91 protein-coding genes, 4 pseudogenes and 1 riboswitch (2 of these 96 only partly in view) are annotated in these 115,343 nt (G+C 42.1%); of the genes and pseudogenes, 33 read left to right on the top strand and 62 right to left on the bottom strand.

Annotation, left to right across the window (positions count from 1 at the left end):
• From NSQ99_RS21585 to NSQ99_RS21570, 4 genes are all read right to left on the bottom strand, one after another.
• On the bottom strand, positions 1-496 hold the 5' portion of the coding sequence (locus NSQ99_RS21585) for a carbohydrate ABC transporter permease (protein WP_251671465.1). Its footprint begins 377 nt before the window's first position; 496 of the gene's 873 nt are visible here — the first part of the coding sequence; the start codon lies at positions 494-496; its stop codon lies off the left edge, out of view.
• Complete coding sequence (locus NSQ99_RS21580) at positions 493-1,398, bottom strand: carbohydrate ABC transporter permease (RefSeq protein ID WP_251671463.1); 906 nt, start codon at positions 1,396-1,398, stop codon at positions 493-495. The genes NSQ99_RS21585 and NSQ99_RS21580 overlap by 4 nt, the downstream gene beginning before the upstream one ends.
• A gap of 15 nt (positions 1,399-1,413) precedes the next feature.
• Positions 1,414-4,332, bottom strand: a complete 2,919-nt coding sequence (locus tag NSQ99_RS21575; RefSeq protein ID WP_340839055.1) for an extracellular solute-binding protein — start codon at positions 4,330-4,332, stop codon at positions 1,414-1,416.
• A 263-nt stretch (positions 4,333-4,595) separates the two neighbouring features.
• A complete protein-coding gene (locus tag NSQ99_RS21570) occupies positions 4,596-5,960 on the bottom strand; it encodes an ABC transporter substrate-binding protein (RefSeq protein ID WP_251671459.1) in 1,365 nt (454 codons plus the stop codon).
• A 309-nt stretch (positions 5,961-6,269) separates the two neighbouring features.
• Here NSQ99_RS21570 and NSQ99_RS21565 point away from each other — a divergent pair, with 309 nt between their 5' ends.
• Positions 6,270-7,295, top strand: coding sequence for a LacI family DNA-binding transcriptional regulator (locus NSQ99_RS21565; RefSeq protein WP_340839054.1), 1,026 nt, complete (start codon positions 6,270-6,272; stop codon positions 7,293-7,295).
• A gap of 71 nt (positions 7,296-7,366) precedes the next feature.
• On the opposite strand, the gene htpG is transcribed toward NSQ99_RS21565, so the two are convergent.
• The 8 genes from htpG to NSQ99_RS21525 all read right to left on the bottom strand — a co-directional run bounded on the left by htpG (position 7,367) and on the right by NSQ99_RS21525 (position 21,975).
• The gene (htpG, locus tag NSQ99_RS21560; protein ID WP_340839053.1) at positions 7,367-9,247 is read right to left on the bottom strand and encodes a molecular chaperone HtpG; all 1,881 of its coding nucleotides are present in this window, start codon (positions 9,245-9,247) and stop codon (positions 7,367-7,369) included.
• 96 nt (positions 9,248-9,343) lie between these two features.
• A complete protein-coding gene (locus NSQ99_RS21555; protein WP_340839052.1) occupies positions 9,344-10,522 on the bottom strand; it encodes a sn-glycerol-1-phosphate dehydrogenase in 1,179 nt (392 codons plus the stop codon).
• 127 nt (positions 10,523-10,649) lie between these two features.
• Positions 10,650-16,070 carry a FecR domain-containing protein gene (locus NSQ99_RS21550; RefSeq protein WP_340839051.1) on the bottom strand — a complete coding sequence of 1,807 codons (5,421 nt, stop codon included), beginning with the start codon at positions 16,068-16,070 and terminating at the stop codon, positions 10,650-10,652.
• Positions 16,071-16,098: 28 nt separating this feature from the next.
• Positions 16,099-17,667, bottom strand: coding sequence for a stalk domain-containing protein (locus NSQ99_RS21545; RefSeq protein ID WP_340839050.1), 1,569 nt, complete (start codon positions 17,665-17,667; stop codon positions 16,099-16,101).
• 107 nt (positions 17,668-17,774) lie between these two features.
• Complete coding sequence (locus tag NSQ99_RS21540) at positions 17,775-19,613, bottom strand: CHASE2 domain-containing protein (RefSeq protein WP_340839049.1); 1,839 nt, start codon at positions 19,611-19,613, stop codon at positions 17,775-17,777.
• A 182-nt stretch (positions 19,614-19,795) separates the two neighbouring features.
• The gene (locus tag NSQ99_RS21535; RefSeq protein ID WP_251668383.1) at positions 19,796-20,170 is read right to left on the bottom strand and encodes a RidA family protein; all 375 of its coding nucleotides are present in this window, start codon (positions 20,168-20,170) and stop codon (positions 19,796-19,798) included.
• 59 nt (positions 20,171-20,229) lie between these two features.
• Positions 20,230-21,495: an MFS transporter gene (locus tag NSQ99_RS21530; RefSeq protein ID WP_340839048.1), complete on the bottom strand. Its 1,266-nt coding sequence runs from the start codon at positions 21,493-21,495 to the stop codon at positions 20,230-20,232.
• A gap of 27 nt (positions 21,496-21,522) precedes the next feature.
• Complete coding sequence (locus NSQ99_RS21525) at positions 21,523-21,975, bottom strand: GNAT family N-acetyltransferase (RefSeq protein WP_340839047.1); 453 nt, start codon at positions 21,973-21,975, stop codon at positions 21,523-21,525.
• A gap of 157 nt (positions 21,976-22,132) precedes the next feature.
• Between NSQ99_RS21525 and NSQ99_RS21520 the strand changes: the two genes are divergently transcribed.
• The 4 genes from NSQ99_RS21520 to NSQ99_RS21505 all read left to right on the top strand — a co-directional run bounded on the left by NSQ99_RS21520 (position 22,133) and on the right by NSQ99_RS21505 (position 24,875).
• Positions 22,133-22,639, top strand: coding sequence for a ribonuclease domain-containing protein (locus tag NSQ99_RS21520; RefSeq protein ID WP_251668376.1), 507 nt, complete (start codon positions 22,133-22,135; stop codon positions 22,637-22,639).
• Positions 22,636-22,905, top strand: coding sequence for a barstar family protein (locus NSQ99_RS21515; RefSeq protein WP_251668374.1), 270 nt, complete (start codon positions 22,636-22,638; stop codon positions 22,903-22,905). Before NSQ99_RS21520 ends, NSQ99_RS21515 begins: the two co-directional genes overlap by 4 nt.
• Before the next feature lie 31 nt (positions 22,906-22,936).
• On the top strand, positions 22,937-23,995 hold the full coding sequence (locus NSQ99_RS21510; protein WP_340839046.1) for an LLM class flavin-dependent oxidoreductase: 1,059 nt from the start codon (positions 22,937-22,939) through the stop codon (positions 23,993-23,995).
• A gap of 118 nt (positions 23,996-24,113) precedes the next feature.
• The gene (locus NSQ99_RS21505; RefSeq protein ID WP_340839045.1) at positions 24,114-24,875 is read left to right on the top strand and encodes a GNAT family N-acetyltransferase; all 762 of its coding nucleotides are present in this window, start codon (positions 24,114-24,116) and stop codon (positions 24,873-24,875) included.
• A 78-nt stretch (positions 24,876-24,953) separates the two neighbouring features.
• Here NSQ99_RS21505 and ltrA read toward each other — a convergent pair whose 3' ends face one another.
• From ltrA to NSQ99_RS21490, 3 genes are all read right to left on the bottom strand, one after another.
• On the bottom strand, positions 24,954-26,216 hold the full coding sequence (gene ltrA, locus NSQ99_RS21500; protein WP_340839044.1) for a group II intron reverse transcriptase/maturase: 1,263 nt from the start codon (positions 26,214-26,216) through the stop codon (positions 24,954-24,956).
• A gap of 163 nt (positions 26,217-26,379) precedes the next feature.
• A complete protein-coding gene (locus tag NSQ99_RS21495) occupies positions 26,380-26,553 on the bottom strand; it encodes a hypothetical protein (RefSeq protein ID WP_251671621.1) in 174 nt (57 codons plus the stop codon).
• Between the two features lie 267 nt (positions 26,554-26,820).
• Entirely contained in the window at positions 26,821-27,699 is an 879-nt protein-coding gene (locus NSQ99_RS21490) for a TetR/AcrR family transcriptional regulator (protein ID WP_340839043.1), read from the bottom strand.
• Between the two features lie 176 nt (positions 27,700-27,875).
• Between NSQ99_RS21490 and NSQ99_RS21485 the strand changes: the two genes are divergently transcribed.
• Positions 27,876-29,375, top strand: a complete 1,500-nt coding sequence (locus NSQ99_RS21485; protein WP_340839042.1) for an MDR family MFS transporter — start codon at positions 27,876-27,878, stop codon at positions 29,373-29,375.
• A 143-nt stretch (positions 29,376-29,518) separates the two neighbouring features.
• Here NSQ99_RS21485 and NSQ99_RS21480 read toward each other — a convergent pair whose 3' ends face one another.
• The 8 genes and pseudogenes from NSQ99_RS21480 to NSQ99_RS21445 form a co-directional block, all read right to left on the bottom strand.
• Entirely contained in the window at positions 29,519-30,337 is an 819-nt protein-coding gene (locus NSQ99_RS21480; protein ID WP_340839041.1) for a DegV family protein, read from the bottom strand.
• Positions 30,338-30,470: 133 nt separating this feature from the next.
• A complete protein-coding gene (locus NSQ99_RS21475) occupies positions 30,471-31,268 on the bottom strand; it encodes a sulfite exporter TauE/SafE family protein (protein ID WP_340839040.1) in 798 nt (265 codons plus the stop codon).
• 430 nt (positions 31,269-31,698) lie between these two features.
• Positions 31,699-32,664, bottom strand: a complete 966-nt coding sequence (locus tag NSQ99_RS21470) for a cation diffusion facilitator family transporter (RefSeq protein WP_340839039.1) — start codon at positions 32,662-32,664, stop codon at positions 31,699-31,701.
• A 129-nt stretch (positions 32,665-32,793) separates the two neighbouring features.
• Positions 32,794-33,006, bottom strand: coding sequence for a hypothetical protein (locus NSQ99_RS21465; RefSeq protein ID WP_340839038.1), 213 nt, complete (start codon positions 33,004-33,006; stop codon positions 32,794-32,796).
• Complete coding sequence (locus NSQ99_RS21460; RefSeq protein WP_340839037.1) at positions 33,003-34,109, bottom strand: GerAB/ArcD/ProY family transporter; 1,107 nt, start codon at positions 34,107-34,109, stop codon at positions 33,003-33,005. The genes NSQ99_RS21465 and NSQ99_RS21460 overlap by 4 nt, the downstream gene beginning before the upstream one ends.
• Before the next feature lie 5 nt (positions 34,110-34,114).
• Positions 34,115-34,564, bottom strand: a pseudogene (locus NSQ99_RS21455) (Ger(x)C family spore germination C-terminal domain-containing protein); the annotation flags it as partial.
• Between the two features lie 11 nt (positions 34,565-34,575).
• Positions 34,576-35,292 (bottom strand): Ger(x)C family spore germination protein, encoded by a 717-nt coding sequence (locus NSQ99_RS21450; protein WP_340839036.1) that lies wholly within the window; start codon positions 35,290-35,292, stop codon positions 34,576-34,578.
• A complete protein-coding gene (locus NSQ99_RS21445) occupies positions 35,289-36,938 on the bottom strand; it encodes a spore germination protein (RefSeq protein ID WP_340839035.1) in 1,650 nt (549 codons plus the stop codon). Before NSQ99_RS21445 ends, NSQ99_RS21450 begins: the two co-directional genes overlap by 4 nt.
• A 209-nt stretch (positions 36,939-37,147) precedes the next feature.
• Here NSQ99_RS21445 and NSQ99_RS21440 point away from each other — a divergent pair, with 209 nt between their 5' ends.
• The 3 genes from NSQ99_RS21440 (at position 37,148) to NSQ99_RS21430 (ending at position 41,420) form a co-directional block, all read left to right on the top strand.
• Positions 37,148-38,332 carry an IS256 family transposase gene (locus NSQ99_RS21440; protein WP_210178541.1) on the top strand — a complete coding sequence of 395 codons (1,185 nt, stop codon included), beginning with the start codon at positions 37,148-37,150 and terminating at the stop codon, positions 38,330-38,332.
• A 270-nt stretch (positions 38,333-38,602) separates the two neighbouring features.
• Positions 38,603-39,421 carry a lipoate--protein ligase family protein gene (locus tag NSQ99_RS21435; RefSeq protein WP_340839034.1) on the top strand — a complete coding sequence of 273 codons (819 nt, stop codon included), beginning with the start codon at positions 38,603-38,605 and terminating at the stop codon, positions 39,419-39,421.
• Positions 39,422-39,659: 238 nt separating this feature from the next.
• Entirely contained in the window at positions 39,660-41,420 is a 1,761-nt protein-coding gene (locus NSQ99_RS21430) for a glycoside hydrolase family 13 protein (protein ID WP_340839033.1), read from the top strand.
• Positions 41,421-41,536: 116 nt separating this feature from the next.
• Here the strand turns inward: NSQ99_RS21430 and NSQ99_RS21425 are convergent, their stop codons facing one another.
• The 4 genes from NSQ99_RS21425 to NSQ99_RS21410 all read right to left on the bottom strand — a co-directional run bounded on the left by NSQ99_RS21425 (position 41,537) and on the right by NSQ99_RS21410 (position 46,865).
• Complete coding sequence (locus NSQ99_RS21425) at positions 41,537-43,270, bottom strand: alpha-amylase family glycosyl hydrolase (RefSeq protein WP_340839032.1); 1,734 nt, start codon at positions 43,268-43,270, stop codon at positions 41,537-41,539.
• Position 43,271: 1 nt separating this feature from the next.
• Positions 43,272-44,111, bottom strand: coding sequence for a sugar ABC transporter permease (locus NSQ99_RS21420; protein ID WP_340839031.1), 840 nt, complete (start codon positions 44,109-44,111; stop codon positions 43,272-43,274).
• Entirely contained in the window at positions 44,108-45,421 is a 1,314-nt protein-coding gene (locus NSQ99_RS21415) for a carbohydrate ABC transporter permease (RefSeq protein WP_340839030.1), read from the bottom strand. The genes NSQ99_RS21420 and NSQ99_RS21415 overlap by 4 nt, the downstream gene beginning before the upstream one ends.
• Before the next feature lie 118 nt (positions 45,422-45,539).
• Positions 45,540-46,865 (bottom strand): sugar ABC transporter substrate-binding protein, encoded by a 1,326-nt coding sequence (locus tag NSQ99_RS21410; protein ID WP_340839029.1) that lies wholly within the window; start codon positions 46,863-46,865, stop codon positions 45,540-45,542.
• A 506-nt stretch (positions 46,866-47,371) separates the two neighbouring features.
• Between NSQ99_RS21410 and NSQ99_RS21405 the strand changes: the two genes are divergently transcribed.
• Positions 47,372-48,400 (top strand): LacI family DNA-binding transcriptional regulator, encoded by a 1,029-nt coding sequence (locus NSQ99_RS21405; protein WP_340839028.1) that lies wholly within the window; start codon positions 47,372-47,374, stop codon positions 48,398-48,400.
• Between the two features lie 327 nt (positions 48,401-48,727).
• On the opposite strand, the gene NSQ99_RS21400 is transcribed toward NSQ99_RS21405, so the two are convergent.
• From NSQ99_RS21400 to NSQ99_RS21390, 3 genes are read right to left on the bottom strand one after another with little or no spacing between them, the layout of a single operon-like run.
• Complete coding sequence (locus NSQ99_RS21400) at positions 48,728-49,822, bottom strand: hypothetical protein (RefSeq protein ID WP_340839027.1); 1,095 nt, start codon at positions 49,820-49,822, stop codon at positions 48,728-48,730.
• A gap of 13 nt (positions 49,823-49,835) precedes the next feature.
• Positions 49,836-51,053 carry an ABC transporter permease gene (locus NSQ99_RS21395; protein WP_340839026.1) on the bottom strand — a complete coding sequence of 406 codons (1,218 nt, stop codon included), beginning with the start codon at positions 51,051-51,053 and terminating at the stop codon, positions 49,836-49,838.
• Positions 51,050-51,736, bottom strand: coding sequence for an ABC transporter ATP-binding protein (locus NSQ99_RS21390; RefSeq protein ID WP_340839025.1), 687 nt, complete (start codon positions 51,734-51,736; stop codon positions 51,050-51,052). Before NSQ99_RS21390 ends, NSQ99_RS21395 begins: the two co-directional genes overlap by 4 nt.
• A gap of 515 nt (positions 51,737-52,251) precedes the next feature.
• Between NSQ99_RS21390 and NSQ99_RS21385 the strand changes: the two genes are divergently transcribed.
• Positions 52,252-52,638, top strand: a complete 387-nt coding sequence (locus tag NSQ99_RS21385) for an S-layer homology domain-containing protein (protein ID WP_340839024.1) — start codon at positions 52,252-52,254, stop codon at positions 52,636-52,638.
• Here the strand turns inward: NSQ99_RS21385 and NSQ99_RS21380 are convergent.
• Positions 52,568-53,809: an ISL3 family transposase gene (locus tag NSQ99_RS21380; protein WP_340839023.1), complete on the bottom strand. Its 1,242-nt coding sequence runs from the start codon at positions 53,807-53,809 to the stop codon at positions 52,568-52,570. The genes NSQ99_RS21385 and NSQ99_RS21380 overlap by 71 nt on opposite strands.
• Before the next feature lie 99 nt (positions 53,810-53,908).
• Positions 53,909-55,456, bottom strand: a complete 1,548-nt coding sequence (gene tnpC, locus NSQ99_RS21375; RefSeq protein ID WP_340839022.1) for an IS66 family transposase — start codon at positions 55,454-55,456, stop codon at positions 53,909-53,911.
• Between the two features lie 972 nt (positions 55,457-56,428).
• Here tnpC and NSQ99_RS21370 point away from each other — a divergent pair.
• The 4 genes and pseudogenes from NSQ99_RS21370 to NSQ99_RS21355 all read left to right on the top strand — a co-directional run.
• The gene (locus NSQ99_RS21370; RefSeq protein WP_340839021.1) at positions 56,429-56,605 is read left to right on the top strand and encodes a hypothetical protein; all 177 of its coding nucleotides are present in this window, start codon (positions 56,429-56,431) and stop codon (positions 56,603-56,605) included.
• Positions 56,606-56,968: 363 nt separating this feature from the next.
• A complete protein-coding gene (locus tag NSQ99_RS21365; RefSeq protein ID WP_340839020.1) occupies positions 56,969-57,319 on the top strand; it encodes a type II secretion system protein in 351 nt (116 codons plus the stop codon).
• A 40-nt stretch (positions 57,320-57,359) separates the two neighbouring features.
• Entirely contained in the window at positions 57,360-57,566 is a 207-nt protein-coding gene (locus tag NSQ99_RS21360) for a hypothetical protein (RefSeq protein WP_340839019.1), read from the top strand.
• 2,232 nt (positions 57,567-59,798) lie between these two features.
• Positions 59,799-60,094, top strand: a pseudogene (locus NSQ99_RS21355) (sulfite reductase); the annotation flags it as partial.
• 191 nt (positions 60,095-60,285) lie between these two features.
• Here NSQ99_RS21355 and NSQ99_RS23310 read toward each other — a convergent pair.
• The 3 genes and pseudogenes from NSQ99_RS23310 to NSQ99_RS23300 form a co-directional block, all read right to left on the bottom strand.
• Positions 60,286-61,410, bottom strand: coding sequence for a BclA C-terminal domain-containing protein (locus NSQ99_RS23310; RefSeq protein WP_445670565.1), 1,125 nt, complete (start codon positions 61,408-61,410; stop codon positions 60,286-60,288).
• Positions 61,365-61,919: a hypothetical protein gene (locus tag NSQ99_RS23305; RefSeq protein WP_445670564.1), complete on the bottom strand. Its 555-nt coding sequence runs from the start codon at positions 61,917-61,919 to the stop codon at positions 61,365-61,367. Before NSQ99_RS23305 ends, NSQ99_RS23310 begins: the two co-directional genes overlap by 46 nt.
• Positions 61,920-61,948: 29 nt before the next feature.
• Positions 61,949-62,354: pseudogene (locus NSQ99_RS23300) on the bottom strand (hypothetical protein); the annotation flags it as partial.
• 293 nt (positions 62,355-62,647) lie between these two features.
• On the opposite strand from NSQ99_RS23300, the gene NSQ99_RS21345 reads away from it, so the two are divergent.
• Positions 62,648-64,000 (top strand): transposase, encoded by a 1,353-nt coding sequence (locus NSQ99_RS21345; protein WP_340839018.1) that lies wholly within the window; start codon positions 62,648-62,650, stop codon positions 63,998-64,000.
• A 245-nt stretch (positions 64,001-64,245) separates the two neighbouring features.
• Here NSQ99_RS21345 and NSQ99_RS21340 read toward each other — a convergent pair whose 3' ends face one another.
• Positions 64,246-64,581: a hypothetical protein gene (locus NSQ99_RS21340; RefSeq protein WP_340839017.1), complete on the bottom strand. Its 336-nt coding sequence runs from the start codon at positions 64,579-64,581 to the stop codon at positions 64,246-64,248.
• Positions 64,582-64,933: 352 nt separating this feature from the next.
• Between NSQ99_RS21340 and NSQ99_RS21335 the strand changes: the two are divergent.
• Positions 64,934-65,134 (top strand): annotated as a pseudogene (locus tag NSQ99_RS21335) (IS1595 family transposase); the annotation flags it as partial.
• Between the two features lie 624 nt (positions 65,135-65,758).
• Here the strand turns inward: NSQ99_RS21335 and NSQ99_RS21330 are convergent.
• Together NSQ99_RS21330 and NSQ99_RS21325 are read right to left on the bottom strand one after the other, a co-directional pair.
• Positions 65,759-66,088: an ATP-dependent DNA ligase gene (locus tag NSQ99_RS21330; protein WP_340839016.1), complete on the bottom strand. Its 330-nt coding sequence runs from the start codon at positions 66,086-66,088 to the stop codon at positions 65,759-65,761.
• Positions 66,089-66,265: 177 nt separating this feature from the next.
• Complete coding sequence (locus NSQ99_RS21325; RefSeq protein ID WP_340839015.1) at positions 66,266-66,616, bottom strand: helix-turn-helix domain-containing protein; 351 nt, start codon at positions 66,614-66,616, stop codon at positions 66,266-66,268.
• A gap of 159 nt (positions 66,617-66,775) precedes the next feature.
• On the opposite strand from NSQ99_RS21325, the gene NSQ99_RS21320 reads away from it, so the two are divergent.
• Positions 66,776-67,099 (top strand): hypothetical protein, encoded by a 324-nt coding sequence (locus tag NSQ99_RS21320; protein ID WP_340839014.1) that lies wholly within the window; start codon positions 66,776-66,778, stop codon positions 67,097-67,099.
• A gap of 90 nt (positions 67,100-67,189) precedes the next feature.
• On the top strand, positions 67,190-68,017 hold the full coding sequence (ku, locus tag NSQ99_RS21315) for a non-homologous end joining protein Ku (protein ID WP_340839013.1): 828 nt from the start codon (positions 67,190-67,192) through the stop codon (positions 68,015-68,017).
• A 398-nt stretch (positions 68,018-68,415) separates the two neighbouring features.
• Here the strand turns inward: ku and NSQ99_RS21310 are convergent, their stop codons facing one another.
• Positions 68,416-68,670, bottom strand: coding sequence for a helix-turn-helix domain-containing protein (locus NSQ99_RS21310; RefSeq protein WP_340839012.1), 255 nt, complete (start codon positions 68,668-68,670; stop codon positions 68,416-68,418).
• Positions 68,671-68,789: 119 nt separating this feature from the next.
• Between NSQ99_RS21310 and NSQ99_RS21305 the strand changes: the two genes are divergently transcribed.
• The 6 genes from NSQ99_RS21305 (at position 68,790) to NSQ99_RS21280 (ending at position 75,233) form a co-directional block, all read left to right on the top strand.
• The gene (locus NSQ99_RS21305) at positions 68,790-69,524 is read left to right on the top strand and encodes a TnsA endonuclease N-terminal domain-containing protein (protein ID WP_340839011.1); all 735 of its coding nucleotides are present in this window, start codon (positions 68,790-68,792) and stop codon (positions 69,522-69,524) included.
• Entirely contained in the window at positions 69,517-71,469 is a 1,953-nt protein-coding gene (locus tag NSQ99_RS21300) for a hypothetical protein (protein WP_340839010.1), read from the top strand. Before NSQ99_RS21305 ends, NSQ99_RS21300 begins: the two co-directional genes overlap by 8 nt.
• Before the next feature lie 16 nt (positions 71,470-71,485).
• Positions 71,486-72,493 carry an ATP-binding protein gene (locus NSQ99_RS21295; protein WP_340839009.1) on the top strand — a complete coding sequence of 336 codons (1,008 nt, stop codon included), beginning with the start codon at positions 71,486-71,488 and terminating at the stop codon, positions 72,491-72,493.
• Between the two features lie 81 nt (positions 72,494-72,574).
• Positions 72,575-74,110, top strand: coding sequence for a tyrosine-type recombinase/integrase (locus tag NSQ99_RS21290; RefSeq protein WP_340839008.1), 1,536 nt, complete (start codon positions 72,575-72,577; stop codon positions 74,108-74,110).
• A gap of 18 nt (positions 74,111-74,128) precedes the next feature.
• Entirely contained in the window at positions 74,129-74,461 is a 333-nt protein-coding gene (locus NSQ99_RS21285) for a hypothetical protein (RefSeq protein ID WP_340839007.1), read from the top strand.
• Between the two features lie 172 nt (positions 74,462-74,633).
• Complete coding sequence (locus NSQ99_RS21280; RefSeq protein WP_340839006.1) at positions 74,634-75,233, top strand: hypothetical protein; 600 nt, start codon at positions 74,634-74,636, stop codon at positions 75,231-75,233.
• Positions 75,234-75,404: 171 nt separating this feature from the next.
• Here the strand turns inward: NSQ99_RS21280 and NSQ99_RS21275 are convergent, their stop codons facing one another.
• From NSQ99_RS21275 to NSQ99_RS21260, 4 genes are all read right to left on the bottom strand, one after another.
• A complete protein-coding gene (locus NSQ99_RS21275) occupies positions 75,405-77,069 on the bottom strand; it encodes an alkaline phosphatase (protein ID WP_340839227.1) in 1,665 nt (554 codons plus the stop codon).
• Between the two features lie 245 nt (positions 77,070-77,314).
• On the bottom strand, positions 77,315-78,127 hold the full coding sequence (locus NSQ99_RS21270) for an AAA family ATPase (protein WP_251668330.1): 813 nt from the start codon (positions 78,125-78,127) through the stop codon (positions 77,315-77,317).
• A 293-nt stretch (positions 78,128-78,420) separates the two neighbouring features.
• A complete protein-coding gene (locus NSQ99_RS21265) occupies positions 78,421-79,719 on the bottom strand; it encodes a nucleobase:cation symporter-2 family protein (RefSeq protein WP_251668327.1) in 1,299 nt (432 codons plus the stop codon).
• A complete protein-coding gene (locus NSQ99_RS21260; protein ID WP_251668325.1) occupies positions 79,709-80,326 on the bottom strand; it encodes a xanthine phosphoribosyltransferase in 618 nt (205 codons plus the stop codon). The genes NSQ99_RS21265 and NSQ99_RS21260 overlap by 11 nt, the downstream gene beginning before the upstream one ends.
• A gap of 137 nt (positions 80,327-80,463) precedes the next feature.
• Positions 80,464-80,566: riboswitch (purine riboswitch) on the bottom strand.
• Positions 80,567-80,776: 210 nt separating this feature from the next.
• Between NSQ99_RS21260 and NSQ99_RS21255 the strand changes: the two genes are divergently transcribed.
• Entirely contained in the window at positions 80,777-82,162 is a 1,386-nt protein-coding gene (locus NSQ99_RS21255; protein WP_340839005.1) for an amino acid permease, read from the top strand.
• A 79-nt stretch (positions 82,163-82,241) separates the two neighbouring features.
• On the opposite strand, the gene NSQ99_RS21250 is transcribed toward NSQ99_RS21255, so the two are convergent.
• From NSQ99_RS21250 to NSQ99_RS21200, 11 genes are all read right to left on the bottom strand, one after another.
• A complete protein-coding gene (locus tag NSQ99_RS21250; RefSeq protein ID WP_340839004.1) occupies positions 82,242-84,293 on the bottom strand; it encodes a methyl-accepting chemotaxis protein in 2,052 nt (683 codons plus the stop codon).
• 423 nt (positions 84,294-84,716) lie between these two features.
• Positions 84,717-85,433: a response regulator transcription factor gene (locus NSQ99_RS21245; RefSeq protein WP_251668319.1), complete on the bottom strand. Its 717-nt coding sequence runs from the start codon at positions 85,431-85,433 to the stop codon at positions 84,717-84,719.
• Positions 85,430-87,151 (bottom strand): sensor histidine kinase, encoded by a 1,722-nt coding sequence (locus NSQ99_RS21240; RefSeq protein ID WP_340839003.1) that lies wholly within the window; start codon positions 87,149-87,151, stop codon positions 85,430-85,432. The genes NSQ99_RS21245 and NSQ99_RS21240 overlap by 4 nt, the downstream gene beginning before the upstream one ends.
• 96 nt (positions 87,152-87,247) lie before the next feature.
• Positions 87,248-88,300, bottom strand: coding sequence for an NAD(P)-dependent alcohol dehydrogenase (locus NSQ99_RS21235; protein ID WP_251668316.1), 1,053 nt, complete (start codon positions 88,298-88,300; stop codon positions 87,248-87,250).
• Positions 88,300-89,907, bottom strand: a complete 1,608-nt coding sequence (locus tag NSQ99_RS21230) for a glycoside hydrolase family 43 protein (protein WP_251668313.1) — start codon at positions 89,905-89,907, stop codon at positions 88,300-88,302. Before NSQ99_RS21230 ends, NSQ99_RS21235 begins: the two co-directional genes overlap by 1 nt.
• Before the next feature lie 117 nt (positions 89,908-90,024).
• Positions 90,025-91,308 (bottom strand): ABC transporter substrate-binding protein, encoded by a 1,284-nt coding sequence (locus tag NSQ99_RS21225; RefSeq protein ID WP_340839002.1) that lies wholly within the window; start codon positions 91,306-91,308, stop codon positions 90,025-90,027.
• 53 nt (positions 91,309-91,361) lie between these two features.
• Complete coding sequence (locus tag NSQ99_RS21220) at positions 91,362-92,180, bottom strand: carbohydrate ABC transporter permease (RefSeq protein WP_251668309.1); 819 nt, start codon at positions 92,178-92,180, stop codon at positions 91,362-91,364.
• Between the two features lie 16 nt (positions 92,181-92,196).
• On the bottom strand, positions 92,197-93,084 hold the full coding sequence (locus tag NSQ99_RS21215; protein WP_251668307.1) for a carbohydrate ABC transporter permease: 888 nt from the start codon (positions 93,082-93,084) through the stop codon (positions 92,197-92,199).
• 247 nt (positions 93,085-93,331) lie between these two features.
• Complete coding sequence (locus NSQ99_RS21210; protein ID WP_340839001.1) at positions 93,332-94,207, bottom strand: AraC family transcriptional regulator; 876 nt, start codon at positions 94,205-94,207, stop codon at positions 93,332-93,334.
• A gap of 205 nt (positions 94,208-94,412) precedes the next feature.
• A complete protein-coding gene (locus tag NSQ99_RS21205; protein ID WP_251668303.1) occupies positions 94,413-95,516 on the bottom strand; it encodes a GGDEF domain-containing protein in 1,104 nt (367 codons plus the stop codon).
• A 498-nt stretch (positions 95,517-96,014) separates the two neighbouring features.
• Positions 96,015-97,976, bottom strand: coding sequence for a translation factor GTPase family protein (locus NSQ99_RS21200; protein ID WP_340839000.1), 1,962 nt, complete (start codon positions 97,974-97,976; stop codon positions 96,015-96,017).
• A gap of 200 nt (positions 97,977-98,176) precedes the next feature.
• Here NSQ99_RS21200 and NSQ99_RS21195 point away from each other — a divergent pair, with 200 nt between their 5' ends.
• Together NSQ99_RS21195 and NSQ99_RS21190 are read left to right on the top strand one after the other, a co-directional pair.
• Positions 98,177-99,160 carry an aldo/keto reductase gene (locus tag NSQ99_RS21195; RefSeq protein ID WP_340838999.1) on the top strand — a complete coding sequence of 328 codons (984 nt, stop codon included), beginning with the start codon at positions 98,177-98,179 and terminating at the stop codon, positions 99,158-99,160.
• Positions 99,161-99,245: 85 nt separating this feature from the next.
• The gene (locus tag NSQ99_RS21190) at positions 99,246-99,422 is read left to right on the top strand and encodes a hypothetical protein (protein ID WP_340838998.1); all 177 of its coding nucleotides are present in this window, start codon (positions 99,246-99,248) and stop codon (positions 99,420-99,422) included.
• 87 nt (positions 99,423-99,509) lie between these two features.
• On the opposite strand, the gene tkt is transcribed toward NSQ99_RS21190, so the two are convergent.
• Together tkt and zwf are read right to left on the bottom strand one after the other, a co-directional pair.
• Entirely contained in the window at positions 99,510-101,501 is a 1,992-nt protein-coding gene (gene tkt, locus NSQ99_RS21185; RefSeq protein ID WP_340838997.1) for a transketolase, read from the bottom strand.
• A complete protein-coding gene (gene zwf / locus NSQ99_RS21180; RefSeq protein WP_251668293.1) occupies positions 101,482-103,005 on the bottom strand; it encodes a glucose-6-phosphate dehydrogenase in 1,524 nt (507 codons plus the stop codon). Before zwf ends, tkt begins: the two co-directional genes overlap by 20 nt.
• 139 nt (positions 103,006-103,144) lie before the next feature.
• Here zwf and NSQ99_RS21175 point away from each other — a divergent pair, with 139 nt between their 5' ends.
• The gene (locus NSQ99_RS21175; RefSeq protein WP_445670576.1) at positions 103,145-104,041 is read left to right on the top strand and encodes a LysR family transcriptional regulator; all 897 of its coding nucleotides are present in this window, start codon (positions 103,145-103,147) and stop codon (positions 104,039-104,041) included.
• A gap of 190 nt (positions 104,042-104,231) precedes the next feature.
• Here NSQ99_RS21175 and NSQ99_RS21170 read toward each other — a convergent pair whose 3' ends face one another.
• Positions 104,232-104,924: a queuosine precursor transporter gene (locus NSQ99_RS21170; protein ID WP_340838996.1), complete on the bottom strand. Its 693-nt coding sequence runs from the start codon at positions 104,922-104,924 to the stop codon at positions 104,232-104,234.
• An 832-nt stretch (positions 104,925-105,756) separates the two neighbouring features.
• On the opposite strand from NSQ99_RS21170, the gene kduI reads away from it, so the two are divergent.
• The 3 genes from kduI to kduD are packed head-to-tail and all read left to right on the top strand — an operon-like array spanning position 105,757 to position 108,168.
• On the top strand, positions 105,757-106,587 hold the full coding sequence (gene kduI, locus NSQ99_RS21165) for a 5-dehydro-4-deoxy-D-glucuronate isomerase (protein WP_340838995.1): 831 nt from the start codon (positions 105,757-105,759) through the stop codon (positions 106,585-106,587).
• Positions 106,588-106,606: 19 nt separating this feature from the next.
• Positions 106,607-107,371, top strand: coding sequence for a DeoR/GlpR family DNA-binding transcription regulator (locus NSQ99_RS21160; RefSeq protein WP_340838994.1), 765 nt, complete (start codon positions 106,607-106,609; stop codon positions 107,369-107,371).
• A 41-nt stretch (positions 107,372-107,412) separates the two neighbouring features.
• A complete protein-coding gene (gene kduD / locus NSQ99_RS21155; protein WP_340838993.1) occupies positions 107,413-108,168 on the top strand; it encodes a 2-dehydro-3-deoxy-D-gluconate 5-dehydrogenase KduD in 756 nt (251 codons plus the stop codon).
• Between the two features lie 327 nt (positions 108,169-108,495).
• Here kduD and NSQ99_RS21150 read toward each other — a convergent pair whose 3' ends face one another.
• The 4 genes from NSQ99_RS21150 to arfA all read right to left on the bottom strand — a co-directional run bounded on the left by NSQ99_RS21150 (position 108,496) and on the right by arfA (position 113,444).
• Positions 108,496-109,329: a carbohydrate ABC transporter permease gene (locus NSQ99_RS21150; protein ID WP_340838992.1), complete on the bottom strand. Its 834-nt coding sequence runs from the start codon at positions 109,327-109,329 to the stop codon at positions 108,496-108,498.
• Positions 109,326-110,225, bottom strand: coding sequence for a carbohydrate ABC transporter permease (locus NSQ99_RS21145; RefSeq protein WP_340838991.1), 900 nt, complete (start codon positions 110,223-110,225; stop codon positions 109,326-109,328). The genes NSQ99_RS21150 and NSQ99_RS21145 overlap by 4 nt, the downstream gene beginning before the upstream one ends.
• 332 nt (positions 110,226-110,557) lie before the next feature.
• Entirely contained in the window at positions 110,558-111,907 is a 1,350-nt protein-coding gene (locus NSQ99_RS21140) for an extracellular solute-binding protein (protein ID WP_340838990.1), read from the bottom strand.
• Between the two features lie 16 nt (positions 111,908-111,923).
• On the bottom strand, positions 111,924-113,444 hold the full coding sequence (gene arfA / locus NSQ99_RS21135) for an arabinosylfuranosidase ArfA (protein WP_251668282.1): 1,521 nt from the start codon (positions 113,442-113,444) through the stop codon (positions 111,924-111,926).
• Between the two features lie 276 nt (positions 113,445-113,720).
• Between arfA and NSQ99_RS21130 the strand changes: the two genes are divergently transcribed.
• Positions 113,721-114,638 (top strand): ArsR/SmtB family transcription factor, encoded by a 918-nt coding sequence (locus NSQ99_RS21130; protein ID WP_340838989.1) that lies wholly within the window; start codon positions 113,721-113,723, stop codon positions 114,636-114,638.
• A 367-nt stretch (positions 114,639-115,005) separates the two neighbouring features.
• Here the strand turns inward: NSQ99_RS21130 and NSQ99_RS21125 are convergent, their stop codons facing one another.
• Positions 115,006-115,343, bottom strand: the 3' end of a protein-coding gene (locus NSQ99_RS21125) for an MBL fold metallo-hydrolase (RefSeq protein WP_340839225.1). The gene runs 496 nt beyond the window's last position; the window shows 338 of its 834 coding nt (coding positions 497-834); its start codon lies off the right edge, out of view; it ends in the stop codon at positions 115,006-115,008.

The raw sequence follows: 115,343 nt of genomic DNA, 5'->3' as shown, positions 1-115,343 counted from the left end.
AAGAAAACGCAGGGACAATAACAGCCCAATACGTGTCAATTAAGCCTAGCCAGCTCATTACCATATAGTTCGGAATCGCTGTAACTGCCGGTGTAAACATTAGAGAAAGCACAACGACTTGGAACAACGACTTTTTACCTGGGAAGCGATGCTTCGCAAGCGGAAAGGCAGCTGCTGAAGCGAAGATCACATGCCCAATGACACCGGTTAACGTAATAAAAACGGTATTGAATATATAACGGCTAAACGGCACCCATGACTCACCGAGCAAATTTAACAAATCACTAAAGTTATTCAATGTTGGGTTTCGTACAAATAAGGTCGGTGGGAATAAAAAGATCTCGTCTAACGGCTTAAATGCGTTATTAATGGCATACACCAAAGGCAAAACCATGAAAGCTCCAAAGAAAGCTAATACTGTAAATAAGCTAAAGCTTCCCCAGAACGAGCGATTTACCCTTTTAGTGCGCAATTTGAAAGAAAAGGGCATGCTCATTCACCTACCTTACGTAATAGTTTTTGCACAATAAGGTTCGTGCTCAGCATGATGATAAATAGTACGGTAGCAATCGAAGAGGCAAAGCCCATCTCAAAGCGTGTCGTACCGTAGTCGATCAGATGTGTAACGATCGTTTCAGCGGCATAGTTGACGCTTGGAAACCCTGCTAAGGCAATCGATACATCCGATACTGCAAGTGAAGTCGTGATCTGAATAACAGCGCCGAACATAAGCTGCGGACGCATCGACGGCAGCGTAATGTACCATAGCTCCTGCCAGCGATTACGAATGCCGTCCACTGCTCCAGCCTCATACAATGTGCGGTCAACCGTCTGAAGTCCTGCGATAAAGGCAAGGAAGCCTGTACCGAGGGACAGCCACAGCTGCACAATTATGATGATGGCTAATATATACTGCTCTTCCTTCAACCACTGAATCGGCTCCATTAGAATACCGAGCTTCAATAGCAGGCCGTTCATAATGCCGTAGCGATCACCGGAAAAGATCATCAGCCATATGAAAAACACATTGCCCGAGATCGAAGGTGCGTAAAACACAAGCGTCATAAAGGCACGCAGCTTCGGGGACAGCTCATTAATGATCCATGCAAACACAAAGCAGGCAATGTAACTGACCGGGCCTGTAATGACAGCAAACAGTATTGTATTTTTTATAGCGATTAGAAAGATATCATCCTCAAGGAACAATCTAGAGTAGTTGTGCCAGCCAATAAATTTAGGAAATTCAAGCATATTAAAGTACGTAAAGCTTAAAACCATGGACATAATGACCGGCAACACCGTAAATACGGCAAAAAGTATCATATAAGGCGCGAGAAGCACATAGGAGTGCTTGCTCTTTTTTATTTCGCTAACCTTTAAGCTCCACCAGTTAGACATGCCGCAAGCCCCTCCTTATTGTGGCAAGCCAAATTCTTCGCGCTTGTTCTCGATTTCGTCTTGAATGTATTCCACATAGTCCATTAGCGCCTCCCGTGCTTCGACCTCACCAATCACGGTTTTGTAGAACGCGTTGAATAGATGACGACCAGTAAAGTAGCCTCCTGGCACCTCTGGAATACCGACCACATGGTCGAACTGCTCCTTCAGCTGTTCATAGTCAGCAACTGGCCATGGAAGACTATCAAGTGCATTAATATTCGCTGTAGGATAGCGCGCGGCTGCTCCCATTAGCCCTTCCATCTCGCGGCCAAACTTCGCCTGCGTATCATCACTCGTCCACCACTTCATAAACTCCCAAGCAGCTTCCTTATCCTCTGCGCTTTCTAGCATCATGACTGCCGAGCCACCACTAGGCACCTGGTTATTAATCGTTCCATCACGCTGTACTGTACCTGGAATAGGTGCAAATCCCCATAGTCCACGGATTTCAGGCGCGAAAACCGTCAGCTGATTATAAATCGTATAGTCTGCAATACCGATTGGCATTTCTCCTGTACGGAAGCGATTGGCGAAGTCATACTCACGCTCCAGCTTGTAGTCGGTGTAATATTCCGTCCACTGCTTAAAGGTTTCAATCGCGACGCGCGAATCTAGATCCGACTCTTTGCCATCGTTACGGTAGAATTGACCTCCGTTTTGGAACAATAGTGCAGCGTATAATGAGTTTGGCGGAATATTTTGGCCTTGAATCGCGGCCTGCTGAACCTGTGGCAATCCAAACGCCATATGATTTTTGCTCAACACAGCGAGCATCGCAGATACTTCATCCCATGTCTTTGGAACCTCTAGCTCCAGCTCCTCCAGTACATCCTTTCGATAAAACAGCATATTGAATGTTTGCTGCTCTGGCAGCGCATAGACGCCGTTTGTATACTGATATGGAACGACTGCGCTGCTGCGGAAGCGTTTAGCTACTTCAGCATAATCGGCAAATTGGGTTAGATCCGCTGCTGCATTTCTCATCGCAAAGTTAACGGGTATGTCATTGTCGATCTGCATCGCGACATCAGGTCCTTGACCGGCAAGCGTTGCTGGGAGCAGTGTGTGCATCTGGACTAGCTTCAGATTGACATTAATTCCCGTCTGTGAGGTAAAGGTTTCGTCAATCATCGCCTTCATCGTATTGGCTTGATCTCGACCGCTTCCGATCCATACAGTAATCGTGCGCTGATCCTTTTGATCGGATACGTTTCCAATACTGTTGTAGTCAATAAAGAAAGAGTTGAAGAACGTTTGCATTTCATGCTTCAGCTTGGAAGCAACACTTAAGCCCTGTACCTTCACCTTTGTATCTGGTGAGCTTAAAATAATTGCATCAATCTCAAGCGGGTGCTCTCTTGCCTGCTGCACCCAAGTTCCTAGACCACCAGTATTGGTTTTGTAATCGGTTAGCTTGCGATGAATATTGTCTGGCTTTTCAATCATCTCGCCAAGCTGAATGGCCATTGATTTCAATAGTGCTTCTTGATCACTTGTTCCTCCTGCAAGCTGCTTTAGATGAGCAGCTACATCGGTTAAGCGATCTCGTTCAAAGGTTAATGTTTCTATTAAATTAGGGATCTTACTAGTTAGCTGATAGTCTCGATATTCATCAGGCTTCGTACCCGTAATCATCAGAATGCTACGATATAGCGAGTTCAGCTCATATAGGGAGTCCTCCACCTCTGAGATCAGCTCTGCAAAAGGTCCCAATGTATTTTCCAAGCGGAGCGTATGCTTGCCAGCTGTGAAGTAGTAAAGATAAGGCTCATCATCCTCACCTAGCGTGTCAAGACGATATCCGCTTTTATACTTAAACCCGACTTGATTCATTTCCTCAAAAGGTACGACTCCGTCAATGTAAAGCTTTCGAGTGGAGTAGATTCCTCTCACCCAGTTTTGCTGCGCAATAAAGGACAGCTCATATAGACCATCCTCGGGCACATCGATCTCCCACTCGATCCATTGACCAGGCAAGCGCCAATTGTAGCCACCTATCGTATTTATTTTGATTAGAGAAGCGCTATACGGAGATACCGCTGCACTAGTACGTTCGCTCACAGGATATAACGTCGGAGATGATTTTTTAATTGCTGCCTCGCCTTCAATTCGAAGCTCTATCCCTGAGGTCATTTGAATGCCTTGCTGCTCATATTGCTGCTTAAGCTCGGCATAGCTAGGCAGTGCTGGCTGCTGCTTCAAACGAATCTCTTTTATAACGACAGGCTCGCGCGAGGCTTGAAATGACAACGTATGTGTTCCTTTTGTAATATAAAATTGGAACGGCTCTGTTATGTAGCCATTGGAATCTTGAACTACCTTCGTTGTCCACTCTGGATATTCCACTTGTCGTGGTCTCAGCTCATTGCCTTGATTATCAACCTTGATCGTGTCCAGCTCATTGTTCCAAATCCGGTCAAACTGAATAAACTGCGCCTCTTCAAACGGCACTTTCCCGTCTAGCTTCACAATGCGCTCGATTGCTGAGCTTTTGCCCGCAACCGGATAATAAAGCAGCTCCATCGTATATAGACCACTTGCTGGTGCTGTAAAGCTCCACTCGACCTCACCCGTCTCTCCTGTCCATAATGAAGATCCTTGCATTCCTTCAAAGCTATCAAGCACTTCAAAGTCGTCACCGAGCAATCTCGAATATTGTGCTGCATCAATAATAATGTCTTGCTCAGCCTTTGGTTCATGTTCATACTGCGCGATATAGGCGGCGTAGCTATTCTCACTATGACGCAGCTTCCCTTCATACGGAGTTGTAGCAGCTGCATCCAACGGTTTGTTATCAGAAAGCAAATTTAAGATAATAAGTACAGCGCATAGCAAAACAGATACACCAATCACTATTGCAACCGACTTAGGGTTTCGATGCTGACGGTTCACCACATTACCTCCTCAATCCCGCCTCTAAGCAGAGTTGTCTGGAAAGTACTTGATAGTTAGTTGATCCAAACGGAGCCGCTACGGAGCAAAGCGTTCTTCCACTCGCGTTTAATGCCTGAAGCCTGATTCCTCTAATAAATAAGGTAGAATCAGGCTTCAAAGGCGAGCACTGTCGTTTTTCTGAATCTCATTGCTTCTTCGCTCACTATGAGCTTGAGCTAACTATTGAAGATGTCTACTTTTCAGAGAACTCTAATACTACATTACTGACCTAGCTTCGTTAAAGACTCTGCTGCAGGACCTTTATAGGTTTCAGCTGCCGCAGCTGGTGAAATTTGATTCACGACAACATCATTGACAAATGCCCACGTAGGGAAGTCAGGGAATGCTTCATCTACAGTAATTAAGCCTGTGCCTGCAATATGATCACGAAGCATCATAACGTCATCCTCATAGCTATAAATGCTTTCAAGATAGTCTTGTCCTGGGTACTCCTCAAGCATTGGAATATCGAAGGTTTCTTCGAAAATTTGGTAGACCAGATCAGGGTCCTTTACACCTTTACCAATAAATTTGGCTGCAGCGGCTGAATTCGCATAGGTGTAAGACGTTGTTTGGTCTGGACCTTTTGGAATTGGAACTATACCGAATTCAAAGTTCAAGCCTCCAAGGTTCCATTCCGCAACCGTGAACATGGCAACATCGCCTTCTTTGAAGGTATTGGATTCCTCCCAGTTCATCGGATCGCCAGTGCTTACTTTTACAACCTTATCTACGTTATACAGCTGGTTCAAAAACTCTGCAGTTTTAATAGAACCAGGACTTGTTAATCCCTCTACTAAATTCTCTTCATCTACGATGTGAACGCCGTTTGATACTGCAAAATGCTTATATGCATCAACCGACCATGCTGCGAAGCCCCATACATCATTTTTCCCATCATTGTTTGTATCCTTCGTTGCTGTCTTAGCCAGCTCTAAAAACTTATCCCATGTCCATTCCCCACGCTCATATAGCTCCTTAGGATCTTCTAGATTGAGCTCCTTGAATAGATCGCGATTGTAGTGAAGACCTGCACCGATTGCGACCGGATTATCAAAGCCATAGTAGTCGCCCGCTAGCGGGGAGTACTTCGTTAGCAGATTCGCTTCATTGTTAATGTTGTGGTTTTCATTCGTAAACTCACTAATCGGTAGAATAAGTCCTTTATTAATAAGTGGAAGTGCTGCCTTATACTCGAGCTGTACAATATCAGCGAACGGCTCACCCGCTAATACGCTGTTCGTAAAGTTTGGAACCATTTCTTCAAATGGCACAGTTACAAATTCAATCTTTACGTTGTATTTCTTTTCAACCTCTTCGATTTTCGCTAAGCGGTTAATATCAGATTGTGTTGTGCCCGCTGGTGTTAGATCCCACCAAGCAGCAATTTTAATGACGCGACCACCGAGATCATATGTCTCTTCTTCTACTGTCTCTGATGGTTCTGGTGTTGCTGTTTCCTCGCTTACTGGCGATGGTGATGGTGTTGGTGTTGCATTTCCTGAGTTGCTATTCCCTCCGCTGCAAGCAGATAGAACAACCATGAAGCAGATCAACAAAAATGAAAACCCTTTCAATTTACGCATTTTTTAACCTCCCATTTTTATTGTTGTTCCAGGTATGCAATAACAAAATAGGACAAATGAAGTTATACTATGAAGAAACTAACCATCATAACAAAACAATAATTGTTATGTTTGTTATTTTGTTAGCGCTTCCTTACATAACAAATATTAACATGCTCATAACATTTAGGTCAATAAGCAAAATAAAAAATAATAATTTATCGCATTTCACAGCAAATAGTGCGTTCTCTAAGAATATTATTGCAATAACGAGAATAACATGTTATGTTGAGGATAACAAAAATAACAAAAACGGAGAGTTGTGGTATTGTGCGGAAAAAGGTTACCATTCAAGAAATCGCAGATGCAACTGGCCTGTCTAAATATGCTGTCTCTAGAGCATTAGCAGGTAAATCAGGAGTAAGTTCAGAAACCAGGCAATATATCATTCAGACTGCAGAGCATCTAGGTTATTTCTCCACGAGGACGATCACTCGTCAGCAGTCGGCACCTCCGCCTTCCAGTGATGGTAGCTGGAGCGGCACTGTGCTTATTCTATTCCCTGACGTTCGATATCAAAATACAGATTCATTATATTGGGGACCGATTTTCAATGGTATATCCTCAGCATTGAATAAAAAAGGCTTTAATATTTTAACGTTAACGGAGCCTAGTAATGATTCGATCTTTACCTTGCTCAATCCAGGAGCTATACAGGGCATTATATCCGTGGGTTCCATATCTACATCTCTTCTGCTTGAACTAAAACGAAGCAGCATTCCGGTCGTTATGGTTGATCACAGCGATCATGAATTTGTATGCGATTCTATATTCAGTGACAACATGGGAGCAATCTCGCAAATTATGAATGAGCTATGCCGAGCAGGATATCGTCGCTTTCAATTTATCGGCAATATTCAAGAAGCGCCTAGCTTTAAGGAACGCTGGATTGCTTTTCGAAATGCACTAGAGGAACGCAATATTCCACTGAAGCAAAATTCACGATTAATTTCCGAGGAAGTGGAGGATATCCACACGGTCATTCCTAAGGTGCTTGAGGAGGATGGGCTGCCAGAGGTTTTTGTATGTGCTAATGACATCTATGCTGATTTTACGATAGAGGCATTAGGACATGCTGGCTATGAAGTACCGCGTGACTGCATTTTTACAGGCTTCGACTATACTCATCCAGGGCTTCCGCTATATGCAACGATGAATGTTAAGAAGGAGCTTTTAGGAAAGCGCTCCGTTGAGCAGCTGCTATGGCGCATTATGAATCCTGATCAGCCGTATGAGCGAAAGCTGTTGCATGCTGATCTAATGGTTAATAAGCATTTTTCTAGCATTCGGTCCTAGACTTAACAAAAAGCCGCTCTACACTTTTACAAGCGTAGAGCGGCTTAAATTTATTTCTTAATGTCTGTAGCTTAAACCATTACTTTGCAAATATTGTTGCTTAGCTCCACTGGATCATCAATGGATAGACCCTCGATGAGCAGCGCCTGGCTGTAAAGAAGCTGTGTATAGAGACCAAACTTCTCTTGATCCTGCTCGAAAGCATTTTTCAGCGCACTATAAACTTCATGATTAATGTTAATCTCAAGCACTTTATCTGCTTTAACGCCGCCTGCATCAGGCATCGCTTGAAGAATCTTCTCCATCTCGATGGAAAGCTCACCTTCAGAGGACAAGCAAACAGGGTGGCTTTTTAGACGCTTAGAAGCTTTTACTGCTTTTACTTTACCATCAAGCAGCGAGCTCATACGCTCAAACAACTCCTTCGCTTCCTCATTCTCCGCCTCGGACTGGTCATCGTTCTCGTTTGCCTCAAAGCCAAGATCTCCACTTGCTACGTTGCGGAATTCCTTCTCCTTGTAATTCGCAATAATTTTTATCGCGAACTCATCGATATCATCGGTTAAATATAGCACCTCATAGCCTTTATCTAACACGACCTCCAGCTGTGGGGATTTTTCAATACGTGCAACAGATTCACCCGTAGCATAATAAATATATTTTTGCTCCTCAGGCATACGTTCAACATACTCAGCAAGGCTGACCTGCTTTTTGTCCTTGGAGGAGGTGAAGATCAACAGATCCTGTAGATCTCCTTTATTCATGCCATAATCATTATAAACACCAAATTTTAGCTGACGGCCAAATGCTTCGAAGAACTTTTCATAGCTCTCACGCTCGTCTTTAAGCATGGACTGCAGCATTGATTTGATTTTGTTTTTAATATTTTTAGCGATCAGCTTAAGCTGACGGTCATGCTGCAGAAGCTCACGCGAAATATTAAGCGACAGATCCTCAGAGTCAACCATACCCTTCACGAAGCTGAAATAATCAGGCAGCAAATCTCCGCATTTTTCCATAATTAATACGCCATTGGAGTACAGCTCAAGCCCTTTTTCGAATTCCTTCGTATAGTAATCGTAAGGAGCGCTTTCTGGAACAAATAAAATCGCATTATACACAACCGCACCATCAGCACTAATATGTACATGCTTTAGTGGCTTGTCGAAGCCATAGCGCTTATCCATATAAAATTGGTTGTAATCTTCATCGGTTAGCTCGCTTTTGTTACGGCGCCAGATCGGAACCATACTGTTGAGTACTTGTTCCTCTGTCACCTCCTCAAACTCACCCTCTGCATCTGCTTTCGGCTTCTGTGTCGTCATATCCATTTTGATCGGATAACGGATAAAATCAGAGTACTTTTTAACGATAGCCTTTAGGCGATAAGGCTCCAAATACTCGTCATATTGCTCTTCCTCTGAATTTTCCTTAATATGCATTACAATTTCAGTACCTACTGTGTCCTTCTCAGCTGACTCAATCGTATAGCCGTCAGCACCAGCAGAGATCCAGCGGTATGCCTCTTCACTTCCTAGTGCTCGTGAAGTAACAACGAGCTTGTCTGCAACCATAAATGCAGAATAGAAGCCAACACCAAATTGCCCAATAATGTTATGCCCATCTTGAGCTTCATTTTCCTTTTTAAATGCTAGTGATCCACTTTTCGCAATTACGCCAAGGTTGTTGTCTAGCTCTTCCTTGGTCATCCCGATTCCTGTATCAGTAATCGTAATCGTGCGAGCGTTAGCGTCTACAGCAATTTTAATGAAATAGTCTTCTTTGTTGAATACGAGTGTGTCGTCTGTTAATGCTTTATAGTAAATTTTATCAATAGCGTCACTAGCATTAGACAGAAGCTCTCTTAAAAAGATTTCCTTCTGTGTATAAATGGAGTTAATCATCATCTCCAGCAATCGTTTAGATTCTGCTTTGAACTGCTTTTTAGCCATCGTCGATTATTTCTCCCTTCAACCCATAAGTTGTTAGCACTCAGTATGCTAGAGTGCTAATCTTATAAAATATATACCATACTATGAATTTAGTTGTCAACGAGCTGTGTTATATGCATGAAGCAACGTATACCGCTCCGGTCGTACATGGTGAGCCTCACGCAGCGCCTGCTCAGCCAGCTCCTTAGCTATGCCTAGCTGCTCAATCGTTGCCGGACCTCCCACTTTAGCCAGTAACGCTCTAAGCTCTTTATCGGTTGGTATATCGTTGATCCAGCGCTTAATTTCTTGCCAATGATTACGTACCGATTCACGAACGTCAGGCTGAAGTCCAAAGTCCTCTGCCGACAATTGATGGTACAGCTCAGCAATCATCGTACAGCTTACCCCAACCTTCGCGCCGTGCAGCAGCTGTCGTTTTCCCTTCTTAATGAAGTCCATTTCCCAGTAATGAGAAACATGGTGCTCAGCCCCAGATGCGGGGTGAGATTTTCCGAATATAAGCATGGCAATGCCTGACTCGATTAAACCGCTCATCAAGCTGGCAATTCCTTGTTCCTCTCCTTGCTCAATCAGCTCTACTGCACCTACACATCTATTAAGGGCTTGCTTTGTAATGATATAAGCCTGCTCCATATAGGGCTCTTCATTCGTTATTCGCCCGAACGTCCAATCGAACAATGAAGTATACTTTCCTAGTATATCGCCAAAGCCAGCGGCTATAAGTTCTCGAGGAGCTGACTTCAATATATGTAGATCGGCAAATACTGCATTCGGCCCGCTCGATACAATCGTTTTCTTCTCACCCCGCAGAATAATAGGCGCTCCTTTAGAGTTGAAGCCATCAACAGAAGGAGCTGTAGGAATGGATATGAAAGGAAGCTCGAGCGTATAGCCTACCATTCTCGTAATATCATGAATTGTTCCACTGCCTACTGCCACGAGCACATCCGGTGGGTGCTGCTTGACAGCTAATATTAATTCCATAAGTGATTGCTCATCCGCGACGACGTCACCTACATGATTCGGTGTTATGAACACTGTATTCACCCGGTCTACCTGCTGCTCTGCTAGAAGTCGCTCTAGCTGCTTTCCTGCTACGCGATAGGTATTGTCGTCTACAACGATCATGACCGATGAGAAGCCCTTCGCGATATATGAAGCTGCCTTACCTAACGCTCCCGCTTCAATTATGATCGTATCCATTCCGATGCTCTCTCTAGTCCCCTGGTCTAATCCATTCAATATGGAGATGATGCTCTGTTCATAGCGCACTGCTTCCCCTCCTCAGTGACTCTAATAAATAAATAGATAAATAATAGGAGGTCTACAGCTATATCGATCACTGTGACCTCCTACCATTATAACGTTATTTATCTTATAATTTCCATTCTATTAAGTGCTAAAGCCCCGTATGGAAGTAGCCATCAATTTTATAAACCTTCTGCTCAAACGTATCCTTATCCTGTACGGTTAGCAAATAATTCGTGTATTCATTGACTACAACAATCTCCTGTAGCAGAAGGCCATTTTCAGCATTACCAGGTGCTACCTCTATCGGACTCCCGTCAACTTCATAGATAAGAGATACAATTGAATATTTGTTTGGCATAATGCGAAGATAAGGCTGTTGGTATGGATTATCTACGAAGAAGCTTATAATTCCCTCGTATTCCTCACCATAACCCTCAATATAATAATAAATCGATTGATATTCCTCCATTGCCATTCCAGGACCACCAAAGGATAGGGCTACTGGCATATCGGTCTGATCGGGAATAGTCTCAATGACCATTGAGAATACCTTTTCGCCAAATTGACTATGATTCATCGTTACAGAAACGATAAGATAATCTGAACTATCAGGATATAATGGATATCTGATCATATTACCCTCAACCTCATGTATCTGCTCAGGCCCTATTACCGCAGATGAGATGATGAAATCTTCACTTGGGGAATAGATTCTTAATTGTGACTCCTCTAGTACAGTAATTGGTCCACTAATATTTAGAAGTGTCGAATCACTAGCATCGCGTGAGTATGGGACAGAGACGTATTCACCTTCCTCTATTCCAAAGTCAATGATCAACGGATATGCAACATCATCCCAGACTTGCGGCATTACTACATTTCCGTGCAGCGTGAATGTTTCATTACCATAGATAGGATGGGACATGTTAATCTCTATGACTAGCTCTGATACTTCCTCATGCAATGTCCACATGTAGCGATCAACACCACCTTGCAAGCTCTGCCCGTTTATCGTAACTGCTAGTATAGTAGCATCAGTAACATTGGGAGTTATCACGAGCTGATCTGAACCTTGAGCGACCAAGGCTTCACCAAGCAGAAAGCTTAATGATTCCTGCTGACTCACGCTATAGCCTAACGTCTTGTTATACCCATGTAACATGTGCTCTATCGTAAATGGTGCTGCTTCATCCTCCCAGCTCGGCGGTGGTTCATACGACACGATGCCACGAAGCGTCAGCTCTGCGGACCCATAGCTTGGATGGTACACGTCAATCAACGCGTAAAGGTCTGATTGCATCGCTGATATATTCCAAACATAGCTGCCATTAACCTTTTGTACGTCCACACCATTTATCGTTACCGCTGTAAGATCAGCACCTGCTACATTCGGAGTAAGAATTAATTGAGCATTGCCTTGGGTGACGAGCATCTCGTCTAGCATATAGCTCAATGCTTCCTGACCAGCACTGTAGCTTAGTGAAGTTCTTTGACCATCCTGTACATACTCCACTACAAATGGTGCAGCTTCGTCTTCCCAGCTTGGCGGTGGTTCATAAGATACGATGCCACGAAGCGTCAGCTCTGCGGGGCCATAGTTTACGTGATTAACCCTAATCGTTGCCACGAATTCTGCGGACATCGCCGGCAGGTTCCATACATAGCTGCCGTTCACTTCCGCTAACTCTTCATCGTTAATCATTACCGAGGTAATTTCAGCACCGGCAACACTCGTTGTAAAGACGAGCTGATCATCTCCAACTGAAACGATAGTCTCATCTAGTCGATAGCTTAGCGTCTCTTCAAGCGTGTAGCTTAACGCTTCTCTGCCGCTGTATAGAACATACTCGGCTGAGAATGGTGTCACTTCGTCCTCCCAGCTTGGCGGTGGCTGATACGATACGATACCGCGAAGCGTCAGCTCTGTTTCCGCTGGATTATAATCTGGATGATACACGTTAATCAACGCGTAAAGATCTGATGACGATTCAGGTAAATCCCATACATAGCTGCCATTAACCTTTTGTACGTCCACACCATTTATCGTTACCGCTGTAAGATCAGCACCTGCTACATTCGGAGTAAGGATTAGCTGTGCATTGCCTTGTGTGACGAGCGTATCGTCAAGCATATAGCTCAATGCTTCCTGACCAGCACTGTAGTTTAGTGAAGTTCTTTGACCATCCTGTACATACTCGAGTGCGAATGGTGTAGCTTCGTCTTCCCAGCTTGGCGGTGGTTCATAAGATACGATGCCACGAAGCGTCAGCTCTGCGGGGCCATAGTTTACGTGATTAACCCTAATCGTTGCCACGAATTCTGCGGACATCGCCGGCAGGTTCCATACATAGCTGCCGTTCACTTCCGCTAACTCTTCATCGTTAATCATTACCGAGGTAATTTCAGCACCGGCAACACTCGTTGTAAAGACGAGCTGATCATCTCCAACTGAAACGATAGTCTCATCTAGTCGATAGCTTAGCGTCTCTTCAAGCGTGTAGCTTAACGCTTCTCTGCCGCTGTATAGAACATACTCGGCTGAGAATGGTGTCACTTCGTCCTCCCAGCTTGGCGGTGGCTGATACGATACGATACCGCGAAGCGTCAGCTCTGTTTCCGCTGGATTATAATCTGGATGATACACGTTAATCAACGCGTAAAGATCTGATGACGATTCAGGTAAATCCCATACATAGCTGCCATTTATGTTATCTAGCTCTTCTCCGTTAATCGTTACCGCTGTAAGATCTGAACCTGCTACATTCGGAGTAAGAATTAGCTGTGCATTGCCTTGGGTGACGAGCATCTCGTCAAGCATATAACTTAATGCTTCCTGACCAGCACTATAGCTTAGCGCCGTACTCTGACCATTCTGTACATACTCGAGTGCGAATGGTGCAGCTTCGTCTTCCCAGCTTGGCGGTGGTTCATACGATACGATGCCGCGAAGCGTCAGCTCTGCGGGGCCATAGTTTACGTGATTAACCATAATCGTTGCCACGAATTCTATGGACATCGCCGGCAGGTTCCATACATAGCTGCCGTTCACTTCCTCTAGCTCTTCATCGTTAATCGTTACCGAGGTAATTTCAGAATCGGCTACGCTCGGCGCAAAGACGAGTTGATCATCCCCAACTGAAACGATAGTCTCATCTAGTCGATAGCTTAGCGTCTCTTCAAGCGTGTAGCTTAACGCTTCTCTGCCGCTGTATAGAACATACTCGGCTGAGAATGGTGTCACTTCGTCCTCCCAGCTTGGCGGTGGCTGATACGATACGATGCCGCGAAGCGTCAGCTCTGCGGACCCATAGCTTGGATGATACACGTCAATCAACGCGTAAAGGTCTGATTGCATCGCTGGTATATTCCAAACATAGCTGCCATTAACCTTTTGTACGTCCACACCATTTATCGTTACCGCTGTAAGATCAGCACCTGCTACATTCGGAGTAAGGATTAGCTGTGCATTGCCTTGGGTGACGAGCATCTCGTCTAGCATATAGCTCAATGCTTCCTGACCAGCACTGTAGCTTAGTGAAGTTCTTTGACCATCCTGTACATACTCCACTACAAATGGTGCTGCTTCGTCTTCCCAGCTTGGCGGTGGTTCATACGATACGATGCCGCGAAGCGTCAGCTCTGCGGGGCCATAGTTTACGTGATTAACCCTAATCGTTGCCACGAATTCTGTGGACATCGTCGGCAGGTTCCATACATAGCTGCCGTTCACTTCCTCTAGCTCTTCATCGTTAATCATTACCGAGGTAATTTCAGAATCGGCTACGCTAGGTGTAAAGACGAGCTGATCATCCCCAACTGAAACGATAGTCTCATCTAGTCGATAGCTTAGCGTCTCTTCAAGCGTGTAGCTTAACGCTTCTCTGCCGCTGTATAGAACATACTCGGCTGAGAATGGTGTCACTTCGTCCTCCCAGCTTGGCGGTGGCTGATACGATACGATACCGCGAAGCGTCAGCTCTGTTTCCGCTGGATTATAATCTGGATGATACACGTTAATCAACGCGTAAAGATCTGATGACGATTCAGGTAAATCCCATACATAGCTGCCATTTATGTTATCTAGCTCTTCTCCGTTAATCGTTACCGCTGTAAGATCTGAACCTGCTACATTCGGAGTAAGAATTAGCTGTGCATTGCCTTGTGTGACGAGCATCTCGTCAAGCATATAACTTAATGCTTCCTGACCAGCACTGTAGCTTAGCGCCGTACTCTGACCATTCTGTACATACTCCACAGCGAATGGTGCTACTTCGTCCTCCCAGCTCGGTGTCGGTGTTGGTGTCGGTGTTGGCGTCGGCGTCGGCGTTGATGTCGGTCTCGGCGGCACCGGCACTGGAGTGCTTCGCTGTTGATTTCTTTCTTCTTCTAGTCGACGCTCCTTGTCTGAATTAAATCTATTTTTTTCGTCTTCATTTAAGGATTCAAGTAATTTCTGCATAGCCTCATCAACTCGTCGTTGTCTCTCTTGTTCATTCTTTAGTCGCTGTTCTTCCATCTTCCTCTCTATTTCTTTTAATAAATTTCCATTGTTTTTTTTCGCTCGTTCCAACTGCTCTTGCATTTCCTCAGTTTTTCTCTGTAGCTCAAAATCGTATCGATTATTAGGTAATCTAGTATCTAGATTTCCATCTAATTCCCTTTCTATTTGACCGTTTACAGATTGTATAATCTTTTCAAGCTCATCCTCCATTGCTTCCTTATCATTTTGTGATATCAAATTTTTATTCAACGCGGCTAATAGAATTGCGCTAGTCAAATTTCGAATATTGTTTTGAATCACCTCATCTGATAACGGCAGTTGAGAATCGGAGCCTTGAGATTGTTGCAATCTTTTAAGCATCTCTTCATTTTCCCGCTGTATCTTTGCAAGATTGTCCAATATGCTTCGCATCGTATCAGGTGATGTTTGTTGCAATAACTGCTCTAATGATTGATTAGACATATTGCCGATCATATTCCCGGAGTCTGGATTGTGAAAGAATATTTGTGCAGGATAGATTTGCTGCGGCTGTTGATCGCCATCGTCCTTCGATTGCATTTGAATAATACCAGATAGTAAGCCGATTACGGATTCGCCCGTATTGGGATCTATTCCAACAAAGAAGTTAGTTCCACGAACGCCCATAATCGCTGTCGGTGTTTCCAGCTGAAATTCATCATCCTTCGTAGCAATGGATTTCACATCCACCCAAGCTTTACCTTTTTTCATCTTTACTTTCGTTGTTGTTCCATTCTTCGTGGATAGCTTACTAAAGGTTACCGTTGAGTTGCTTTCAAGAACTAACGTATCATCTGTTGAAGTACCGTTAGAAAACTTCAATTCAACACTGCTCTTGCTTCCGGTTGTAACGACATCCCCTTCATTTAAGCTCATGTTCTTAAAGCCCTTTAGCGTTTTCTTACCTCCGGACTTTTGAACCTCTACCGTTCCTTCTATCTTAGAAATAATGGCAACGCGTGAAGTAGCTGCATCAGCAAAGCCTACTCCCGTTGTGAGTGTCACCACAGCAAAGATAAACGTTAAAGCTATAATTAAGCCTCTTCTCATCGACGAACCTCCCTATCATTCTATAAAACTAGCTTTGAAATAATGGCGAACGAACAACAACATGCTGTTGCTGACGATCCCACTGCACATCATAGCCAAGCTGCTCAGCAATAAAGCGAACTGGTACTAGCAAACGATGATCTACAACAATGCCTGATGCGTCCAACGTTTCAGTTCCTTCGCTCGTCTGCTTAACGATAGACTGACCATCTTCAGAGAAGAGATAGGAGAGACTAGAGTTAATCGTCACTCTTACTTGACTGCTTTGCTTATCAACGTGGATACGATAGCCGAAATGTTCCGCAAGTGCGCGTAATGGGACATAGGTACGGCCTCCCTGAAGCTTAGCCGCGACATCTGAAACAAGCAGCTTTCCTTCAACCATAACGTGAATATTACCGTCCTCGTCGTGCGCTTGCTGCTCATAGCGCTGAATAACGCGAAGTCTGTTGTTGCTAGAATCCGTTACAAGTAACGTACCGTCTGAACGCTCAATGACGTCGGTAGGCTCATTCAGCTCAGCTGCACCTATAACGCCATCTGACTTACCACTCTCTTCCTCCTGCCCTGCAAGCGTATAAACTATTCCATCAGCAAGAAGTCTTATCACATGATTGTTACGATCAGCGATGAGCAATGAACCATCACTAGCAACAGATATCCCTGTCGGAGATGAGAATCTTGCCTGTTCTGCCTCTCCATTGGCATATGCGCCAGGTGCATAAAGTGCGTTACGTTCGTACTCACCACCACCTGCCACTGTCTTCACGATGCCTTGTTCAAAATCAATGTACCGAATCCGTTGATTGCCAGAATCGCTTACATAGAGATTTCCAAGCTCATCGATGGCAAGCCCAGTTGGTTCATTGAATAATGCCTCGGAAAGTCGACCATCCTTGAAATCACCAGCCTCGGTTACTACCCCTGGAAAATATTCCACGACGCGCTCTGAACGTTTATTTAATGTCGTAACTGCGCCATTTGCATCGATTTTTCGTATCACATGATTTAGTGTATCAGCGACATATACGTTTCCTTTGTGATCTACTGCTACATCTGAAGGGCTGTATAGCTTTGCTCGCTCACCTGTCCCATCCTGAAAGCCGATCTCACCATTACCAGCAATCGTCTTCACTATGCCATCAGTAGTAATCATACGAATGCTATGATTCCCGCTATCAGCAACATAGATATTGCCTTGTGCATCTTGGGCTAAGCCAGCTGGTTTATTGTAAAAAGCGCTATCATTGTTACCGTCATTGTAGGCTCCAATAGGGAAGCCTTGTTCATCGAAATCTAGAATAAGTCCACTATAGCTTGTCACTTGATTACGAGATAGCAACCTAAGCAGATGGTTGTCACTATCGCTTATTAATATCCCTCCATTATTCAGCTCAATAATAGAAGCTGGTGTGTACAAGCTAGCAGCTTGGGCTGCTCCGTCACTATAGCCAGGTTGATTCTGTCCGGTTAGCGTTCGGATTTCATAGAGGTTTTTTTCCTTTAACACCGCTTGATTCGCCGCTGCAGTCATCGGCATCAAGAAGCAAGCACCGCAGGCTGCCCATACGATCCCTTTCAATAATTTGTTCTTCATTCATTTATCATCTCCCTTATTTAATTTATTTCGCGCTTCTTTACTCGAGACTTGCAAGGCTATACATAGCTTACGATCGAATCAAGGTCGTTTCAGTAACCTGGCTCTCATTTTGCTGAATCTTTCTTTAGATCGAGCAGCTCATATATTTGGATTGGCTGTGATTTCCCCTTAAATAGTTTTTGCTCTCCTTCGCCATAGATAGCATGCTCTGAGGTTTGCTTATAGACCTCCTCGGATACGAGAATTTGCCCAGCAGTTGTTCCTGACTCAATTCTTGAGGCGATATTGACGCTATCACCAATCGCTGTATAGTCCATTCTTAAGTAAGAGCCAATATTGCCAATGACGACATTCCCCGTATGGATGCCGATACCAATCGCCACTTCCACACCGTACTTCTGCAGCAGCTCCTCACGGATTGGCTTCATATTTTGCTGAATATGATACGCCGTATAGACAGCCATTTTCTCATGCTCTTCTACATCGAGCGGTGCATTAAACAGGATCATTGCAGCGTCACCGATAAATTTATCAATCGTGCCGTGAAACTGTAGTGCAGTATTCGTGATCATCGTAAACTTCGTATTCAGAATGTCGACCACTTCAGTAGGTGTAAGCTTCTCAGATAAAGCTGTAAAACCGCGAATATCTAGAAATAGTATCGTGATTCGCTTAGAGATGCCCCCTAGCTGTATATCCATGCCCTGGTCAATGATGCTTTTCACGAGATCTGGCGATATATAACGGCCGAATTGTCGCGTAACAAAGTTTTTCTGCTGCTGCTCCTTGTACGATTTCAAAGATACGTTAAAGATATAAGCTATAACAATGGATGCGATTAGATAGACCATGCTCATTTGATAGTTAAACTGCTTGAAAAGATAGAGCTGAAGCATGTAGATGCCAATAATCGAGCTAACAGCAACGATAAACGTATATTGGTTTCTGAAGCGCCATGGCAGCCACGTAAATAATAAGAATGCAATGATTATGACAGCTAGCTCAAGTGCGTTCGGTGCAAATACGATCGCTGAGCCTTGAAGGAGCTGATTCGTAATGTTGGCATGGACATACACCAGCTTCATGTCACGCGCTAGTGGTGTCGGTCCAGAATCTTGGCCACTGTCACCAGATAGTCCTGTCGCGGTCATGCCAACAAATACAATCGCATCCTGGAACGTTTCTGGAGGGATTTCACCATAGATCACATCAACAAACGATACGGTTAAAAAATCCTCGGTCACGAGGTTGTAATCGATGGTCATCGTATTCTTCGCAATAGGATCACTTGTTTTTTTACGATCTGTCCAATCCTCATATTGCGATAGGTTTGCACCTGCCATCTCGGCAGCCTTATAGGCTAAAGAGGGGATAACGTCTCCGTCTGGAGACTGCAGCTTCAGCCACGTTTGCCGAATAATCCCGTCGTGACTTACGACACGGTTAATATGCGCATTTTCGGTATGCTCAGAAAATAAAGGATAAGCGTAATCGACAGCATAGGTTTGCAGATATTGATCCGAGCTCACTGTCGTAGTGCGGAAAACATCCCCTGTCGTACTTGCAACAGCGGGAAGTATAACATTAGGGTATGTAGCCAGTGCATCGGCGAAGATAGCATCACTGTCTTCTTGACTTGGATCGCTGAACACAATATCAAAGGCGATTGCATTAGGCTCAAAGTCAGGCTCATTGATCGTAGCTAGCAGAGAGGCATATATCGAACGATCCCAAGGGAACATCCCAAGCTCTTGTATGGATCGATCATCAATGGCAATAACTACGATATGTGGATCAGGATCATGAGTGGCTGTTTGCTTCATATTATGATCAAACATCATAGATTCAAGCTTCTGGAAGGTATGTAAAGAATAATTTAGTAGAATTGTAATTAGAAGTAACAGATTAACAATAATAAACGTATTGCGTATAGGTGCTTTCAATATACCGCCACTTTCTATACATTTTTTTGCAGAACACTACTATTCTATTATTAAACCTCGGACACCTAACGTCAATAAAAAGCTTAGTATATTTGCACTATTTTCCTTGAATAAATAAAAGCGAGACCCCTTGTTATAATAAAACAATAACAATAGATCTCGCTTAAGCTATTTTACTATTCTTACAGCTGCACGATGACCTCGATTTCAACTAGCGCATCCTTAGGCAAACGTGCAACCTCTACAGCGCTACGAGCTGGGTACGGCTGTTCAAAAAAGCTTGCATATACTTCATTGACTGCTGCAAAATCATTCATATTCTTCAAAAACACTGTCGTCTTAACAATTTGGTTCATCGACGCACCTGCTGCTTCAACGATTGCCTTCACATTGTTAAGTGATTGCTTCGCCTGCTCAGCAGCTGTTTCTGGAAACTGATTCGTAGCAGGGTCCATTCCTAATTGCCCTGACGTGAATAGCAATTGACCAACCTGGACCGCTTGAGAATAAGGTCCAATCGCTTGCGGTGCTAGATCTGTATGCACTGCTTTTTTCATAATTGCACGACCTTTCTATACAAAACTTAATTTCATTCTACTTTTTTCTGACTACAACATTATAGCTTATTTTTCGGCTTGCGGAAAATAATAGGTGCTACGATGACAGCTAAAATGAGTAGAATGATGCCCAGCATTAAAAATAAACCGTATTCCTGTAGCCATAACGGGTATGCCTTCAGCTCTTCAAATACTATGCCTCCAACTGTGGGACCAATAAAACCGGCAATACCAGTTATCGCGGAGAACACAGCGATATATATAGGCCGCTCTGCTTTTGTGGAAGAGCCAATCATAAAAATAAAGATTTGTTGGTTATAGCTTCCTAAGCCGAAGCCAAGAAATGCATAAATCATAATAAGTACGAGCAGCTGAGGTAGAACGTTCATCGTACTCCAAAGCAAGGCAGCGGCAGCTAAAAACGGCAGCGAGCCAATGAGAAGCGCTCTTTCACTTAATCTGCGAGATAACAGCCCGCACACATAAAAACCAGCCATTGACGTAATCGTCTGCAGAATAACTAGATTCGCAACAGTTGCATAAGGCACGCGCAGTACGTCAAGCATGACATACGAAAAAAACGGATGCGTCATCGTCACGACAAGCGTCCACATCGTTAAAAACACAAGCCCTTTAAAGAAGGTACGATCGCGAAATGGGCGCAGCACAAATGTACCTAGCTTCATCCCCTCACTTTTTTCAAAATGAGGATTCGGATATTTCGTCATATATATAATGTTCATAACGACCGTCACAGCAGCAATGGCATACATGATGTTGAAGCCCCATGCACCGGGGTAAGCATCAATAATTACTCCCGTAATATATAAGCCTGTGCTATTTACAGCACTTGTTAGCACGTTTCGAATACCGAAATATTTACCTCGCACTTGATTAGGAACCATATCAGAAATTAGCGAGGGCCAGATGACTCCTGCAAACGCGTTTACAACAGCATAAATTAGAAAAATAATGATAAACGTAACAAGCCATAAATCCTTGGGAAATATGAATGGAATAAGTCCTGTTGATAGTCCAATTAGACGATGAGCCGATGTAAAAATTATAAACGCGCGTTTACGATTGACCAACCTTTGCATATACATCGCTGCTACAACCTGCAGCAAATTCGCTAACGCTGGAATCGCCAGTACGATTCCTATCTGCTTCGAATTTGCTCCAAGATATAATAAGTATGCGGTTAGAAATGGGCCAGTAAGCATGGTGAGCAGCAGCATTGCCCACATGCCTTCGACAACGGCCACTTGCATGCCTTTCCGATACGATGATTTGGGTTTATCTTTTATTAGAAATTGAAATCGCACAATATAGCCTCCCTAAGCTGTAGATCATTAGTTAATATGAGCGGTCATACGAATATGAGGTATTCCATCCTCCATATAAGGCTCCGACTGTACAGTAAATCCAACCTTTTCATAAAAATGCTGCAAGCGTTGCTGTGCAGAGATCGTGATCGCTTTACCGCCCCAATGCTCCTTAATAAAAGCAATCCCTTTCCTTACTAGCTCTTCACCATTGCCAGTTCCTCTGAGCACAGGTGCAATAATGACTCTACCTATCGAATAGCTGTCTTCATAGCTCACGCCATAATTCAATAGCCTGCAATATCCGACGAGTTGATTGTGCTCATTTCTCAGCTGTAGATGATAGGCGTCTAAATCCTTATTGTCGCAGTCAGCATATATACTTTCCTGCTCCACGACAAACACATCTGTACGAAGCTTTATGATCTCATATACTTCGATGTTGCTTAATTCATTAAAATGCTTAATGCTCCATTCCATGCTGCTAGACTCCTTTTTACATTCAATTACAGTTGTAAATTATCATCATACACTGGTTATGCGAAAATTCATATTGTAATGTGTATGTTTTTTCTGTTTTGCCTTAAAAAATTTAATCACGTATACTATGGAAAGCTACTACATAAGGAGTGGGACGATGAAGTCATTATTGAAAGAAAAACTCAGCCGCCTAGCTCAGCTTGCCGTTATCAGTTCGATAGCTTTGCTGATATTACTAGTTACGGGCTGTAGTGTTTTCCTAGACGAGCCTCGCAGCAGCAATAGCCCTGCTATTGAGATTGAGCAATCAAATAATGAACGTTTAACCTCGTTTGACGAGGTTGCTGCTTACATACGTGCAAACGGACAGCTGCCAAGTAATTTTATTACGAAGAATGAAGCAAAGAAACTAGGCTGGATTGCAGCGGATGGAAATCTGCATGACGTTGCTCCAGGAAAGAGCATTGGCGGCGACCGCTTTGGCAATCGTGAAGGTTTACTTCCTAAAAAGGAAGGAAGAATATGGTATGAGGCGGATATTAATTATGAAGGCGGTCATCGCAATGCGGACCGAATCGTCTTCTCTAATGATGGACTAATCTATATGACGACAGACCATTATAAAAGCTTTACAGATATTACAGATGAGGTGGCAACAGAATGAATAAAACAATTGAGCTTAAGCTCTCTCATATTAAACAGTATGATTCGGTGCATCATTGGCTTGCAGCACAGCTCGAGCTACCAACGCATTATGGTCATAATCTAGATGCCTTATGGGATTGTCTCACTGGTCATATTGAGCTTCCTATAACAATCTTATGGAATAATGATTGTCAGGATCAAACAGACTATTCGAGTATTACTGATCTCTTCGAGGAAGCATCCGGTGAGGTAGATGGGCTTGAATTTGGTTATGTACTAGAATAAATATCTATCTGAATTTGGAGGAATAACAACTATGCGTAAACAACCATTCCAATTCGGCATTTACACACTAGCTGATTTGGGGAAGGATCCTCATACTGGAGTACAGATTACTCCCCATGAGCGCGCACGACAAATTGTTGAGCTTGCGAAAATGGCTGATCAGCTTGGCCTCGATGTTTTTGGTCTTGGAGAGCATCATCGTTTGGACTATGCAGTGTCATCTACTGCAGTAACATTGGGAGCCATTGCGCAAAGTACAAGCAATATCCGATTAACAAGTGCAACAACGATTATAAGTACTGTTGATCCCGTCAGATTGTATGAAGATTATGCTACACTTGATCTGCTATCTAATGGTCGTGCTGAAATTATTGCAGGCAGGGGTGCGTTTTTCGAATCCTTCCCGCTTTTCGGCTTCGATCCTGAGGATTATGACGCGCTGTTTGAGGAAAACACGGAGCTCTTCTTGCAGCTTAACAAGCATGAAAAACTAACGTGGACAGGTCAATTCCGTCCAGCATTACATAATGTTGAAATCGCACCTCGCCCCTATCAATCCGAAATTCCTTTATGGATTGGTGTAGGTGGAAGCATCTCAAGTGCTGAACGTGCAGCTCGATACGGGCATGGCATGGCCATTGCAATTTTAGGCGGTAATGTTACATCTTATCAGCCATTAGTGGAAGCTTACCATCGTATGGCAACCAAGTTAGATCGACCATCTGAACATCGTCAGGTCGCAGTAACAGGCCACACTTTTATCTCTGAGAATGCTAAGGATGCTCGTGAAATATATTATCCTTATTACGAAAATTATAAAAACTATGTCAATGCACAATTAGGAAAGCAGCAACAGTTTACAAGGGAGCAATTCGATCAAATGACAGAGCTGCAGCACGCGCTATTTGTGGGCAGCCCTTCAGAGGTCGCAAGTAAGATATTGCTGCAATACAAGCTGTTCGGTCATCAGCGTTTTCTCGCACAGCTGGATATTGGCGGTATGCCATTCGACCTCGCTGCCAATAGTCTAGAGCTGCTAGCAACGAAGGTCATTCCAGAAGTTCGTAGACAAATCGCGCAATACGCTTAACTTATACCAAAATACATAATTTACTGCTAGGCAGGTCAATTATGTATTTTTTTCCGCCCCATTGAATATTTATTCATTATAATGTATCATTATACATGTTCAAGAGGAGGGAATGAAGATGTCATTACCATTAAAGCATATTGAAGAGCTGAGCCTTACTCATTGGCCAGCATTAAATACAGAATATATGGATGGCTGGAAGCTGCGCATGTCTAATGGCTATACAAAGCGTGCCAATTGCATCAGCACCATTCAAAGCTCCAGCAAGCAGCTACATGCTAATATTGCTGCCTGTGAGCAAAGATATAAGTTAATGAAGCAGCCTACTATTTTTAAGCTGACTCCATTTTCAGAGCCTGAATTAGATGAGACCTTGAATAGTCTGAACTATGCCTTATATGATCCGTCACTTATGCTGACTCTTTCGCTCGATCAGCTAAAGGATCAGCCTTCAATTCATGCAAGCCTAGAAGGTCAGCTTGAGTTCATAATTCAAGAGCATATTTCATTGCCTTGGCTCGAGCAATATTGCAAGCTAAGCGGAGTGAATGATGGGTATATCCCAACGATGATTGATATGATGGCTGCTATGCCAGGCAAGCTAATGCTAGCTAGCTGCTACGTTGACTGTGAGCCAGCCGCTCTTGCCATGGCTATTATCGATCAGGACTATGTAGGCATTTATGATGTTATTACGGCTGAAGCCTATCGTAATAAGGGCTTATGCAGCTATATGCTTTGGCAATTGCTGCAGCAATGCAAGCCGCACGCGTCCAAAAGCTATCTAGCCGTCGTTGCTGATAACGAGCCAGCGAAGCGTGTCTATGCGAAGCTGGGGTATCAGGAAGCATATACGTATTGGTATCGCGTAAAGGCATAACCTGTTCAATCGAGTAGGAGGGGGCGGCTAGCCCCCGTCCTCTCACACCACCGTGCATACCGTTCGGTACACGGCGGTTCATGTCATATTCCGCAAGTGATTATATCTGTCCGTTAAACTTCTCAGTCCAAGAGATGACCAATATTGGTTGTCTAGTGACCGATGAAGAATCGGACTACATGCAATTCTCCAGTATTTCTTCCTCGAATTTCCCCATTCGTGTGCCTTTTGTTTCGAAACGCCTAACGACAGCAGTTTTCTGACCTTTGTCTTCGGCTGCTTCCATTCTTTCCATATACACATTCGAAGCCTTCTTCTTATCCATTCGTCCAACGCTTGGAACACACTTTTCGTATCGGCTAATGCATAATAACCGCACCAGCCTGTAAGATATTGATTGAGTTCCTTTATTCGTAGTTCGATCGGGATCGGCTCACTCCGAGAGGTGATCGCTTTAATCTTTGCTTTCACTCGATCTAGTGATGGCTTTGCGATCTTTATTCGCGGATTTTTCTTCTCCCAGCTGAACGTGAACCCTAGAAACTTGCGCTTCCATGGACGGGCAACCGCACTTTTCTCTCGGTTAACCTTCAATTTCAGTTTTCCTTCGATGAATGCAGTAATGGAGCTCATCACTCGTTGTCCTGCCTTCCACGTTTTCACATAGATGTTGCAGTCGTCGGCATATCTCACGAAACGAAGGTTCCTCTTTTCCAGTTCCTTATCTAACTCGTCTAGGACGATGTTCGATAATAGCGGACTAAGTGGACCTCCTTGCGGAGCCCCTTCCGTTGTCGCTTGAACGAGACCTCCTTCCATTACTCCCGCTTGCAGATAGCCGCGAATAAGTTTCAGCACCATTTTGTCTGTCACTCGTTCCGCTAGTTTTGCCATTAAGCGGTCGTGATGGATTCGGTCGAAGAATTTCTCCATGTCAATGTCTACCACAATGCGGTATCCCTCTTCCATGTAGCTTCGTGCTTTCCTTACCGCATCATGCCCTCGCCGTTGTGGGCGAAATCCATAACTTTGCTCGGAAAACGTTGGGTCAAATACAGGCGTTAATACTTGGATGATTGCTTGTTGAATGAGGCGATCTGTCACCGTAGGTATGCCTAAGAGCCGAGTTCCACCGTTCGGTTTCGGGATTTCGACCCGACGGACTGGACTCGGTTCATACGCTCCTTTCTTTATGCTTTCACGAATGGTTTGCCAATGTTGTACGAGGTGTCTGCGTAAATCTTTTACCGACATGCCATCTACGCCGTGGCTTCCTTTATTCGCTTCGACCCTCGCTAGCGCCGATAGCATATTTTCTCGTGACAGTATTTCTTCGATCATCCTTAGATACAACTCCCTTGCGTGAATGATTCTTTCTCTTTGTGCCGCTGATGAGCTCTGCCCTTCCGAGTACCCTCGCGTATTCACCGCTACTTTCCTCAGATAAGTCCTTTCGGATTGTCTGCTTTCATCGCCCATCCTCGAACGCCAAGATTCTTCATTCCTATTCCATGTTCGGTCCTTCCGCTAGCTGTTGCAACAGCCTGCGTACTATGACCTCTGCTGACTTCTGTACGTTCAGCTCGCCCTCGTGGGCAAGGTTACGAAGTTCACTTCGCATTCCGCACAGATCTCCCCAGGTAAGAACGCTATCTTCCTCTCCATCTATCTGCTTCATTTACTCTCGTACGCCTTCGGCAGTATGGACTTCAGTTTGTGCAGCAACCTCATCCAACGTACGCTAGCCTTGTATGAAGTTCGTGTCCCTCAGACCGGAGATTTGCCGCTGGCTTCCTTCAGATTCCACCTCGCGATGGACACCCTTGCCTTAAGCTATGGCTACTACTGCCTTCACCATTCGGGACTTGAACCCTAGAGATAGCGCCCATGCTGGGCACACTACGAAAAAGAGTAGGCGTTGATGTAACCAACGACCTACTCTTTTCTATTGTCTTTGCTTAAGATAGCTCCAGGTTAACCCCATAATTTCTTTCGCTTGATTATAAAGCGTTGTGTTGCGGAAAGCATCCATAAACGGTGAAAGCAGTGCATTGATAATACTTTCCCTAAGCTGTTCCCGCTCCAACTCCTCGATTAAGCCCTCAGTGAGCTCAAGCTGAGACTTAGTAAGCTTGGTATTCGCTATTAAATCACGATACAGAATAACAATTTCCTCTCGATTAAGCTGCTCCTGCTTCATATTGTTTTTGTATAGCTCGATTTTTTCAGGATCGAGTACGGCAGCTCCTTCATTCACCAAATTGTTGATAATATAGCGCAAATGGAGGAATACTGATTGTGCAACCTGTTCAGCATTCGTATTTCGCTGATTCATCGTTTTGGCAGTGAACAATAAATGCTGATGCATAGCGTAATATAAAACTGCTGCCTCCGTTGCATATGGTTTCAGCTCATGTCCAAACACTTCAACGAATCGCCCTGCTAGCCACTCTATTTCTAGCAGACGATAATTCAGCACAACTTTTTTTAGCTCTACGTCACCTGAATGCATAATCTCCTCGAACATCCCACTAATGCCTTGCTGCTCATTCGTTCGAGATAAAATAGTTATTTGCTGAATAAGGACGTTGATGTCTTGATCATCTTTCCCTAGTTGGATTTCATGTCTATTAAGATCCGTTTCAGACCTTGCTTGCTGTAAAATCGCCGCAACACATTCATTTTTTGAGGAAAAATAATTATAAAAGGTGCCCTTAGATATGCCAGAGCGCTCGATAATATCCTGAATTGAGGTTTGCTGTATGCCTTTCTCTAGGAAAAGTGCTTTAGCATGATCAACAACCATCTTTTTACGCTTATTCACATCGTGCCCCCTTTTCCTACTTTTTCATTTAGTATACCCATGTCACAAAACATTTTACAATATTTTTTTGGACTGGTAGTATAAAAAAGTTGAAATTAATGAACCAATGATATAAAATCATCAAGTGACATAAATTTTAAAGCTAAAATAAATTTTTGATAGGAGCGTAAAATATAATGAGTGATACTTTACAACAGTTAAAGAAGCCACCCTATTTTATGTTAGGGATACTCTTTTTCGGGGCATTCGTTTCATTTCTTAATAACTCATTAATGAACGTTGCCTTACCGACCATTATGGCGGATTTGAATATCGAATCCTATGCCACGGGTCAATGGCTTTCTACAGGCTATATGCTTGTTAGCGGTATTCTAATTCCGGTATCGGCCTTTCTACTTACTAGATTTACGAATCGACAGCTGTTTATTACGTCGATGCTCCTATTCACTTTGGGAACAGCACTTGCAGCCTTTGCACCTAACTTTAGTTTTCTACTTGCAGGCCGCATGATTCAAGCAGCAGGTTCATCAGTAATGTCGCCACTGCTTATGAATACAATGCTCATTAGCTTCCCTCGTGAAAAGCGTGGAGCTGCTATGGGGGTATTCGGTCTCGTCATGATCGTTGCTCCAGCACTTGGACCAACATTATCTGGGTACATCGTCCAATATTATGACTGGCGTCTATTGTTCGAAATGATCTTGCCATTTGCTATCATCAGTCTAGTCCTTGCAATATTCAAATTCCAAAACATTATGCCAACACGTCAAGCAACACTCGATTATTTGTCTGTCGTCATGTCTACGCTTGGTTTTGGTGGTTTACTTTACGGCTTCAGCTCCGCAAGCACAGACGGTTGGGGAGATCCAGTAGTTATTACGACGATTGCCGTCGGTGCAATTATGGTCATTCTATTCACCGTACGACAATTTAAGATGGAGCAGCCGCTGCTGAACTTATCGGTATACAAGCATCCAATGTTCGCGCTCGCATCGTTAATCTCTGTCGTTAACTCAGCAGCGTTATTCTCTGGTATGATTCTTACTCCCGCATATGTACAAAGCGTGCGCGGAATATCAGCATTAGATTCTGGTCTTATGATGCTTCCAGGTGCGATCGTGATGGGGATTATGTCACCAATTACCGGTAAGCTTTTTGATAAATTTGGACCGAAGGTGCTCGGAATTCTCGGCCTTGCCATTACCTGTGTTACGACGTACTTTATGACGTACTTTGATCTTGACACGTCGATTTCATACATCATTACGATTTATTGTGTACGTATGCTTGGTATCTCGATGGTCATGATGCCGATTATGACAAACGGCTTAAACCAATTACCAACTCGACTAAACCCACATGGTACTGCAGTTAACAATACGTTAACTCAGGTAGCTGGTGCATTAGGTACAGCTATTTTCGTATCCATTATGAACTCTCGTGCTGAAAGCAGCATTACAGATCAGTTTAGCAAGATTGACCCTACAACCATTACAGATATTGAAAAAGCTCAAATTACTCAGCTAGGTATGCTGGAAGGTATTCAATACTCATTCCTAATCGCAACTTTAACAACCGCTGTTGCATTAATCCTCACATTCTTCATTAAGCGAGTCGATGTGAGTGAGTCCGCTGTAGCTCGTATGGAAGCAGAAGACGCTGCAGCTGCTAAGTAAAGCATAAGTAACACATAATATCAGTAGCTGCTGCATATGATATATTGGACACGGAAGTAACAAATGGGGTATCCAAGGTTAGTCTCTAACCATTGGATACCCCATTTGCTTTATATAGCTATGCTATCTAGTATTAATACACCTTAAAAGGCTAAAATAATCCCTTTATCATTGGCATACAATGAGCTTACTCCGCCTGTTGGCACAACGACGATATCCTTAAACTGGAACCGTTCAGCTATCGCTTGCTTTAATCGGTTAGCCAAATCCTCATTGTTGCAATGCGAGATTACAGCTTTCTCTCCCACCGTGCTTTTTCCGCTATCGCTAATGGTATCAACAAGCTTTTTAACAATTTTCGTTTGCCCTTTAACATTGGAATAGCTCACAATATTGCCATCACCATCTGAGCCAAGCAAAGGCTTAATATTTAACATATTGATAAGCTTTCCCTTAACCTTGCTTAAGCGACCATTTTTCATTAAATTATCGATATTATCGAGTACAAAATATGTTTTCATATGCTTAATAAAATCCTCTGTACGAGAGATAATATCAGACTTAGCTAAGCCAAGCTGAGCGAGCTCATAAATTTTCAATACGATGAGCAGTTGACCAGCCGATGCACTTTTTGAATCAAATACATAAACATCATTGGATGTTGATTCCATCATTTCTTTTCCAAGCATCGCACTTGAATATGAGCTGGAAAGTCTACTAGACAACGTTACTGCAAATGAATTCTCCGCTTGATCAAAGGCTTCCTGATACAACGCTGGAGCGGGAGCTGAGGAGCCGACCTTTCCAGTGCATGCTTTCATGTCTGCCATAAATTGCGTAAGATCCAATTGTTCATTATCCACAATTTCACGGTCGCCCAGCATTAGGTTTAATGGTATTTTAATTAAGTTAAGTTCCTTTATAAGTGCCTGTGTTGCATCACAGCAAGAATCAACAATCATTGAAAACTTAATTATGTCGCTCGCCTCATTTCTATATTCTGCCTTCTCTAGGTCTGTAGTTAGAAATATAATAGATTAATGTTATTATTCCGTAAACTATAACAGAGGTACATATACGATAGCAAATTTTTATTCAAGCGAATACAGATGACCAAATTTTTACAGCTGTTGCCGAAATAAGAACGACTAATATATAACGAAGCACCCTAGCATTAATCTTTGAACTGATTTTTGAGCCTATCGGTGCACCAATTAAACTTCCGATAATAACAAAAAGCGTAGGCATAAAGAGCAGATGTCCAGCAGATAGTTTGCCAATAACTCCACCTATTGCAGAAATAAAGACAATGGCTAAGGATGAAGCAATCGTTACTCTGATTGGTATCTTCATCACATTCAGCATTAACGGGATTAGGATAAATGCTCCTCCAGCTCCAACAATCCCTGATACAATTCCTACTGTAAATGCTGATGTTATGGCTACCACCTTATGAAATCGAACCTCTCCATTTACGTCCTCTTTTTTCCCTCTATTCGGAATGAGCATTAATAAGACCGCTACAACGGCTAAGATGCCATAAATGATATGGATCGTATAGCTGGATAGATATTGTGAGCTTATCCCGCCAATAAAGCTCCCCATTAATATACTGCTGCCCATATAAAGTACAAGTCCTTGATGAACGAGTGATTTCCCTGTTTTTTTCTGACTTTGGCGATAGGCGATGACTCCCGCAAGTGAACCAAAAAACACTTGAAACATGCTGATCGAGGATACTTCCTGTGCTGAAAACTCAGCAGCTCCAATCATGGGTGGAACATATAATAATAAGGGATAATTAATAATTGCTCCGCCTATTCCTAACAATCCCGATAGAAAGGAAGCAATTAAACCTAGCGCGAGCAAAACTACATATAATATGACATCCATTAGCTACCTCCTTAAAAGTAAAAACAAAAGATGTAAAAATAACTGTAGACGAATGCTGTAACTGCCTTTATAATAAAACCAAGTAAACACGTTGGAAAAAGGTGATTTGAATTGTGGGGCCTTCTAAAAGATATTTTTGCTAATAATTGTCCGCATTGTAATCAGCCATTGAAGGATGAGCGAACAGATTTAGGCTATATCAAATTTTGCCCTGACGGACATTATGAAGAAGAATCTAACTATCATCTTGGAGTCACCATTACCTATTCTGAACATCCGTAAGCGAGCACACCTTATGCTCGCTTTTTTCTTATGCACCACTACTATGTATTGTAGTATTTGTTATCTGCTTAGTCACCCCCCTATAATTGAAAAGACCGCCGACCAACGCATCTGATTCGTTGATTGGCAGCCTGAAGTATTCCTTGCATTATCCAATTGGCGTTGAATTCACTTTTTCCCAAGTTGCAATCTGATCGTCTTCCTCAAACTCGATGATGACATCTGTAACACCTGGCATATTCTGTATATGCTGTTCGATACTCTTTTTAATATTAATCGCTCTACTTACTGATATGGAAGGATCAATTTCTAACTTCATTTCAATATGATAATCCTCTCCTTCCTTCATAGCGAATAAAGTCTTAATATCTTTGATATCCTCATTCGTAAAAATAAACGCAGCGATCTTGGCCTCCAGCTCATCATCTGCTTCTCCTAGAACACCCTTGGCATTATCTAAAAATACTCTGCCCACTACATAAAACATCATGACACCAATAATGACCGATGCAATCCCCTCTGCCGCATGAAAACCTACGTAAAATGACAGCAGAATGCCAATGATCGCAATAACACCGCCTAATGTAGCGACCAAATCCTCCATAAATACAAGCTTGGTAGCCGGCTTTGCTTTGGAAAGGTTGGCGAAGCTTTTAGGAATAATAGACAATCCCTTGGCCTCAGCATTCGTTTCATGAATAACCTCCTTCATCGCTTTAAACATAACGAAGGCTTCTAATATTACTGCTGCGGTAAGTACAGAAATGCTAATCCATATTCCTTTCGACTCCGTTGGCTGTAAAATATGATGAATGCCTTCCTTGATCGCCTCATAGCTCATAATGCCTACGATAATGACCGCGAATAAAAGCACTAAGTTGACAACTCGTCCAAAGCCATTCGGGTAGCGATCATTGGGACGCTTCTTAGATAGAGCACTACCAACAAACACAAATAATTGATTGGCAGCATCACCCAACGAATGCATTGTCTCAGCAAACATAGCCACATTGCCTGTAAGCATGAATGCAGCTCCCTTAATAAGGGAAATGATCAAGTTTACGATTGCAGCAATCCCTGCTGATTTATTCCCTCTCCTTAACAAGCTCATCATATTTAAGCTATTCCTCCTACTATGTACTCGTATGATATTCACTCCATTTACTTACATCTAGTATTACGTAACACCACCATATTTATGAATATCAACCTTTATAAAAAGTAATTGGAGTTGCCTGAGCCCTTACTTGAATAATAAGATGCTTTCTATTGGAGCAAATAATACTTTAATTAATGTAATTAGCTGAAACTCATCCTTAAAGAAATACAGTAATTCACTGGCAATAAACATGAAACCATACAGCACTACATAAGGTTTGATCGGAACACTGCGCCGCTTCATATAATAGACCTCATAAGTAATGATCACAATATAGGCGATAGCGATAATTATCATAGACTTTCTTCCTCCATTTGTTGTCTCCTGTTTCTCATCACATCGATAACATAATATAGAAGCGGTATGAGCTGAGAGATATAGACGCATGTGCTAACCCCGCCATTATGCATACTAAAAAACTGCGTGTGAGATTGAGCTAAACATATCGTACTAACGATAATAAAAGCACAGATCGGATAAATGAGAGGTTTACTGTATTTCAGCTTTAGTATTCGTGACAGCATGTGACTAATAACGAACAAGATAAAGCTGAGCTTAATAAAGATACTAACGAGCCAAAGCGCAATAATGATCGGATCAAGCGTTTCTAGATACGACCCACTTTTTATTAAACGAATAATGTCCAGCTCCGGATAGTTTAAGTTTTGGGCTAGATCAGGACCAAGCACGATGAGAATCGGTATGAGATGACAGATTACCATCAATGCAGCTAGCGTCGTAAAACGAATGGTTGTTTTTCGTGTATATGTCGCCTGACTAATATAGGGATATATATATAAGATGAGCGATGCTTCACCAAATATCGAACCAAGGTGGTAAGCCGTCGGCCAGGCTTCTTTAACTGAAGCTATCGTAGCAAAGCCTCGTGCCAAAAACCATTCCATATTCGAATGGACGAGGTACGGAATAATAATAAAGGTAATCATACTTAGATAGAACATTCCTTCTGCTGCTCTGAACATCGATTTAATACCGTAGCGTGCCATATAGGATATACATAGCCCGCATAATCCAAGAATAATCCATGAGGGAGTCCCAGTTAAATAAAACTGTAAAAGTAAGTCTTGTATTTCCCATAAATTAATCGCTACGAGTAGAAGATTAGTCATAATAATAAAAGCCATCAGTGGGTAATGCAGCCAGCGGGTCACAATGTCAGCACCATAATGAACAAAGAAAGCATCAGGTCTGCGCTTGGCAAATGCAATAGAAAGGAAAGTAATCACTATACCTATACAGGCCCCGATGAGCACACCAAGTGGAGCACTAAACCCGCTTTGCTGTAGTACGATCCCGATCATAAACATAATAATGGTCGTTATAATATGAATCGTAAAATATTTGTATATCTGTTTTTGTGTTACAACCTTGGTCGTCATGATTGTTAATCTCCCTCATTATGTTCAATAAATTGAGACTTAAACGATCTAACGGTGGAGCCTTTGCGTCGAATACGGATATCGGAATCGATGTCGATCGCGAGCTGATCGCGATAGTATTCGCGCCAAAGATCTTTAATTTTTCTCCACTCCTGTGGATATTTCACCATCATATACCGATCAAAGTGGAAAACATCAGCACCGGTTTGCTGTATGATGTGCATCGTGTCAGCATGTAATTGATCAGAAAACTGATCGATACTATCTTCAAGCTTTTTGACTTCCTCATAAATTGCGAAGTTCATTGTCGAATTGTTGCTGATCGCTTCAACCTCAGAGGTTGGCTTAATTACGATATGATATTTATTTTCCTTCTTCACAATTTTCGTTTTCACATCAACAGATGTGCTGTAAAGCCCTATCCATCCATTTTCCGTTGGTGACTCAATACTAAAAAAGTAGTTTCCTAGTTGATCCGTATACTTTGGGCAGCTGAAGTTTGATCCGGGGTTAAAATGGGTTCAACCATCTTACCTTTCTTAATAATGGCGGCTCCGCCCGTCCCAACAGTAGAAGACTTACCAACCATTGCACCTTCCGAAGCATCGGAAAATTTTATAATCGGCAGCAGACCGTCACCGCCAGAAGCCTTTGACAGCATTAAGTCTTTAATCGTCGTTTGCAGCACGGTACGATGCTCAACATATTTGTTTAATAAGGAAATAAAAAAACGTTCAGACGTAACAGTCGCTTTTGCTACTTCATCCTTTGCATAGCCATCAACTAAAAACATGTTCGTATTCATTCTAATGTTAGGATTTCTTGCTGCGAGCTCCAGAACAGGTGTTATTCCCTCTTCAGCAAATCTTCTTCCAACAACAATATTGCGATTCTGCCCGATATTAGCCCGTCTGGACAAATCACCTTGCACCTTCTGAATAGCTTCCTCCAAAGTTGGGGCCGTCCGGCTGAAATAGCCAAACACTTCTCCACCAGAGGCCGATCCACTCGTTTCCCCGCTTGCTAAATTCGTCGTAAGAGGAACACCGAAGGTCACTTCAATTCCGTCATCATTGCTGTCTATAATTAATACGCCAATGAAGGCTTGATCATTGAGCTCTTCCGATGACCAGCAACCCGTAAGCATCATGAGAAGAAGTAAGGAGATTGTGAGCTTTCTCATTCCAATTCCTCCTGTTCGAGTTTCCAGCCTCTAGCTTGTTTCTTTTGGCGATTTCTATTATTTGGCGCGGCAAAGGACGGCCGTTCATTCATTCGCCACCAAGGTGCACGCATCCAAACATCCTTTGCTGAATCTCGGTTAGAAGGAGCCATAGGTGTTAGATACGGCACACCGAAGGATTCTAGATTTAGGGCATGTGCATAGATGAGGAACATTCCGCATGCTATGCCAAAAATTCCAAATGTTCCGGCCAGCAGCATGAGCGGAAACCTCATTAAACGAAAGGATAGGCCTAGATCAAAGCTAGGTATAATAAACGATGCAATGCCAGTAACAGAAACAATAATAACCATGGCTGCAGATACAATCCCTGCTTGCACAGCGGCTGTTCCGATAATAAGCGCCCCAATAATAGAAACCGTTTGTCCTATCGATTTTGGAATGCGTACCGAAGCCTCGCGCAGCGCTTCAAATGAAATCTCCATTATAAATGCCTCGAGTAAAGCGGGAAAAGGCACAACCTCACGTGCAGAAGCAACGGTTACTAATAGCCTGAACGGTATCATTTCAGCGTGAAAGGTCGATATCGCAATATAAAACGATGGCAGTAAAAACGAGATAAACAAAAATAAATATCGGATATATCGTATGGCTGTAGCCGCAACAAAGTTTTGATAATAGTCCTCGGAGGATTGCATCTTTGAAAATATCGTTGTAGGTGCCAATAGTGCGATTGGAGTATTATCAACCAGGATTGCGACTCTTCCCTCTAGAATTGACGAGCTAACGACATCCGGTCGCTCTGTATATTGAATTTGCGTAAATGGCGAGGAGGGTCGATCTGTGATCGTTTCCTCAATCTGACTTGAGCTTAATACACCATCAATATCTAGATAGCTGATCCTCCTTCTTACCTCATGAATTAATGAATCCTTACAAATTCCTTCCATATAAGCGAGTACAACTGGCGTTGACGTATGTCTGCCAAATGTGTACTCCTCTGTTTTAAGCAAGGGACTTTTAATTCTGCGCCTTAGTAAGCTGATATTGACACCGATGTCCTCAATAAAAGCTTCTCGCGGTCCTCTTAGTACCGTTTCATTAGGTGCCTCTACAATTGATCTAGTTTCATAATTCGCATAGGGGAGAACGAGCATTCGCGGCTCACCCTGGAAAAGTAAGATTCCATAGCCTTGAAGGATGGCTTGAAGCGCATCAGCTGCACGATCAACCCAATGCAGCTCTGTTACAGGCAGCTGATTACGAGAAAACAAATACTGTGTTAGCTCATCCTTCATATAAAAGACTTTGCCAAGCAAGGGCTCTAGCAAGTTCCGTTCTGCTTGCTTAATATCAAACATTCCGCTCATATAGATAAGGACACAAGAATGCCCATAATCTACTGTAAATTCATGAAAAACGACTTCAGCGACTCGCTCCAGACGAAGCTTAAACCACTCTAGACGAGGAGCTAGTTCTGGGCTAGAAGCAATAGACTCCTGCTGCTCCATTGCATCTTGCTTCATTTGTTGATCTTGCTGCTCTCGTTGAGTTAGCTGCTCTAGCTGACTCTGTTGTTGCATTTGTTCATTCTGCTGCTCTAGCTGAACTAGCTTCTCTCTCTTCTCTTTCTCCTCTTGCTTCACTTTGTTCACCGCCGTTTCCAAGATGATAAAGATAGTTTGAACGAATTACAAAAATTTATGACTAAAATATAATTATTCATAATAAAAAATGCCCTCGTAAGTGAGGGCGAGAGTATAAAATATTATGTGTAAATGAATAAATGCAAAAGGAAGACCTTTTCTTGTAGAATTGAGTTACCACACAAAATTCACAGAGAGAGGTCTTCCCTATGAATCATTTTACAACAGATTTAGTCCAAGCTCTAGTTACAAAACAAGATGTGACTGAAATTTTTCGTATTCACCTCGAAAGAGCGATGAATCACTTGTTAACAACCGAGTTAACCGCCTTCCTAGATTACGAAAAGTATGATCGTGCAGGCTTCAATACAGGCAATTCTCGTAACGGCAGCTATACACGTACGCTCCATACGGAATACGGCGATCTGCACCTTCAAATCCCTCGTGATCGTAATGGAGAGTTCAAGCAGCAGACCGTAGCGCCCTACAAGCGATCCAACGACACGTTAGAATCGTTTGTCATTCATATGTTCCAAAAGGGCGTAACCATGACTGAAATCGCTGATCTGATCGAGAAAATGTATGGGCATCATTACACACCACAAACCATATCTAACATGACGCAAGTGATGGTAGAGCATGTTGATGCGTTCCTAAAGCGCCCATTAGCCCAGCGCTATGTCTGTGTCTATTTGGATGCAACCTACATTGCTGTAAAGCGTGAGACTGTTTCGAAAGAAGCCGTTTACCTAGCTGTAGGCATTCGTGAAGACGGTTCTAAGGAGGTGCTTAGCTATGCCATCGCTCCAACTGAGTCTGCCTACGTATGGAAAGAGCTTCTGCAAGACCTTCGAGAAAGAGGCACAGAAGAAGTGCTACTCTTTATTTCTGATGGGTTAAAAGGTATGGTTGATGCCATTTTCGAGGTCTTTCCAAGTGCCAAATACCAAACCTGCTGTGTTCATCTTGCTCGCAATCTTGCTCATAAAGTGCGTGTGTCTGATCGTGCTGAGATCTGTGATGATTTCAAAACAATATACCGCGCAAAGGATGAGCAAGCTGGTCGTGAAGCGCTAGAACGTTTCTGTGATAAGTGGAAAACTGCTTATCCTAAAGCAACGAAAGCTTTAGTGGAGAATCCGTATATCTTCACGTTTTACAGCTTTCCACAGTCGATTTGGAGAAGCATTTACTCTACGAATCTTATTGAATCTTTTAACAAGCAGATCAAGAAATACACGAAACGGAAAGAACAATTTCCTCACGAAGAAGCACTAGAGAAATTTTTAGTTTCACAGTTCGAAGGCTATAACCAACGCTTTGCTACAAGATGTCATATTGGCTTTGACCAAGCTCGTGCAGAACTACAAGCCATGTTCAAAAGCAACACGTAATTCAACTGCTACAAGTAAAGGTTATTTTTATTTACACAAAATTCTTGACGCTACCGTGAGGGCACCACATAAATTAATTGCAAATAACGTATAGTTTAATTTTTTTATTTATTATTTTTATTAGCTATTACTCAAATTTAATTAAGTATTTTTTTACGACTCTATATCGTTTAGTTCTGCTTTTGTTTTCTATGCTTGCTAAACTTATATAGCTTCATTCGTCCAGCTCTGGTAACATAATTATAGTAGCTTCAACTTTGGAGGGATTGCATGACTCAACCAAGCATCGCTACTTGGGCAAGCGATATGATCATACTTGATCGCAGCGATCAGATTGAACCCATCGATCCAATGCGATCCTTTGCCCTTGACGAACTGCTCTGTAAGGATGCTGCACGCAGCAAGCTGAGCATATGCCATATATGGCGTCATCCTCAAGCCTTTGTACTTGGACAGCGCGATTATCGCCTGCCTTACGCCAAAGAGGCAATGGATTGGCTAAGCTCCATTGGGTATATGCCAATGGTACGAAATTCAGGTGGAGCAGCAGTGCCTTTGGATCTTGGCGTCATAAATCTTTCACTTATCTTCCCAATTGTTAGCCCGTCCACGAGCTTTCATCATCATTTTTCACGTATGACACAGCTTATTCGTGAAGCACTTGCTCCTGTTAATACAGCTGTCGACGTTGGGGAAGTCTCAGGAGCCTATTGTCCAGGGGATTACGATATGAGTATTAATGGGCTAAAATTTTGTGGCATAGCACAGCGCAGACAGCTCCATGCTTTTTGTGTTCACGCCTTTGTTGTAGCAGATAAAAAAGGCAGTGACAGAGCCTCACTCGTTCGTCAATTTTATGATCGTGCAGCGATAGGAGCACCTGAGCAAAGCTACCCGTTAGTAGCTGAAGCCAGCACTGCCAGCTTAGAGGAGCTGCTTGGCATGGGTACACAAGCGTTCATTACATCAATTAAAGAGTGTATAAGAGCCTATTCCTCAGAGCTAACAACGTCTAGCCTCATTCTACCTGACGATGAGCAAGTAATTGAGATGGCGGGGCGGCTTAGAGCACGTTACGAAACCCGTTAATTTTTTAGCATTATTTACAAATTTGCACTATTCCAAATAACCAATATATAGTATAATTAAAACGTTGAGAGATACAATAGAAAGGCAATGCTACCGTAAACCATATGTTCCTATGCTTTGCGAGAACATTGATTGGAGAAGGTACAACCTCGGACTTATATGCCCAGGTTGTGCCTTCTTCTTGTTTTATCAGAGAGTTTACTGCTCTACCCATAATATGACAAGGAGAGTGAATGGAATGCTGCGTGAAGCTGTATATCATCGTCCAAAACAAAACTGGTCATATGCTTATGACCAACGTACAATACATCTGCGAATCCGCACCAAGAAGAATGATTGCGCTATTGTTGAAGCGATTGTAGGTGACAAGTATACCTGGGACTCAACGATGGATATCGTGTCCATGCGTATATTTGCACAGGATGAGCATTTCGATTATTGGGAAACAACGGTTAAGCCGCCATATCGCCGGCTGCGCTATGCTTTCCGACTAACAGATGCAAGTAATGAAGAGCAGCTCATATATACCGAGCGCGGTTTCGTAGATGAGCTCCCAGACAATCCGAATACTTTTTTTGACTTCCCATTTATTAATCCAATCGATGTGTTCGAGCCACCGGCTTGGGTTAAGGATGCTGTGTTCTACCAAATTTTTCCTGAGCGCTTTGCATGCGGTGATCCTTCGATCAGCCCAGCAGATGTTGAGCCTTGGGGCGGTAAGCCTACGCCGACGAATTTCTTCGGTGGTGATCTTCAAGGGGTGCTCGACCATCTTGATCATATTGCAGAGCTTGGGATCAATGCGATTTACTTTACCCCATTATTTGAAGCAACGACGAATCATAAGTACGACACACAGGACTATTTAAAGGTAGACCCACACTTTGGTACGAATGAACAGCTTAAAGAGCTCGTCGACGCATGTCATGCTCGCGGAATTCGAGTACTGCTGGATGCTGTTTTCAATCATTCAGGACGTACCTTTGCACCGTTTGTCGATGCACAAAAGCATGGCAAGCAATCCAAATACGCAGATTGGTTCCATGTACGGCAGTGGCCTCTTCAGGTTATTGATGGCATACCTACCTATGATACCTTCGCGTTCGAGCCGCTCATGCCGAAGCTTAATACGGAGCATCCAGAGGTTAAGCAATATCTGTTTGAGGTAGCGCGCTATTGGATTGAGGAGATCGGGGTCGATGGCTGGAGATTAGATGTAGCCAATGAAGTCGATCATCAATTTTGGCGTGAATTCCGAAAGATTGTTAAGGATGTCAATCCAGAGGCATATATATTGGGAGAAATCTGGCATGATTCAATAATGTGGCTGCAGGGTGATCAGTTTGATGCAGTGATGAACTACCCTTTCACTAACGCTGTACTGGATTTCTTCGGTCATCAAAGTCTCGACGCGAAGAGCTTTACACATGCGATCGGTCATCAGCTGGCTGCCTATTCTCAGCAAGTGACGGAGACAGCGTTCAACCTGCTCGACAGCCATGATACACCTCGTCTGCTAACGATCTGCGATCATAATGAAGCTGCGATGAAGCTGGCAGCTTTATTCCAGCTTACGTATCCTGGTACGCCTTGCATATATTATGGAGATGAGATTGGATTAGATGGCGAAGGTGATCCTGATTGCCGTAAATGTATGGTGTGGGAGCCAGAAAAGCAAAATGCTGAGCTGCTAGATTTCTACAAGCAGCTAATTGCTCTGCGTCATCAGCATCCAGCTCTGCGCTCAAGTGATATCCGCTTTATTCATGCTGGTAAAGACGAAGACGGTACGCTAGCCTATGAACGTCTAGCAGAAGACGAGCGCTTACTCATCGTGCTGAATGCTCGTGCTGCTGAAGCAAAGCTTGATATTCCAGTTGAAGCGTGGTCCGTTCTGTTTCAGAGCGGTGAAGCTAAGCTGCTTCCAGCAGGCAGCAAGCGAGCAGATCAGCTCTCCGTTGCCTTACCAGCATACAGCTTTATCGTACTGAAAGCATAACAATCATTAGCATAGATTAAGTAACTACAAAAAAGTATGGAATCTTCTATAACTACAGGAGATTCCATACTTTTTCATTTAGGTTAGCCATAGCTAGCAATACACTATCTGATCTATTAACGTAAGATAACGGTGCTATATGGCGGCAGCTGCAGTTCAGCACCGTTCAGCTCAGCTGATGCAGCTGTTGTGTGTAGCAGCTCATCGAAAGCACCATACTCTGAAGCTTGGTTCAACTCTGCCTGCTGCTGCTCGCCAGATAAATTGTGCACAACCAGCACACGATCGTTCTCTGTTATGCGTAGATACAGGCTCAGCTTACTGTTTGCTTCAGCGAGCTTATATTCTGCAATCGCTCCGTTCTGCAGAGCTGGCTCGTTATTGCGCCACTCGATTAGCTTTTTGTAATGCTGCAGCAGCGATGCCTCGTCCTGCTCCTGCGCTTCAACTGAGATCACTGCTGGATCAGGATTATGACGCGTCACCTGCCAGGTCGTCTGTCCTTCTCCTCCCGCTGAATCTGCATACCAGAGCATTGGCTCACGAATGTATTCATCCGGCTTTGCTCCCTGCATGCCGATTTCCTCACCATAATATAAGAATGGTGTACCTGGCAGTGTAAGCAGCAGACTTGCCGCCATCTTCGCATGATCGGCATGACCACCTAACACCGTCATTATGCGATTCTGATCGTGATTGCTAAGAAAAGGCGCATCGACAAATTTACCATTAGAGGCTTGCGCGTAAAAAGCATGCGTACGGCCTAGTGAGTAAGCGAGATACGGGTCTGTTTCACTAGCTACTGCGCCTAGCAGGCGATCAGCCAGATCGAAATTAAATGCCGAATCAAGCGCCTCATCGAAGTAAGGGCCGATCACGGACATCGAATCCCACACTTCACCGATTAAGAAGGCATCTGGCTTCACCTCATTCATACCTTGCCGGAACTCCTGCCACCATACATGATTGGCCGCTTGAACCTCTGGCATGTGCACGGTTGATTTGAAGTCACCATAAATATGCTTAGCTGCATCCAGCCTAAAGCCGTCCAGTCCCTTCTCTAACCAAAATTGACCGATGGCAATAAGCTCTTCTCTTACCTTAGGTTCATCAAAATTAAAATCTGGCATGCCGCCCCAAAAGATACCAAGGTATTTGGAATCACCATAGCTGTGCCATGCGCTTCCACTGCCAGCCGCGCTAGCTGAGCTTGTTGGTTCATCTCCAGGAACAAAGTGATACCATGAACGATACGGACTGCTCGGGTCCTCAGCTGCCTCCTTGAACCAAGGATGCTCACTGCTAGAATGATTCACAACAAGGTCCATAATGACTTTAATATTACGTTTATGCGCTTCATCAAGCAGCGTCGTAAGATCGTCCATCGTCCCGTATTCTGGATTAATCGAATAGTAATCCGTTGTATCGTACCCATGATAGCTAGGTGAGCTATTAATGGGCATAAGCCAGATACCGCCAACTCCGAGCTCCTCCAAATAGTCAAGCTTAGCGGTAACCCCATTCAGGTCACCGATGCCATCACCATCACTATCATAGAAGGAACGAACAAAAATTTCATAATATACTGTACCAGGCTGCTCAACGACAGTATACGGCCCGTTTTTGCTAGCTGATTGCTTGGTTGTGCCTTGTTCCTTCACAGATGCTCCCTCAGCCTGCTCCTTATCAAGCTCATTACTCTGCTGCTCAATTGCATGTGCTTGATCTGATCCCTGCTCATTGATCGTCACCTTATTCGACGAACATGCAATGAGCGTTAGAAGCAGCATTAATACGATGACACGCTGCAACCATGTTCTCCAATGATTCATATTATTATTTTGCATCATATTATCCTTTTGACGCCCCAGACGTTAAGCCTTGTACGAGGAAGCGTTGCAGGAAGATGAACAGCAGTGTAATCGGAATGGCAATTAACACAGCCCCTGCAGCAAACAACGTAAAGTTACTGTTTTGATATGATGCGACTAAGTCCCACATACCAACAGCTAGCGTCCAATTTTCTTTACTGCGCAGCACGAGTCTTGCAAAGATAAAGTCTCCCCATACCCCAGTAAATTGCGTCAAGGCAACATACGTAAGAATTGGCTTTGACAGTGGCAGCATAATTTTCAGAAAGACCTGCATATGACTAGCACCATCAATACGTGCTGCTTCATCTAGGCTTCTCGGAATCGTATCATAGTAGCCCTTTACGACAAAGCCGCCAAGCACAGAGCCAGCAGAATAAACAAGAATGAGTGCAGCATGTGTATCCAGTAGATTCAATTGCAGCATTAAGATGAAGATCGCGATCATGCTCATAAAGCCAGGGAACATCCCTAGTATTAGCATGGATGTAAGCATCGATTTGCGTGACTTAAAGCGAAACCGTGACAAAGCATACATACTAAGCGTTACCAATATGGTGGAGAATAGCATCGTAAGCGTCGCGATTTTTAGTGTATTGAGATACCATTTACCGTATTGAAAGCTTGGATTATTAAACAGCTCACGATAATGAGCAAGCGTGAACGTCTCTGGGATGAGCGTTGGACTGTATAATGAAGTACCCGGCCTTAACGAGGACAGAACGACCCATAAAGCTGGATAGATACAGCACACCGCAATGGCAATTAAGATCACATATTTTAGTGTAGTCAGGATATAGTTTGATTTTCGGTTTGTCATTGTACCATATCCTCCTCTTTATATGAGCGTGAGCGGCGATAGCTCCAGATCGAAAGTGAAGCAACGAGTAAGAAAATAATGATACCAATTGCGGATGACATATTGAATTTACTATTGTTAAGCGTCAGCTTATATAGCCAAGTAACAAGCAAATCAGTACTGCCGGCATATTGATAATTACCATTGACCGGATCACCGTTCGTCAATAGGAAGATGACGTTAAAGTTGTTGATATTTCCTGCAAATTGCATGATGAGAATTGGAGCCGTCGAGAATAGAATAAACGGCATTGTAATAATTTTGAATTTCTGAAAGCCTGATGCCCCATCTACATCAGCTGCTTCATATAAATCCTTTGGAATCGCTGTCAATATACCGAGAATCAGTACCATCGACACTGGAATACCTACCCACATATTAACGATAATAACGGTTACCTTTGCCCATAGTGGATCGGTAAGCCAAGGCAGCTTCCCTAAGCCAAAGTAGCTTAAATATTGATTAATTGGACCGAATTGACCATTGAACAAGTTACGCATAACTAGCAGTGAAATCAGCTGTGGGATTGCATACGGAATAATGAAAATCGTTCTCCATAGCTTCTTAAAGCGAATTCCTTTTGATTCAATGAGCAAGGCTACGAGTATACCGCCAAAGTATGTCGTAACTGTCGCCAGAACTGCCCAGATTATTGTCCAAGTAAATACACCAACAAATGTACGACTCCATGTTTTAAGCGTTAATAAATCTTTAAACGTCTGGAAGCCTACCCAATCCACAAGTGAGGCTGGTGGTATGTGATCAGGTGAAGAGTAGTTGGTGAATGCTAATAGAATCATGAAAATGATCGGCATAATCGTTAGCAGCAGCACACCAGATACCGGCAATGCTAACAGCAGAATCGGAAACTTTTTATCGGTAATATATGCCCAGGTTTGCTTAAAGTTAGCTGGTGTTTTCCCAGCATCTCGCTCGCCGCCTGTACGGTAAGCATCCTTGATGCTCATGCCATATACGGTTAAATAAATCGCTAAAGCAAAAATCGTAATGAGACCACCAATTAATAAATAGATGGAATGATCCCCTTCTACAGGGACCATCAGCCTTCCGACCTTTTCTAGTCCTTGTGTTTTTTCACCTAAAGTGACGATGCCCCAGATCGCCGTGCCTAAATTAGATATAAAGTAGCTAAGTGCTGCTACGTTAAACACTAGCAGCAATAAACCTTTGATCCACTGTCTGTTATATAGCTGCCCTAGCCCCATACAGAGAACAGACAAAATCGTTGCGGCATTGCGGTGTCCATTCATTGCGCCCGGCTCCTTTCCGTACGAAACGTACCATCAAGCATCAGTTCTCATCGATTCGTAAACATCGGTTCACCCGTCGATAGCTATCGACGGGTGATGACCGAGCGTCACTGCATGTTTACTGAGCTCCGTTGTTCGCATCTTTAATTTGCTGAACTGCGTTATCAAGTGCTGTTTTCGCATCAGCACCGTTGTTCCATACCTCAGAGAACGCTGATGCAATTGGATCCCACACATTACCCATTTCAGGAATTGCAGGCATTGGAGTCGATTGCTCGAATTGGTCTAGGAAGCCTTTCACGATTTCATCGCTTATTACTGAAGGGTCATTGGCCGCTTCAATGTTTGCTGGTAGCGCACCAGTAATTTCAAAGTTTTTCAATTGTGCTTCCTTCGTAGAAGCAAAGTGTGCGAATAGACGAGCTGCGATTGGATATTTCGTAAAGTAGTTGACGTACCAAGCTTTAATTCCTGAGAAGGAAGAAGCTGGCTGACCGTTGATATCAGGAAGCTTTGCTACACCGAAGTTAATGCCTTCATTTCTGTAATCACCAATTGTCCAAGGTCCGTTAATATCCATCGCTAACGTACCGCTCGTGAAAAAGCCCTTCTTAATATCGTAGCTAATATCACCAGAGTTCATCGGAAGCAGCTTCTCTTTTAATGAACCGTAGTAAGCTAAGCCTTCAACTGCACCTGGTGTATTTAGACCGATATCGTCTTTATCCTGACCGTTGTTGCCATACACATAACCGCCAGTGGATACAAACGGATAGTTGAAGTAGAAGTTACCTACTTCCCACATAATTGCAAACTTATTGTTGGCAACATCATTATATGTGCTCGCAAACTCTACAACCTCATCAAAGGTTTTAGGGACCTCTGTAATAATATCCTTGTTGTAGAACAACGCATAGGTTTCAACAGAACGAGGATAGCCGTATAGCACGCCATCATACGTTACCGCATTCACCGCGATTTCAGAGTTTGCTGTTTTCGTTTCTTCTTCGTAGAAATCATTAGGTAGAACAAGACCTGCCGTTACCGCTTTACCTAGATTGTCATGAGGGAAAAGCACAACGTCTGCACCAAGACCTGCAGGACCATCTGTCATTAGCTTATTAACCTGGTCACCTGCGCCAACTTCTTCAAACTTAATTTCAACACCATATTTTTCAGTAAACTCTTTAGCGATCGCTTCTACGAATGGACGCTCTTCTTTACTTTCCCATATAAGCAAAGTTGCGCCTTCCTCTGGTACAAGCTCCTCAATAGCTTCATCCGCTGCATTATTACTGCTGTTGTTTGAATTATTTGCCGTATTCGTTGTTTCAGGAGTATTTGTCTGCGTGTTTCCTCCTGTGCTTCCTCCGTTGTTGTTAGAGCCGCAAGCAGCCACAAAAAACAGAGCAACAATCATCGTTAAAGTCAGTAGCTTTTTCATTCTAAGTATTCCCCTCTCAAAATTGTATACTTAAAAACTTAACTAACTGATAGATCGCTTAAATCAGCCTTGTATCGACGTTTTTGTATGATCGGTTATGTATCGTAGTAGGACGGTTACGTGATGCAAGGTACGTGATAAATTAGGTGTGCGATTCACGGTGTAATCACATATTGTGCAATCTAGCGCAAACGTTTGTTCAAAATTCAACAAAATATCCTACTTATCGTGAATTTATCTCATCGATTCGACCTCTCACGATACAAGCTGGAAATGTAAGCGTTCTATTTGTGTCATTATCATACAACACGCTGTGCAATTTGTTAAAACGTTTGCATAGCTCAATATTTGGAAAAATAACCAATTTACCTGCTGTTTTCTTTCGTTTTCTCTAAATTAGACAGTTTTTCACATTTGTTAACCGCTTACATTTGTTATATATTAACATCCGTAGATGTTCATAGACTTATTAGTTTTACATTCGTAAATAAAAAGGAGCATTTCCTATGGTAACTATAAAGGATATTGCAAAGGCTGCAGGGGTCTCACCCTCTACGGTATCGAGAGTGATCTCTAACCATGATCGAATAAGCAGTGCCACTAGCAGTAAAGTGAAACGTATTATGGAGGAGATGGGCTATCATCCAAATATTATGGCGAAAAGCCTTGTTTCAAAAACAACCAAAACACTTGCGATTATGCTGCCTCGTCCAGCCGAGGAGCTATTCAAGGATTTCTTCTTTGGAGAGCTGCTACGAGGGATTCTGACACAATCGACGCTAGCTGGCTATGATATGCTGCTAGCTGCTGCTACATCACCGCATGATGAAAAGGAAACCGTTTCTCGTCTTGTTTTTGGCAGACGTGTAGATGGAGTTATTCTATTGTCCTCGCGCCCTAATGATCCTCTCATCTCCATGCTCGATAAGGCAAAATTCCCTACCGTTCTTATAGGTCGAACCGATGAGCATCCAGATATTCTATCCGTTGATAACGATAACGAGCAGGCTGCTTACGAGGCTACTCGACATTTAATATTGCAGGGGCATGACCGTATTGGATTCGTAAGTGGTCCTCCGAACCTAACCGTATCACTTGATCGCATGGCAGGGTATCGCCGTGCCATGCAGGAGCAAGGCTTGGAGCTTCGACCAGAGTGGATCGTGGAAGGAGAATATTTACAGCATGGCGGGTATCGTGCGATGACCTTTTTAATGAATTTGCAGGAGCGTCCAAGTGCACTTGTTGTCATCGATGACGCGGTTGCCTTTGGTGTCGTTCATGGGCTAACGGAGCTTGGCTTCAAAGTTCCTGATGATATGTGCATCGTGAGCTTTAACAATATCGCTTTATCTGAGCTTGCGTCTCCGCCAATTAGTTCGATTGATATTGGCACCTATCAGCTCGGCTATACGGCTTCACAGATGTTGATTAGAAGAATTACGGACCAGCCATCCGTTCACCAAAACCGAATTATTATCCCGCATCGATTGATCGTACGTGAATCGTCGCTTATGTCACTTACACGGAAATGATATTCAGCGCTACGCAAATGGTGAGGCTGCAATTGCTGTTCCCCTCTGATTTCAGCGCTCCGCAAATGGTAAGGCTGCAATTGCTGTTCCCCTCTGATTTCAGCGCTCCGCAAATGGTAAGGCTGCAATTGCTGTTCCCCTCTGATTTCTAGAAGGGTATCATTTGTAGAAATCAGAGGGCAAAGGCAACCGCTTCGCTTTTACGCTCTCACCATTTGCTCCGCTGGAGCGGTTTTGTGGGTATCGCTTCGTGGGCTCTCCATTTGCTTCGTTGGGGCCGCGTCGTAGGTATCGCTTCGGCGCAACTCTCCATGTACTCCGCTTCTTCTAAATTTCTGTAAAGGTTGCGTCGTATAGTCGGAACATTGTTTTGTAGCCGGACTCATCGACTTTTATGCCGACATCTAGCTTACCTGTTAATTGTAGTGGCTTAGAGGTGTAGCGAAGCTTTACGTCTTCATCGACAAATACGATCATAATTTTGTTCCAATAGGTTTCATCCCCGTTATCGAATGGGCATTCTGCTCCTGGCTCGGGTATTAGCAGGAACCAGTTTTTGTCTAATGACAGTACCTCGCCCATAAAGCCTTTGATTTGCACTGTTGCCAATTTTTCAGATAAATCCCAAAACGTGTTCGATGGCGTTGTTTGATCCTCGTTATCGAAAAATTCGCTCCAATAGATCTCATTTTTCCCTTTTGTGGAGACAGTGCTTGAGGTGTCACTTGATTTACTACTTGTGGCGTTACTGCTTAATGCATCGCTTGGTGCATTGATAGATTCATCGTTTGCTGCGCTGCTTGGTGAATTGTTGCTTGTTTTACCACTTGGCGTGTTGACTGGTGTGCTGTTAACTTCTTCATTTACAGCGCTAGTTTTTTCATCGTTTCGTGGGCTACTTGGTTTACCACTTGATATATTACTTGATTTACCAATTAATGTGCCCTTTGTTGTGTCGCTTACTGCTTCACTTCCTGCTTCGATCTGATCGCCTTCTGCCTGTTCCGCTGCAGCTGCTGACATCTTTCTTGCTTGAATTTCCTTTAAGCTCATCTCGACGGTTTGATTTTTATTCTCGATACGACTATGGTCTACAACATCAGTGGTAGATGCATTAAGTTGTTCCTTTACAGCATCATGCAAAGATGCGTCTTGCTGCTGACCTTCATCTCGTTTCTCTAATTCCAGATTCACTGCTTCTTCTTTTTCTGTTTCTAGCCCTAGCTGCATTGATTGTTGACGTTCTCCCGCTTCATCGTCGAATTGAGCTGAAGCAGTCCTTTCCTTAGACTCACTAGCTGAAGCCTCGATAGCATCAAAAAATGTACTTGAAGCAGCTTGTTCTTCCTCCCCACAGCCTACTAATAACGTGATGCAAACGATGAATGCTGCACAATATAGCATAGGTTTCCGTATATTCATACTACTCGCCCTCCTAAGCTTTAAATAACGTAATTGGATCCGTACGATACACTTTAAGTGCAGGTCCTAATGATGCTAGAATTCCCAGCATCAAAGCTCCAATAAGCATAAGCAGCTCATATTCTGCCAATGACCACGGCTGCAGCTGTATTCCCGCATAGACAAACAGCTGCTGGCTAATGATTGCTCCTGTAATATGACCGGCCAGTAAGCCTATGAACGCCCCAATCGCAGTTAATAGCACGCCTTCGCCAATCGTCACCATTAAAATATAGCGTTTAGATTTACCAACCAACCGCATCAGCCCAACATCACGCTTGCGCTCCTGAATCGATGCAACAAGAGATAGCACCAGTGATGTTGCAGCTAGCAACGTACATATCCCCAGCATGATCATCATAAGCTGAGAGCCTGTATCTACCATATTGAGCACGTCAGCAATAGCTTTACTAGAATAGGCAGCTTGAACACCTGATTGGGCGTCCATCTGCTGCTTTATCATTTGCAAGCCTAAGAGCGAGCTCGGCTTCACGATAATCGTCGTCACTTCACGTTCTTCCTCCGTGCTATCATGCACAGCCCATGCATAGTCCATCGTTGTAAATATTGCTCGATCATCGCTATTGCTTAACTCCGGTAAAATACCTACTACGGTGTATATAAAGGAATGGTGAGTATCATGCGGCTCGTGTGCCGATTCATCACTGTGGTGTTCCTCATGATCAAAGCCCGCTACTGTGCCATGAGCTCCTGTAAATTGATCACCAACCTCTAACCCTAGCTCCTTAGCTGCTGTGTAACCAAGCGTTACCTCGCCTGTTGCTTGATATAATCTACCTTGCTGCAAAGCACGATTATTATAACGAGTGCCAAAATAAGCAGCCTCTATTCCGACGATGGAATAGCCATTATACTGATCTCCTGTCGTAATACCGAAAGCTTGATCAACATGCTCGCTATCCTTCACCTGCTGAAGCAATTCATATGGAATATTGCCTAATGGTGCCCCCATTCGATAAAACGTATGAAGCACGAGCTGTGCCTCACTGCCTTCAGCTCCAATAACCACCTCAAAAGGTCCATAGCCCTTCTGCGCGCCATGCTCAATACTCTCCTTGCTCATTAAAAGTAAAGAAAAGATAGCAACGGTAACGGTCACAGCTACAATTGTTAATGTAGACAGCATCGCTCGATGCTTGATATTACGCCATATATATCCCCAGGCACTCATATAAGAACTCCTTTCTGAGCTGGCTGCTTCATTAGCTCGTTAATCTCCTTCATCTGAATCGTAGTCGGATACAGTTCAGCGAGATGAAGATCATGCGTGACGGTTACTAGCGTCATGCTATGCTCCTTGGACAGCTCCAGCAATAGCTGCATAATATGCGAGGCAGTCTCCCAGTCGAGACTTCCTGTCGGCTCATCAGCAAGCACCAACGGTGGAGTATGGATTAATGCTCGAATCATCGCGACACGCTGCTGCTGGCCGCGTGACAGCTGGGAAGGATAGCGATTCATTTGATCGCTTAAGCCCACTCGCTCGAACCACTGCTCAATTAGCTGCTTGCGCTTCATCGTGCTCCCTCTTTCCTGCGAAGTCAGCGCCCATTCAATATTTTCTTTTGCGGTTAACGAAGGAATTAGATAAAAATCTTGAAACACATAGCCGATGTGCTTGCTTCTAAACTCATCGCGTGCTGCCTCTGACATCGTACTTAACGTTTGACCGTTAATCGTTATACTGCCGGCATCGACTGCTAGCACGCCGCCTAATAGATGGAGCAGCGTGCTTTTACCGCAGCCGCTAGGCCCAAGCAAAGCAACCTGCTCGCCTTGCTGTACTGTCCATTGCGGAATATATAGAATGGGCTGCTGGCCATAGCTTTTCTTCAGCTGCTGTATCGTGATCATACCGTCGTGCTCCTTTGTCCAAGGACACAAAAGTACCAACATAACTTAACGAAGAAAAGCCTGATAACTCTGGCTTTTCTTTTTTTATGTAGGAACATTTGTATCACGAAAAAATGCACAAATGTACGTACATAATCGTGTTTTGACACAAAGTTACCCACATTGTCACGAATATTGGTGGAATTAATAAACAATCATGTTTAATCAACACAATATTTTTAGCTACATTCAGCTACTGTTTTCTGAAAATGAACTGGTAGACCACCTCATCTGTTGGAGGACAGGAACATATATAGATAACTATCCGCGCCCAGCGCGGCTTTTTTATTTTAATGATATAAGTTCTTGTCTTTTGCTCGGGACAAGAACTTATATAGTTAGCCGAGAATGGAAAAGAACATGTATTGTTAGCCATAGGGGTAAAGCTCAATGGACTACATCTAAAAATTAATCGTTAGGCAACATTACTTAAGCAATAACCGTCCTTGTAGGGAAATCGAAGAAGGCGGCTAGATATGGTTTCTTCATATGCTATGTCCTCATTGAAATTTCTAAATGCAAAAGGAATTATTAGTGGAAAAGAGAATAATAATATTGATCCGAAAGGTAAGACGACACGTGAAGAAGCAGTTGTATTATTTATGAGAACTATCCATGAATTCAATCCTAGATTGGACGGATTAATTCAAAAAAAGGAAGATTCTGTTGTTTTTGAAGAAGACGCTGAAGTAGGTTCATTAATTTCAGAGGTTACATATGAACTAAAGAACCAAGGATACAGAATTAATAGTTTTAAATATGAGGCTCAACCTAATAATCAGTGCTTGACAGTCAAGCCAACATCCGATGCCGGTTACATTCAACGAGAATGCCAGCTTTGTAGCGGCCATAGTTTCTGGTGAAATAATGGCGACGTTGGTAGGCCTTGATACGATTATGACGTCCCTCTACCGTAGCATTTGTCCAACGACATTGATGGTAGTTCACAATCTCTTCTTGCCAATTCCGCATTGTTTTCAGCGTAACATGGACGGCAGCATGATCGATCGTTTGGCCTTGTTCACACCAACGTTCAAATCCGAGCTTGGCCACAGCAAAATCAGGTGAGCAGTCGTACCAGACGGTAAACGCTTCTTTCCATTCCCAGGTTTCCCGAAGAAGCGATGAGTAGCCCAACAGAACTTCCAGACGCTTTCGGTTTTCTGCATCCAGCGCTTCAGCAGGCGGATTCAGTAAGCGATGGTTGGCCTTTAAATGTGCCTTTGCTCGCGGTGAGAGGGTTTGTTGCACGGTTTTTCGCACTTCCTGCACGCTGTCAATCACGTAACCGTGAACGTGAAAACGATCGGCGATTCGGATCGCCGCAGGAAAACACTCGCGAATCCAGGTGTGGTAAGCCTGCGCCAGATCCATCACCACTGCTTTGGGTTTGAGCATGCGAAATAGCGGATATTCATGGGTATACGCTCGTAGATCGAATAATTTTCTTCCAGGCAGCAGATCCAGCATGGTTTCTCCTTTGAGATTGTGAATACCGGTATTGTAGGTATGGCCTTTCTTTATCGCGAAATCATCAATGCCAAGCACCAAATCAGGGGTCTGTTGCGCTTCCTCCCATGCTTGTTCGGTGAGTTGCTGACAAAGCACCGGCACAGCCTGATTGTGCATATCCTGCACGGTGCTGATCGGCGCTTGTTGCATCCGAGCGCTATGAACCGCCGTAGAACCGAGCGCCTGTGCGACAACGCGTGAACGAAACAAATGGCTATACCGTTGTTTGGGGCCAACAAAATCATACACCCAGCCAAAACCGAGTTCGCAATTCACGCAGTACATGCGTATGCTGGGTACGCACAAGTAGGTTTTCTTCTCAAATACAGCAAGATGTCGAATCTTTCGCATGTCGTTGTATCCTTTGCGAATGACCGCTTGATCCGATTTGCAGCAGGGACAAGCCTGTTTATAATCGACAGGCAGGGCTTCCAGATGAAGCTCATCACTACTTATAAACAGGATTTGGCTGATCGTAAGTTCTGGTAAATCAAGCATTTCATTGATATACTGGATTTGCATCTGTTTATTCCTCATTTGTTGTTGGGTAGGACTTTCAACAATACAGGAATTTCAGATGTTTTTCCATTTTTATACGTTCTTTATTCGTTACTACTTACGTCACTCAAACACAGACTTACCGCATAATGCATGACGGAGTGAGGCTAATATATTTTGTTTTTGCTTTAAGAGCGAAGAGATGACACTACGCAATCGCGCAAACATCTGCGCTCCTGCTTGAGTGCGGAAGGTACCTGAAACTTTTTGTTTGACCTTGACCATCCGTAAATCACGCTCCGCTTGATTGTTGTCAAAAGGAATAGACGCATCCCAAATAAACCGCAGAATTGCAGCTTTGTGAACGTTGAATCGCTGACCTAGATTGGCAGCTTTGCTCTTTTTCGTTCTCCCTCGACCATGAGCGTTCCAAGGGATCGGCGTGGACCATTCTGTTTTACCCTGCTCAAGGATTTCGTCGTACCAGGCCTGAATCTCTTGCACGACATCCTCTGGCACGGATTGTTGGTCTTGTGCATAACGTTGCACCAGCGCCCAGCTTTCTTGCAAAAGCTCCTTCATCTGCTGTGCCCATTGGTGCCCGTCATGCTCAACAATCCCCTGGCACTCACGTAGTAGATGGGCATTGCACAGCGCATGGCTGAAGGTATAGTGGGGTTTAAAGTACGCAGCTAGGCAATCATGGACCACGGCTCCAGTATACGAGGGAAGAAAACCTAGGGCATCCATTCCTTTGTTTCCACGGTTTGGATGTATGCCTAGTAACGTCCACTGGGCATCGGAGACCACATGCATCCACTCGGTTTTACCTTCAATACGACAGCCTGTTTCATCGGCGTGGACAACGGACTGTTGACGCAGTGCTGTGCGAATCGTATCTTCCGCCTCAGCTAACGCATGATGCATGGTTTGTAAGGAAGAAAGAAGCGTAGCTTCGCTCGGACGGTAGCCCGTTAACTCCGAAAACATGCGAGAAATCCGATCCAAGGGAATCATTTGGTACGTATGTAGATAAGCTGTCCATGTTGTAAAGCCTGTGCCATATTGGGTCGGAGCTTTGACTTGCTCAGGAAAATGGGCACGCTGCTGCAGCCCACAATTTGAACAGCATTGCTTTACAGCACGGTGTTCCGTAATCCAAATCTTTGGAGGAGGCAGGTCGAATACCTGACGTTTCTCATACGTGAGGCTTTCTGCATCTTCAAGGGAAGCAGAGCATCTTGAACAGGTATTTAAGGCATGTACAATAATTTCATCGGGCTGGTCAGAAAAACGCAGCGTCGTACCATCATGTCCTTTAGGTGCTCCTTTCTTCCCACCAGGTGCACGAAGGTTCGTTGGTTTACGAAGCCCATCACTGGATGGAGGCTTACTACTATTGTTACTATTTTGACTGAGCTGGCGTTCGAGCTCGTGAACTTGTTTTTCTAATTTCACGATTTTCTTGGCTTGTGCGTCGATTTGCTTTGCTTGCTCATCAATTTGTTTTGCTTGTTCATTCATTATGATACTTTGCTTTTCAATTCGTTCCGTTAGCTTTTCAATATGTTCCGATTGCTTAGAGATGACCGCGAATAATCCATGGAAAATGTCTGCGATCTCTGGGTCGCCTTTGGACATTTTGTTTACTTCATCAGCTGACACCTTCATGGCTATTCACTCCTCATCTTGAAGTCTTTGATAAGGATTATTTCGCCATTCAGGCAAGGAATTCCTTTAAAACTTTAAGAATGGAGTCAATTTATTTTTAGCTACCTAAGTAGTAACCTTTATTCAGTCAAGCACTGATTTCTGTGTAGAGCCAAATATAAACAACAAGATTATAGCAACTATGAAGTTTATGACGGAGACAAGAAGGTCTTTACAGTTTCTCAGGCTCCAACTAAATTCGGTGATGGAATAGACAAATACCAAACATGGATATTAATTGAAGAGGAATATTTCAACCAAGATAATATGTTCATAATTAATAATGTTAATCAAATAATTGAATTGTCAACTAAAGAATCATTACCTGAATGGTTCGACAATCAATTATTTTATGATAAGAATTATGTAAAAAATAAACATGCCTTTAGTAAAGTGACAGAGGATATTAGTATTTATAATTCTCTAAATTTTCTAGACAAAAACATTATATATTTGATATTTAATACAAGTACAAAGACTCTATAGAATCTTATCTCTTTGAAAAGATTGCCTAATTAGATAGGGTTATTCTATAAATCTGCAAAAATAAGAGGCTGGTACAAAAGTAACCTAGCCTAACAAAAAAACGCCGATGATGTTTTACGAAAGTAAAATGTCATCGGCGTTAAATTTTTAAATACTAAAAGAACACAAAGGTGTTCTTAATGTTAAAGAAAACAGAGATATAATCAACAAAAACTTTCCAGGTACAAAGAACCCAAAACAACTTCTATTTATAAGGTATCAAGCCAAAAAAGGAGTCAGAAAACAATTCTTACAACAATCATTATTAAGATGTCTTAATGATTTTTCAAATAGAGAGAATATACTTGACGATGATGGAAATCAATTTCATTTTACTACAAATAAGTTAAAGCACAGGTTTGGAGTTAAGTCATTTGAGAAAGGATTTAAATAACTCAATTACAAAATATGATCGGTAATGTAACACCAGAAATGCGTATGAGATACGTAAGAATATTTCAAAAGAGTAAAATTGAAAACAAAGAATTTTTCTTGGGTGATAATCAGGAAAATATAATTAATTGGTTAGTAGAATCTAAAGAGAACTTTATTGATAACATTCATAAGTTACAAGCTGGATTTTAAGTAGTTAACCGAATCCTCCCTTCATTAATCATATAACAAAGGCTAATTATCAACAATCTGTAGATCAGCCTTTGTTAATTCTACATATCCTTCTGAATATCCTTCTGAATACCCTTCTGAAATATTCTAGCGTATTTCATTGGCATTTCTGAAGTTACGTTCGCAATTATATTTTGTACTGTATCACTACAATAATTTTAGGATGCATCTTCAATGCTCTATATATTTTTACATAATGAATAGGAAGGTGTGTTAGGTATGAATAATACTCGAATGCAAAATTACTTAATAGATCGGAAGGAAAATGCTACATTAAATCAATTATTATCCCTTGCTCATAACATGTCTTAAGCAGTAACTAAAATGGGAAATAAGAAAATATTCAAACCTTCTGAATTTGAAACAGATGAATTTTTAGGGAAAACGAAAATAGTAATTCGAGAAGTGTTAAAGTATTTTCAAAAATCAAAAGATTACGATGAATCCATAAAAGCGAAGTTAGAAAGATTATCTGATATGGAAATAACCAAATTATATGATTGCAAAATTGCTGCTGAATTGATTTTTTCTGTAGGAATGGAATATAAAAATAAAAAACGAAAAGGTAAGGGAATTTGGTCTGATCCTATGTTTTTAGGTAGTTTCACATTGATAGAACTATTAATAGGGATGGTGTTAACTGGAATAGTAGTAACAATTATTTATTTATTCTGAAACTCTTACGCTGCACAACATAATAATAAGGAGTGTTCATATGACTTTTCCAATAGAATTAGTTATTGGTGATTTTATAGGTATAGGAACTGTTCTATCTATACTGAACATGATTGAAATATTTCAAATTACTCACAGTGCGAAAAAAAATGAGAAAAATGAATTTAGTACAGCATTAAATTCAATATTATTGGAAGAAATTCAAAGGAAATTACTGATATCTGTCGGAGGACAACAACATATATAGTTAAGAAGTCTTGCATAGCAAGCCTTTTTTTATTTAACCATACAAGTTCTTGTCTTTTGCTCAGGACAAGAACTTGTATGGTTAGCCGAAAATGGACAAGAACATATATAGTTAGCCGATTTGTTCGAATGGAAGTAGCTTTATATGGTGGAACAAGAACAAAACCAAGCGATGGAAGAGGGTGAATCATGAAATTTATATATGGTTGAGTATGTATATCATCTACGCTGGTCTTTTTTAAAAACACACGTGATTCAGGAGGGTTAGTACCTTTCGTTTAACTGGAAGTCTTGATTACCTTTTTGTGGTTATCGTGATGCTACTACGTTGATTACCACAAGCAAGATTCCCGATTTTTACAGTTACTCCTATTAATCTAGTTCCTAGTTGTTCTATTTGTAACAGCGGTAAAAGCACAACAACTGCAAAGGGAGAGGTGTCATTTTCACACCCATAATTTGAACATAGATAGAGATAGGTGTAGTGGGTTTGCTGCTGGGGAGTATTCAGATCTCCTATATCATTGGATTCAGCTGTGTCTAGATTACAAATATGATCCTCTACAGCAGTTATTTATAGACACTTATAATAGTTATCATAAACACCTGCTAAATCATAGGAAGACTGCGATGTATGATGCTATGAGCCAGTCTCATGCATTTATGAAGTGGTTAAAATCACAATAAAGTCAGAAATTATTAAAGAATAATTATTAGATTGAATGAATAGCTGTTCCTGTGTCTAATACTTATTATTCATAATCTAGCAATAGAGGTGAAGCGTCAGAGAATGAAAGATGTCGGACTTCAAGAACTTATATAGATAACTAGCCGTGCCCATCGCGTTTTTTTAATTTAACGATATAAGTACTTATCATTTACACGGGGCAATAACTTACTTCGTTATCCGAAAATGGACAAGAACATCTATTGTTCGTAGGGGTAAAGCTCAATGGACTACATGTAAAAATTAATCGTTGGGCAACATAACTTAAGCAATAACCACAGAAATAATATGAGTGTCCGTTATATTTGTACTATTCAAAAGAATAGTCTGATTTAATTTCACAACAAGAAGTTATTAATAGGGGATATGGATGCTTCGAACGAGAAGAACTTTCAATTTTAAAAATTAATTAGAAAATAATCAGCACATAGAAATTTGATTCCATTAAACCCAATATCTGTTATAATTTGATTGAGTTAAAAAACCAATATGTATGGTTCATCTATAACCCAGTATTTAATAAAATCACGAATTTCGTAAATAAGACGATATGTGAAACATCTGGATTGGTAAAACCATATAAATACAAGTGCTAATCAAAGCAAACAGAAGAAGCAACAATACTAGATCGTATCTGGTTGTAGTAAGTAGAAACGAACATCACATCTAATCACAAGAATAATTAGTTTCATCCTCGCACCATGAACCGCACCATTGGAGGTCCACTACAACTCTAGACAACCCAGATGAAAACCATGATTCAAAAAAGAATGAACAGAAACCTTAAGGGAAATAGCAATATAGAAGAAGTCATTTAAGACAATTAAAAACGATAGCATGGCAATATTTAGGTTTGTGAAGTATTACAAGAAGTCAGATGCATCACATATCACCGTATTCACGCGGCGGGCATACGCCCTTGGTTAGCAGAGGAAATTCAGGATGAAGTTTCTGTCTGACAACTTCCTGCGGAAGTTCGTGAATACCTGAACGATATGTGAAACATCTGGATTGGTAAAACCATATAAAGACAAGTGCTAATCAAAGCAAACAGAAAAGCAAAAATACTAGATCGTATCTCGTTGTAGTAAGTAGAAACGAACATCAAATCTAATCACAAGAATAATTTTACCCATTGAAACACTCTTTCTTTTTCTGTGTGTGATAAATTGCCAATATGTTTCAATAGATTGCTGAATGCTTTGCTCAACCTTGCCACCTCCCGAATGTTTGTTCTTATTCTTATTTTACTAATATTTCGGATAGGTTTCAAATATCAACATTTACCTTTAATAGAGCCTTTTATTAAATTCCGGAGGAGATTGAAATGAGAGCTACGTTCCAAGAAATTCAAATTGCAATGCAAATAGTATTATTTGAAAGTAGAGGACTAATAATCGGAGAGGCATAAATAATCCAAGAGCAAATATATTATCAGAAAACAAAAGAAATCCTTTCGGCAGTTGCGTTTTTTACAACCAAACCTATCTACTCTCCGTCACAAATGGTTTACACGATCAAGAGATTAACATTCGTATGACAGGCTGTCCAAATGGTTGCGCCCGCCCTGCACTAGGGGAAATTTCATTTATTGGAAAATCACCTGGCAAATACAATATGTATATGGGTGCGAGTAATGCAGGTGAACACTTGAACAAAATGTACAAAGAAAATATCGGTGAGACAGAAATTATTGCTACACTTCAACCGATTATCGAACATTATGCAAAAGACCGACAAGGCAATGAAACTTTGGTGATTTTGTAACCCGTGCACAATATATTAATGCCACGACAGGCTGAACAAACTTCCATAGTGCATAGCTACAACATATAAACAGGCCTTCTTATAGAGAAATGGTACACTCTGAAAGAAGGCCTGTTATTGGTTTCTGAAAAGGAGAGCTAGACAATTTTTTCTTTACAATTCCTGTTTAAATGCTCTTGTAAGGTATCCAAATTCTAATAAAGAATGAGAATATAAAACAAGTTAACTAGACCAAGCCAGCGAGGTAAGGTGATGAAAGTATACTTACATCACTTGTATTTATGGACTGACCAACTGTAAATCCAGCAAGGTTTTGAACTCTAAAATTGATTGGGAAGGCACTTCCTACTGTTCCTGATCCAGTACTTCGACCACCTAAAGTTGACCCGTTAATTTGGTTGTATGCAGCAAGATAATAAACACTATTGCCTGAAAGCGTAACAGGTGCTGTTAACGGTAAGATGAATAGACCTGATGTTAAAGATGTAGCTATAGTAGTCACTGCAATAACGGTAGCTTGCGTTTGACTAACTGGTTGAAGGACAGCCATTTGAAAAGTACCTGTGTTAGAGCCTAATTGAGTAACGTAAGCAGCAAGTCTACTAATAGTTGTTTGCTGTCCATTAAAAGCAAGAGCTCCAATGGCTTGGTTGTTTCCTCCACCAGCGTTAAAGGGAATCAATGCATTTATGTCCCCTATTTTCACAGTTTCAATGAATGCTGAACCGCCACCAGTAGCGCCAGTAACGCCGGTAGGACCAGTAGCACCAGTAGCACCAGTTGTGCCAGTAGCGCCAGTCGCGCCAGTAGCGCCAGTAGGACCAGTAGCACCAGTAGCTCCAGTAGCGCCAGTTGTGCCAGTAGCACCAGTAGCGCCAGTAGCGCCAGTAGCGCCAGTAGCGCCAGTAGCGCCAATGTTACCAGTAGCTCCAGTAGCGCCAGTCGGGCCAGTCGGGCCAGTAGCACCAGTAGCGCCAGTCGCGCCAGTCGCGCCAGTTGCGCCAGTAGCACCAGTTGTGCCAGTAGGACCAGTAGCACCAGTAGCACCAGTCGCGCCAGTAGCGCCAGTCGCGCCAGTAGCGCCAGTCGCGCCAGTCGGGCCAGTCGGGCCAGTAGCACCAGTAGCGCCAGTAGCGCCAGTCGCGCCAGTAGCGCCAGTCGCGCCAATGTTACCAGTAGCTCCAGTAGCTCCAGTAGCTCCAGTAGCTCCAGTAGCACCAGTAGCGCCAGTCGGCCAGTCGTTGTGCCAGTAGCACCAGTCGCGCCAGTAGCCAGTAGCTCCAGTAGCGCCAGTAGCGCCAGTCGTTAGCGACCAGTAGCGCCGCGCCAGTAGCAGTAGCGCCAGTAGCACCAGTAGCGCCAGTAGCACCAGTAGCTGTGCCAGTAGCGCCAGTAGCGCCAGTAGCCAGTCGCGCCAGTAGCGCCAGTAGCGCCAGTCGCGCCAGTCGCGCCAGTAGCGCCAGTAGCGCCAGTAGCGCCAGTAGCGCCAATGTTACCAGTAGCACCAGTAGCGCGCCAGTAGCACCAGTAGCGCCAGTCGCCAGTAGCCAGTTGCGCCAGTCGGGCCAGTAGCACCAGTTGCGCCAGTAGCCAGTAGCCAGTAGCACCAGTAGCGCCAGTCGCTCCAGTAGCGCCAGTAGCGCCAGTAGCGCCAATGTTACCAGTAGCGCCAGTTGCGCCAGTAGCGCCAGTAGCACCAGTAGCTCCAGTAGCGCCAGTAGTGCCAGTAGCGCCAGTAGCGCCAGTAGCGCCAGTAGCGCCAGTAGCGCCAGTAGCGCCAGTAGCTCCAGTAGCTCCAGTAGCTCCAGTAGCTCCAGTAGCTCCAGTAGCTCCAGTAGCTCCAGTAGCCAGTAGTGTCACCAGTAGTGCCAGTAGCACCAGTAGCACCAGGCTCCAGTCGGGCCAGTAGCACCAGTTGCCCAGTCACCAGTCGCCAGTTGCGCCAGTAGGACCAGTAGCACCAGTAGCCAGCGCCAGTAGCGCCAGTAGCGCCAATGTTACCAGTAGCTCCAGGATCGCCAGTAGCACCAGCCAGTAGCCAGTCCCAGCAGTAGTGCCAGTCGCCAGCCAGTCGCGCCAGTCGCGCCAGTGTCACCAGTCGCGCCAGTGTCACCAGTCGCGCCAGTAGCACCAGTAGCACCAGTAGTGCCAGTAGCTCCAGGATCACCAGTCGCGCCAGTAGTCGCGCCACCAGGCGTCACCAGTAGAGCCAGTAGCTCCAGTTGCGCCAGTAGCACCAGTAGCGCCAGTAGGGCCAGTTGGACCGCGACGACCTATTGGGTGAATACCGCTGATCGTTACTGTTTTCTCACTAGAATGATAGTTTTTAAATTGCTCATTATTGGTTACTTTATCCAAAATAACACCTCCTTAGTACTTCTTTATCGTACGAAGGAGAAGCATCAAATGCATGTGTAAATAACCTATAACAATCAAAAACTTCTTACAATTAATAGTTTCATGAATCAATTTCATAAATCTAAAGCCCCGATATGACTAGCTTTCTAAGGCATGAAAAAAGGAGAACCTCCCCAAATCTCGAAATTGTTAAGTACCACCAAAACAATGAGATGAAAGGATGAACCCCTATGCCATATATTCGACACGAAAGTCTGTTTTCCTTGCAAGACTTGTTTTCTATGGAGCAAAAATTTCGTTTTGAAGCCATATTTAGTGCAATAGATATTCAACCTTTACTGTCCGTGGTCAGTAAAAAATCAAGGCTTGGTGCTCCCGTTGAAGTTCACTACTCGGCGATGATTTACTCGTTAATCGCTAGACTCATTTCACGCATCCCGACAATTAAAGATTTAATCAAAAGGCTCCGTGAGGATCTTTTGTTTCGTCTGGATTGTGGCTTTATGCTGTCAGATTCCATTCCTTCTGAAGCATCCTACTCTCGGCTTATTCAGAAAATTAGTCAGAGCAACGCACTAGAGCAGATGCAACAACAAGTCATTACTTATGCACTGCAAGAAGGATTTATTCTCGACGATACGATTGCCATCGATGCTACACATGTAGTCGCTCGTGATCAAGCACCTAAGAAGCAAGCGAAAGAAAAGCCTGAACCTAAAAAACGTGGACGTAAGTCGAAAGAAGAACATAAGATTTGGCTCGCACAAAAACAAGCTGAAGAAGCAACAAAAACGATTTACCAACGAGAAATAGCTGATCAATTGACAACATCCTACGAACAGCTAAGCCAACAGCTGCCACTAGACCCACAGTGGGGCATCAAGAAAAATAGTGAACAAAACAACGTCTTTTGGTATGGCTACAAGGCACATTTGGCGGTTGCCACAAGTAGTCAATATATTCTAGGTGCGTTGCTATCTTCAGGTAATTTAAATGATGGAAAAGCTGCTATTCCTTTATTAAAGGGGCTTGCCCTTCATCATCCGTGCTTTAAGTATCGCTATGCAACAATGGATGCTGGGTATGACCATGAACCAATTTATGAGCAAGTAAGAAAAGCAGAAGCTCATGCGATTATCGCCTACAACCGTCGACGAGAACCCGAATATATCGGATTCGATGAGCATTTTGCTCCAACCTGTGTAAGAGAACAATCCTATCGTTATGATAGCTACGATGCGAAATACGAGACGCTAAAGTATATCCGTCCGAAAGCATGTGAAGAATGTCCGCTTAAAAACGATAGTTTGTGTCAAAAGGTGTACAAAATTAAAATAACATCCAGTCTTCGCAAGTATACGGCACCTGCACGAGGAACGGTATCTTGGGATCATATAGCTAAACGCCGAACCGCTGTTGAACGTGTGAATGCCTATTTGAAGGGTTATTTTCAACTGAATCATATTCGTCATCGTTCAGGTCAAAAAGCAAAAGCACATTTGACGCTGGTTTCTTTAGTATACAATGCAACGAAATTAGCAGTAGACCGCATCAATAAAAGATTAAAACATCAAGCAGCTTAAGCTTCAAAAACAGGAATTAATAAATTCTGTTCGTCTGACTTTGTTTAGATAAGTGCATTATGAAATTGATTCTCATAGATATATATCTTCATATTTGGCTTTGTAGTATGCAAAAATTTAATTAGGGGTAGGAGAATTGATTAATGGCGGAATAGAATTGAAACTATATTCCAAAATAGTTAAATGGTACATCATGTATGAGTAGACTGACATTGGCGAATGAGATATGGCGTAGGCAGTATTTTTTAGTTAATATTTTCTTTATATAGATTATCATTAACTTGAATTGCTATTGCAACTTCTACATTTATATCCTTTATTTTAAAAATTTCACTCGGATTTTTATATGGGTTTTGGTCTTCTGAGTAAGACACAACTGCTTGAATTTTAGTAATTTTGGCTATTTGCTTTTCAACCTCGTTAGTAGGTAAAACTTCATCGTTCATTAGATAGGTAAAGTTGTCTATTTTAATTAGTCCTGGTGTAAGGTTAGTAAATTCAGCACTACTTAATTTGTTCATATTACATCCTGAAAGCATCATAGAAACAAAAATTAAACCTAATGTTATTGCTTTTTTCATTGTATTCACCGCTTTCTTCATACTTTGATACAATCAAACAATTTAATCACATATTTTATTGTATCATAATATTTCGCTACTAAAAAATAACAAAGTTTATGAAAACAGCCTTATAGAAAAACCACATATCGAGTTTTATTTTCCAGTTGCCACCTTGTGTTTTTCCCATTGTTCTTTTGTTCCAACAAAGAAAGTAAGTCTTTCAGGTATCTTCACTACTGTTTCACTTGATTCCCCAAAAGCTCCAGATGAAGTTCCTAATCCATATACCATTGGTACATTTGTGGGCATTTTTGATAGTTGTCCATTAGTTTCAGAATAGTAAAAAACCATAGGGCCAGTAACGTTTTAACGTGTGAAAGGCCTGTACCACATCCAAAACGTAAACAGCTACCACAGCCGATTAAAAAAATGGATGAACCGCTTTAATGGTGTTTCCACCAAATATTTGCAATATTATTTGGCTTGGTTTCGTTATATAGACAGCAAGGAATATGAGAATACCTATCGAATAAGAAAAATATGTAGGTCAAATCGTGTCTGTTTACTGTGACCGACACTAACACCAAACTTCGGCTGTCTGCTTATTCTTGTTAAGCTAAGATCCCTAAAGTGGGTAGTAAATAAGGCATCAATTTACTTGTATTCTCAACTTTTTATCAATTGGCTTGATTACGCTGAAATTGGAGCAAGTAATACGCAAACTCTAAGGAGGGAAGCTCTTAATAAAATGGTTCATGAGAATATGCAGTTTTGTTTTTCAGTTACAAAAGATACAAACAATCGAAATATCATACGTTTCATTACTAAGGGAACATCTCTACTACATATTGGGTAAAATATGTCTCAAGTGATTGCAAAAGATGGAGGCTCAAGCAAAAATCTATGCAATCTCATTTACCATTAGCTGTATCTATGATGCCTAATAAAAACGAATCAAATAGAAGGGAACTCCAAGAGTATGTGGATCATTATGTCAGAAAATTGATTTTATAGTTAGGTAAAAATAGTTAGTAAATTAAATTTTTGAATATGAGGTGTAATATGAAAAGAGTATGTATGGCAGCTCTTAGATCCATATGTCATTGATCAGGAATCGCATACATCATAATGAATAAATCAGTGTATTGCGTTGTAGACACAGAAGGCGACGTAAGGAGGAAGAAGAAATAGACGATTATGCGAGGAAGTAGTTTCCTGTGAGGACGACTCCCGTCAACAGGTGGATCTTATTACGGTTTTGTGATTTAAGCCCTATCATGACAGATTCATAATCAATCTTCCCCGTAGCGTTATTTATACACGCGATTTCACCATCAAGTACTACGTCATGCCCCCAATTAAGAATTTCAAGTTCAGGATACTGACGAGTAATATTATTACCATTACGTGTAAATATGTTCGTTTTTCCGGAAAAATGCGTTAATATTGCTCGATGACCGTCAATCTTGGGTTCAAATATATATCGATCACTATCAAAGGGTTGATCCTGTTTTTCAAGTAACATAGGGGCGAATAGAAAAATGATGAAGTCACTCCTCATATCTGGGTTGTTAAAATTCTTCACTACACGAATGCATAATATACATATAAGGATGAACGAGTAGAAGAACATACAAAAAAGGACGGAATAATCCGTCCCTTGATAAATTTAACTTGTTCTGTTAACACCAATCGAAGTTAGTTAATCCTGCTTAAAGACCTCTTTTATGATAATCCTCGCTTTTCGAATATCATTCTCATTTTTTGAAGACAACAATTCCAAGATCTTATTTATTTCCTCTTCCTTACTACTAGAATGATTAGATATCTTGACGGAATGAGTATAGGCAAATAGCTCATAAATTTCACTATCTAATGCATCAGCAATCTTTGCTAAGTTTAATAAGGAGATATTCTTTTCAGCTCTCTCGATCCCACCTATGTATGAAAAGTGAAATCCAGCAATTTCACCAAGTTGTTCTTGTGATAACCCTTTTGCTTTCCTTAAGTCTCTAATCTTAGAACCAACGAGTTTAAGTATGTTTTTGGACATTTTAACACCTCTATAAGAAGTGTATACAACGTACTCCGTGCGAAACATACGTAGATAGTTATCATATTATAATAATGATATTTATATGTATCATTATAGTGTGTAAGTGGGAAAGATAATATAGTTGAAAGCACTTCTTTGAACGAAGGGAGTATATATATGGATACAATCAATCCATTAATGATAGATAAAGCGATCATTACTATAAGGGGAATATGTTATCAGGACATGTACTATTCTTGTCGAATTGCTATTAAAGAAAATTGGTTTAATCCTTCTTCAATGAGCGAAAAAACATCTGGTATAACTGTCGTTATTGAACCTGAAAAAAATAAAGTTATTGCAGTGATATCTCATACTGGAATAATGCATGAAGTGTGGAAACTTCAGGAGCCTCTAGCTTCAGAGAACCTGGATTACTTTGAACAAATAAATTTATTGAAAACTTCGATAAAGGAGAAAAAGAGAAAACGTCAGTTCTAAGGAACTAATAACTTACTTATGACAATACTCTTGATTAATTCATCATAAATATGGAAAGGATATTTGTAAAAATAGAAAGGTAGATACGATATGCATACATTGTGGAAAGGTGCATTAAGTTTCGGACTAGTCCATCTCCCTGTAAAAATGCACGCTGCAACAGAGGATAAAGATATTTCAATGAAACAAATTCATCGGGCATGCGGTTCACCGATTTCTTCACTTAAATTCTGTAAACAGTGTAATAATGAAACGGGAACTGAAGACCTAGTAAAGGGCTATGAGCATCAGAAGGGCCAATATATCTTATTTGAAAAAGATGAGTTAGAGGGACTTCTGCCTGAATCCATAAAAGAAATAAAAATAATGGATTTTGTAAATATTGACGAGATTGATCCGATATATTTTCAGAAAACATACTACCTATCACCTGATAGCAGTTCTGATAGAGGTTATACTCTTTTGATGGAAGCACTAAAAACAACAAGTAAGATAGGTATTTGCAAAATCTCCATTCGTGCGAAAAGTAGTTTAGGGGCAATCAGAGTAGTCAATAACTGCTTGGTATTAGAAACACTATATTACTCCGACGAAATTAGGCCGATTCAAAATGTTCCTAATGTTCAGACTGATCCTGTTGTTGATCCTAGAGAGTTAGTAATGGCGCAATCCATCGTACAACAGCTTTCAGTTACTTTTGAGCCAACGAAGTATCAGGATGATTACAGAAATCAGTTAAATGATGTTATCAACAAAAAAATTCAAGGTGATGAAATTCAATATGCAGTTATTCAGCCAAAGAATAATGTATTAGATTTAATGTCTGCTCTGCAAGCCAGTCTTGAGGCTTTAGAACAAAGTGATAGTAAAAAACCTGTAAAGCGAAGAGGCCGACCAAAAAAAATTCAAACTGCTTGATAATCCATAAGACCATCCAAATAAGACGAGGGACAGTGTTCATGCTGTTCCTCGTCTTATTTGAATATCTATATAGACGTCTACGAGTTGCTCGTTGGGCGTCAATATGGATAGTTTAGAACGTACGTTTTGGGTATCGCTTCAGCTTTTTCAAGACTTGAGGCCTCACCTAAAATAATCTTATTACTGAAGAATGCACACCAGAATCGATGGCTAAAAATATCGTTTTGATACATATATGTATTAATTATAGAGTTTATGTTCATGATTATATTGAGGTGACAATCCGTGAATTAAATGTGCAAATTAACCTTTTCTAGATTGAGATAGTATTTGATGAGTTTTAAAAAACAAAGCGATGATGACCTCCTGGAATATTATTGGAAAATTCAGCATTTTCAAACGACAATTGCATTTTGATTCTCATTATCGCAAACAATTACGACTAAATTTTGGATAGGTATATCAAATAATTTTGCAAGTTCATATAAGACATGAATTTGAATTCGATGCTTTCCAGATTCAATATTTGTTATTGATGGTCGAGACATTTGTAATTTTTCGCTTATTTCTTCTTGTGTCAATTGTCTAGCTATACGGTATTCACGAACTCGTTGACCAATAATTTTATAGATCATACGTTCAGTCATCATACTGGTTTCTCACCTCAATTATATTAATCTTATAATCTATTATCACCAAAATAATAGATTCATATAACTGATAGTAGATTTTATTTCTTCTTAAGAACAATGTTTATAATTTTTACTTTATGGTAATACGTCTATATAAAACAGGTTATAAATATTCTGAAGAAGGACAGGTGAGTTCTATGTTTTTTTTAGAGCCGGTTATCAAGCGAACAAGGAATGGAAGTTATGGAAACAATAATTGGTTTAGTTATAGTCCAAGACTCAAAAGAAATGTATATCTCTATAGTGATCTTGAATTTGATCATTGGATATTAATTGAGAATGATAAAAATATAAAAGCATTTTGCGAACAACCACTTCATGTTAATGAAGTAGTTGATGGTGAGTTAATAAATACAATTTTTGATATGTGGTACCTTACAAATAAAGGGGATCATTTGTTTGTCGAGGTAAAGTATTCATCTGAGCTTGATCCACTACATCCAGATTACTCGTTAAGATCCGTGAAGCAAATTGAAAAGCAGAAAAAATGGTGTCAAGTCAAGGGATATGAGCATGAAGTCCATACAGATCACTATATCTATAAGGATAAACTCTTACTTAGAAATTATAAAAAGATGATGCCATATATTGATGATCGTAGACAGAAAAAAGAAATGGATTACCTAAGCATTAAGTCGTTTCTAATGAAGAATGGAAGGTCCAAGATAGGGATGATCGAAAATGCTCACCACGAAATATCGAGACATCGAATTAGAGATGCTATCTACAATATGATTTATGAACAAGTACTATGTGCCAATTTAAGTGAAGTAGATCTTGGAAAAGAATTGGAGGTATGGTTTTATGAGTAGAAAGAGGCTAATCGAGAATATAAATTATACTTCAGAAGATCTAGACTATACAAGATGGTCAGTTGTTCATTTTGATAATCGAAATGAAACTTTCGAGAAAAGAAAACAGGCCATAGAGCTTTATATTGATAATCAGATTAGTATTGCTGACATTAAAAAAATAACCGGTATTGACCGTAAAGAGCTTAATAAATTATTGCGAAAATGTTTAACAAATGATAAAGAAGGTAGGCAATGGGGATATCGTGCACTGATCCCATACAAACGAGTGGGTGAGAAGTATCTTCGGATTGAGAGCACTTCGGGCCTACAGAATCCTCTGAGATTAACAGGGGCATTTAAGCAATTGCTTGAACAATATCCAGTTCTTCCACAATTGATAGATGATTATATCCTTAACCGACGGAAACGACCTACAGGTGACAATGTAATTCGTATCATCGATTTACGCAATAAATTTTTAAAATTATGTAGGTCGGAAGGAATTAAATTAAACGAATATCCATTTAACACTTTAGATAAGGGCTTGCGATCATTATATCGATATGTGGAGACTCTTACGAATGAAAACATAAGAGCTGCAAGTAGTCGATATGGTGATGAGGCGGAACGGAAGCTAAAGGATCTGGATGGCACTAGTTCACCCAAAGAATTAACAGTAGTTCCATACGAGTGTGTATATTTCGATGGGCATAAAATCGATGCATTGTTATCTATAACCTTTAAAAATGCATATGGTGACGACGTTGTTGAGACCATGAGTCGCATTTGGTTATTGGTGATTATGGATGATGCAACTCGTGCTGTCTTAGGACACATCTTATGTTTACAACCCGAATATTCATCCTATGATGTATTACATTGTATCAAAAAAACGGTAATACCTTGGAAACCGATTGTTTTAACCATACCAGGTCTCGAATATCCTGAAAAACCTGGATACCCCTCAGCAGCCTTTCCTGAAGCACAATGGGCTTTATGGAATGAACTTAAATACGATAATGCATTAGCTAATCTTTCAACTATTGTAAAAGATAGGCTTACAAGCATTGTGAACTGTTCTGTAAACCCTGGAAAAGTAAGGTTTCCTGAAGGTCGTGCAATAATCGAACGTTTTTTTGGATTATTAGAAAATAATTATATCCATAGGTTAGTAAACACTACTGGAAGTAATCCAAAAGATCCAAAAAGAAAAAACCCTGAAAAAGCTGCTATAAAATATGAAATTAGATCAGATGAATTAGAACAGCTAATTGAAGTTGCTATCGCCAGATATAACAATGAAATGCACTCTACACTAGGAATGAGTCCGCTAGAAGCTATGGAACAACGTATCTTGTATAGAGATATGGTACCTCGTATTCTAGATGAGGAGAAAAGAAATGACATTAACTTCTTTTCTCTACGAACACATAGAGTAGTTAAAGGTTCTAAACAATCCGGAAAAAGGCCACATATTAATTATGAAGGGGTTCAGTATTCGAGTTCGTTGTTATCTAAAAATTTTAGTCTTGTAGGTACTGAACTAACTATTGAAGTCAATATTGATGATATCACAGTATTACAAGTGTTTTTACCTGATGGAGAGGCACTAGATTATATTCGTGCACGTGGGCCATGGAGTAAAAAATCGCATTCGTTGAGGACAAGAAAAGTTATCAATAAATTGGTTAGAGAAGGGAAATTAAAATTCGATAACTCAGATTGTATAATAGAAGTTTTTGAGCGTCATCTTGAAGAAAAAGCAAACAATAAAAAGACCGCACGTAATCAATTGGCAGCACTTCAGAAATATAACCAATTATCTTTCCAAAAGGATGAAAAAAAACATATAGAAGAAGAGATATTAATGATTGAAACTGACACTACTTTATCCAGCATAGATACTATAAATCAGGATAATACATTTGAGCTACTCAAGAACATTTTAAAGACAAATTGTTAAATAGGTGAGGTTTACGATGGGACAATCAATGCGAAAAGATGAACCGAAAAATATAGTGTACGACCTAAACAGACCTAACATACCGAAAGGCAGTCATCCTATAGACACAGATGATTACCAAATACCAACGAATGAAATTATTAAGGTTTTTAAGTCTGTTAGTCGTTGGATAGAATACCGAATAACAGGCGCGACTATATACGGTAGACCACGCTTAGGGAAAACCCGAATGATCAAATATCTTATTAAAAATATACCGATCATTCTAAAAGAAACAATTCCCATTTATCATATTATTAACATACATTCGAAGATAGCAAAAGAAGAAGAATTTATTGAAACTTTGCTCTCAGATGTGGGCCATGTTTTTGCATTAACGGGTAAAGTAAGCGCTAAACGTCAGCGTTTAATAAATTTCTTGCTTCAGAAGGGAATGGAGAATCCTCGTAGAGTGGTGATACTTTTTATTGATGAAGCGCAATGTCTTGATCAGCAACATTATGAATGGCTAATGGATTATTACAATAAGTTGGATAAAGCTGATGTTACATTAATTTTATTTCTTGTAGGTCAAGAACAACTTAATTCTCAAAAAACAATCTTTAGTCGCGAACAGACCGATCAAATAATTCAGCGTTTTATGATTGAAGAATATCAATTTTCAGGGATTAAAACTATTGATGATATAATAACCTGCTTAAGATGTTATGACACAGCGAGTGAATATCCAGTTGGTAGTGGGTGGTCTTTCACTAGATACTACTTCCCTGAAGCATTCGCAGCTGGAGACAGACTCGAAGCATTTTCAAAAGATATCTTTGAAATATTCATGAATTTACGACAGAAATATAATATAAAAGGAGCTTTTGAAATCCCAATGCAACATATGATCAAAGCTATAAAAGTTATCTTCCTAGACTATGGAAAAGATAGTTCAAATTATTGTCATTGGATCAATAAAAACCATTGGATTGATGCCATTCACAAGAGTAATTACATTACATCGGAACAAAGAAAAATATAATTCAAAAAGTAATGTTGTTTAAGTAATATAGTTAAAGGTAAGAATTGTAAACATGACAATTCTTACCGGGGGCTAGAAACAATGAAGATAGGTAAAATATTAGCTACTGAAAATCGATTTGGAAAAAATAAAATAAGTTTATCATCAAATTACTCTATTGAACTCGAAAAAGATACTTGGGACGTAAGAAATTTAGGAATTCCATATAATATTACAAGAGGTGATTATTTTTTATCCTTCACTGGTGTTAATGAAAATTTTCGTTCTCTTGTAAAACGCTATGTTATAGATCGTGTGATTAACAACGACAGTATTAGATGGAATACAGCAATTCAAGAAGTTAGTAGGTTAAGAAGATTTTTCGATTACTTAAATATACGGTATCCTAATTGGAATGATTTAAATAAACTTTCGAGAGACGACATCGAGAGTTATATCGAGTTCATTAAAACTAATTCAATGGGTGGTAATAGTAAAAATCAGTACAAGGACAAGGAACCAACTGATTACTTTATCTGGTCAATGGTTTCTAATCTTGAAAATTTCCTATACTTTATCCAACGTTACGAGTGGATGGAAGCACCGATAAAACCAATCAGAATGTTAATATATCAAGAAGATCGACCAAAATTAAAACCCAGAAAGATTTCAGATTATAAATATATGACAGACAATGTATGGAAACAAATAGTTGATAACATAGATAAAATTGATTCACAATATGTGCCTATGATTTTGCTTATGGAAGCAACAGGATTTCTACTAGTTGATGTATTAAATCTTAAAATTGATTGCTTAATTGAAAATACAGATGGATTCTGGATTATTTCTGAGCGATTAAAATTAAAGAAGGTACCCATTAGTGATGAAATAGTCGATCTGGTTAAAGCGCAAATAATATTAGTAAATGAGAAATTTTCGAGGGAACAAAACAAAGAGCGATTTCTTTTCTTACGTTATAAAGGAAAGAAGGAATGGAGGGGGCAACCATACTTGCAACTCTCAATATGGCGACAGTTAAATTCGTTTTCTAATAAATGTAATATCACAGATGATGAAGGGAATATTTTTAGATTTGGTTCTATTGCCTTTAGACATCACTTTGGAATTACACAAATTAATAATGGGGCAAGCATTCCAGATGTACAACGGTTATTATCAAATGTAACCCCCGAGATGGCAGTTATTTATGCCAAGATCAATGATTATAGACAACAACTAGAATGGAATAAATCAATTCAAATGGAAGCAATTCGGTTAGATCCTATATCTGGGGAAGTACTTAAATCAAATATTGAAGACCAAGCGGTTAATAATGGTTTAAAACTTGATTGGCTACGCAAAAATTTAGGGGACCTTCGTTTAGATCATGGGTATTGCATAAAGTCAATAAAGACGCCTTGTCAATACGTTAATCAAATAATGGAGCAACCATGCATAACATTTAAGTGTTCTAGTTTTTATGTAGATAGCACGTTCAAAGATTATTATGAAGAACAGATTATTGATCTAGATAAGCGAATTAAAGAATGCGAAAAAAATGGTAGAAGCAGGTTAATAGAAATATTGGAACCAAAACTTAAAAAGTATATTGAAATTAAAAATAATCTTATCTAAAAAGGGAGGACCCATGGTATGGAATTGAATTGGAGAAAAGAGTGGATACTTCCATTTGAATCACCATGGTCAATTTTAGAAAAAGTAAAATCTTCAAACAACATTAACACAAAACAGTTTCTTCAATTTTTCGGAAGTAGTCAAACAGTAGTTGGACTTAAATATGGAAAGATTGGAAAACAGTATAGGGAAGTTGTTCATATGAAGATTCTGGATCATGGACTACTGGAGGAACTTTTGAGCACCAATATCAAAAACCATACTCAAAAATACATAGAAGAAATAGCAGGGATGTTTCCATATTACTTAAATAATGTGAATGTGGGATGTCATTACAAGGCAATAGCGTAAATCATACGCCTGTATTCAATGAATGGGGATCGCAACCAGTAATTAAGAAGTTCAAACTAATTTATTTGATGAAATTTATGAGTGCATCCGTTTAATTCTTCAGGTTTATGAAAAAAATCTACATAATACTATTCTCTGTAGCCATAAACACTGCATAAAAAGATTTATTGGATTGATAAAAGAAGAGGGGGCTGATTTTCCGGAAATATGTCCATTCGCTTACGCCTATGTCTTTTGGAAGGAAAGTCTATTTAATATCAATCCATTCTTTAATGATCCTATTCCAAAAAAAAGAATAGGATTGAGCTACTTACAAATTCCTTTTTATGCTTATAGAGATTCAGTTGAAGAGTTTATTTTAACGTTACTTAATAACAAGTCATTAAGTATAGACTCATTAAAGTGGATAATCAGCCACAGCATCTTTAAAATAGCTAAATTGCATTTTGTGGAATGGTTGAAGAATGCAGAAAAGTATTCTCATAAACACTTTAAACCTACAAATAATTATGAGTTAATCAACCACAATAATATATTTTTTTCTTTCTTATACAATGAGAGTGATCAAATTATTGAATATAATGAGAGTGAAGGAAACATTGAATTTTCAACTAAGGGAATAAAGTGTCCATATATTGATAAAAAATTTCATAATTTTTCAGAAAATGAATATTCTCATCTACCAATGAGACTTGTATTTAATCAAGGTTCCGAGAAAGACAAAAAAGCAGCAGAAAAGTATATGTCAGGATTAAAAGTTTTACACTCATAAAGATTCGTGCTGCTGTCGAGTAATTCTCGGCAGCTTATTATTAGTATCAAAAGATGGTAGAATGTAGGTAGATTTGTGTCATTTATGTAGGAACATTTGTGTCGTTAGACATCCTTTCATGGAAAAATAGACAGGAAAGCTTTTGCTCCCCTGCCTATTAACATCATGTCGTTACTTCTTAATAATGCGCTCAGAGAGTGTATCCCAGCTCATCGTCGTGTTCGTAAGTCTATTAAATGCTTCTAGTGGTAAATATAATGTGCCTTTATCCATTTGACCAACGATGCTCGTTTTCGCTCCGTTGATCGATACTTCAGCTGATTCTGTAGCGATGACAAGCGTCGTTGCCGCCTTTTGCAGCGTAACAGTGCCGGCCTTAGCATCGTAACGAACCGTTGCTCCTAACGCTTCAGCTAGTGGCTTCGCAGGATATAGCACCTCATTGCTGCGAGTGATTTTGAACTTCGGATAGAGATACTTGGCTTGCAGCTCAGCCGTTGCATCCGTAAGACTTACGCCAATAACCTGAGCAGACGCTTTAGCAATTTGAGTGTTGTCGACTTGCCCCTTTACAAACGGAATAATTGGACCGTAAGCCCATACGCCAACATCTACAGCGGAGTGTCCATGACCACTCCAGCCTACTAAAAGTCGCTTGCTAATGACTGCGTTATAGCCGCCTTCTCTGCCGTAGGATGAACCATCGCCATCCAATATCTGCTGAGCCTCTTCATCTGTTAAATCAGTAATCCATGTATTGGCAGTCACAATCTTTTTAATATCACTTAACGTTTTCGCTTCATTCAGCTTGCTTGCAATAAACTCAGAGGAATGAACTTGCTTATCCCATAGGTCTAAATTCAGCTCGTAAATGTTATCGCGAGATAGCGATAGACCACCTGTCTCATGGTCAGCAGTTATAACAATTGACGTGTTGCCATCCTTCTTCGCATAATCAAGCGCTACCTTCACCGCAGCATCAAAATCAAGCACCTCTTGCACAGTAGAAGGGAAGTCATTCGCATGAGAAGCATGGTCAATACGACCACCTTCGATCATGACAACGAAGCCATCCTCATCCTTTTCCAATAATTCGATAGCCTTTTTCGTCATTTGAGCCAAAGATGGAATCTCGTTAGTTCGGTCCAGCACATAAGGAATATGTGAGCTGCTGAACAGACCAAGCACTTGCTCATCATTTTGGTTAAGACGGTTTAATTGCGATGCATTGGTTATGTATGTGTAGCCTTTTGCTTCGAATTGTGGAATAAGCGAGCCATCGCTGCGTCTGCCCCCTTCGTCCTTGCTTGTAAAGAAGGAGCTTCCGCCGCCAAGTAAAACGTCAACGCCACTTTCTAAATATTGTGATGCAATCGCCAGCTCATTATCGCGACTCCGTACGTGCGAAGCATATACGGCTGGAGTTGCATGCGTAATTCTAGCCGTTGATACAAGACCGGTCGCTTTGCCAGCCGCTTCTGCCGCTTCGATCACTGAAGCGAACGGCTTGGATACTTCCTCATTCGAAACACTAATGCCTGCGTTGTATGTTTTGTTGCCTGTTGCAAACGCAGTACCTGCAGAGGCAGAATCTGTGACAACACCTGATACAATCGTTCCGCCATCCTCACCGCGATCCGCATAAGTTGTGGCTTGCCCTGTGTAAATACTGTCTAATGTCAGCTGATCAATCCCTTTGTTGTACATTAAGTAATTACGTGCTGCTGTCACTTGTGCAGGACCCATTCCATCCCCGATAAGCACAATCAAGTTTTTTGAGGTAGATGTTGAGCTCGTTGGTTGGTCAGCTGCGGATACTGACTGCAAAGATAGCATAGAAAAAACTAAACATCCTGCTAAAGCCATTTTCAAACTTTGCTTTTTCAAATTTTATCCCTCCATGCTCTTTTTCTCTTTCCTTGCAGCACCATTATGCGGGGACAAAATCATCTAATTGTTAACTTCAATTGAATTTATTGTAAATAATAGATATAAAAAACACCTTTATTAAGCTGTACAAGCAAAATAAAGGTGATTTCCAATGTATCGTCTTTCATTTTTAATAGTCCTTATGATTAGTCCTATCTCTCGAATTCAGCTTTGCGCTTTTGAAAAAACTGATAAAAAAACTGCACATTTTCAAGCTCAGTCCATTCCGATGTTTTTAATGCAGGGAGATCAAGATTATAAATTTTCGCCTGCAGCGTTCCAAGCATAAACGGAGAATGTGTTGCAATAATAAATTGACAGTTACAGTAGCGAGCAAGCTCATTAATTTCCTCCGCAAGCAGCAGCTGATTATGAGGCGACAAGGAAGTCTCAGGCTCATCGAGCAGGTACAAGCTGTTCGGCACTAGCAGCTGCTCAAAAAGCTGCATTGAGGTTTCGCCATTAGAGTATTTTTCCTGTGCAAACTTTGTGATCTCCATCTGCTTATAGAACGCTGCTGATTGCTCATGCTGTGCTAATTGCTCCTTATCGAGTCCCCGCATCGCTTGCTCGTGCAGCATGCTCTCACGCAGGACAGACGATTGCTGGATTTTTTTAATCTCATACAGAATATCCTCTGATTTAATATATTGACTGCTGTGTGGCAGCTGCGTAAGTGCTCGGTCTTGTTCATCCTCGCCTAGGCTATATGAGCAAAAGCTTAGAAATGGCTCTGCATATTGATTGTATCCATTGCTAAGCATGCTTTCATTCCCCTTCACGCCCAGCTTACTGGCAATAACATTTAATAGCGTTGACTTGCCAGAGCCATTGTTGCCATACAGCACTGTAATCCGATCAAAAAGCAGCACCTCGCCCGCCATATGCTTAAATACATGATCAGGATAGGCATTAGGATTACGGTCTATAAAGGGGGACAGCTTAAAGCTTTTTATATAAATCATCGTCGTACACTCCTTAATACTTGTTGCTATCGTAAGTGTAGCATGAATAGACAACACACTGAATTAAACGTTTAATTGTTGTGAGCAATGATTATTTAAGCCTTACTTTAAGCATCAACCAAAGCATTAACTTAAAAGGGCAAGCATTGGATGTTGCGCTCCAATGCTTGCCCACTTGTTCCCCGTATCCTGTTGCTTTCAAACATCGCCAGATTAGTTCATACATGTAAGTTACAAGCCCACTGTAAAGAGATATTTTCTAACGAGCTTGTTTAATTTTCCACTTGCGCATCTCATGCTACGGTTGCTTCGTGATCCACTGTTTGCTCATGTTGCTTTTCATCCTTACTTGAGAACAGCACATTCAATACAACCGCTGTAATCGACCCTGTCACAATTCCGTTCTCTAGCAGCATTCTAGCAAAGCTTGGAAGCTGGCTAAACATCTCAGGAAGTACTGCTGATCCTAGTCCTATCGCAATACTGCATGCAACAATCATTAGATTGTTTCCTTTTTGCAAATTCGTTTCGGACAGAATGGAAATACCTGATACGGCAACCGAGCCAAACATTACGATCATTGCACCGCCTAGCACAGCGTTAGGAATAACCGTTGTAATGGCTGCTAGCTTTGGCAATAGCCCTAACACCACCATAATGATCCCCGCTGCAAAAATAACATCTCTTGATTTCACACGTGAAATCGCAAGCAATCCAACATTTTGCGAAAAGGCAGTGTAGGGGAATGCATTGAAGATGCCGCCAAGTGTAATTGCAATCCCCTCGGAACGCAATCCATTTACAATTTGCTTCTGTTCTACCTTCTGATCAATCGTTTTGCCTACCGCCAAGTATACGCCCGTTGATTCAACCATGCTGACGATATTTACGATAACCATCGTTAATATCGCGGTAATGCTAAGCTGTGGCATACCGAAGTAGAAAGGCTGTACGACGTTCACCCATTTGGCATCAGCAACCGATGAGAAATCAACCATGCCGAAAAAGTAAGCAATGATTGTACCTGCAGCAAGGCCAATCAATACAGAAACCGAGCGAATAAAGCCTTTCGCAAAGCGATTAATGATCAATATAATAACGAATGTAATAAGAGCCAGTAATAAATGGTGAGGTGCTCCAAAGTCCGCGCTGCCGTCACCTCCGCCGACATTTTTCATGCCAACTGGGATTAACGATAATCCAATAATCGTAACAACCGTTCCCGTTACAAGCTTAGGGAAAAACTTAAGGAGCTTACCATATAACGGAGCTGCAAGTACGACGAATATCCCCGAAATAATAATCGCTCCATAAGCTGTAGCCAGGTTTGAGGTCGATGCAATCGCTATAATCGGCCCTACCGCAGTAAAGGTACAGCCTAAGATGACCGGCAAGCGACTGCCAAAGTATTTCGTATTCATGACCTGTAAAATTGTCGCAATTCCACAGGTAAACAGATCAGCTGCAATAAGATATGCCATCTGGGCCGGCGTAAGATTAAGCGCTCCTCCGACAATTAGCGGAACAATAACCGCTCCAGCATACATAGCAAGAACGTGCTGAAACCCAAGTGCAAACTGTTTACTCCGCATGATCGTTCACTTCTCCTAGCACGGTCTCGTCATCACCAGGAACGAAGTGAATTTCTCCGGGCGCCATCGCTGAAATTTTTGCTAATGAGTATACGTTAACGCCTTTTTGTTCTAGCAGCTCGCGCCCTTCCTGGAAGCATTTTTCAATAACACAGCCCACACCTGCAAGTGTTGCTCCCGCTTCCTTTACAATATCAACAAGTCCGATTAATGCAGCACCCGTTGCTAAAAAGTCATCAACAATTAGCACATGATCATCTGCTCCAAGATACGCCTGTGATACACTCACTTGGTACGTTTCTTGCTTAGTGAATGAATGCACAGCTGCTGTATATACACTTTCCTGCAGCGTCACAGCCTTTTTCTTTTTGGCATATACAAACGGTACATTAAACGCCATTGCTGTTGCCATGGCAAACTGAATACCACTCGCTTCAATTGTCAAAACCTTTGTAATTTTTTTTTGCTCAAATATACGATGGAATTGCTTGCCGATTTCTAAAGCTAGTGATGTATCAACTTGGTGATTAAGGAAGGAATCTACCTTCAATACTGTGTCTGATAATATATTGCCTTCTGTACGAATTTTGTCCTCAAGCAGCTTCATGGTTGTCCTCTACCTCTCCTTTAAAATAAAACAGACTTCACTTAAGAGTTTTTGCTCATAAGTGAAGTCTGTCATCTTGGTAATCTACGTTGCATAGCGATATCATCGTTCTATCATTGCCTGCACTAAATAAACCTATTTGATCATCATTCACTCATAGTTGGTCGATTACAGTGGTCGCCAGTAGAGACTTATGGGCCATATTCCCAAAATTATATGAGTTTACATTGTGTTATCCTACAACATCTTGCACAATGTTTCAACACCAATTTTTTGGATAAAAATGCTTACTCTCACAGCAAAAGCATTGACGCGCTAGCATACTCTGTTACAGCGACTAGCTAGATTGTACGAATCGATATGCGTTAACTTGTCATACTATAACTAAACCAGTAAAATAGGAAAATGTGCATCATAGAACTAATCATAAAATGAATGGGTGTTTGACAGATGAACGAATGGTTAAGAAAAAAGAAGGTACACGATTTCTTTCAACAAAAAGGGAGTGTACAGCTTGAACGCACGTTAAGCGGATTTGATTTAATTCTACTTGGTGTTGGTGCAATCGTAGGTACTGGTATTTTCATATTACCGGGAACGGTAGCAGCTGTGCATGCAGGCCCTGCTATCGTTTTTTCATTTATAATCGCTGCAATCGTATGTGCTTTTGCTGGATTATGCTACTCAGAGTTTGCGAGCGCCGTTCCAGTTACTGGGAGCGCCTACTCCTACAGCTATGTTATATTCGGTGAAGTATTTGCTTGGCTAGTTGGCTGGGTGCTCATCCTTGAATACGGCTTGGCAGTCGCTTCTGTCGCGACAGGTTGGTCATCGTACTTAATGTCATTGCTTGAAGGTTTTCAGCTGCATATACCTACGGCGTTATCAGGACCGTTCAATCCCGCTGAAGGAACATATATTAATCTACCAGCCATCGCGATTATTATGGCTGTAGCATTTTTGCTAACCTTGGGTGTTAGAGAATCCACTAGAATAAACACCATCATGGTATTTATCAAGGTAGGAGTCATTGTATTATTTCTAGTCGTAGGCATTTTTTATGTAAAGCCAGACAACTGGCAGCCATTTATGCCTTATGGAGTAAGTGGGGTGCTAAGCGGTGCGGCACTTGTCTTTTTCGCATTTCTCGGCTTTGATAGTGTCTCTAATGCAGCGGAGGAAGTGAAGAATCCGAAGCGAAATTTGCCGATTGGTATTATTGGCTCATTGTTTATTTGCACATTGCTGTATGTTTCGGTATCACTTGTACTTACTGGCATTGCACCGTACACTCAGCTTAACGTAAGTGATCCAGTTAGCTTTGTTATTGCACTTGTTGGTCAGGATTGGATCTCTGGACTAATTGCACTTGGTGCGGTTGTCGGTATGATGACTGTCATACTCGTTATGTCCTATGGTGGATCAAGATTGCTATATGCTCTTAGTCGTGACGGATTGCTACCTAAAAGCATGAGCAGCATTCATCCAAAGTATAAAACACCAATAAAAAACACATGGATATTCGCTGTAGCTGTTTCACTCTGTGCAGGCTTCGTTCCTCTTGCCAAGCTTGCAGAGCTGGTTAATATGGGGACACTAATCGCTTTTTCCATCGTTTCAATCGGTGTTATATTTTTAAGGAACAATAAAAGTATACAGCCAGGTGGCTTCAAGGTTCCGTTCTATCCTGTGCTGCCTATCGTTTCATTCCTGCTTTGCGTATTTTTAATGAGCCAGCTTGCTTACTATACGTGGATCGCATGTGTTATTTGGCTATTGTTCGGGTTAGCGATCTATATCATCTATGGAAGAAAGCATAGCATCATGAATGACTAAGTATTTGACGATTAAAAAGGGTGTTTCAAACGGCAAGATACTCTTCCGTTTGAAACACCCTTTGCTATGACGTGACGGTCTATTCTACTTTAAACTTGGACGCAGCTTCATCAAGCTTTATTGTCAACGAATTAATCGTTTCGACCATTCCTGCGAGCTGTTGGACCATTGCAGACTGTTCCTGCATCGTAGCATTCAGCTCCTCTACCGAAGCAGATACCTCTTCCCCAGTCGCTGATAGGCTCTGAGCAGAGTCCATAACCTCATCTTTATCTTTATTCATATTCACAACTCGACTAGCAATCGCTAGAATCTCATCAGAGATATGTGAAACATTGTTGAAAATTTGCATAAAAGCGTTCTTCGTATCTTCTACATATTGCTCCTGCTGTTGAGTAACGGAACGAATCTCCATCACGCTTGTATTGTTCTCTGCCACGTAAGTCAAGTTCTGCTGAATAATCTCGTTAATCTCTTTTGATTGCTTCGCACTTTGTTCAGCTAGCTTACGGATTTCTTGGGCAACAACAGCAAAGCCACTACCATGCTCTCCCGCTCTTGCCGCTTCAATAGAAGCATTTAATGCTAGAAGATTCGTTTGATCGGAAATTTCAGCTATTGCACCTGTAATTTGACCAATGCTGCTCGAGCTTTCCTGCAATTTTTTCGTAATATCCGAGATTTTTTGTACCTCTTGCTCATTTTGTTCCTTGATCGCAATGAGATTATTAATGACCGATTGGCTGTTGTGGAAAACCTCAACTATTTTTTCAGCCTCTACTTTGATTAAATTCGTTTGTTCACGTAATGAATCGAAGCTGTCACCAAATCCATGGAATTTGTCTACAATTTGCTCGGTATCATCAGCTTGTGATTCCATCGCTCTTGCGATTTCAGAGCCAGAGGCAGTTGTTTCTGAGATCGAAACTGCCGTTTGCTTCGATGAGCTATCTAGCTCACCTGTACTTTTTTTGAGCACGTCGATCGATTGGTTGATGCTCGTTATGAGCAGCTTATTATTGGCGGACATAATATTGAAGCTATCAGCAAGATCCTTCATCTCACTTCTGTACTTACCTTCAGCACTTACGGTGAGGTCTCCATCAGCCATTTTTCTAAATAGCTTCGTTAAGCTAATAATCGGATTAGTAATGCCTACAGAGATTAAAATTCCAAATAAGATGGCTAAAATCATCGCAACGATAGAAATGATAATAAGCTGCTGAGACATTTGTTGCACTGGCTTATTAATGTCACTATATGTTTTCGAGACACTTACTAAGAAATCTGCATCAGGAATTTTGGTAAAGCTGATATAGCTATCTCCTAGATCAATCTCACCTGTGATTGATGTTCCTTGTGCCCGCTCGCTAAGGAACTCGTCCATTCCATCCAACTCAAGTGTAGTGCCGACAACAGATGGATCGACATTACTATACATAATAATGCCTGAACGACTGAACACCGTTACGTCACCTTGAATGTCTAAACTGTCTAATTTATCTACAAAAAACGATGCATTGATGGTTGCACTGAACACACCTAATACTTGGGCATTATCATTTAGAATAGGTTCAGTAAACGGAATAACGAGCTCTCCAGTGCTTCTCGAAAGTAGCGCATCACTCACAAATGGCTTCCCTTTTAACGCTTCTTGAAAGTACTCTCTATCGGATCGATCTCCCTGCAAGTCCCCCTCATTAGAGGAAGCAACAATAACTCCATTCTTATCTATAACTTGGTACGCTTGGACACCAACTACTTTAGCCAAGCTTGTTTTTAGCAGACGATTAGATACTTGTATCGCTTGATGATCTTTAGAGAAAAATTCTTCATCCGACATGTCCCCAGAGTTTCTAAGGATTAGCAGATCTTTAAAAGAATCATGATTAGATGCCAATGCGACACCTTGTTTTTCTGATAGTACGGCTGAGAATAAGCTTTCTCCGATTAAGCTACCACTGGTAACCAACGTTTCCTTGCTTTGGTCCATAAGCAGCTTTGAGTTAATCTGGTAAATGACAATCGTCGTTACGGCAAACATCACTGCAACTAACACTGAGATGTAAAGCGGGAGTTTTACTTTTAAAGACAGGTCCTTCTTAAAAATTTGCCTTAGATGTTTTTTCATGCTGTTTTTCCACTCCTGTATTTTGTTTTTTTGCAGCTAACTGAGTGCCAATTTAATGACTTTATAGGAAGTTTTTCCAACCAATTTCACATTATATAGCATCGAGTTTCGCATAGTCAACGATTATTTTGTCGACTGTTAGTGTAAAAGGTCGAATTATATAATATATCGACTTTATGCGTTAGGAATTATAGAGTAGAACGCAGAAATTATATAAAAAAAGAGGGCTCTGGTAAAAAATGGTTTCGAGCATACGTAAAAAAACCGAACGAATGAGCGAAATCTCAACGAAACTTCTCTCATTCGTTCGGCATACTTAAAAAGTTGTTAAATCCACCACGAAACATCAATATCGTGGTGGATTATTTTATTGTTCGTTCACCCTCGTGTCGTAACACTATGGCCAAAGGGCATAGAACATATCTATTCTTTAATACGAAATTGGTTTGGAGTAACTCCCTCAAACTTCTTAAACATTTTAATAAAATAGCTCGTCGATTGAATTCCTATCTGCTCACAGATGTCATCCAGGCTAAGCTCAGTGTCCCGCAATAGCATTTTCGCTTTTTCAATACGCAGCGTGCTTAAAAAATCTGTAAAGGAGTTGCCTGTCTCTTCTTTAAACAGCACACTAAAGTAGCTTGCATTCAGATGCACATGGCTCGAAACCTCTTTAATCGTAAAGGCCTCCGCGATATGCTGCTCCATAAAGTCTATAGCCTCCTGAATGTAGGAGTTGCTGCTTATATATCGATGGTCAGCCTTTTTTACTGAGTGTAGCACCCGTTCAACAGAAGCAATTAGCTGTTCTTGATGGATTGGCTTCACTAAGTAATCTATTGCTCCGAGCTTAATTCCTTGCTGTGCATATTCAAATTCTGCAAAGCCAGTCAGCAGAATCGTATCAATTCGGTTGTTATCGTTGCGCAGTGCTTCAAGTAGCTGTAAACCATCCATCTTAGGCATACGAATGTCTGTAATAAGCAAATCATAGGCATGTCTGCCAATAAGCTCAAACGCTTCCTCACCATGATTAGCAGTATCGATATGAAGCTTCTCCTTATATTGCTGCCTTAGTGTAGTTGATACCCCAACTCTAGAATGCTTTTCATCGTCCGTTACTAATATTCGAAAGGTCATCGCGCAGCCTCCTGTGTTGTACTCAGCGTAAGCGGAATTTCTAATGTAATGCTTGTCCCAATCTGTTCCTTGCTCTCGATATGCAGGCCGAAGCTCTCACCATAATGCAGCTTTAATAAGCGATGAATCGTATATAAACCGATCCCTCGATTGGAATGCTGCACGGTTACTTCATTGCTTTGCTGAAGCTTCTGCCGCAGCATCTCAAGCTGCTTGGCCGTCATGCCAATCCCATTGTCCTTCACCTGAATAACACAGCGATCTCTATGTCTGTAAAGATGAACGCGAACTACGCCGCCATCTGGCATCGGCTCGATGCCATGTACAATTGCATTTTCAACGAGCGGCTGTATTAATAGCTTCGGTATCTTTACAGTAAGCAGTTCTTCTTCTCGATCGATATGCATCGTTAGTCGTTCCTGCCATCTGAGCTTCATTAGATTGGTATAGCGCTCCACTTGCTCCAGCTCCTGCTTAATTGAAACAAAGCCATCTCCATGATGTTGCTGTATGCTATAGCGGAACAAATCTGCAAGCTGAACGACGATATGCGCCAGCTCCTTCTCTCCTTTTTCGATATGATCCCAATAAATCGCATCAAGCGTGTTAAACAAAAAATGCGGATTAATTTGTGAATGCAGCGCTCGAATTTCACTGCGGCTTTTGAGAAGCTCCTTTTCATAGACAGATTTAATTAAGTAATCAATCTGCTTCACCATCTGATTGTAGGTAATGTTTAACTGATTAACTTCCTTGTTGTAGTAATCAATAGGATTGTCCCTTGGCGCACCATGCTTGCTGCCCTGCATTACGCGAATCAAGCTCTTTACTGGAGAAGAGATCACATGAGCCAAATAGTAAGACATAATTGCCACGAGTCCGATACTTATAAGCAGAAGCAATAGCAATAGGTTTCGCAGCCAGTATACATCGGACAATACCAGCTTCTTTTGAACCATCATTTGCAGCACCCAGCTTGTCCCTTTTATTGAGCGCTCAAAGCTATAATACTCTGACAGCTTCCCTTCCAGCTCACCTGTCGATTGCAATACTTCATCCTGTTGAAGAAGTCGCATGACCGCCCCTTGATCCTGCTCTCTGTTGGACGTTGCCAGTTGAATAAAGGATGGCTTCACTTTAATAACGAGATATCCACCATTAGCATAGTTCAGCTTCTCTAGCTTAATTTGTCTAACTGCGAGCAAAAATTGTTCTTGCTCTCGATCCTTACCAGCCCAGATTAATGCGCCTGCTTGATCGATTCGATCAGCTTCCCGGATGACGTGCTGATTTACTCTAGTTTGTATCGTTTCATCAATCAGTGGATAAATAGCTCTCTGACCACTGTAAAGTTCAATTTCCTCTATCGTATCTGAATACGCTGTCATATCAAGTAACAGCTTCCTCAGCTTCATTCGTTCCTCATAAGTAGCTAATTCCCCTTGATACTCGCTCATAAGAATGCTCTGCATTCTTTCATCCATTGCCATTTGCAAGGTTAATACATTAATTTCATTCATTAGTGATTCTAATCGTCCGCCTGCTTGCTCGGCAATTTCCTCAATATATAGCATCGCGCTATCCTTCGTCTCTTTTGATAAGAACGTATAAATAAAGGAGAACATAACGGTGAGAATCAGCATCATTGTAGCAACAAAACCAATTAATATTTGTCCTCTTGTTGTGTCTAGACCTAATCTCTTACCGAGCTGCTTCATCTTCCTCTTCCCCTCAAGTCATTACATATAAGCAGAAGTCTACTCCCTAGGAGAGTAGACTTCATAATAACGTTATAATCCTATTACGACGATCGATTACATACCAGGATAAATCATAACCTTAATGCTCGTATCCTTTTGTGTGCGAGCCATCTCTACGGCCTGCTGTGTATCCTGCAATGAGAACTTGTGCGTAATGACTTTTTCGATATCAAGCTCACTGCTCGACAAGGCTGCAATAGCGGCCGGGTACGTATTGGCGTAACGGAACAAGCCAAAGATGTCTAATTCTGAATCAATAATGGTATTGATCTCTACTGGAATCTCATCTACAGCCGGCATGCCGACTAGAACGATGCGTCCACCACGCTTCACCGTACGAATAGCATCTCCGATTGCTCGGCCATTCCCAGAAGATTCAACCACTACCGAAATTCCGTGTCCTGCAGTAAGCTCCTCTAGACGTTCCTTCACGTTTTCCTTCGACGGATCAAGCACCGCAGTAGCGCCCATCTCCATCGCCAGCTCTTGACGGAATGGAACCATGTCTGTCGCATAGATCTCCTTCACGCCGTAAAGCTTAGCCGCTTGGATCGCTAATAGACCGATAGGACCTAGCCCCGTAACTAATAAGCGATCAGCCGGTGTGACTCCTGCTCGATTCATCGCATGGATGCCCACAGAAAGCGGCTCAAGCAGTGCACCCTGCTCGTAGCTCATCGTATCTGGCAGCTTAAACAAAAAGTCTGCTCTAACCGAAACATATTCCGCCCATGCCCCATCTACAGGCGGTGTTGCCATGAATACAACATCCGGACAGAGATTGTAACGGCCTGATTTACAATATTCGCATCTGCCGCACGTTACCCCAGGCTCAACCGCAACTCGATCGCCAACTTGTAGATGGTTCACGTCCTCACCGATCGCAACAACCTCTCCAGCTAGCTCATGTCCCAATATAATTGGCTGCTCTACAACATAACGACCGATTCTGCCATGCTCGTAATAATGCACATCTGAGCCGCACACCCCGATACAATAGACTTTAACGAGTGCTTCATCCTTACCAGGTGTAGGAATCGGCACTTGCTTCATCTCCATATCGAGCGGCTTGTTCAGTACTGCAGCTAGCATCGTTTGATTAGACATTAGTCTTCCATCTCCTCGTAGTTAAAATAATCAAAATCAGCATGCTGTCTTGTTCCACCTAAATCCTGTGCACATACCCCTATAAAAGCTCCTGTGAAGCCTTGATCGAGCATAATGCCGTCTTTTTTAAGCTCAGCGTGCTCATCGGATATAATGCTTGCATCTAATACTGGACCTACCTCCAGCCACTGAGTTCCGTCCTCAGAATAGTAGAATTGAAGCTTGTCACGATTGACTACAGCTCTGAGGTACGTATGCTCACCTGTAAGTGCGATAGACTCTGCTAAAGGCTCATCATATGCACCACGATCACTTGAAATAATACCTAGACATTTCCCTTTCTCATCATCCCAGCTAACAAAAAGATAGTAATAGTTTTTCGTATTATAATAATATACTAAGCCAGACATCTGCTGATAGGAAGTAGGTGAATATTCCAATTTTGTTTCTGCTACAATATGAAAGGCTTGCTGTCTTCTAGCAATTAAACTTTGGCGATGCATAGAAGCTAGCGATTCTCTTCCATATAAGCGCAGCCAGCCTTTTCTCTGTGAACGACTTGCCCAGCCTTCAGTAATCGGCTCCCGCAACGAGTTCCAATGCACGCTCCAATCCTCACCGTCAAAATCGTCACGGAAGCTAGTAGCTGCATCAAACGGATGTGGTGCTAGATTTGGTGCAGGGATTTCAATGGCAGGAGTAACCTCTTGATGACTCATACGCAGCCAATGATCCTCCGTCCACTCCACTCGCTGAATGGCAGTTTCTCGTCCTAATATACAATGACCTCGCTCCGTTACCGGTCTTCCACATAGATGTACGATATACCATTCGTTATTCTGTGTCTCCACAAGCGAAGCATGGCCTGCACGTTGAATTGGATGCTCTGGATGATTACGAGACGTAATCAGCGGACCATGAGGTGAGGTTTCATACTTGCCAAGCAGCGTGCGACTGCGCGCGATCGTCTCAGCATGGCCAAGTCTCGTACCGCCTTCGGCTACGAACAAGTAATAGTAATCTCCGTGCTTATAGATATGAGGGCCTTCGGTTAATCCAAGCTCTGTTCCATCGTAAATATGGTGGATGTCTCCAACCAGCTTGCCCTGCTGCTCGTCAAATTGCTGAATAATAATACCGCCGAAAGAATTTTTTCCTTTACGATGATCCCATTTTAGATTAACGACCCATTTCGTACCGTCTTCTTCATGATACATTGAAGGATCGAAGCCGCTGCTGTTAAGATAAATAGGCTCAGACCAAGGACCATGAATGCTCGTTGCCGTTACGACGTAGTTGTGTGTATCCTTGTATGGCCCCATATGTGTTTTAACATCGGTATAAACGAGATAGAATGTCCCCTTGTCATAACTAAGACAAGGAGCCCAGACTCCACCGGAGTCTGGGTTACCGACCATATCAAGCTGACTGGTACGTGTAAGCGGGTGATTAATTAGCTCCCAATGAACTAGATCCTTGGAATGATGAATTTGTACACCAGGAAACCATTCAAAGGTTGAGGTTGCGATATAATAATCGTCACCTACACGAATAATGGATGGGTCGGGATTAAAGCCGCGCAAAATTGGATTTGTAATATTTGCCATTGCAGGCCCCTCCTTAATTTTTCATTTCACTTAGTTGTTCTTCACTCTTGCACGTTTTCCTTCACTTATAACGAAAACGCTTCACTTAATATATATCAATTCATTGGTTATATTATATTATTTTACTTTTGCAAGCTCTTCTACAATATTCGCATCAGCTACACCTACAATAGCGCCGATAGAATTCAAGAATTGATCCGCACGCTTCGCATCTAGAGATTGGTCATAGTAGCTGAAGAAGCCTGCTAGATTCTCACCGATATAGCTGTCATATTTGTAAGCTAGTGGATGCATATTCGCTTCCTCAAGTCCTGCATTTTTCATCGGACTAATATTCGCTCCCTCATTAATCGCTTTACGCTGTACAGGATCTGTTAGGAAACGAATTGCTTTGTACGCAGCCTCTTGATTCGTCTTAGCTGAAATCGCCATTCCCGCACCAAAGCCACCATGATAGACGTTAATGTCTCCTTTACCACCTTCTACTGTTGGGAAAGGTACGAAGTCAAGCTGCTCAGAAATCTCATCCTCAAGGAAGGAATCCATTGCCCATTCACCTTGTAGATACATAGCAGCACGTCCTGTTGTAAATAGGGATTCTGCAGAAGCATAATCAAGACCTAGGAAGCCATTCACAAAGCCCTTATGATCTATAGCTAGCTCACGCAGAAGCTCAGCAGCTTGGACAAAGCTTTCTTCAGTGAAGTCTGTCTCACCGCTTTTTGCTTTTTCAAATGGCTCCGTACCACCGATGCGCTGTGCTAGATAGGAGTACCAGTGAAGCAGAGGCCAACGCTCTTTACCCGCTACGGTTATCGGAATAATGTTATTTGCATTCAATGCATCAACAACTGTAAGCAGTTCATCATAGGTTGTCGGTGGCGTTAAGCCCTGCTCAGCGAAAATTTGCTTATTATACCATAGTGAAACGCCACTGAATAAAACTGGAATGCCGTAGTTGCGCTCATCATAAGTGAAGGTCTCCAGACCACCATTAAGCACATCGTCACGGAATGCTGGATCTTCGTTCAAGTATTCTGTAATTTCACCAAGCATGCCTTGTTGCACGAGTGTATCGAATGTTTCACCGCTCCAGTACGTAATAATATCTGGAACCTGATTACCTGCAATAGCAACCTTCATCTTCGTTTTTAATGCTTCATCCTCGAAAAACTCCGCTTTCAAAACGATGTCTGGGTTTTGAGCATTAAATTCATCAATCGATGCTTCAATAATATCTTTATTGCGTGTTTCCATACTCCACATCGTCAGCTGTGTTACCTCTGATGAAGCACTTCCCTCTGAGCTTGTACCACTAGCAGCTGGCTGATTACTGTTATTCGAGCAAGCCGTCATTAGAACAATGACCAAAGCTAGTAATGAGATCAATCCTTTTTTCATAATAACCTCTCCTTTTTAATCTTGTTGTTTATATTGATGACCCAATCAAGCATTTAACCTTTTACCGCCCCTGCCGTCACTCCTTTTTGGATGTATTTTTGCAGAAACGTATATAAAATGATGATTGGTGCTGTAGTAATCACTAGCGCAGCGCTAATAAGCGAATAGTTGGCACTAAAATTACCCTTGAACATCATTAGCCCAAGCGGTAGTGTTTTCAACGATTCCTTCGAAACCATAACGAGTGGGAATACAAAATCATTCATAATGTTAAAGAAGGATAGAATCGTAACCGTAGCGAGAATAGGCTTCGCTAGCGGAAAATACACGCGGAAGAAGGTTTGATAGATTCCACAGCCGTCCATGACAGCAGCCTCTTCCAGATCCTTAGGAATTGCAGTAAAAAAGTTATACGATAAAAATACAGCGATCGGTAAATTGAACGCGATATACGGGAAGAACAATGACCAAAATGTATCGTAGGTACCCGTTGCATTAGCAATGGTAAACAGTGGAATCAGTGTACTATGAATCGGGATAAGCATTCCTAGAAAAAATGCTCCGAGCAGCAGCTTTGAGCCTCTAAACGGGCGGACTGACAAGTAGTAACCGATTAGCGTTGCAACTAGCAATAAGCCTACGACAGAGAAAAACGTAATATATAAGCTGTTGAACAGATAACTGCTAATGCCTTGATTCCATGCATCAGCGAAGTTGCTAAACTTCCAGACAGAAGGCAATCCCCAGGGATTAGCGAAGTACTCCTTGTTATCCTTAAATGCTGATATCGTCATCCATACAAAGGGATAGCCTGTAATAACTAGCTGTACAAACAATAGCACATATAAAACAATGCGTCCTATGCCTTTCATTCGTGATGACCTCCTATTAACTAAATTTCTTGTTGCCTTGTCCAAGCACAGTAGAAATGATAAAAGCAAGTGCTAGTCCAAACAGCAATAAGAAGGTTGATATCGTGCTGCCATATCCGAAGTCCATCAGTCGGAACGCATTTTTCATCATATAGCTCGCGATGACCTCGCTGGAATTGTTCGGTCCACCGCCAGTCATTATATAAATTAAGTCAAAATACTTCAGTGAGTTAATGACACAGTTCAACACCGTAAAGGTAATCGTTGGCCAAATCAGTGGGATTTGGATGTTGAAAATAATCCGCCACTCACTTGCTCCTTCAACTCGTGCAGCCTCCAGCACCTCATCAGATATCCCCTGCAGCGCGCCGACATACACGATAATATAGAAACCAATATACTGCCATGCAACGACAGCAATGACGGACAGTAATGCGGTAGATTCTTCCCCTAGCCAAGCTCTAGTCCAGCTTTGTAAGCCAAGTGAATTTAGCATTTCATTCAGCAGACCGAAGTTTGGATCGTAGATCTGACTCCATAGGATGCCGAGTACGGCAGTGGACAGCATAACTGGAGTAAAATAGATTGACTTGAAAAAATTTGAGCCTCTTAGCTTATATCCTAAGATAATGGCGAACATAAGCCCTACAGGAAGCTGAATAATTAATGCTCCAATGGTTAGCCATACTGAGTTTTTGAGAGAGATCCATAATACTGGGTCCTTCAGCAAGCGTGAGTAATTATCCATTGATGTAAATATTTTTTGTGATATACCGTCCCATTGAAATAAGCTGTAATACATACTCATAAGGATCGGAATGATAATAATACCGATAAAAATAAGCAGTGCTGGACCCATAAAAAACATTCCGCCCGCGAACCGCTTTAATCCCTTTTCGTGCATGCGTGTATCCTCTCCTGACTGTCTAATCTCTGTAATGTAACCGCTTTTTGTTATTCGCTTTCATTATGATAACAGCGTTTTCATTGCTTGTGATGGAACTGTCATTAGGTAAAATAGCACTTTGATTGGGTGTAAGACATCCTCACCCAGCTTTATTAGAATTACAAAAATACCCTACCGCAAGCCATGCAGTAGGGTATTTTTGTGACGGTTCGCCGTCAGGAGAGCTTATTCAGTTTATAAGTTATTACGACTCGATAGAGCGTACTGGAATCCATATTTCACTGCGATAGTTGGGTTTTGACGTATCCGGACTTTCGTTCCATAGCATCTCAGGTCCACCTGTTAATTCATAGCCAGAGGAAGGGAACCACTGCGCATAGATATTCGCCCATGTGTCCTGAAGAGCCTGCGGAAATGGACCAATCACCTCAAAAACTGCCCATATTGATGCGGCAACGGGCAAAACATCGAATCGATCAGAACGCTCCGTTGTCGTGGCTACTCCGATATATTGATCAAGCTCAGAGCCTTCTATCGTCCGATCTGTAAAATTCGTTGAAACATTAACTATTCCGTTAGGCTCAATATTACTAAGCGCTTTTAATTCGGCGATTACCTCTGGCGTTAATCGGCTATATAGTTCATTCAATTGAGGGTTGACCCCTTCGAACTGCAGCGTAATGGTTTTTTTGTAGCCAACTACATAAAACGGCTCTTTCTCTACAAGACGATAATTCATCTCTTTACCACCTCTTATCGTTAATTGAAAGGATAACGGCGAGACCATTTTTAGCATCGTATTATTCTTTTTAGCATGGGACGGCAGCACACCGTGCAACGCTTGAAACGCTTTGCTAAAGGCTTCAGGTGATTCGTAGCCAAGCTGTAGCGCTAAATCAATGATTTTAATGTCGCTTGACTGTAATAGCTCAGCTGCACGCGACAGCTTTCTACGCCTGATATAATCTGCCAACGACATACCCGCTAAAAATGAAAACATTCTGCGAAAATGATATTCCGAGCAGCCTGCAATGCGTGCCATCTGTCTGTAATCAATGTCATGCAGTAGGTTGCTCTCAATATAGGCTATCGCATCATTGAATTGCCGAAGCATATTCATCGCTAACCGCCTCCTTTCAATAAACATCATACATCGTTGAGGTAGGAACAACTTGATATTTGCGGTGCTGCTTTTCACTGGTATTGGATCAGCGCTTCGCTTAACCTTCTCTACGCTCGAACCTTCCTTCGTCAGGAGGTCGCTTTAGAGATGGTTAGCTTCGCTGGGGCTTTAAAGGCTAGAGAGCGTTTTTTATACATATTTATTAAATGAAATGTGCCAGTGTTATCTTGTTTTTTCCACTTTCTTTAGATTGGTATAACGCCTTATCTGCTTGTTGATATAGCTCCTCGAAGGTAGTGTCGGATTTTTTAGAGTAAGCGATGCCTCCACTGATCGTGATCGTAATTTGCTTCGATTCATTAAGGCGTATCCAATAATTCTTGATCGTATTCCGCAAGCGTTCGGCCACTTCCTGAACTTCTAACTCGCTTCTTCCTTTAATGAATACCGCGAACTCTTCTCCACCAACTCTCCCGATCACACCTTGATTTTGGATTGTATTCCTCAGTATGCTAGAGAATTCAATCAATACCTGATCCCCTGCTAAGTGACCATACTGATCATTCACTTGTTTAAAATCATCGATGTCCAGAAGCAACAGGGTGGATTCCTCGCTCGTGTCATCTAGCTGTTCTTGTACAATTTCGTGAAAATGCCTCCGATTAAATACTCCGGTCAAACCATCTATTGTAGCGCGAAAGTATAGCCTTTCCTCCGTAATTTTAGCTTCTTCCGCTTCCTTAACTTTATGATCCATAGCCCTCATTAATCGGTAAAATACATACACGATAGCTAGAAGACTAGCCATAAATAACAGTAAGACGAAGCCGTGTATTAACATCACTGTAGTAAATTGGTTATAAGCTACTTCCCCTAAGTCTTCTTTACTCACTGTATTGAACTTATGTACAATATAAACCCCGTTTAGGATTAAAACGAGGGAACATACAATGGACATAAACCAACGATCAATATACATGCAGAATAGCGTCACGCAAGGAAAAACAAACGTGAACGTAATATCAGTAGTTGCTGTTAGCAAGGAAGCAACGTACATAATGTAAAATCCACCAAAAGTGACATAACGTACATATCGAGATAATTGATCTTTAACGTAAAATAACGTTCCCGCTATAACTGATCCGAAGCCCATCAACAATATAAAGAGCAAGTAGCCTAATGATCGCGTCCCTTTTTCAAATTCAATAAAAAACCCTGCAGACAGGATAACGACCATTACCCAACTTACGATTACAACGATAAAATTAACAACTCGTACATATTGAAATTCCTTATTTTTTGTCATCTTAGCTGCCCCCTATAGGTGGTTTCAATACTCGTCGTCGCCGGGCTTGCCCCTTATTATATGAAATAATATATTGCAAATAAAGTGTATAATCCTAATCCTGATTAATCCCCAACGCCCACCATCGTCATCAAAGTTGGATGTTTTGAACTACCTTTCCAATAAATATTCAAAAACTCGGCTTTCAGGACCAAGAAGCTTGGACGATACTAGAAAACGAGTAGCGCAGCGTACGTACTTGGTACGTGAGCAACGGAGTTTTCGCTAGCGTTCAAGATTCGCCGCCGATTAAGCCTCAACGCCCAGCATCGTCATCAAAGTCTGATGTTTTGAACTACCTTTCCAATAAATATTCAAAAACTCGGCTTTCAGGACCAAGAAGCTTGGACGATACTAGAAAACGAGTAGCGCAGCGTACGTACTTGGTACGTGAGCAACGTAGTTTTCGGTAGCGTTCAAGATTCGCCGCCGATTAAGCCTCAACGCCCAGCATCGTCATCAAAGTCGTGCTTTTTGAATTTCTATATGCATCATTTGTTCTGCTTCCTGCCATTGCACCGAATACCCCGCCCCCTTAGCGCAGAAGATCGAGGAGGATGTATATTCAGGGTCGGCATCCTTGTTGTAGCCAATCCGCTCAATGACCTCACTAGTATTATGGCATGGAGCATAGTCACCGAAGCTGAGATGGATCTTCCCCTTCCCTTGCGTGAAGGATGCTAGCTCACTTGGATAATCTAATATGGTGGCGACAGGGGCTCTTCCTGTAACGACTGCTCTCTCCCCTTCAGTAATAAGTGGATCTAGCTCGCCATTGGCGCGTTGTATATCTGAGATCACCCGACCAATTTGCTCAGATTGCACGATAATTTTGAATTGGTAATATGGCTCCAGGAGCACATTTTGAGCCTTTTCTAGTCCTTGACGAATCGCACGAAGTGTAGCCTCTCGGAAATCCCCGCCATGTGTATGCTTGTTATGATCGCGCCCACGAAGCAGCGTCACCTTTACATCGGTCAATGGCGAGCCTGTAAGCAAGCCATGATGTTCACGCTCCAGCACATGCTGGCCGACTAATCGCTGCAGCGAATCAGAAAGCTCATCGACATGACAAATCGAAGCATAGCTGACTCCTTCGCCTCGCTTCGCTGGCTCTAATCGCAAATGCACCTCGGCATAATGACGCAGCGGTTCAAAATGACCGTAGCCAATAACCTCTTCCGCAATCGTTTCCTTATATAAAATTTCCGGTGAAGCAAAATGTACTAGCAGTCCAAAACGATCATCCGCGATCTGCTTCAGCACTTCTAGCTGAATCTTCCCCATCACATGCAGCTGTATATCGCCATGCTTCTCCTCCCATTCAACGTGAAGAGAAGGGTCCTCTGCCTCGAGCATGCGAAAATACTTTAGTGCTTCCTTTGGATTAATTTGCTGCTCGAACACGATTTTAGAGCGCAGTGTCGGCTGCAGCTCGTATTCAAAACGCTCAGTTAATTCGCCGATCCCGTCCCCGATACGAGCCTCGGCTAATCCGATCACAGCAACAAGCTCGCCAGCATAGGCTGTCGACACTGCCTCGAACTGCATACCGTTGTATCGACGAATTTGCGTCACTTTATCCTTGAAGTGATCTCCATAGCTTAGCTCATCACGTACCGAAAGCTTGCCACTTAGCAGTTTAACAAAGGTAATGCGTGTACTGTTTTGATCATAGCGAAGCCTGTAGACTCGCCCTGTAAGCGGCAGATCCGCATCATATGCTGTAACAGTCAGTCGATCAAACGCTTTCAGAAACGACTCCACTCCGATATCGTGTAGCGCAGAGCCTGCAAAGCTTGGATATAGGTCACCTGTCATAACGAGCTGCTGCATAACCTCGAGCCAACGTTGCTGCTCAAAGCCATGCTCCATATAGGTGTCAAGCAGCCCCTCATCACGTTCAGCAATCTGTTCAATTAATGTCTCCGACCACTGCAAGCCGCTATCTGCTGCCTCTATGTACACAATATCGTTCGACAGCTCTTGCTGTAATTGCTTCACAACACGATCAACACTAGCTCCTGTGCGGTCGATCTTATTAATGAAAAAGAATGTCGGTATGCGATGCTTACGCAGCAGCTGCCAAACTGTTTCCGTGTGAGCCTCTACACCTTCAACCGCGCTAACAACGATAATGGCTGCGTCAAGGACAGCGATTGCCCGTTCCATTTCGGGTGAAAAATCTACGTGTCCAGGTGTATCGATCAATGTATAGCGGTTATCGTTATATTGAAAATTTGCCTGTTCTGCAAATACGGTTATACCACGCTGCTTCTCGATATCGTGATTATCTAAAAATGAATTTTGATGATCCACTCGTCCTCTTTGTTTAATGCTCTTCGTATAAAATAACAATTGCTCGGAAAAGGTCGTTTTCCCAGCATCCACATGTGCGAGAATTCCTATCGTTTTATTCATCTATAAAGCCGCTCCCTATGTAATATTACGATTAACCCTATTATAACAGGTCACCAAGCAGCATACGTATATATCGCTATCATAACCAAGCATTTTTAATCATCACGTTAGACAATATCACCATACAGTGTGCCATAGGTTAGACAGCTGTGTTATGTTAAAATAATGATATAACTTTGTATTAAAGGAGCTGTAACGTTATGAAATATAGAGCACTTGGCAAAACAGGTTTAAACATTAGTGAAATCAGCTTTGGAACATGGGGCATCGGTGGAGACTGGGGCAAGACCGATGATGCAACTTCTTTAAAGGCTTTACATACTGCAATGGAGCAGGGAGTCAACTTCTTTGATACCGCTGACGTATATGGCGGCGGTCGCAGCGAAGTGCTGCTTGCCGAAGCAACAAAGGGTAAAGAGGATGAGATCTACATTGCGACGAAATTTTGTCGTCAAGGAGATATTCATGACCCTAACAACTATTCTGAAGCAACGGTTCGCGCTTATTGTGAAGCCAGCTTAAAGCGATTGAAGCGTGAGCGTATCGATCTATATCAAATTCACTGTCCGGCTTTTGACATTCTTAAGCAAGGTGAAGTATTCCAAGTATTAGACAAGCTGCAGGCTGAAGGTAAAATTCGCAGCTATGGTGTTAGTGTAGAAAGTGTGGAGGAAGGCCTATTCTGCATGGAACAGCCAAACGTAGCTGCACTGCAAGTAATCTTTAATATTTTCAGACAGAAGGTAGCTAGAGAGCTGCTTCCAGTCGCACTTGAAAAACAGGTCGGCATTCTTGCTCGTGTTCCGTTAGCAAGTGGACTTCTTACTGGCAAATTCAATCAAGGGGCAAGCTTTGATTCCAGCGATCATCGTAACTATAATCGTAATGGTGATGCGTTCAACGTTGGTGAAACCTTTGCAGGTCTTCCATTTGAAAAAGGACAGGAGCTTAGCCGTGAACTAGGCTGGATTGCTGATGGGAAAGGAAATATGACACGTGCAGCGTTGCGCTGGATTCTTGAGCATGAAGCAGTTAGCACGGTTATTCCTGGCTTCAAAAACAGCGAGCAGGTGCTGGACAATTTGGGTGCACTCAACGTTCCATCGTTTACCGAGGAAGAGCTGAAAAAATTAGAAAGCTTCTACGATCAAGAGGTGCATGAGCATATTCGCGGCTCATACTAAGCAAACATCATTGTATTTTGTTATTTTCTTCCCTATATCGGGCATGCTATATCGCGTAGATAATAAATGTGATAGGAGCATCGTCATGAGAAGTGAAGACCAAATCAAAAGTAAAGTGTATGAGCTGAATCAATTGATCCAAAATAGTCAGGATCCACTCCAGCTAGCTACCATAAAGGCTCAAATTGAAATGCTCGAATGGGCTATTCATAATCCTACTGAGCCATACCACATTGAGGATTTAGAGCAGTTAGATAGCTAAAGAGTGTAGCATCTTCAAAACAAACAAAAATAAAGCCCAAGAATGCCGTTAATAAGCATTCTTGGGCTTTTCATAATTAACCCTATGTTATTTCAACAAGTTTTTCGCTTGCTCTACAACATTGCTTACAGAGAAGCCGAAGTATTCAAGCACTTCAGTACCAGGACCAGAAGCACCGAATGTTTCGATTGAGATAATGCTGCCTTCAGGGCCAGCAATACGATCCCAGCCTAGAGAAATTCCCGCTTCAATAACAACGCGGTTTTTCACGCTTGCAGGTAGTACTGACTCACGATATGCTGCATCCTGTGCATTGAACAGCTCACGAGAAGGCATAGCTACGACGCGAACAGACACTTGCTCCGCTTCAAGCTTCGCTTTCGCATCAACTGCTAACCAAACCTCAGAACCTGTCGCAACAAGAATAACATCAGGAGATCCGTTCGTCTCAGTAAGCACGTATCCGCCTTTTGCTACATTATCAATATTCGCTTTTGTCTCTTCGAAGATCGGCAAGTTTTGACGACTTAGAATTAGAGCAACTGGACCATCTGTTTTTTGTAAAGCATAAGCCCATGCGCTTGCTGTTTCATTCGCATCACTTGGACGGAAAACCGTAAGACCTGGAATCGTACGAAGTGCTGCTAGCTGCTCGACTGGCTCATGCGTTGGACCATCTTCACCTACTGCAATCGAATCATGCGTGAATACATACGTTACAGGAAGCTTCTGCAATGCAGCAAGACGGATGGATGGACGCAAGTAGTCACTGAACACGAAGAATGTGCTCACGAAAGGCTTCACGCCGCCGTGCAATGCCATACCGTTGCCTGCTGCTCCCATCGCATGCTCACGCACACCAAAGTATACGTTGCGCCCTGCATAGGACTGAACAGCGAACACAGGCTCACCTGCGATATCTGTCATTGTAGAACCAGATAGATCCGCGCTTCCACCGAAGATAGCAGGTACGGATTTAACAAAATGATTGATCGCTTGACCGCTCGCTACACGCGTAGACATCGCTTTTGAAGCGTCGAATGTCAGAATATCAGAAGCATCAATCGTTACTTTACCGTCGATAACTTGATTGAATTGAGCTGCTAGCTCAGGATATTGAGCAGTGTAGCCTTTTACTAGCTCTACCCACGCTTTTTCCTTCTCAGCACCTTGCTCTTTTAGCTGCTCCATATGTGCCTTCACTTCAGCAGGAACTGTAAATTCTTCATGCTCCCAGCCATATTCAGCCTTAGTAGCAATCGCTTCTTCTTTACCAAGCGGATTACCGTGAGCTTTGCTTGTTCCTTGAACCTTTTTGCTGCCGTAGCCGATAATTGTGCGAATTTCGATAAGAGTTGGCTGATCTGTATTTGCTTTTGCTTCTGCAATAGCTTTCTCGATCGCATCAATATCGTTACCGTCTTCAACACGTAAATACTGCCAGTTCACAGATTCAGTACGTTTTTTAATATCTTCGCTAAAGGATAGATTCAATTCACCATCTAGTGAAATATCGTTGGAATCATATAGAACCACTAGCTTGCCTAGCTTCATATGACCTGCCATAGACATCGCTTCGTACGCGACACCTTCCATCAAGCAGCCATCACCTGCAAGTGCATACGTGTAATGATCAACGACAGGGAATTGCTCCTTGTTGAACGTAGCTGCAAGATGAGCCTCAGCCATAGCCATACCAACAGCCATTGCGATCCCTTGACCAAGCGGACCTGTTGTTGCATCTACGCCATCTGTATGACCGAATTCTGGATGTCCTGGTGTTCTGCTGTTCAGCTTACGGAATTGTTTAACATCATCAATCGTTACTTCATAACCAAATGTGTGAAGCAGGCTGTACAAAAGCGCAGAGCCGTGACCAGCAGACAATACGAAGCGGTCGCGGTTAAACCATTTAGAATGACCTGGGTTGTGGTTCATTTGCTTAGCCCAAAGTGTGTACGCCATCGGCGCTGCTCCCATAGGAAGACCTGGATGACCTGAATTTGCTGCATTAATCGCATCAATAGATAATGTGCGAAGTGTCGTAATAGACAATTGATCAATGGTTTGTGTAGACATATTGCTGTTCTCCTTTTGTTGTTTCTGTATTTTGTTCTGGCTTACGATCCAGCCACCAATGATGACCATTTTTCGCTAACAGCGCTTCTGCTGCTTCCGGACCGTTGGAGCCAGCTGGGTAATAATGTAGTGGTACTGCTTGTTCTGCAAAGGCGTTAAGTATTGGCTGCACCCATTTCCAAGACAACTCAACCTCATCCCAATGCGCAAAGAAGGTCGGATCTCCGTTAAATGCATCGAAAATCAAGCTTTCATACGCCTCAGGTGCTTCATCACCATTGGAGTGGAAATCGATATGAATCGGCTTGAACTGCTCCTTGTTTTGCGGGTCTCTCGTATTAAGCTGGAAGGTGATCCCTTCATTCGGACTAATTTCATAAATGAGTAAGTTTGCATGCTTGCTGTCGTCTTGTGCTTTCGTGCTTGACTTTAACGCTTCTTTAAACTCAATCACAATACGAGTGGATTTCTCACTCATTCGCTTGCCTGTACGGATGTAGAACGGAACACCGCGCCAGAACGGATCGTCAATTTCCAGCTTCGCTGCAATGTACGTATCATTCATTGAGCCTGCTGGAATGCCTGGCTCATCGGTGTAACCTGCAACGAGCTGCCCATTCATTGTACCCGTCTGATATTGAGCGCGTACGACATGCTCGCCCACGTTGTCTTTATGCAGCGGCTCAAGCGCTTCAAGAATTTTCTTTTTCTTGAACCGAACAACGTCAGGTGTACTGTTTTCTGGCAAATGCAGCGTTAGCATCATTAAAATTTGCAGCATATGGTTTTGGAACATGTCGCGAATCGCCCCAACATGATCGTAATAGCCAGCGCGTTCTTCAACGCCAACCGTTTCACTTGCTGTAATTTGCACATTGGATATATAGCGATTTGACCATAACGCTTGTAGGATCGGGTTGCTTTGCTGCAGAATTTCAAGCTTCTGCACCATTGGCTTGCCGAGATAATGGTCAATACGATAAATTTCATGCTCCTCAAATGATTCGCTAAGCTTCGCATTCAATTGCTGTGCTGACAATAGGTCATGACCGAAAGGCTTCTCGATGACTAGTCGCTTCCAGCCCTTCGTATCGCCTAGTCCGCTTGCTTTAATATTGTGAGCGATCGTCTCAAAAAACTCAGGACCAACAGATAGATAGAACATTCGGTTCGGTGTGCCTGGCATCTCTGCTTCATTCTGCTCAACGTGCTGAAGCAGCTTTTTGTAGTCATCCTGATGATCGATATTCAAGGCGCAATAGGAAAAGCTTTGCAGAAAACGTTCAAGCTCCGCATCACTTCCTTGCCGTCTGGAAAAAGTGTGTACTGATTGCTGTACACTCGCTTGATAGATGTCATCTGAGAATGATCGTCTGCCTAGGCCTATGACGCGAAATGCTTGCGGCAGCTTTCCATCAATAAAAAGATTATATAGAGCAGGATAAATTTTGCGCTTTGCTAAATCTCCTGTCGCTCCAAACAATACAAATGTTGTTGCCTCCATTTCACTCTTCCCTTCTAGCAGCTATATGTTAAGGTTATCGCGTACCAATAATTACGTACTGGCTTAAGCTACATACATCTACTATAATACTTATAGCAGGTATACAAGTAATCAATATATTTGACAGGGGGTATAGATGATGTCTATGACTAACTATGAGCTATACAAAGTGTTCTACTGGGCTGCGAAAACAGGAAGCCTGACAAAAGCAGCAAAGTCGCTATATTTAACACAACCTAGCGTCAGCTATGCCGTTAAACAGCTAGAGGATCGATTCAAGATGAAGCTGTTCTATCGAACGGCGAAGGGTGTCGCCTTAACGGAGGAAGGCTCTGTCTTATTTTCATACATAGAGCAGTCACAGGTATTAATTACGATTGCTGAGGAGAAGATGGAAGCTTTAAAAAATTTAACGAGTGGTGAGCTGAGAATCGGTGGCAGTGACTCATTGTTCAAGCACTTTATGCTATCTCACTTAGAGGCGTTTCATCACGAGCACCCAGCGATTAAGCTTCAGCTTATCCATGGAACGACCCCAGAGATCATTAACTACTTGAAGGAAGGTAAAATTGATCTTGGTGTCGTGCGTATGCCTATATCCGATCCACAGCTGGAGTTTCGAGAAGGGATTGAGCTGCAGGATTGCTTCGTTGCAGGAGCTCATTATTCGGAATTAAATGGTGTGGAGTTATCACTTGAAGAACTCATGCAGTACCCGCTCGTACTGTTCTCTCGCAATAGCCGCGCGCGTATGGCGATAAATGAGCTTGTCCAAGGCTATGGTTATGAACTGAAGCCATCCATTGAGGTGGGCAGTGTCGATTTGCTCATTGAGTTCGCACGCAAAGGACTTGGCATCTCTTACGTAACACGGGAATTTGTATCTAATGAGCTGGAGGATGGCTCTTTGTTCGAAATTAAGCTTGACGTTAAGCTACCTCCTTCACAGGTAGGAATTATGAATATGCGTAACGTACCACTCTCCACAGTTGCTCGGAAATTTGTCGAGCGTTTCGATAAGCGTAATGAAGCATAAGCATAAGTTAATGTGGTTCCATCCAACGGCATTCACATGCTGTTATCTAATTATGGCAATTATTTTTACTCATTTAAAAAAGAAAGACAAGCTCTGCTTAAAACCATTGCTACGTTCGACACTTCATGTGTCTAAACTAATGGTCGGCTGAAGCTTGTCTTTTTTGATTTTAATGTATACTGCTCATGGACTAATCTTCCTTCGGCTTAAAGCTGCGCGCCCAGTATAGCACCGGCGTAGAAACGACTGAGATGATGAATTTGAATATATACGTCGTAAATACGATTTGCAGCCATTCGTTCAACGTATACAGTCCTGCAAATGCAATTGTGCAGAATACAACGGAATCAATCAGTTGGCTGACTCCTGTACTTACGTTGGTACGAATCCAAAACTGATTACTCGCTCCGAATCGGCGTCGCAAATATCCGTACACCTGCACATCAAGAAATTGGCTAATAAGATAAGCGAGTAAGCTGCCTGCTGCAAGTCTCGGCATTAATCCAAACAAGGTTTGCATTGATTCCTGTGCGAAGTCCGTAGCCTGTGGCTCAAACTTAAGCACCATCTGCATCATAATGGTAGAGGCAATTAACGTGAAAAAACCAAACCATACCGCCTTGCGCGCTTCCTTAGGTCCATATTTCTCGTTCAGCATATCGGTGCTCATTGAGATTGTCGTGTATATCGTATTGCCGAGCGTCATAATAATCCCAAATGATAGCACAGATAGCTCAATCGTCTTCGTTACTTGGATATTGGCGATCACCGTTGCAAACCCGATCCAAGCATATAGGCCTACTCTTCCAAACATTCGATAGCAGATCAAAAATAATGCAAAATTCACTGCTATAAATAATATTCCCCAGCCAATGTTAAACATCTGTTATGTCTTCCTCCTTAGTTTTGGTATCGCGGGATGGTTCCGAACCGCGAGCCGCCATACTCCGTGGGTCTTTTCAGCTATGTCGACGACCATGGATAACTGTAACAAATTTAAGGCGCTCCGTAAATGGTGAGGTTTATTCGCTGATGCGTCGTGTTTGCAGCGCTCCGTAAATGGGAGGCTGCGATGCTCCGTTGATGAGAAACTTCAGCGCTCCGCAAAGGTGTTGTTTCAATTGCTGTTGCCCTCTGATTTCAGCGCTCCGCAAAGGTGTTGTTTCAATTGCTGTTGCCCTCTGATTTCAACGCTCCGCAAAGGTGTTGTTTCAATTGCTGTTGCCCTCTGATTTCTAGAATAATAATCGATGTAGAAATCAGAGGACAAAGGCAACCGCTTCGCTTTTCCACTAACACCTTTACTCCGCTGTAGCGGATTCGTGGGTCGTCTCTTCGGAGTACACCTTGCCGTTACTCCGCCGCTGGGCTTCATTAGTAGGCGAGCACTTCGATGTACACCTCACCGTGACTCCGCTGGGGTATCTCGAGGGTGGCGCTTCGAAGTACACCCCACCTTTTACTCCGCTGGGGTGTCATCGGGGGTGATACTTCGGAGTGCACCTCACCAGTTGTTTCTCTAGAGCGTCTTCGTGGCGCTTTGCTTCGTTACACACCTCTTCAATTACCCTGCCTTGCTGAGTTAATGAACCTAGCGTCATTCTTTATGTTCGTTTATGTGTGTTTTTTACTGTTTACAAACAGAACAAACCGTACTATACTAGGTTTGAAACGAACGAAAACGAACATTTTGGTGAGAGGTGGATGATTGATTTATGGAAATTCGTCACGCTACAAACCCTGTTGATGTTAAAAGACTTACTACACCTGAGCTGCGCGAGCGCTTCTTAATTGAGAACTTATTTGAGTCTGGTAAGCTGCAAATGGTGTACAGTCATCATGATCGTATGATTATTGGTGGTGCGGTACCATTGCAAGAAAGCTTAGAGCTTGCTGATGCAGAAACTTTAAAAACAGATTACTTCCTTGAGCGTAGAGAGGTTGGCTTCATTAATATTGGTGGACCAGCAGTCATCGAAGCTGATGGACAAAGCTATGAGCTAACGAAGCTTGATGCACTTTATGTTGGTAAAGGAACGCAAAAAGTACTATTATCAAGTAAGGATCCATCCAATCCTGCTAAAATTTACTTCTGCTCCAGCCTAGCACATGCTGTTCTTCCTACAACAAAAATCGAGCTTGCAAAAGCAACACCGAACCATCTCGGTTCTAAGGAAGCATGTAATGAGCGTACGATTTATCAATACATTCATGCTGGTGCAGTGCAAAGCTGTCAGCTAATGCTCGGTGTTACGATTCTGAAAGAAGGCAGCATCTGGAATACTATGCCTGCTCATATTCATGATCGTCGTATGGAAGCTTACTTATACTTTGATCTAAATGAAGATGCACGCGTCTTCCACTTCATGGGTGAACCATCTGAAACACGTCATCTTGTTGTATCCAATGAGCAGGGCGTTATTTCTCCAAACTGGTCTATTCATTCCGGTGCTGGCACGAGCAACTATTCCTTCATATGGGCAATGGCAGGAGAAAACTATACATTTACCGATATGGAACCTGTAAAAATGGATCAACTTAGATAGATAAGATGGGGGTTTTACTGTGTTAGCAGCAACGAGACATAAAAAAATTCTTGAGCAATTGCAAAGTAACGGCTTCGTGAAGGTATCGGAGCTTAGCCAGCAATTTGACGTAACCGAAAAAACGATACGTGAAGATTTGATGAAGCTTGAAAAGCAGCAATGGCTCAAGCGCATACACGGAGGCGCGGTTTACGTTGAATCCTCTGAGCAGCCTGACTTTGCATTAAAACTGCCTAATACAGTTAACCCTAGCGAAAAGGAATTAATTGCAAGCTATGTTGTGAGCCAAATGATTCAAGAGCACGATATTATTGCATTAGATAGCGGCAGCACCACATTAGAAATCGCAAGGCAGCTAGACAATATACCACTAACGATCATTACGAATGACTTGCTTATTATGCGCGAGGTTATGATGAAGGAGCATATTAAGCTCATCGTACCTGGTGGCTATAGTAAGCATAATCTACTCATTCCTTCGCATCCGCTAGAATGGCTGCAGGAGATTAATATCTACAAGCTGTTTTTATCAACGTCAGGCATTCATCCTAACTACGGCTTGTCCATCTTCTCCAATGAGCAGCTAGCAATGAAAAAAGCACTAATACAAGCCGCTCAAGAAGTAATATGTGTAGCGGATCATAGCAAATTTGGCAGAGGTGCATTACATACCTTTGCAACGATTGAGCAAATCCAGCAATTTGTTACGGATGCAGGCATTGCCGCTTCTGATATCGAGCTGATGCAGCAAGCAGGAGCGCAGGTCTGCGTTGCGAACGCCTAGTTAATTTAGGAACTATTTTAATAGAAAGGATGCATCGAGCTATGAATCTTTTCAATTTGAAAGGAAAGTGTGCGATTGTTACCGGTGCGGCTCGAGGTCTTGGACAAGCGATTGCGATTGGCCTTGCTGAAGCTGGCGCAGATCTCGTACTTGTTACGAATCAATCTCCTGCTGAGGAAACACAGGCGCACATCAAGAAGCTTGGTCAGAAGGCCATTATCGTAAAGGCCGATGTTAGTGATCAAGCACAGCTGCCAGTAATTATCGAGCAGGCTAAGCAAGCTTTTGGCCGCATCGATATCCTTGTCAACAATGCAGGAATTATTCGCCGTACGCCTGCGGTTGATTATTCCTTTGCTGATTGGCAAGCCGTGTTATCTACGAACCTTGATTCCGTCTTCACATTGAGTCAGCTTGCCGGCAAGGAAATGATTGAGCAAGGCTCCGGTAAAATTATTAATATTGCCTCCATGCTTTCTTTCCAGGGTGGCATTAATGTCCCAGCTTATACAGCTAGTAAGCATGCGGTAGCTGGGCTAACCAAAGCACTTGCTAATGAATGGGCATCAAAAGGCGTTCAGGTCAATGCGATTGCTCCAGGGTACATGGCAACGGATAACACCGCTGCGCTGCGTGCTGACGAGGTTCGCAGTAAGCAGATTTTAGAGCGTATTCCAGCGGCACGCTGGGGCACGAACGAGGATTTAAAAGGAGCGGCTGTATTCCTTTCCTCTAATGCTTCCGACTATGTAAATGGTCACGTTCTTTGCGTAGATGGCGGCTGGATGAACAGATAGCCTTTTGCTAACAGATGCGTGCACACTTCTTATCATAATGGAAAACACCTTCATTGATATGTCCCTTCTCTTAGAGAAGACATACATGAAGGTGTTTTTTTATTTCTTTAAAGTCTTTCTACAACTCATTTCTATCGTATGAAGCTAGAATTCGCTCATGAATGATTCGGAATAAGATCGCATCTTTGTGCGATAAAAGGCACAAAGGAGCACCTCTCAGATTCTCATTAAGCAATGATCTAACGATACTATAATAAGACGAGATGAACTCCCTATATCAAAGATATCTTTAGATACTGTGACGCCCTCTCTTAACCCTTCAAGCTATTAACCCTTTACTGCACCAGCTGTCATACCGTCAATAAAGTATTTTTGAAAGGCGAGGAATAAGATAAGAATCGGCACAATGGAGAAGAATGAGCCAACAATCAGCAGATCATAGTTGTTACCGTATGGCGTTAGCAGCGTCTTTAACCCGATCGGCAAGGTGTATTTCACTGTTTCAGAGAGTACCATAAACGGCCATATAAAATTGTTCCAGCTGTTCATTCCGTTCAATATCGCCATCGCTGCAAAGGAAGGCTTCATCACCGGTATTATTAATCGCACATAGATCCCATACTCAGATGCTCCATCCACCCGCCCAGCTGCAATAATCTCCTTCGGTATACCGCTAATATATTGTCTGAAGAAAAAGATCGTTGCCGCACTGGCTATGCCTGGAAGCACTATCGCAGAATATGTATTCATCAAGCCAAGATCATTTGTGAGCTTATACAATGGCAGCAGCAATATCTCAAACGGCACCATCATAATCATAAGCACGCAAATGAATAAGAAGTTTTTACCGACAAAGTTATAAGCTGCAAAGCCATAAGCAACGGTGGCACTAATAAGCAGCGTCAGAACGACCTGCACAATCGTTAAAAACACCGAATTGAAAAACCAATTAAAATAGCTATGAGATCCAGTAAATAAGTACACAAAGTTGTTTAAGTTCATCACTGAAAGATCAAAGCTCAGATTCAAGCCATAACGAACAAGATCACCGCCCGGCTTAAAGGATGCGAGCGCAATCGCATAAAATGGAATTAAAATAAAGAAGCAGACGATCGCAAAAATGAAAAAAAGACCAACCTTCGTCATTTTCTCATGTCTCATGATTGATCCTCCTTCTTGAACAGTCCAGATATCGATAGCTGCGTCACATTAATAATCATCGTTATTGCAAGAAGGACGATACCAACCGCAGCCGCGTAGCCTAAATTATTTTTCTCGATGCCTTGTCGATATAGGTAGCCTACAATCGTTAAGCCGATGTTCTTCGGTGAATTGTTTCCGTTCCATAGCATCATGCTTTCAATAAACATCGCCAGCCCTGCGTAAATACTAATCGTGAGCACGTAGATCGACGTTGGTTTTAATAGAGGAATCGTTATTCTAGTGAATTGCTGCCATTTAGATGCTCCATCAATAGCTGCAGCTTCATAATAATCGTCAGGGATGTTTTTCAGTCCTGATAAAAAATAAAGCATATTGACACCTGTCCAGCGCCAAGTCGCAAGAGCCAGTAAAGCAACAAAGCCTGTTATCTGACCTTTTAAAAACTTAATCGGCTCAATGCCGAAGAGGCTAAGAAAGCTGTTAATTAACGAGCCTTCCATCTCACCGAACATTAAGCGAAATATGGTGCCGGCAACGACAACAGAGGTTAATGCAGGAAAAAAGAAGGACGCCTTAAAAAATTCTCTCCCCCACATCAGCTTGCTATTAATCAAAACAGCGAACATCATCGGAAATGGAATAAGTATAACTAGCGTCAGAATCATATAAATAGCGCTGTTTGCTAGTGCTTTCAGAAATATTTTATCGCCAAGGAGCTTTTCATAGTTGGCGAAGCCTACCCAGTTAGACTCCTGCCCCAGTGCGACCTTCTGAAAGCTCATCTCAAACGAATCAAGCAAAGGATAGGCCCAAAATATTGTAAAAACTAGAATGAAGGGCAGTACGAAAACATAAGGTGCGACCTTTTGCGAATAAATAAATCGTTTGATCACAGTCATTTCCCCCTTCAAGTTTAATTCAAGATTCGATGCCGAATAAACACTTCAGCACTGCTTCGTCATCAAGCCTGAAATTTTTGAACTTCCACTTAAAATAAGCGTTCAAAAAGTTCAGCTTTCAGCACCGAGAAGATGGAACGTGAGCACCAGAGTTTTCGGTAGCGTTTCATATTCGATGCCGAATAAACGTTCAATAATTGCTTCGTGATCAAAGGTGAACTTTTTGAACTTCCTATAAAGGAAAAGCCGCGAGCTGGCAGCTAAAGCGCAAACTAAGAAGTAGTAAGCTCTCTGCATTCATCTCGCGGCTTTATGATGACGAGCAATTATTGAAGCTCTTGTTCAATTTGCTCCTGTGCATCGTTCAGCGCCTCTGTTACATCACGTCCATCCTCGAAAATCTCATTCAAGGTGATGGTTCCAAGCACGTTATTAATTGTTGGGGAAGCGGATGTAGACTTAATCAATTGAATCTCATCTCTAATCTCATTCAATACGTCGAATGGATTGTTCACAAAATATTGCACGAACGTGTTATCTGGATTATGTGTAACGTCCTGCATATCCCACACGCCCATATTAACTGGATCAAAGCCAAGCGTATTCCATATTTCAATGTTGGCATCCTCCGTTAGCTTAGCAAAAGCTAGGAACTCTTTCGCAAGCTGCACGTCCTTGGCTGTCTTCGTTACGACCGTTCCCGTACCGCCGCCACCAACGGATGCCGGCATTCCCGCTTCAAGCACTGGAATAGGCGCAATCGCTATTTTGCCAGACAAATCACCCATATAGTTGACGTAACGGGACATAAACCATAGCGGCATAAACGCAGATACATAGTTGCCTGAGTTATATTCACCATAGGCTTCCTCTGTATCTGGCTGACCGCCTGCAATCGTTGAAACAATATTATTTTGCTGTAAATCCTGAATCATCTCTAAAGCACGAATCGCTTCAGGTGTGTTCACTTGAGGGGTTCCATTAGAATCGGTTAAGTCTGTGCCTTGCTGTGCAAGTAGTTGAGATAGCTGCCAAAGTGCGCTTGTATCAGCAGTGCCCATCGTTTTACCAGTAGCCTCATATACTTTAAGACCAGCAGCTTTATAATCTGCCCAAGTCACGATATCCTCGTAATTGACGCCAGCTTCCTCTAGCACCTCTACGTTGTAGAACGCAACGGATGCGCCGACGTGAGTAGGAGCACCGTAGTTCTGGCCGTCCTTACTGTAAAGATCTACACGTGATTGTACTAACGTATCACGGTATGGATCAATGACATCGTTAAGTGGCTCTAGCTGTGGAGTTCCTGATAAGAAATCGGGAAATTTTCCAAGCTCAATATCAGCTAGATCTGGTGCACCTACACCTGTTTGCAGTGCGATGCTAAGCTTGTTATGCATATCATCATAGGGCATAACGGATACATTCAGCTTAATCTGACGATCCGTGTTTTCTGCATTCCACTTCGTTAGCATCTTTTCAAAATGCTGTCCATGAAGCTCGACAAACGTCCAGTAAGATAGCTCTGTCGCGGATTCACCAGCACCCCCGTCAATAACTGACTCCTGTGCTTCCCCCGTACTGCCTCCAGAGCCTTTTGAACCACCAGAGCAAGCTGCTGCTGTCATCACCACAAGCATTAATGCCAGACTTAGACTTAACCATTTTTTCATCATGAATGACCCCCTAAAATTAATCGCTTAATTTTTTCAAACGAATCACATTCCATGATGCTTTATTCAAGTTTGCAGTTACATAGCCGTCCTTCAGCTCAGACGCACCATTGGAATGAGGCTTAACCTTCTCATCGTGAGCGGTGTTTACCGCCTTTAAGTCATCGTGTTCAAGTACGATGTGCTCTACAATGGTGTAATTGTCAAAGCTGCGAACATCGCAAGTAAGCAGCATATTTTCTGTGAGATGACGATTTAATGCAAAGATCGTTACTTCGTCTTGCTCCTCGTTGTAGACAGCAGCGCTATCCAAATAAGGAACATCCGTATAATCCGTTGCATCGTATTTAGGTGAATCAGTAATCGGCAGCAACGATATGCCACGACCGAACACTGATGCATGTAAGTATGGATAAAAGATTGTCTGCTTCCATGCCTTTCCGCCTTCCTCCGTCATAATCGGTGCAATGACGTTGACGAGCTGAGCAAGACATGCCATCTTCACTCGATCCGCATGACGAAGCAGCGTAATAAGCATGCTACCTACAAGCAAGGCATCCTCAAAATTATAGATGTCCTCGAGCTGAGGCGGGCCAATCGTCCACGGTTCAATTTTTCTATCCTGATCGTTAGAGTGATACCAGACGTTCCACTCATCAAAGCTTAGATACATCGTTTTCTTGCTGCGTTTTTTCGCTTTTATATAATCGCATGTAGAAATGACCGTTTGAATAAAGTGGTCCATATCCATCGTTCTTGCTAAGTAATTCGCTGAATTACCATCTCGGTTGCCGTAGTACTGATGTAACGATATAAAATCAGTCACCTCGTACGTATGGTTAAGTGTTGTTGCTTCCCACTCTGGGAAGGTTGGCATTCCACTGCCTGAGCTTCCGCAGGATACAAGCTGGATATCAGGATCAACTAGACGCATCGCTTTTGCTGTTTCATTGGCTAATCTTCCATACTCATCTGCAGTTTTTTGACCAATTTGCCAAGGTCCGTCCATTTCATTACCAAGACACCACGTCTTAATTTTATGAGGCTCCTTGTAACCATGCTTAATTCGCAAGTCACTCCAATAGGTTCCTCCCGGATGATTGCAATATTCAAGCAAATTGCGTGCAGCATCGACGCCACGTGTACCAAGATTAACAGCCATCATGACCTCAGTGCCAATTTGCTTCGCCCAATTGATAAATTCATTCGTTCCAACGTAATTGGGCTCTAATACACGCCATGCAAGCTCCAGACGTTTTGGTCGTTCCTCAACTGGTCCGACTCCATCCTCCCAATTGTATCCAGATACAAAGTTCCCTCCTGGATAACGAATGATAGGCACCTGCAGCTCCTTAATTAACTCCTTCACATCACTACGAAAGCCTGCTTCATCGGCTGTTGGGTGGTTTGGCTCATAGATCCCCCCATATACTGCACGACCAAGATGCTCAATGAAGGAGCCAAAAATACGAGAGTCAACTTGAGCTATTTTGAAATCCTTATCAACGATCATTTTCGCTTTTAGTTGTGACGCTGTCATGTACTATCCCTCTCTTTACGCCTGTATTAGTTTTGAATGCGTTTGCAGGAATAAAATAGCATATGAAAAATCTTTTGTAAACACATAAATGTGAAATAATTCAAAAGAACCTAAAGTGTTAATCTTCGACACTAATATTTCAACAAACTTCTACCGAAAGTACTATGTTTGTTTTAATGAAGTATAAAGTAAATATCATTTCCCTTAGCTTTTACCCTTTCTTTCAGCTACTGCTTCGTATATGATGAAAACAAATAACAATAAGGAGCTATCGAGATGATCTATATTAAAGATTTAATGAGTGGCTTGCCAATCTTTAAGGCGCTCAGCTCAGAGGTTCGCATTCAAATCATTGAGCTGCTAATCCGCAATTCTTCCATGAATCTTAACGAGCTTGCTAGCGAGCTTAAGCTTTCTAATGGTGCAATTACGATGCATATTAAAAAGCTTGAAGAAAGCGGTATCATTCAGATCAACTCCACCGTTGGCAAGCACGGCATTCAAAAAATGTGTTATTTGAACGAAGATAAGCTTCTTGTTGATATGCGTAGTAGTGAGAAAGAAAATTTGTATGAGGTAGATATTGAGGTAGGGCATTTTAGCAACTACTTTGCAACGCCTACCTGTGGCTTGGCAACGAAGGATAGCATTATCGGTGATTTTGACGACCCTAGATATTTTGCAGATCCGCAAAGAATTCATGCAGAAATTATTTGGCTTACTGAAGGCTATCTTGAATATCGCATCCCAAATTACTTAAAGCCAAATCAGACCTTCAAGGAGATTCAATTCTCTATGGAGCTAAGCTCCGAGGCACCTGGCTACAACAATCATTTTCCGTCAGATATATATTTTTACTTAAATAATGTTGAGATAGGCTCGTGGACCAGCCCAGGGGATTTCGGGGATATGCGTGGAAATTTCACTCCAGATTGGTGGCCGCCACATTTGAATCAATACGGTATGCTAAAGCTTATTCGAATTACGAATGATGGCAGCTTTATTGATGGCTGTCGTATCTCGAACATTACACTTTCACATATTAAGCTTGATTATAAAAGCGACCTTACCTTCCGAATAGCGATCCCTGAGCACTCTCAAAATAAAGGAGGCTTAACGATCTTCGGTAAAAGCTTTGGCAACTACAGTCAGAATTTACTTACGCGTGTGTTGTACGATGTTCATGAACGATAAGAAGCAGGGCACTCAAAGTCGATGAAAACTTTGAGTGCCCTGCTTGGTTTTGGCGCTCCGTAAATAGTGAGGTTTCAATTGCTGTTGTTCTCTGATTTCAGCGCTCCGTAAATGGCGTTGTTACAATTGCTGTTGTTCCCAGATTTCTTGAGAAGTTACAATGGTCGAAATCTGGGAACAAAGGCAAACGCTGCGCTTTTCCACTAACCCCATTTACTCCGCTGGGGTCTTTCGTGAGTTGTGGCTACGTAGTCACTAACACCATTTACTCCGCTGGAGCGGCGTCTTGGGTGTACCACGATGTTTACACCTCTCCATTACTCCGCTGGAGCGGATTCTTAGGTTTTACTAAGTTTACACCTCACCATTACTGAACATACTTCCCATAATCGGGCACGGCTAGATTATCGAAGTTTGATACGAGTCTGCTAAGCCCTTTGGTTAGCTCCTGACCACTAATCGGCATGCCATGACCTGTTACAACAGCGGAAGGCTGAAGCTGCTCCAGCAGAATGACTGATTGCTTCGCTTGCTTCCAATCTGTAGTCAAGTATCGCGGAGGACCTTGTACCTCTAGTTCTTGAGTAAGCACTTTATAGAGCTCATCCTGCTTTACCGTGACAAAGGCATCTCCTGCAACTAGGACGCGATCCTTCTCCCTAAACAATGAGATATGACCCGGAGCATGGCCAGGGGTATGCAGCC

Source organism: Paenibacillus sp. FSL W7-1287, assembly GCF_038004245.1.
Taxonomy (GTDB): domain Bacteria; phylum Bacillota; class Bacilli; order Paenibacillales; family Paenibacillaceae; genus Pristimantibacillus; species Pristimantibacillus camelliae.
The sequence above is the reverse complement of the archived record's forward strand: the minus strand, read 5'-3'. Positions and strand labels throughout refer to the sequence as shown.

Coding starts and splice junctions, on each gene's coding strand:
- NSQ99_RS21250 (WP_340839004.1), bottom strand. CDS start 84,293: ATGAAAAAACATCTAAGGCAAATTTTTAAGAAGGACCTGTCTTTAAAA.
- NSQ99_RS21380 (WP_340839023.1), bottom strand. CDS start 53,809: ATGCAAATCCAGTATATCAATGAAATGCTTGATTTACCAGAACTTACG.
- NSQ99_RS21190 (WP_340838998.1), top strand. CDS start 99,246: ATGAGAAGTGAAGACCAAATCAAAAGTAAAGTGTATGAGCTGAATCAA.
- NSQ99_RS21440 (WP_210178541.1), top strand. CDS start 37,148: ATGAATCATTTTACAACAGATTTAGTCCAAGCTCTAGTTACAAAACAA.
- NSQ99_RS21290 (WP_340839008.1), top strand. CDS start 72,575: ATGAAGATAGGTAAAATATTAGCTACTGAAAATCGATTTGGAAAAAAT.
- NSQ99_RS21420 (WP_340839031.1), bottom strand. CDS start 44,111: ATGACAAACCGAAAATCAAACTATATCCTGACTACACTAAAATATGTG.
- NSQ99_RS21340 (WP_340839017.1), bottom strand. CDS start 64,581: ATGAAAAAAGCAATAACATTAGGTTTAATTTTTGTTTCTATGATGCTT.
- NSQ99_RS21195 (WP_340838999.1), top strand. CDS start 98,177: ATGAAATATAGAGCACTTGGCAAAACAGGTTTAAACATTAGTGAAATC.
- NSQ99_RS21275 (WP_340839227.1), bottom strand. CDS start 77,069: ATGCTATCTTTGCAGTCAGTATCCGCAGCTGACCAACCAACGAGCTCA.
- tkt (WP_340838997.1), bottom strand. CDS start 101,501: ATGTCTACACAAACCATTGATCAATTGTCTATTACGACACTTCGCACA.
- NSQ99_RS21405 (WP_340839028.1), top strand. CDS start 47,372: ATGGTAACTATAAAGGATATTGCAAAGGCTGCAGGGGTCTCACCCTCT.
- NSQ99_RS21170 (WP_340838996.1), bottom strand. CDS start 104,924: ATGTTTAACATTGGCTGGGGAATATTATTTATAGCAGTGAATTTTGCA.
- NSQ99_RS21470 (WP_340839039.1), bottom strand. CDS start 32,664: ATGATGAGCTTGTTAAGGAGAGGGAATAAATCAGCAGGGATTGCTGCA.
- NSQ99_RS21255 (WP_340839005.1), top strand. CDS start 80,777: ATGAACGAATGGTTAAGAAAAAAGAAGGTACACGATTTCTTTCAACAA.
- NSQ99_RS21300 (WP_340839010.1), top strand. CDS start 69,517: ATGAGTAGAAAGAGGCTAATCGAGAATATAAATTATACTTCAGAAGAT.
- NSQ99_RS21485 (WP_340839042.1), top strand. CDS start 27,876: ATGAGTGATACTTTACAACAGTTAAAGAAGCCACCCTATTTTATGTTA.
- NSQ99_RS21425 (WP_340839032.1), bottom strand. CDS start 43,270: ATGATGCAAAATAATAATATGAATCATTGGAGAACATGGTTGCAGCGT.
- NSQ99_RS21200 (WP_340839000.1), bottom strand. CDS start 97,976: ATGAATAAAACGATAGGAATTCTCGCACATGTGGATGCTGGGAAAACG.
- NSQ99_RS21360 (WP_340839019.1), top strand. CDS start 57,360: ATGACTTTTCCAATAGAATTAGTTATTGGTGATTTTATAGGTATAGGA.
- arfA (WP_251668282.1), bottom strand. CDS start 113,444: ATGACAGCGTCACAACTAAAAGCGAAAATGATCGTTGATAAGGATTTC.
- NSQ99_RS21330 (WP_340839016.1), bottom strand. CDS start 66,088: ATGTTACTTGAAAAACAGGATCAACCCTTTGATAGTGATCGATATATA.
- NSQ99_RS21240 (WP_340839003.1), bottom strand. CDS start 87,151: ATGAAGCAGCTCGGTAAGAGATTAGGTCTAGACACAACAAGAGGACAA.
- NSQ99_RS21450 (WP_340839036.1), bottom strand. CDS start 35,292: ATGAGAAAGCTCACAATCTCCTTACTTCTTCTCATGATGCTTACGGGT.
- NSQ99_RS21465 (WP_340839038.1), bottom strand. CDS start 33,006: ATGATAATTATCGCTATCGCCTATATTGTGATCATTACTTATGAGGTC.
- NSQ99_RS21150 (WP_340838992.1), bottom strand. CDS start 109,329: ATGAGACATGAGAAAATGACGAAGGTTGGTCTTTTTTTCATTTTTGCG.
- NSQ99_RS21365 (WP_340839020.1), top strand. CDS start 56,969: ATGGGAAATAAGAAAATATTCAAACCTTCTGAATTTGAAACAGATGAA.
- NSQ99_RS21220 (WP_251668309.1), bottom strand. CDS start 92,180: ATGAAAGGCATAGGACGCATTGTTTTATATGTGCTATTGTTTGTACAG.
- NSQ99_RS21225 (WP_340839002.1), bottom strand. CDS start 91,308: ATGAAAAAAGGATTGATCTCATTACTAGCTTTGGTCATTGTTCTAATG.
- NSQ99_RS21215 (WP_251668307.1), bottom strand. CDS start 93,084: ATGCACGAAAAGGGATTAAAGCGGTTCGCGGGCGGAATGTTTTTTATG.
- NSQ99_RS21550 (WP_340839051.1), bottom strand. CDS start 16,070: ATGAGAAGAGGCTTAATTATAGCTTTAACGTTTATCTTTGCTGTGGTG.
- NSQ99_RS21505 (WP_340839045.1), top strand. CDS start 24,114: ATGTCATTACCATTAAAGCATATTGAAGAGCTGAGCCTTACTCATTGG.
- NSQ99_RS21140 (WP_340838990.1), bottom strand. CDS start 111,907: ATGATGAAAAAATGGTTAAGTCTAAGTCTGGCATTAATGCTTGTGGTG.
- NSQ99_RS21270 (WP_251668330.1), bottom strand. CDS start 78,127: ATGATTTATATAAAAAGCTTTAAGCTGTCCCCCTTTATAGACCGTAAT.
- NSQ99_RS21400 (WP_340839027.1), bottom strand. CDS start 49,822: ATGAATATACGGAAACCTATGCTATATTGTGCAGCATTCATCGTTTGC.
- htpG (WP_340839053.1), bottom strand. CDS start 9,247: ATGGCTAAAAAGCAGTTCAAAGCAGAATCTAAACGATTGCTGGAGATG.
- NSQ99_RS21415 (WP_340839030.1), bottom strand. CDS start 45,421: ATGAATGGACACCGCAATGCCGCAACGATTTTGTCTGTTCTCTGTATG.
- NSQ99_RS21525 (WP_340839047.1), bottom strand. CDS start 21,975: ATGGAATGGAGCATTAAGCATTTTAATGAATTAAGCAACATCGAAGTA.
- NSQ99_RS21260 (WP_251668325.1), bottom strand. CDS start 80,326: ATGAAGCTGCTTGAGGACAAAATTCGTACAGAAGGCAATATATTATCA.
- NSQ99_RS21325 (WP_340839015.1), bottom strand. CDS start 66,616: ATGTCCAAAAACATACTTAAACTCGTTGGTTCTAAGATTAGAGACTTA.
- tnpC (WP_340839022.1), bottom strand. CDS start 55,456: ATGAAGGTGTCAGCTGATGAAGTAAACAAAATGTCCAAAGGCGACCCA.
- ku (WP_340839013.1), top strand. CDS start 67,190: ATGCATACATTGTGGAAAGGTGCATTAAGTTTCGGACTAGTCCATCTC.
- NSQ99_RS21495 (WP_251671621.1), bottom strand. CDS start 26,553: ATGAAGCAGATAGATGGAGAGGAAGATAGCGTTCTTACCTGGGGAGAT.
- NSQ99_RS21395 (WP_340839026.1), bottom strand. CDS start 51,053: ATGAGTGCCTGGGGATATATATGGCGTAATATCAAGCATCGAGCGATG.
- NSQ99_RS21285 (WP_340839007.1), top strand. CDS start 74,129: ATGGAATTGAATTGGAGAAAAGAGTGGATACTTCCATTTGAATCACCA.
- NSQ99_RS21265 (WP_251668327.1), bottom strand. CDS start 79,719: ATGCGGAGTAAACAGTTTGCACTTGGGTTTCAGCACGTTCTTGCTATG.
- ltrA (WP_340839044.1), bottom strand. CDS start 26,216: ATGATCGAAGAAATACTGTCACGAGAAAATATGCTATCGGCGCTAGCG.
- kduD (WP_340838993.1), top strand. CDS start 107,413: ATGAATCTTTTCAATTTGAAAGGAAAGTGTGCGATTGTTACCGGTGCG.
- NSQ99_RS21175 (WP_445670576.1), top strand. CDS start 103,145: ATGTCTATGACTAACTATGAGCTATACAAAGTGTTCTACTGGGCTGCG.
- NSQ99_RS21385 (WP_340839024.1), top strand. CDS start 52,252: ATGGTTTCTTCATATGCTATGTCCTCATTGAAATTTCTAAATGCAAAA.
- NSQ99_RS21235 (WP_251668316.1), bottom strand. CDS start 88,300: ATGTCTAATCAAACGATGCTAGCTGCAGTACTGAACAAGCCGCTCGAT.
- NSQ99_RS21480 (WP_340839041.1), bottom strand. CDS start 30,337: ATGATTGTTGATTCTTGCTGTGATGCAACACAGGCACTTATAAAGGAA.
- NSQ99_RS21205 (WP_251668303.1), bottom strand. CDS start 95,516: ATGACAAAAAATAAGGAATTTCAATATGTACGAGTTGTTAATTTTATC.
- NSQ99_RS21345 (WP_340839018.1), top strand. CDS start 62,648: ATGCCATATATTCGACACGAAAGTCTGTTTTCCTTGCAAGACTTGTTT.
- NSQ99_RS21230 (WP_251668313.1), bottom strand. CDS start 89,907: ATGGCAAATATTACAAATCCAATTTTGCGCGGCTTTAATCCCGACCCA.
- NSQ99_RS21535 (WP_251668383.1), bottom strand. CDS start 20,170: ATGAAAAAAGCAGTGCATACAGATCTAGCACCGCAAGCGATTGGACCT.
- NSQ99_RS21580 (WP_251671463.1), bottom strand. CDS start 1,398: ATGTCTAACTGGTGGAGCTTAAAGGTTAGCGAAATAAAAAAGAGCAAG.
- NSQ99_RS21460 (WP_340839037.1), bottom strand. CDS start 34,109: ATGACGACCAAGGTTGTAACACAAAAACAGATATACAAATATTTTACG.
- NSQ99_RS21430 (WP_340839033.1), top strand. CDS start 39,660: ATGCTGCGTGAAGCTGTATATCATCGTCCAAAACAAAACTGGTCATAT.
- NSQ99_RS21320 (WP_340839014.1), top strand. CDS start 66,776: ATGGATACAATCAATCCATTAATGATAGATAAAGCGATCATTACTATA.
- NSQ99_RS21475 (WP_340839040.1), bottom strand. CDS start 31,268: ATGGATGTCATATTATATGTAGTTTTGCTCGCGCTAGGTTTAATTGCT.
- kduI (WP_340838995.1), top strand. CDS start 105,757: ATGGAAATTCGTCACGCTACAAACCCTGTTGATGTTAAAAGACTTACT.
- NSQ99_RS21305 (WP_340839011.1), top strand. CDS start 68,790: ATGGTAATACGTCTATATAAAACAGGTTATAAATATTCTGAAGAAGGA.
- NSQ99_RS21410 (WP_340839029.1), bottom strand. CDS start 46,865: ATGAAAAAGCTACTGACTTTAACGATGATTGTTGCTCTGTTTTTTGTG.
- zwf (WP_251668293.1), bottom strand. CDS start 103,005: ATGGAGGCAACAACATTTGTATTGTTTGGAGCGACAGGAGATTTAGCA.
- NSQ99_RS21520 (WP_251668376.1), top strand. CDS start 22,133: ATGAAGTCATTATTGAAAGAAAAACTCAGCCGCCTAGCTCAGCTTGCC.
- NSQ99_RS21210 (WP_340839001.1), bottom strand. CDS start 94,207: ATGAATATGCTTCGGCAATTCAATGATGCGATAGCCTATATTGAGAGC.
- NSQ99_RS21310 (WP_340839012.1), bottom strand. CDS start 68,670: ATGATGACTGAACGTATGATCTATAAAATTATTGGTCAACGAGTTCGT.
- NSQ99_RS21570 (WP_251671459.1), bottom strand. CDS start 5,960: ATGCGTAAATTGAAAGGGTTTTCATTTTTGTTGATCTGCTTCATGGTT.
- NSQ99_RS21245 (WP_251668319.1), bottom strand. CDS start 85,433: ATGACCTTTCGAATATTAGTAACGGACGATGAAAAGCATTCTAGAGTT.
- NSQ99_RS21435 (WP_340839034.1), top strand. CDS start 38,603: ATGACTCAACCAAGCATCGCTACTTGGGCAAGCGATATGATCATACTT.
- NSQ99_RS21545 (WP_340839050.1), bottom strand. CDS start 17,667: ATGAAGAACAAATTATTGAAAGGGATCGTATGGGCAGCCTGCGGTGCT.
- NSQ99_RS21295 (WP_340839009.1), top strand. CDS start 71,486: ATGGGACAATCAATGCGAAAAGATGAACCGAAAAATATAGTGTACGAC.
- NSQ99_RS21130 (WP_340838989.1), top strand. CDS start 113,721: ATGATCTATATTAAAGATTTAATGAGTGGCTTGCCAATCTTTAAGGCG.
- NSQ99_RS21510 (WP_340839046.1), top strand. CDS start 22,937: ATGCGTAAACAACCATTCCAATTCGGCATTTACACACTAGCTGATTTG.
- NSQ99_RS21390 (WP_340839025.1), bottom strand. CDS start 51,736: ATGATCACGATACAGCAGCTGAAGAAAAGCTATGGCCAGCAGCCCATT.
- NSQ99_RS21515 (WP_251668374.1), top strand. CDS start 22,636: ATGAATAAAACAATTGAGCTTAAGCTCTCTCATATTAAACAGTATGAT.
- NSQ99_RS21370 (WP_340839021.1), top strand. CDS start 56,429: ATGATCGGTAATGTAACACCAGAAATGCGTATGAGATACGTAAGAATA.